The 115,343-nt window shown below is 47.7% G+C and carries 90 protein-coding genes (1 of these 90 running past the window's edge); 31 read left to right on the plus strand and 59 right to left on the minus strand.

Annotated features, from left to right (window positions below; translation table 11 throughout):
* Positions 1-22 precede the first annotated feature (22 nt).
* Positions 23-622, plus strand: a complete 600-nt coding sequence (locus QUA57_RS28620; protein WP_333059818.1) for a group II intron maturase-specific domain-containing protein — start codon at positions 23-25, stop codon at positions 620-622.
* Between the two features lie 185 nt (positions 623-807).
* On the opposite strand, the gene QUA57_RS04375 is transcribed toward QUA57_RS28620, so the two are convergent.
* Together QUA57_RS04375 and QUA57_RS04380 are read right to left on the minus strand one after the other, a co-directional pair.
* Positions 808-969 (minus strand): hypothetical protein, encoded by a 162-nt coding sequence (locus tag QUA57_RS04375; protein WP_333183910.1) that lies wholly within the window; start codon positions 967-969, stop codon positions 808-810.
* Between the two features lie 78 nt (positions 970-1,047).
* Entirely contained in the window at positions 1,048-1,176 is a 129-nt protein-coding gene (locus QUA57_RS04380; protein WP_333059815.1) for a hypothetical protein, read from the minus strand.
* 27 nt (positions 1,177-1,203) lie between these two features.
* Here QUA57_RS04380 and QUA57_RS04385 point away from each other — a divergent pair, with 27 nt between their 5' ends.
* On the plus strand, positions 1,204-1,611 hold the full coding sequence (locus tag QUA57_RS04385) for a hypothetical protein (protein ID WP_333059814.1): 408 nt from the start codon (positions 1,204-1,206) through the stop codon (positions 1,609-1,611).
* 152 nt (positions 1,612-1,763) lie between these two features.
* Here the strand turns inward: QUA57_RS04385 and prfA are convergent, their stop codons facing one another.
* From prfA to rplC, 31 genes are all read right to left on the minus strand, one after another.
* The gene (prfA, locus tag QUA57_RS04390; protein ID WP_333059813.1) at positions 1,764-2,858 is read right to left on the minus strand and encodes a peptide chain release factor 1; all 1,095 of its coding nucleotides are present in this window, start codon (positions 2,856-2,858) and stop codon (positions 1,764-1,766) included.
* Positions 2,859-3,203: 345 nt separating this feature from the next.
* Positions 3,204-3,512, minus strand: a complete 309-nt coding sequence (gene rpmE, locus QUA57_RS04395; protein ID WP_333059812.1) for a 50S ribosomal protein L31 — start codon at positions 3,510-3,512, stop codon at positions 3,204-3,206.
* A gap of 307 nt (positions 3,513-3,819) precedes the next feature.
* A complete protein-coding gene (gene rpsI / locus QUA57_RS04400; RefSeq protein ID WP_006634975.1) occupies positions 3,820-4,233 on the minus strand; it encodes a 30S ribosomal protein S9 in 414 nt (137 codons plus the stop codon).
* Complete coding sequence (gene rplM / locus QUA57_RS04405) at positions 4,233-4,688, minus strand: 50S ribosomal protein L13 (protein ID WP_015178725.1); 456 nt, start codon at positions 4,686-4,688, stop codon at positions 4,233-4,235. The genes rpsI and rplM overlap by 1 nt, the downstream gene beginning before the upstream one ends.
* 139 nt (positions 4,689-4,827) lie before the next feature.
* Positions 4,828-5,670, minus strand: a complete 843-nt coding sequence (gene truA / locus QUA57_RS04410) for a tRNA pseudouridine(38-40) synthase TruA (RefSeq protein WP_333059811.1) — start codon at positions 5,668-5,670, stop codon at positions 4,828-4,830.
* Between the two features lie 29 nt (positions 5,671-5,699).
* On the minus strand, positions 5,700-6,050 hold the full coding sequence (gene rplQ / locus QUA57_RS04415; protein WP_190657966.1) for a 50S ribosomal protein L17: 351 nt from the start codon (positions 6,048-6,050) through the stop codon (positions 5,700-5,702).
* Positions 6,051-6,175: 125 nt separating this feature from the next.
* Complete coding sequence (locus QUA57_RS04420; protein ID WP_332958426.1) at positions 6,176-7,120, minus strand: DNA-directed RNA polymerase subunit alpha; 945 nt, start codon at positions 7,118-7,120, stop codon at positions 6,176-6,178.
* A gap of 174 nt (positions 7,121-7,294) precedes the next feature.
* Positions 7,295-7,693, minus strand: a complete 399-nt coding sequence (gene rpsK, locus QUA57_RS04425) for a 30S ribosomal protein S11 (protein WP_332978136.1) — start codon at positions 7,691-7,693, stop codon at positions 7,295-7,297.
* Between the two features lie 84 nt (positions 7,694-7,777).
* A complete protein-coding gene (gene rpsM / locus QUA57_RS04430; RefSeq protein WP_006634981.1) occupies positions 7,778-8,161 on the minus strand; it encodes a 30S ribosomal protein S13 in 384 nt (127 codons plus the stop codon).
* An 83-nt stretch (positions 8,162-8,244) separates the two neighbouring features.
* The gene (rpmJ, locus tag QUA57_RS04435; protein ID WP_015178722.1) at positions 8,245-8,358 is read right to left on the minus strand and encodes a 50S ribosomal protein L36; all 114 of its coding nucleotides are present in this window, start codon (positions 8,356-8,358) and stop codon (positions 8,245-8,247) included.
* Positions 8,359-8,726: 368 nt separating this feature from the next.
* Positions 8,727-8,951 carry a translation initiation factor IF-1 gene (infA, locus tag QUA57_RS04440; RefSeq protein WP_006276978.1) on the minus strand — a complete coding sequence of 75 codons (225 nt, stop codon included), beginning with the start codon at positions 8,949-8,951 and terminating at the stop codon, positions 8,727-8,729.
* 293 nt (positions 8,952-9,244) lie between these two features.
* Positions 9,245-9,829, minus strand: coding sequence for an adenylate kinase (locus tag QUA57_RS04445; protein ID WP_333059810.1), 585 nt, complete (start codon positions 9,827-9,829; stop codon positions 9,245-9,247).
* 5 nt (positions 9,830-9,834) lie between these two features.
* Positions 9,835-11,139 carry a preprotein translocase subunit SecY gene (gene secY, locus QUA57_RS04450; RefSeq protein WP_333039629.1) on the minus strand — a complete coding sequence of 435 codons (1,305 nt, stop codon included), beginning with the start codon at positions 11,137-11,139 and terminating at the stop codon, positions 9,835-9,837.
* 102 nt (positions 11,140-11,241) lie between these two features.
* Positions 11,242-11,688, minus strand: a complete 447-nt coding sequence (gene rplO, locus QUA57_RS04455) for a 50S ribosomal protein L15 (protein WP_006634984.1) — start codon at positions 11,686-11,688, stop codon at positions 11,242-11,244.
* Between the two features lie 146 nt (positions 11,689-11,834).
* A complete protein-coding gene (rpsE, locus tag QUA57_RS04460) occupies positions 11,835-12,383 on the minus strand; it encodes a 30S ribosomal protein S5 (RefSeq protein ID WP_190745441.1) in 549 nt (182 codons plus the stop codon).
* A 162-nt stretch (positions 12,384-12,545) separates the two neighbouring features.
* Complete coding sequence (rplR, locus tag QUA57_RS04465) at positions 12,546-12,908, minus strand: 50S ribosomal protein L18 (protein WP_333039624.1); 363 nt, start codon at positions 12,906-12,908, stop codon at positions 12,546-12,548.
* A 2-nt stretch (positions 12,909-12,910) separates the two neighbouring features.
* Positions 12,911-13,459, minus strand: coding sequence for a 50S ribosomal protein L6 (gene rplF, locus QUA57_RS04470; RefSeq protein ID WP_333039622.1), 549 nt, complete (start codon positions 13,457-13,459; stop codon positions 12,911-12,913).
* Between the two features lie 122 nt (positions 13,460-13,581).
* On the minus strand, positions 13,582-13,986 hold the full coding sequence (rpsH, locus tag QUA57_RS04475) for a 30S ribosomal protein S8 (protein ID WP_190657976.1): 405 nt from the start codon (positions 13,984-13,986) through the stop codon (positions 13,582-13,584).
* Positions 13,987-14,008: 22 nt separating this feature from the next.
* A complete protein-coding gene (rplE, locus tag QUA57_RS04480; protein WP_006634989.1) occupies positions 14,009-14,554 on the minus strand; it encodes a 50S ribosomal protein L5 in 546 nt (181 codons plus the stop codon).
* Positions 14,555-14,696: 142 nt separating this feature from the next.
* Positions 14,697-15,059, minus strand: a complete 363-nt coding sequence (rplX, locus tag QUA57_RS04485; RefSeq protein WP_242719707.1) for a 50S ribosomal protein L24 — start codon at positions 15,057-15,059, stop codon at positions 14,697-14,699.
* Between the two features lies 1 nt (position 15,060).
* The gene (gene rplN, locus QUA57_RS04490; protein ID WP_006634991.1) at positions 15,061-15,429 is read right to left on the minus strand and encodes a 50S ribosomal protein L14; all 369 of its coding nucleotides are present in this window, start codon (positions 15,427-15,429) and stop codon (positions 15,061-15,063) included.
* A 116-nt stretch (positions 15,430-15,545) separates the two neighbouring features.
* On the minus strand, positions 15,546-15,794 hold the full coding sequence (gene rpsQ / locus QUA57_RS04495; protein WP_006634992.1) for a 30S ribosomal protein S17: 249 nt from the start codon (positions 15,792-15,794) through the stop codon (positions 15,546-15,548).
* Between the two features lie 68 nt (positions 15,795-15,862).
* Entirely contained in the window at positions 15,863-16,144 is a 282-nt protein-coding gene (rpmC, locus tag QUA57_RS04500) for a 50S ribosomal protein L29 (RefSeq protein ID WP_333059809.1), read from the minus strand.
* A gap of 159 nt (positions 16,145-16,303) precedes the next feature.
* Positions 16,304-16,723, minus strand: a complete 420-nt coding sequence (rplP, locus tag QUA57_RS04505; protein WP_333059807.1) for a 50S ribosomal protein L16 — start codon at positions 16,721-16,723, stop codon at positions 16,304-16,306.
* A gap of 114 nt (positions 16,724-16,837) precedes the next feature.
* Positions 16,838-17,566 (minus strand): 30S ribosomal protein S3, encoded by a 729-nt coding sequence (gene rpsC / locus QUA57_RS04510; RefSeq protein ID WP_006634995.1) that lies wholly within the window; start codon positions 17,564-17,566, stop codon positions 16,838-16,840.
* A 113-nt stretch (positions 17,567-17,679) separates the two neighbouring features.
* Positions 17,680-18,039 carry a 50S ribosomal protein L22 gene (gene rplV, locus QUA57_RS04515; protein ID WP_006634996.1) on the minus strand — a complete coding sequence of 120 codons (360 nt, stop codon included), beginning with the start codon at positions 18,037-18,039 and terminating at the stop codon, positions 17,680-17,682.
* Positions 18,040-18,136: 97 nt separating this feature from the next.
* Complete coding sequence (gene rpsS, locus QUA57_RS04520) at positions 18,137-18,418, minus strand: 30S ribosomal protein S19 (RefSeq protein WP_006634997.1); 282 nt, start codon at positions 18,416-18,418, stop codon at positions 18,137-18,139.
* Between the two features lie 113 nt (positions 18,419-18,531).
* The gene (rplB, locus tag QUA57_RS04525) at positions 18,532-19,395 is read right to left on the minus strand and encodes a 50S ribosomal protein L2 (protein WP_333039612.1); all 864 of its coding nucleotides are present in this window, start codon (positions 19,393-19,395) and stop codon (positions 18,532-18,534) included.
* Positions 19,396-19,553: 158 nt separating this feature from the next.
* Positions 19,554-19,862 (minus strand): 50S ribosomal protein L23, encoded by a 309-nt coding sequence (locus tag QUA57_RS04530; RefSeq protein WP_006634999.1) that lies wholly within the window; start codon positions 19,860-19,862, stop codon positions 19,554-19,556.
* Entirely contained in the window at positions 19,855-20,487 is a 633-nt protein-coding gene (rplD, locus tag QUA57_RS04535) for a 50S ribosomal protein L4 (protein ID WP_333059806.1), read from the minus strand. The genes QUA57_RS04530 and rplD overlap by 8 nt, the downstream gene beginning before the upstream one ends.
* Before the next feature lie 190 nt (positions 20,488-20,677).
* Positions 20,678-21,313: a 50S ribosomal protein L3 gene (rplC, locus tag QUA57_RS04540; RefSeq protein WP_333039608.1), complete on the minus strand. Its 636-nt coding sequence runs from the start codon at positions 21,311-21,313 to the stop codon at positions 20,678-20,680.
* Between the two features lie 431 nt (positions 21,314-21,744).
* On the opposite strand from rplC, the gene QUA57_RS04545 reads away from it, so the two are divergent.
* From QUA57_RS04545 to QUA57_RS04555, 3 genes are all read left to right on the plus strand, one after another.
* Positions 21,745-22,221 carry an NAD(P)H-quinone oxidoreductase subunit N gene (locus QUA57_RS04545; protein WP_333059805.1) on the plus strand — a complete coding sequence of 159 codons (477 nt, stop codon included), beginning with the start codon at positions 21,745-21,747 and terminating at the stop codon, positions 22,219-22,221.
* A 118-nt stretch (positions 22,222-22,339) separates the two neighbouring features.
* The gene (locus QUA57_RS04550; protein ID WP_333059804.1) at positions 22,340-22,945 is read left to right on the plus strand and encodes a VWA domain-containing protein; all 606 of its coding nucleotides are present in this window, start codon (positions 22,340-22,342) and stop codon (positions 22,943-22,945) included.
* 72 nt (positions 22,946-23,017) lie between these two features.
* Positions 23,018-23,524, plus strand: a complete 507-nt coding sequence (locus QUA57_RS04555) for a salt stress protein, Slr1339 family (RefSeq protein ID WP_333059803.1) — start codon at positions 23,018-23,020, stop codon at positions 23,522-23,524.
* A 239-nt stretch (positions 23,525-23,763) separates the two neighbouring features.
* On the opposite strand, the gene QUA57_RS04560 is transcribed toward QUA57_RS04555, so the two are convergent.
* The 4 genes from QUA57_RS04560 to QUA57_RS04575 all read right to left on the minus strand — a co-directional run bounded on the left by QUA57_RS04560 (position 23,764) and on the right by QUA57_RS04575 (position 30,059).
* Entirely contained in the window at positions 23,764-24,303 is a 540-nt protein-coding gene (locus tag QUA57_RS04560; RefSeq protein ID WP_333059802.1) for a dCMP deaminase family protein, read from the minus strand.
* A complete protein-coding gene (locus tag QUA57_RS04565; RefSeq protein WP_333059801.1) occupies positions 24,300-25,829 on the minus strand; it encodes a thymidylate synthase in 1,530 nt (509 codons plus the stop codon). Before QUA57_RS04565 ends, QUA57_RS04560 begins: the two co-directional genes overlap by 4 nt.
* A gap of 98 nt (positions 25,830-25,927) precedes the next feature.
* On the minus strand, positions 25,928-27,259 hold the full coding sequence (locus tag QUA57_RS04570) for a response regulator (RefSeq protein ID WP_333059800.1): 1,332 nt from the start codon (positions 27,257-27,259) through the stop codon (positions 25,928-25,930).
* A complete protein-coding gene (locus QUA57_RS04575; RefSeq protein WP_333059799.1) occupies positions 27,252-30,059 on the minus strand; it encodes an ATP-binding protein in 2,808 nt (935 codons plus the stop codon). The genes QUA57_RS04570 and QUA57_RS04575 overlap by 8 nt, the downstream gene beginning before the upstream one ends.
* Positions 30,060-30,339: 280 nt before the next feature.
* On the opposite strand from QUA57_RS04575, the gene QUA57_RS04580 reads away from it, so the two are divergent.
* The 5 genes from QUA57_RS04580 to dtd all read left to right on the plus strand — a co-directional run bounded on the left by QUA57_RS04580 (position 30,340) and on the right by dtd (position 34,438).
* Positions 30,340-30,510: a hypothetical protein gene (locus QUA57_RS04580; protein ID WP_333039595.1), complete on the plus strand. Its 171-nt coding sequence runs from the start codon at positions 30,340-30,342 to the stop codon at positions 30,508-30,510.
* A 342-nt stretch (positions 30,511-30,852) separates the two neighbouring features.
* Positions 30,853-31,032 (plus strand): transposase, encoded by a 180-nt coding sequence (locus tag QUA57_RS28625; protein ID WP_445251949.1) that lies wholly within the window; start codon positions 30,853-30,855, stop codon positions 31,030-31,032.
* Between the two features lie 346 nt (positions 31,033-31,378).
* The gene (locus tag QUA57_RS04590) at positions 31,379-31,579 is read left to right on the plus strand and encodes a hypothetical protein (RefSeq protein WP_333059796.1); all 201 of its coding nucleotides are present in this window, start codon (positions 31,379-31,381) and stop codon (positions 31,577-31,579) included.
* Positions 31,580-31,975: 396 nt separating this feature from the next.
* Positions 31,976-33,103 (plus strand): GTP-binding protein, encoded by a 1,128-nt coding sequence (locus QUA57_RS04595; protein ID WP_333059795.1) that lies wholly within the window; start codon positions 31,976-31,978, stop codon positions 33,101-33,103.
* Positions 33,104-33,982: 879 nt separating this feature from the next.
* On the plus strand, positions 33,983-34,438 hold the full coding sequence (dtd, locus tag QUA57_RS04600) for a D-aminoacyl-tRNA deacylase (RefSeq protein WP_333059794.1): 456 nt from the start codon (positions 33,983-33,985) through the stop codon (positions 34,436-34,438).
* Between the two features lie 107 nt (positions 34,439-34,545).
* Here dtd and QUA57_RS04605 read toward each other — a convergent pair whose 3' ends face one another.
* Positions 34,546-34,914 carry a hypothetical protein gene (locus tag QUA57_RS04605; RefSeq protein ID WP_333059793.1) on the minus strand — a complete coding sequence of 123 codons (369 nt, stop codon included), beginning with the start codon at positions 34,912-34,914 and terminating at the stop codon, positions 34,546-34,548.
* Positions 34,915-34,957: 43 nt separating this feature from the next.
* On the opposite strand from QUA57_RS04605, the gene QUA57_RS04610 reads away from it, so the two are divergent.
* The 3 genes from QUA57_RS04610 to QUA57_RS04620 all read left to right on the plus strand — a co-directional run bounded on the left by QUA57_RS04610 (position 34,958) and on the right by QUA57_RS04620 (position 38,338).
* The gene (locus tag QUA57_RS04610; protein ID WP_333059792.1) at positions 34,958-36,196 is read left to right on the plus strand and encodes a HetZ-related protein; all 1,239 of its coding nucleotides are present in this window, start codon (positions 34,958-34,960) and stop codon (positions 36,194-36,196) included.
* A gap of 855 nt (positions 36,197-37,051) precedes the next feature.
* A complete protein-coding gene (locus QUA57_RS04615) occupies positions 37,052-37,945 on the plus strand; it encodes a DUF2382 domain-containing protein (protein ID WP_333059790.1) in 894 nt (297 codons plus the stop codon).
* 165 nt (positions 37,946-38,110) lie between these two features.
* A complete protein-coding gene (locus QUA57_RS04620) occupies positions 38,111-38,338 on the plus strand; it encodes a hypothetical protein (protein WP_333059788.1) in 228 nt (75 codons plus the stop codon).
* Positions 38,339-38,620: 282 nt separating this feature from the next.
* Here the strand turns inward: QUA57_RS04620 and QUA57_RS04625 are convergent, their stop codons facing one another.
* Positions 38,621-39,589: a TIGR03885 family FMN-dependent LLM class oxidoreductase gene (locus tag QUA57_RS04625; RefSeq protein ID WP_333059787.1), complete on the minus strand. Its 969-nt coding sequence runs from the start codon at positions 39,587-39,589 to the stop codon at positions 38,621-38,623.
* Positions 39,590-39,783: 194 nt separating this feature from the next.
* The gene (locus QUA57_RS04630) at positions 39,784-40,635 is read right to left on the minus strand and encodes a DUF1206 domain-containing protein (protein WP_333059785.1); all 852 of its coding nucleotides are present in this window, start codon (positions 40,633-40,635) and stop codon (positions 39,784-39,786) included.
* Between the two features lie 1,073 nt (positions 40,636-41,708).
* Here QUA57_RS04630 and QUA57_RS04635 point away from each other — a divergent pair.
* The 6 genes from QUA57_RS04635 (at position 41,709) to QUA57_RS04660 (ending at position 49,562) form a co-directional block, all read left to right on the plus strand.
* On the plus strand, positions 41,709-41,837 hold the full coding sequence (locus tag QUA57_RS04635) for a hypothetical protein (RefSeq protein ID WP_333059782.1): 129 nt from the start codon (positions 41,709-41,711) through the stop codon (positions 41,835-41,837).
* A gap of 454 nt (positions 41,838-42,291) precedes the next feature.
* The gene (locus tag QUA57_RS04640; RefSeq protein WP_333059780.1) at positions 42,292-42,870 is read left to right on the plus strand and encodes a DUF3611 family protein; all 579 of its coding nucleotides are present in this window, start codon (positions 42,292-42,294) and stop codon (positions 42,868-42,870) included.
* A gap of 439 nt (positions 42,871-43,309) precedes the next feature.
* A complete protein-coding gene (locus QUA57_RS04645; RefSeq protein ID WP_333059778.1) occupies positions 43,310-44,941 on the plus strand; it encodes an alpha-amylase family protein in 1,632 nt (543 codons plus the stop codon).
* 153 nt (positions 44,942-45,094) lie between these two features.
* Positions 45,095-45,856, plus strand: coding sequence for a ZIP family zinc transporter (locus QUA57_RS04650; RefSeq protein WP_333059776.1), 762 nt, complete (start codon positions 45,095-45,097; stop codon positions 45,854-45,856).
* 169 nt (positions 45,857-46,025) lie between these two features.
* Positions 46,026-48,443: a bifunctional serine/threonine-protein kinase/ABC transporter substrate-binding protein gene (locus QUA57_RS04655; RefSeq protein ID WP_333059775.1), complete on the plus strand. Its 2,418-nt coding sequence runs from the start codon at positions 46,026-46,028 to the stop codon at positions 48,441-48,443.
* Between the two features lie 399 nt (positions 48,444-48,842).
* Complete coding sequence (locus QUA57_RS04660) at positions 48,843-49,562, plus strand: PHP domain-containing protein (protein WP_333059774.1); 720 nt, start codon at positions 48,843-48,845, stop codon at positions 49,560-49,562.
* A 483-nt stretch (positions 49,563-50,045) separates the two neighbouring features.
* On the opposite strand, the gene QUA57_RS04665 is transcribed toward QUA57_RS04660, so the two are convergent.
* On the minus strand, positions 50,046-51,212 hold the full coding sequence (locus QUA57_RS04665) for a CO2 hydration protein (protein WP_333039571.1): 1,167 nt from the start codon (positions 51,210-51,212) through the stop codon (positions 50,046-50,048).
* 174 nt (positions 51,213-51,386) lie between these two features.
* Positions 51,387-52,901, minus strand: coding sequence for an NADH-quinone oxidoreductase subunit M (locus QUA57_RS04670; RefSeq protein WP_333059772.1), 1,515 nt, complete (start codon positions 52,899-52,901; stop codon positions 51,387-51,389).
* Between the two features lie 128 nt (positions 52,902-53,029).
* Here QUA57_RS04670 and QUA57_RS04675 point away from each other — a divergent pair, with 128 nt between their 5' ends.
* Positions 53,030-53,641 (plus strand): Uma2 family endonuclease, encoded by a 612-nt coding sequence (locus tag QUA57_RS04675; RefSeq protein ID WP_333059770.1) that lies wholly within the window; start codon positions 53,030-53,032, stop codon positions 53,639-53,641.
* Between the two features lie 134 nt (positions 53,642-53,775).
* Here QUA57_RS04675 and QUA57_RS04680 read toward each other — a convergent pair whose 3' ends face one another.
* Positions 53,776-55,650 carry an NAD(P)H-quinone oxidoreductase subunit F gene (locus QUA57_RS04680; RefSeq protein ID WP_333039567.1) on the minus strand — a complete coding sequence of 625 codons (1,875 nt, stop codon included), beginning with the start codon at positions 55,648-55,650 and terminating at the stop codon, positions 53,776-53,778.
* A 623-nt stretch (positions 55,651-56,273) separates the two neighbouring features.
* On the opposite strand from QUA57_RS04680, the gene QUA57_RS04685 reads away from it, so the two are divergent.
* The 7 genes from QUA57_RS04685 (at position 56,274) to QUA57_RS04715 (ending at position 62,792) form a co-directional block, all read left to right on the plus strand.
* Positions 56,274-56,585 (plus strand): carbon dioxide-concentrating mechanism protein CcmK, encoded by a 312-nt coding sequence (locus QUA57_RS04685; RefSeq protein WP_006635059.1) that lies wholly within the window; start codon positions 56,274-56,276, stop codon positions 56,583-56,585.
* Between the two features lie 96 nt (positions 56,586-56,681).
* A complete protein-coding gene (locus QUA57_RS04690; RefSeq protein WP_006635058.1) occupies positions 56,682-57,023 on the plus strand; it encodes a carbon dioxide-concentrating mechanism protein CcmK in 342 nt (113 codons plus the stop codon).
* Between the two features lie 256 nt (positions 57,024-57,279).
* Positions 57,280-57,585 (plus strand): EutN/CcmL family microcompartment protein, encoded by a 306-nt coding sequence (locus QUA57_RS04695; protein WP_006635057.1) that lies wholly within the window; start codon positions 57,280-57,282, stop codon positions 57,583-57,585.
* A gap of 117 nt (positions 57,586-57,702) precedes the next feature.
* On the plus strand, positions 57,703-59,340 hold the full coding sequence (locus tag QUA57_RS04700) for a ribulose bisphosphate carboxylase small subunit (RefSeq protein ID WP_333059769.1): 1,638 nt from the start codon (positions 57,703-57,705) through the stop codon (positions 59,338-59,340).
* Positions 59,341-59,629: 289 nt separating this feature from the next.
* Complete coding sequence (locus QUA57_RS04705) at positions 59,630-60,319, plus strand: carbon dioxide concentrating mechanism protein (RefSeq protein WP_333059767.1); 690 nt, start codon at positions 59,630-59,632, stop codon at positions 60,317-60,319.
* 205 nt (positions 60,320-60,524) lie between these two features.
* Positions 60,525-61,298: a carbon dioxide-concentrating mechanism protein CcmK gene (locus QUA57_RS04710; protein ID WP_006635054.1), complete on the plus strand. Its 774-nt coding sequence runs from the start codon at positions 60,525-60,527 to the stop codon at positions 61,296-61,298.
* Between the two features lie 453 nt (positions 61,299-61,751).
* Positions 61,752-62,792 carry a tetratricopeptide repeat protein gene (locus QUA57_RS04715; RefSeq protein WP_333059764.1) on the plus strand — a complete coding sequence of 347 codons (1,041 nt, stop codon included), beginning with the start codon at positions 61,752-61,754 and terminating at the stop codon, positions 62,790-62,792.
* Between the two features lie 318 nt (positions 62,793-63,110).
* Here the strand turns inward: QUA57_RS04715 and QUA57_RS04720 are convergent, their stop codons facing one another.
* The 13 genes from QUA57_RS04720 to QUA57_RS04780 all read right to left on the minus strand — a co-directional run bounded on the left by QUA57_RS04720 (position 63,111) and on the right by QUA57_RS04780 (position 103,422).
* Positions 63,111-64,268: an aldo/keto reductase gene (locus QUA57_RS04720; RefSeq protein ID WP_333059762.1), complete on the minus strand. Its 1,158-nt coding sequence runs from the start codon at positions 64,266-64,268 to the stop codon at positions 63,111-63,113.
* 123 nt (positions 64,269-64,391) lie between these two features.
* On the minus strand, positions 64,392-68,732 hold the full coding sequence (locus QUA57_RS04725) for an amino acid adenylation domain-containing protein (RefSeq protein ID WP_333059760.1): 4,341 nt from the start codon (positions 68,730-68,732) through the stop codon (positions 64,392-64,394).
* Positions 68,733-69,030: 298 nt separating this feature from the next.
* Complete coding sequence (locus QUA57_RS04730) at positions 69,031-74,154, minus strand: amino acid adenylation domain-containing protein (protein WP_333059758.1); 5,124 nt, start codon at positions 74,152-74,154, stop codon at positions 69,031-69,033.
* A 44-nt stretch (positions 74,155-74,198) separates the two neighbouring features.
* Positions 74,199-75,491: a diaminobutyrate--2-oxoglutarate transaminase gene (gene ectB / locus QUA57_RS04735; RefSeq protein WP_333059757.1), complete on the minus strand. Its 1,293-nt coding sequence runs from the start codon at positions 75,489-75,491 to the stop codon at positions 74,199-74,201.
* Positions 75,492-75,522: 31 nt separating this feature from the next.
* A complete protein-coding gene (locus QUA57_RS04740) occupies positions 75,523-76,941 on the minus strand; it encodes a condensation domain-containing protein (protein WP_333059755.1) in 1,419 nt (472 codons plus the stop codon).
* A 6-nt stretch (positions 76,942-76,947) separates the two neighbouring features.
* Positions 76,948-81,555: an amino acid adenylation domain-containing protein gene (locus QUA57_RS04745; RefSeq protein ID WP_333059754.1), complete on the minus strand. Its 4,608-nt coding sequence runs from the start codon at positions 81,553-81,555 to the stop codon at positions 76,948-76,950.
* The gene (locus QUA57_RS04750) at positions 81,497-82,546 is read right to left on the minus strand and encodes a TauD/TfdA family dioxygenase (RefSeq protein WP_333059752.1); all 1,050 of its coding nucleotides are present in this window, start codon (positions 82,544-82,546) and stop codon (positions 81,497-81,499) included. The genes QUA57_RS04745 and QUA57_RS04750 overlap by 59 nt, the downstream gene beginning before the upstream one ends.
* Before the next feature lie 61 nt (positions 82,547-82,607).
* Positions 82,608-84,155, minus strand: coding sequence for a condensation domain-containing protein (locus tag QUA57_RS04755; protein WP_333059750.1), 1,548 nt, complete (start codon positions 84,153-84,155; stop codon positions 82,608-82,610).
* Positions 84,145-85,833 (minus strand): pyridoxal-dependent aspartate 1-decarboxylase PanP, encoded by a 1,689-nt coding sequence (panP, locus tag QUA57_RS04760; protein WP_333059749.1) that lies wholly within the window; start codon positions 85,831-85,833, stop codon positions 84,145-84,147. The genes QUA57_RS04755 and panP overlap by 11 nt, the downstream gene beginning before the upstream one ends.
* A gap of 97 nt (positions 85,834-85,930) precedes the next feature.
* A complete protein-coding gene (locus QUA57_RS04765) occupies positions 85,931-89,221 on the minus strand; it encodes an amino acid adenylation domain-containing protein (RefSeq protein WP_333059748.1) in 3,291 nt (1,096 codons plus the stop codon).
* Positions 89,208-93,932, minus strand: a complete 4,725-nt coding sequence (locus QUA57_RS04770; RefSeq protein WP_333059747.1) for an amino acid adenylation domain-containing protein — start codon at positions 93,930-93,932, stop codon at positions 89,208-89,210. The genes QUA57_RS04765 and QUA57_RS04770 overlap by 14 nt, the downstream gene beginning before the upstream one ends.
* 34 nt (positions 93,933-93,966) lie before the next feature.
* A complete protein-coding gene (locus QUA57_RS04775) occupies positions 93,967-102,627 on the minus strand; it encodes an amino acid adenylation domain-containing protein (protein WP_333059745.1) in 8,661 nt (2,886 codons plus the stop codon).
* A 498-nt stretch (positions 102,628-103,125) separates the two neighbouring features.
* The gene (locus tag QUA57_RS04780; protein ID WP_333059743.1) at positions 103,126-103,422 is read right to left on the minus strand and encodes a hypothetical protein; all 297 of its coding nucleotides are present in this window, start codon (positions 103,420-103,422) and stop codon (positions 103,126-103,128) included.
* 5 nt (positions 103,423-103,427) lie between these two features.
* Here QUA57_RS04780 and QUA57_RS04785 point away from each other — a divergent pair, with 5 nt between their 5' ends.
* The 3 genes from QUA57_RS04785 to QUA57_RS04795 all read left to right on the plus strand — a co-directional run bounded on the left by QUA57_RS04785 (position 103,428) and on the right by QUA57_RS04795 (position 109,004).
* Entirely contained in the window at positions 103,428-106,196 is a 2,769-nt protein-coding gene (locus QUA57_RS04785) for a TonB-dependent receptor domain-containing protein (protein ID WP_333059742.1), read from the plus strand.
* 273 nt (positions 106,197-106,469) lie between these two features.
* Positions 106,470-107,651 carry a PepSY-associated TM helix domain-containing protein gene (locus tag QUA57_RS04790; protein ID WP_333059741.1) on the plus strand — a complete coding sequence of 394 codons (1,182 nt, stop codon included), beginning with the start codon at positions 106,470-106,472 and terminating at the stop codon, positions 107,649-107,651.
* A gap of 90 nt (positions 107,652-107,741) precedes the next feature.
* Positions 107,742-109,004, plus strand: a complete 1,263-nt coding sequence (locus tag QUA57_RS04795; RefSeq protein WP_333059740.1) for an MFS transporter — start codon at positions 107,742-107,744, stop codon at positions 109,002-109,004.
* Positions 109,005-109,078: 74 nt separating this feature from the next.
* Here the strand turns inward: QUA57_RS04795 and QUA57_RS04800 are convergent, their stop codons facing one another.
* The 3 genes from QUA57_RS04800 to QUA57_RS04810 all read right to left on the minus strand — a co-directional run bounded on the left by QUA57_RS04800 (position 109,079) and on the right by QUA57_RS04810 (position 114,319).
* Positions 109,079-111,166 (minus strand): acylase, encoded by a 2,088-nt coding sequence (locus QUA57_RS04800; RefSeq protein WP_333059739.1) that lies wholly within the window; start codon positions 111,164-111,166, stop codon positions 109,079-109,081.
* Positions 111,167-111,529: 363 nt separating this feature from the next.
* On the minus strand, positions 111,530-112,603 hold the full coding sequence (locus QUA57_RS04805; protein ID WP_333059738.1) for a hypothetical protein: 1,074 nt from the start codon (positions 112,601-112,603) through the stop codon (positions 111,530-111,532).
* Positions 112,604-112,705: 102 nt separating this feature from the next.
* A complete protein-coding gene (locus QUA57_RS04810; RefSeq protein WP_333059737.1) occupies positions 112,706-114,319 on the minus strand; it encodes a TonB family protein in 1,614 nt (537 codons plus the stop codon).
* A gap of 747 nt (positions 114,320-115,066) precedes the next feature.
* On the opposite strand from QUA57_RS04810, the gene QUA57_RS04815 reads away from it, so the two are divergent.
* On the plus strand, positions 115,067-115,343 hold the start of the coding sequence (locus tag QUA57_RS04815; RefSeq protein WP_333059736.1) for a MotA/TolQ/ExbB proton channel family protein. It continues 383 nt past the right edge of the window; 277 of the gene's 660 nt are visible here — the first part of the coding sequence; its start codon is at positions 115,067-115,069; its stop codon lies beyond the right edge, outside the window.

Below are 115,343 nucleotides of genomic sequence, written 5' to 3' on the forward strand. Positions count from 1 at the left end.
GCCTATCTTTTTTTAGCACACATTGGCTCAATCCTCACCACCTCTGGGTTTCAGGCTGGTTGTCACCCCCCCAGAAGCTACAATTAGCATTAAGGCAAAAGTTAAAGAAGTGATAAAAGATAGTCGTTTCACTCTCGAACATCGCATCAACCAGTGTGGTTCGGTAGTAAGAGGGTGGAGAAATTACCATAGATTCTGCGATATGAGTCAACACAACCTGTGGTCACTGCGCTATTGGTTATGGAAATTCATTCGGAAACAAGGAAGATACAATCGTTATCAAACCAATAAGGTTATAAAAAGAGCAATTCCTGCAGTTAGTTGGTCAGCCTGCAAGTTTGTCATTGTCAAGGGAGATAAATCACCCTATGATGGCGATTTTGTTTACTGGTCAAAACGAGAGAATGCTCACTACGATGGGATAACGGCACGACTTCTCAAGAAACAGAATCACAAATGTACAGAATGTAATCTATCGTTCATTTCAGGTGATATTGCAGAATTACACCATATCGACGGCAACCATGACAATTGGAAACCTATAAATTTGGAAGTTCTACATCGTGAATGTCACCAGCATCAGACCGTTCATGGTCAGGTGAGAGTCCGAACAGCGGGTTAAACCCGACTTATTAGGTGTCAGACTAGGAGCCGGATGCAGTGAAAGCTGCACGTCCGCGTTCTGAAGGAGAGGTGTCCCGTGGTAACACAGGCATCGACTCTAATTAACTGAGAGGGGCGGGGAATAATATCCCCCCTCGACTCAACCCTTGCCCACTTATAGCAGTCTACTTGCCCACTAATACATCAACTATTATATTTCCCAGACGACTCAGCCGCCGCCGCGAGTCTATCCATCACAGCTCTACCAATCACTGCCAACTCACTAATTGGTATACATTGAATTTTTTTAAGCAGATCATTAGTATCTACGGGTTCCTGCACCGGCTTGCCTTCAAGATGAGCCATGAGCTCTTCCATCGTAAAGCCTGCTCTTATCGCAATCTGAGTCAAATTTTTCGTATCTGGAAGTACCTGCCCCTTTTCTCAATACAAGACAGAAGCAGCAGAAACTCCCAACAGCTTGCCAAAAGCAGTCAGACTCATCGAGCCGCGCGCTAATTTAACAACCTCACTCAGTTTTTTGTTAGCTTCTGCGTCAACAAAATCAGCCACGAGATAACCACAATTCCTAGTTTACTTGTGTACCAACAAATTTACCTGTCTTGCTTGACAGGAGAAGATTTAGCCGATAGTATTTTAATTTTATTGAAAATTTTAATTTTATTGAAAATTGATTTGGGAGAAATAGTAATCACCAAGAGACGCACTCAAAAAACTCACAAGCCCAGCCATACACGCCAGAGCCTTACAGCCTCCGGTTGGCTCGAACCCAAATGCTGGCAAATCTCCAAAATAGAAGCTACCGAAGCCCTGAGAATGCCCGTCAATCGCCTAGTAAAAGTCTACACCAAACAACATCAAGTAATAGTCCTTTACCTGAAAAGAAAGGAGAAAAATGCAGCTCCTTTTTCAGCTACAGACTCTTTGCCAGATAGCAACAAGAGGCGATCGCAGCAATTGCCAGTTGTCGAAACCAGCAAATCTTAGCACCCCTAGAAGTCATTGTACAATACGACCTCGAACATTTCAAATATCCAGTGGCGGCCGACGCAATTTGGGAGGCTCTACTCAACCATATCTCCCGCGTAACAAGGGGACTGAGGCTGAGCAAACAATGCGCCTAGCCCCCCATCACTCCATCAATTAGTAGAAGCAGCCAACTCAGCCAAACGTTCCTGCTGATCCTGAGAAATGCAAGTTTGAATAATCCCCTCAATATCCCCTTCCAAAACACTATTGAGCGAGAAATTCTCCCCCAAACGGTGGTCCGTAGCCCGATTGTCCTTATAGTTGTAAGTGCGAATCTTCTCCGATCGCGAACCAGTACCAACCTGAGCTAAACGCCGGGACTTCACCTCATCCTGCTGTTCCCGCAACTTCATCTCATAGAGCTTAGCCCGCAAAATCTGCATCGCCCGCTCCTTATTCTGCAACTGACTGCGCTCCTCAGTACAGAAAATCCGAATTCCCGTCGGCTTGTGAAACAAATCCGCAGCAGTTTCCACCTTGTTCACATTTTGACCGCCAGCGCCGCCCGATCGAGCCGTGCTCATCTCAATATCCTTCGGATCGATGTGAATCTCCACATCATCAACCTCCGGCATCACAGCCACCGTCGCCGTCGAAGTATGCACCCGGCCGCCAGCCTCAGTCACAGGCACCCGCTGCACCCGGTGTACTCCAGCCTCAAACTTCAGCTTGCTGTAAACGCTGTCGCCTGTAATTTCCAGAATCACCTCTTTAAAGCCGCCCATTTCCGCCAGCGACTCGCTCACCAACTTCACCTGCCAGCCTTGAGTTTGAGCGTAGCGCGAATACAGCCGCAGCAAATCTCCCGCCCAAATACTAGCCTCATCACCGCCAGTACCGGCCCGAATTTCCAGCATAATATTCTTGTCATCGTTCGGGTCGCGGGGGAGCAGCAAAACCTTCAAACGACTTTCCAAATTCTCCAGCTTCGCCTCAAGTTCCTGAACTTCCAGCGCAGCCATTTCTTGCATATCTCGATCGCCCGCAGCTTCCTTGAGAACCTGTCGCGCGCCCACCAAATCTTCCTGAGTGGTTTTCCACAGAGCAAAAGTATCGACCACTTCCTCCAAGGACGATCGAGCTTTCGCTACCCGTTGAAACTCTTGATTGTCCCTAGCCACATCCGGGTCAGCCATGCGGCGAGTCAACTCATTAAAAGTTTGCTCTACCGACTTCAATTTATCCAGCAAATAAGATTCAGCCATTGTCAGTTGTCCTTTTTCAATCGATTTTAGATTTTAGATTTTAGATTTTAGATTTTAGATTTGAAGAACAGTTGGGATAGAATCTCGATCGAACTCAACTGCCTGCATAGCAAGTCTTCAATCTAAACTCTCCAATCCGAGGGCGGATCGATTTTAGATTTTAGATTTTAGATTTTAGATTTTAGAACTCAAGAGCAGTTAGGATAGAATGTCGATCAAACTCTACGCGATCGAACTCTACTGCCTGCATAGCGAAGTCTTCAATCTAAAATCTAAAATCCGAGGGCGGTAAGTTGCCAGTAGAAAGAACTACTCTCAACAAACAGCGGACAAATGACAATCCGGCTACTTCTTCTTTTTGCCTTTACCAGCAGCCTTAGCAGCATCTGCTTTCGGATCTTCCATTTTAAGCGGTCCAGAGGAAGCATCTGCCTTCGGCATTTCTACCTCGGTCATGCCATACTTCCGCATAAAGCGCTCCACACGACCTTCAGTATCAATAATCTTCTGAGTGCCAGTATAAAAAGGATGATTTCCCGACCAGACATCAACTTGAAGCTTTGGTCTAGTTGAACCCACAGTCATTACCAGTTCCCCGTTGCAATAAACCTGAGATTCGGGATACCACTCAGGGTGAATGCCATCTTTTGCCATTGTTTTTTACTCTCTAATTTTGGAGTTTACAACCATTTTAGCTGCCGCAGGACTTCTAAACCAACAACAGCACCAATTTTGTCTTATACCTTTTGGAACCAGGAATCAGGAATCGGAAATAAACTTGAAAAAAAGGCAGATAAAATCTGAATGATTCTTGCCTTTTCTTTCTTCCTTCTTCCTTCTTCCTTTTTCCTTCTTCCCTCAATCCGTCAATCCGAACTTCCGTTACATCCGTTAAAAAATCCGTTGCCGAACTTTCATTACATCCGTTACATCCGTTACACAATCCGCTGCCGAACCTCGATTATCGCTTCGAGTATTGAGGAGCCTTGCGAGCTTTCCGCAAACCGTACTTTTTCCGTTCTTTGGCCCGCGGGTCGCGAGTCAAATAGCCCTCAGTCTTAAGAGGCTTGCGGTTGTCCGGGTCTAATTGACAAAGTGCTCTAGCGACACCCAAGCGAATCGAATCAGCCTGACCTGTCAAGCCACCGCCTTCGACTTTTACCAAAATGTCGTACTCATTTTCCAGACCCAAAGTTTCCAGAGGGGCCTTAGCAAGAGCCAAATAAGTAGGGTTGAATTGCAGGTACAAATCCCCCTCTTTACCATTGACAGTCAGTATGCCAGTGCCGGGAACCAAGCGCACCCGCGCTACGGAACGCTTGCGGCGTCCGGTACCCCAGTACACAGCGCGACCCGATGTATCTGTTGCTTGCATTACTCATTTCCTCCCGGAATCGTGTGAACAATTAATTCTTCTGGTTTTTGAGCTTGGTGCGGGTGGTTGGGGCCAGCGTACACCTTGAGTTTAGTAAACAGTTGTCTGCCGAGAGAAGTGTGAGGCAGCATTCCCCGTATAGCTTCTTCCACGATTCTTTCGGGTAAACGTGCTTGCAATTTGGCAAAAGTTTCTGTTTTCATGCCGCCCGGTCTTCCAGAATGGCGGCGGTAGATTTTCTGGGTGCGTTTTTTGCCAGTAACAGCGATTTTGTCCGCATTGATGACAATTACGAAGTCGCCGGTATCCATAGAAGGAGTGTAAGTCGGTTTGTGTTTCCCCCGGAGGTACATGGCAACTTCAGTTGCCAGACGGCCCAGCCGCTGGTCGGCGGCATCGACCACGTACCACTTGTGCTCTAGGGAGTCTTGAGTAGGGACGTAAGTTTTGTTCATTGTTTGTTGTTAGTTGTCTATTAACTGTTAACTGTTGTTAGTTGTCAGTTGTCAGTTGTCAGTTGTCAGTTTTTAATTGTTAGTTGTCCTTAGTTTTTTATTAGTAGTTACCTAATGACTAATGACTAATGACTAATGACTAATGACTAATGACTAATTTTGGCTGAGTGTCGTACCAGACATCTGGGGGAAAGGGAAATTCTGAATAGCCAACCCGCAGCAGGCACAAACCTTGAGCGGGAGCGGCATATTTTACCATTTCTCGGCGTTCGTTGACCCAGATATCTGTGAAATTGTCGATCGGCCTTTCCCCGCGACCCACCTGCACCAGCAACCCCACCAGCAGCCGCATCATCCCGTACAGAAACCCGCTCGCCTGAACCTCAATATAGATAAGAGGCCCAGAACGGTGACACTCTGCCACTTGTACGTCCACCCAGGAATGGGGGCGGGCTGAGCCCGCGCGGTGGAAAGCAGCCAGGTGATGCCGCCCGATGAGCGGTGTCAAAGCTGTCTGAATCAAAGATTCATCCACAGGGGCGTGGTAGCAGTGCCAAGCAAAAGGACGCACAAACAAATTAGGAGTCGGATCTGTATAAAGGGTGTAGCGATAGCGGCGCCAACTGGCTGAGAACCGAGCGTGCCAGGTAGGTTCCACCTTTGCCGAAGCTCGAATTAAAATATCTTTTGCCAGTCGAGAGTTGAGAACGCTTGCCCAGCGGTGAGCCGGAATTGGGCCGTGGGCATCAAAATGCGCTACTTGAGCAGCAGCGTGAACTCCCGCATCGGTTCTCCCAGCAGCGTGCAGCGTTACCGGGCGTTCCAGAACAGTCGATATTGCTGTTTCAATTTCTTCTTGTACTGTACGCTGGTTCGGCTGTCGCTGCCAACCGTGAAAGTTAGTGCCGAGGTATTGGATTACTAGAGCAACGCGCTGTATCGATTGGGGATTTTCGATTGGGGATTTTGGATTGTCAGTCATAAATCACAAATCTCCAACCCAAAATTGAATTAAACCAGTTCAACGATCGCCATTTCGGAATTGTCTCCTTGGCGGGGGACAGTTCGTACTACGCGGGTGTAGCCCCCGTTGCGCGAGCCGTACCGTTCTTGGGCTGCTTCAAACAAGGCGTGTACTAACTGTTTGTCGTAGATAAAGCCCATAGCTTGCCGGCGAGCGGCCAAGGAGCCATCTTTTGCCAGGGTAATCATTCTGTCCGCCTCTGGGCGCAGCGCTTTGGCGCGGGCGAGAGTGGTAGTAATTTTACCGTGGCGGATTAATTCGGTGGTCAGCGAGCGCAGCAGGGCGCGGCGCTGGTCAGCCGGTTTGTTGAGTTGGGGAACGCGACAGCGGTGACGCATAGCAGTTGGTAATTGGTAATTGGTAATTGGGTGCCGGGATAGTCCGCGAGTTTTGAGCGGTGATTTCTTTAACTTAAAAACTCACCTACTTAAAATTCAGAACTTTTTTACCCGTTACCCGTTGATTAACTTTTAGCTGATTTTTCCTGTGGCAAGGTAATGCCCAAGCGTTTTTGTAAAGCTTCAATCACTTCTTCGGCAGACTTCTGCCCGAAGTTCTTGATCTCGAGCAAGTCTTCTTGGGTATAATCCAATAAGTCTGCGACTGAGTTGATCTGAGCCCGCTTGAGACAGTTGTAAGCCCGGACGGACAACTGCAATTCTTCGATCGGAATTTGGCTGGTAGGATCGGCTTCACCTGGATACTCTGGTTTGAGAGAATCTTGGGTGATGTCTTTGAGAGGTGCAAATAAATCTACCAGGATGTGGGCAGATTGACTCAAAGCTTCTTGAGGCGTCACGCTGCCATCAGTCCAGATTTCCATAATCAGCCGGTCTTTCTCGACCGTGCCGCCTACCCTAGCATCTTCAACGCTGTAGTTGACTCTGCGAATCGGCATAAAGATAGCGTCAATTTGGAGAAAATCCAAAGCCGACCCATCATCGCGACTGCGGTCTACTGCTCGGTATCCGATGCCTTTTTCAATTCTGAATTCCATTTCCAGAACTGAGCCGGGCGAGAGAGTTGCAATGTACTGGGAGCGATCGATCAATTCCACCTCTGAGGGCAAATCGAATCTATCGGCCGTAACTGTGACAGGCCCCTCAATCCGCAACCTGCCGATTTGCGGCTGCTGAGAATGAGTTTTGAGGACCACCTCTTTCATGTTCAGGAGAATTTCTAGAACATCCTCACGTACCCCTTCGATCGTGGCAAACTCGTGATTGACGCCCGCGATTCGGACTGAAGTTACTGCCGTTCCTTCCAAATTTGACAGCAGAACTCGCCGAAGCGCATTCCCAACAGTTGTTCCTTGACCGCGATCGAGCGGTTCCAGGACAAATTTTCCGTACTGACTGCGGTCTTTGTCAGTGTTAGACTCTATACATTCAATTTGAAACTGCGCCACGGAGTGACCTCCCTTTTCCACTTTGGATTTTTGATTTTGGATTTTAGATTGCAGAGCATACCCCTGAACGGATTTCGGATTTTGGATGGACGGGGCAACAGTTAGAACCATTAGTTTTTGACTTTAAGCAGTTAGCCATTATCCAAAATCTAAAATCTAAAATCTCAAATCGTTTTAGACTCTACGCCGCTTGGGAGGGCGACAGCCGTTGTGAGGAATTGGGGTAACATCTCTAATCAGGGTGATTTCCAGTCCCGCCCCTTGCAGCGCCCGGATTGCAGTTTCTCTACCTGCTCCGGGCCCGCTCACCATTACTTCTATTTGGCGCATTCCTTGGTCGTTGGCTCTGCGGGCAGCACTTTCTGCTGCTGTTTGAGCGGCAAAGGGAGTTCCCTTTTTAGCTCCTTTAAAACCGCTGGAACCTGCCGATGCCCAGGATATCACTTCACCGTTGAGGTCGGTAATAGTTACAATCGTGTTGTTAAAGGTAGACTGGATGTAGCCTACCCCATTGGGTACATTCCGTTTCTGCTTTTTTGCACCAGATTTCTTGCCTGTTTGTGGTCGCGCCATATTAGTCTCTTTAACGTTTCTCTCAACTAATGTCCAGAAGCGCTAGGAGCCAGCAGCCCCCAGCGTATTTTTCCAAAAAAGATGTTACTTCTTGGAAGGTGCCTTTTTCTTGCCCGCAACTGTTCGGCGGACGCCACGACGGGTTCTGGCGTTGGTACGGGTTCGTTGTCCCCGCACCGGCAGACCCAAACGGTGACGCCGACCGCGATAAGTTCCGATGTCCATCAGGCGCTTGATGTTCATTGACTCCCAGCGCCGGAGGTCTCCTTCGATTTGGTATGTGGTTTCTACATGAGCCCGCAGAGCTGTCACGTCGGCCTCTGTTAAATCCTTGACGCGAGTGTCAGGATTGACGCCTGTTGCAGCGATAATTTTTTGGGCCCGCGACAAGCCTATTCCGTAAATGTATGTCAGACCTATTTCGACGCGCTTATCGCGTGGAAGGTCTACCCCGGCAATCCGTGCCACACTTTTTGTCTCCCTAGTTTTCCTGTTTGGCTACAATGTTCAATTAGGATGCACCTGCGTGCAGTACCCAATCTTCGTTTTTTCTAACCTTGGCGCTGTTTGTGTTTCGGGTTAGTGCATATCACCATCACTCGACCGCGACGGCGGATGACGCGACATTTCTCACAAATTTTTTTGACAGATGCTCGAACTTTCATCTTTCTTCCTGCCTGGAGAACCCCGCTCTAGCGGAGAACAGGCACGCTGGGACTGCCCGTAGAGCGGTGGGAGGAGAGGCTGGGCAAGGTGTAGACCTCTCCTCGATTAAATTGTATAAAGTGCGGGTTGTTTCATGAAGGAGCCCGCTTGCACCCACTCCCATTGCTGGGTAAAGTTCGCCGGCGCCAGAGTGTTGGCGAGCGATACTTTTACGGTGTAACAATGACTTAACCCGGTACACCGGTAGGTTGTTGACGCCCTTCTCGGCAACACTACAAACGTAGCATTATAGCATAAATTTGAAGCTTTTTACCAAATTCTCTCTAAATTAAACTTAGAATTCGTTTTTAGAAAGTTTTATCTAAGCCTATTTTTTCCGAAGGCGATAAGTAATCCTGCCTTTGGTCAAGTCATAGGGAGTCAATTCGACTTTGACGCGATCGCCAGGCAGAATTTTGATGTAGTTGCGGCGGATCTTGCCGGAAATGTGAGCCAGCACGTTAAACCCATTATCTAGGTCAACGCGAAACATCGCATTGGGCAGGGATTCCGTCACTGTCCCTTCCATTTCAATTAAATCTTGCTTAGACAATTTGGTATTTACCTCAACTCTACATTTGATTAACTAGGAGTGTCCCGGGGTTGGCCTCAAAACCTATTTACTGGTAGGAGTCAAACGGGAACGGGGGGCAATAATTAGGGCGACTCGATCGACTTGTTGACTCAACCAACCAATTGTTTTAGCTTTACTTGAGTAAAGTTGTGGCAATTAGTATCAAGTTCAATCCCGTCTCTAGCAACCCTCACAAAACCTGATAGCACAAAAAGCTCCTAGTTAACATATCTTAGCAAAAGCTTGTGAGTAACAAGCCGTATTGAGAGGGTTCAAGAGTCGATCGAGAGAGATTGTTGCAGTTCTGCGGTGACTAATTCCATTGCTCGATCGCCATCAACCGCAACTAACTGTTGACGGCCGCTGTAAAAATCAATCAAAGGCTCAGTTTGCTCGCGATAAACTTGCAACCGACGGCGGATCGTCTCCTCATTGTCATCCTGCCGGCCCCGCGACAGCAGGCGAGACACCAAAATGTCGTCAGGCACGTCGAGATTAACAGCTTTGAGACCACATTTGGGGTTCGATGTACTCCCCTCGGCACCGCTAAGCTCCTGCAGCAGTTTGTCTAAAAAAGTTGCCTGGGCAACAGTGCGGGGAAAGCCGTCGAGAATCCAGCCCGCATTCGCGTCCGGTTCATTCAAGCGTTCCTGCACGATATCCATCAGCAATTGGTCGGGAACCAACTCACCCCTGTCCATGTAAGCTTGCGCCTTTAAGCCCAAGGCAGTTTTCGCCACCACGCAGGCGCGTAGGATTTCGCCCGTAGAAATGTGGGGTATTTTCCAGAGAGCGCCTAATATCTGAGCCTGAGTTCCCTTTCCCGCCCCTGGAGGTCCCATGAAAATAAATTGCATTACGATTACTTCACCATTCCTTCATATCGCTGGGAGATGACGTAAGTTTGAATTTGCTTAGCAGTTTCGATCGCCACACCTACTAGAATCAGTAGGGAAGTTGCGCCAAAACCTCTAAAAGTTTGCACACCGATCGCGCTTTCTACAGCAGTTGGTACAATTGCCACCAGACCGAGAAAAATCGCTCCCAAGAAAGTCAAACGGTTCAAAACCTTCTCCACATAATCACTCGTTTTCTGACCCGGACGAATTCCAGGAATGCTAGCGCCCATTTTCTTCAAGTTCTGAGACATATCTACGGGGTTTACAATCAACGAAGCGTAGAAATAGCTGAAGAACAGAATCAAAGTTAGATAAAACAGCGCGTAAGCCCAAGGGGCAGGGCCGTTCGGACTCAAAACATTAGCAACTTGAACCAAAAACGGGTTATTGAGAGACTGAGCGAGGAAAGAAGGCACAATCAACACCGAAGATGCAAAAATAATCGGCATCACTCCGCCTTGATTCAAGCGCAGGGGCAGATAACTCCGGCTCTCCCGATAAACTTTGCGGCCGACTTGGCGACGGGCCGAAATAATCGGAATGCGGCGAGTACCTTCCTGAACAAAAACAATCCCGACAATAGTTACCAAAAAGACCAGCAGCAGAACGACTACGCGACCGACAACTTGCGTGTCCCCACTTTGAGCCAATTCAAAAGTTTGTCCCAAAGAGCGCGGCAATACCGACACAATATTGATAAAAATCAGCAGCGACGCTCCGTTCCCGATACCTCGTTCCGTCACCACTTCCGATATCCACATCACAAACATTGAGCCGGCTGTCAGAGCCAAAGCAGTTTGTGCTATGAATAAAGGCGATGGAGACTGAGCAAAAGGGCTGACCCAAATCGCAATGCCAATACTTTGCAGAATTGCCCAGCCCAAAGAAACGTAGCGAGTAATTTGAGAAATTTTGCGTCGCCCCGCTTCTCCTTCATTTTTCTGCAAGTCTTCTAAGCTTGGCAGAGCCGCAGTTAGAAGTTGCACAATAATTGAAGCATTAATGTAGGGCAAAATCCCCAACGCGAAAATCCCCAACGCTGACAAGCCGCCTCCTGAGAACAAGTCCAGAAAGCCAATTAAAGGGCTATTTTGGACGTTTTGGGCAAAGGCGACTCGATCAATGCCGGGGACTGGCAAGTGGACACCCAGGCGTACTAAAATCAGTAAGCCAACTGTTACGAGGATGCGGCCTCGTAAACCAGCAGCTTGAGCCATCTGCATGAACGTCTCTTGTGCAGTTGGCGCTTTCTCTCTACTAACGTCCATAGTTACGATTTTGGATTTTAGATTTGGGATTTTCGACTAAATCATTTTCTGATAGCAAGCTTGAGGATTTGAGATTTGGACAGACTCTCAAACCTCAAATCTTCACGCAACTAATTCACAACTTCCGCCTGCAGCTTCAATTTTGGTGCGAGCACCTGCGGTAAAAGCCGAGGCGCGCACTTGCAAAGGTACATTCAGTTCACCATCTCCTAAGATTTTCAGCGGCCCGTCGTCTGTGGTGACAATTTTTGCTTGGATCAAAGAGGTGAGAGTAACTTCGGTGTTTGCTGGCAGCGATGCTAATTTACTTACATTAATGGTAGTGTACTCTTTCCGGTTCACTAGAGGGAAGCTTTTCAACTTGGGGAGACGGCGGTAGAGAGGATTTTGACCTCCTTCAAAACCGGGTCTAGTGCCGCTACCGGCTCTAGATTTTTGACCGCGCATCCCTTTGCCGGAGCTCGCGCCTTGACCGGCAGAAATACCTCTGCCCAAGCGTCGGGGGCGCTTTTGGGAGCCTGCTTTGGGTCGGGCGTCTTGCAATCTCATAGTTTTAGTAATTGGTAATTGGTAATTGGTATTTAGAGAGGGGGTACGCAGTAGTTTTGAGTGCGTGAGTTTTAAGTTGCGGATTTTTTTATTTTCACCGCAAGCACTTAACACTCAAAACTTACAGTTTCCCATTCTCGCGTGCCCTAACCGTAGAGATTTTCTACTGGAATTCCGCGCTCTTGAGCAACTTCGGACAAGGTGCGGAGGGTGGAGAGGGCATTGACTGCGGCTCGGGCGTTGTTTAAGGGATTTCCAGAACCTAGCTGTTTGGCTAAGATGTTGCGGACTCCTGCTAGTTCGAGAACAGTTCGCACTGCTCCCCCTGCAATTACCCCGGTTCCCGGAGCGGCCGGCCGCATCATCACTTTAGCTCCGCCGCCGTCACCGTTGATGGGGTGAGGGATGGAGTTAGATTTGGTGAGAGGGACTTCAATTAGGTGCTTTTTGCCGTCAGCGACGCCTTTTTTAACGGCACCGATTACGTCGCTAGCTTTGCCGACTCCTACTCCAACTTGACCGCGTTCGTTGCCGATAATGACTATGGCGCGGAAGCTGAGTTTTTTACCACCTTTGACTACTTTGGTAACGCGCCGAATCTGAACAACCCGTTCTTGCCATTCGGATTCTTTTTCGCGCCCTTTGTTGTTGCTGCTGCTTTTTTTCTTGTTGCGCTGTTCTTTTTGTTCTGCCATAGTTTTGTCCTGTGGGAATTAGTAATTGGTGAAAGGCGATCGGCAAGTGGTAATTGTTTGAGTAAAAAGTAAAAATAGAAGAAATCTGGATTTTGCCTTTTAACTTTCAACTTTTGACTTTTTACTTTTTAATTACTCATTACCCGCTACCCATTACCCCCTCTAGAAGTCTAACCCCGCTTCGCGAGCTGCTTCTGCGAGGGCTTTGACACGACCGTGATAGAGGTTGCCCCCCCGATCGAATACGACTTTGACTATGCCAGCGCTGGAACAGCGTTTGGCAATCAACTGACCGACTTGCACGCTCGCGGAGCAGTTGCCGCCAGAACTGAGAGTTGACTTCAATTCGGGATCGAGGGTTGACGCGGCGGCCAAAGTGTGCTGGGCGGTGTCGTCGATTACTTGAGCGTAGATGTGCTGCTCTGAACGAAATACCGCTAGTCTGGGACGTTCGGCGGTGCCGAACACCTTGCGCCGAACACGGCGGTGTCTGCGCTGGACTGATTCTTTGCGAGTAAGCTTCATTGTTACTTCTTACCTGTTTTGCCTGTTTTACCAGCTTTGCGCCGGACGACTTCGCCGCTGTAGCGAATGCCTTTGCCTTTGTAGACTTCGGGCGGACGCACTGCGCGGATGCGGGCTGCTGTATTGCCTACGAGTTCTTTGTCAATGCCGGAGACAATGACGTTGGTGTTGCCTTCAACTGCCATTGTGATGCCTTCGGGAGGGGGCATTTCAACGGGTTTGCTGTAACCGACGTTTAAAATCAGGTTCCGTCCTTGAACCTGTGCCCGATAACCTGTGCCGATAATTTCGAGACGCCGCTGAAAACCTTGAGATACACCTTCGACCATGTTTGCGACTAGGGTGCGGCACAAGCCGTGCAGTTGTCTGGCGACGCGAGATTCGTCTCGGCGAGTAACGAGTAAAGTCTCGCCTTCAATTCCCATAAGGATTTCGGCTGGGATAACTCGGGAAAGTTCACCTTTAGGGCCTTTGACGGCTACTTTTTGACCGTCTAGGGTGACGGTGACTTTCGTGGGGATGCTAATCGGACGCTTGCCAATTCGCGACATAGTTTTTTGTCCTTTGTTTTTAGTTATTAGTCCTTGATTATTAGTGCTTAGTTATTAGTCCTTAGTGATTGATTTTTGAGTCGGTTGCCAACGACCAGTGACTAATGACTAATGACTAATGACTACCAAACATAACAAAGCACTTCACCGCCCAAACCTTGGCGTCGAGCTTCTCTATCCGTCATAATGCCGCTGGAGGTGGAAATAATGGCTATGCCAATTCCGCCTAACACTCTGGGCAATTCTTTACGGTTCGAGTAAACGCGCAGTCCTGGTTTGCTGACTCGCTTAAGTGCCGTGATAATGGGCTTGCGAGTTTTACCTTTGTACTTTAGAGAAAGCACTAAATGTCGCTTGACCCCTTCTGCTTCTGCTTCTTCAAATTCGCCGATGAAGCCTTCACTTTTGAGGACTTGGGCGATGCTGCGGGTCATTTTTGTAGCTGGAATTTGCGTTGTTTGGTGGCGCGCCATGCAAGAATTGCGAATGCGCGTCAACATATCTGCTATGGTATCGTTAGCTGCCATCTTTTGCTTCTTACTCTAGTGCTTAGTTGTCCCGGAACGGCATTCCCATTTCTTTAAGCAAGGCGCGTCCTTCTTCGTCGGTGTTTGCTGTGGTGATAATTGAAATGTCCATGCCTCGAATTTGATCGATGCGGTCATATTCTATTTCTGGAAAAATTAGCTGTTCTCTCAGACCCAAGCTGTAGTTGCCGCGCCCGTCGAAGCTTTTGGGGCTGATGCCGCGGAAGTCGCGGATTCGGGGGAGTGCGAGGTTGATCAGCCGATCGAGAAAATCGTACATCCGATCGCCGCGCAGCGTCACCATAACGCCGACGGGTACTCCTTTGCGGATTTTGAAGCCTGCAATCGCTTTTTTTGCCCGCGTCACCACTGGTTTTTGACCGGTGATGATGCCAATTTCGTTGATCGACGAATCGAGTGCCTTAGCGTTTTGAGATGCTTCTCCCAAACCGCGGTTCACTGTGACTTTGACGAGTTTGGGAACCTGATGGATATTAGTATATTTAAACTGATCCATCAGTGTGGGAACGATTTTTCCTTGATAAAGAACTTTGAGTTTGTCCGGCATAGTTTTTGTGTTTCGTTAACTGTCCCTGGGCTTGGTCAGGGAATTTGTCGATTGTCCGTCCCACCGATGTTAGCTGTTAGTTATGAGTTGAAAAGTCACTTGTCAGAAGGCGGACTAATGACCGATGACTGATAACAAATCACTATTGATCGATGATTTCTCCAGTTTTTTTGAGCTGTCGCAGTTTCCGACCGTCTTCGCTAAATGTATAGCAAACGCGGCTAGCTATTTTTTCTTTTTCGGAATAGTGCATGACATTTGAGCTGTGAATGGGAGCCTCAAATGTGAGTATTTTCCCGGACTCTCCCTCTTGCTGGGGCTTGACGTGCTTTGTTCTGATGTTTACACCTTTAACAATTACTTTGCTGACTTTAGGATATGTCTTTAAGATTTCTCCGACTTTTCCTTTCTCTTTGCCAGTAATTATTTGCACGGTGTCGCCCGCTTTGACGTGCATTCTGTAGCGCTGCGGCTCGCTAGTTGGTTTACCCTTTTTTCCGTACATTTTAAAGTACCTCCGGGGCTAAGGAAACGATTTTAGTAAAGTTTTTGTCGCGCAATTCGCGGGCAACGGGGCCGAAGACGCGAGTGCCTTTGGGGTTGCCGTCTACGTTGATAATAACGGCGGCGTTATCGTCAAAACGAATGCTCATGCCACTGTCGCGACGCAGACCTTTGCGGGTTCTGACAATGACAGCCCGAACAACATCTGATTTTTTGACGGCCATATTGGGGATGGCGTCTTTGACGACGGCAATGATGACATCGCCGACTCCGCCGTAGCGACGGTTGCCGCCTCCCAATACGCGGATGCACATCAGTTTGCGGGCTCCGCTATTGTCGGCGACATTGAGGTATGTCTGGGGTTGAATCATGGTGATTGTTGACTGTTAACTGTTGACTGTTAACTGTTGACTGTTAACTGTTGACTGTTGACGACTAATTGATTAATCAAGTACCGATCGGGCGAGCGCGAGATCGCAATTAACTGTTAGCCGTTTTTTGTCCCGAAAATCTCAGCAACCGTCCAACGTTTGGTTTTGCTCAGTGGGCGAGTTTCAGTGATGCGGACGCGATCGCCAGATTTACACTGATTTTCTTCGTCATGAGCTTTGTAGCGCTTGGTGCGGACTACGATTTTGCCGTATTTGGTGTGAGAGGAGCGGTTTTCGATTGCTACCACGACGGTTTTATCCATCTTGTCGCTGACTACTACGCCAACTCGTTCTTTAATTGCCATACCTACCTATTTTTGTTGTGCAATTGACTTGTTTTTAGCTACTGTGCGATCCGAGGCTAGGTTGCTGCTCACTCTTGGCTGACTTCTGGGCTGGGAGCCGAACCTGCGGCTTCTTGAGCTACGGCTGATTTTTCTGCCGCTTCTTTCTCAGCAACGATTTGGCGCTCGCGTTCAACTGTCATCAATTGAGCTAGCCGGTGTTTGGCGTGCTTGAACAGGTGAGGCTTTTCCATGCGGCCGGTAGCTTGCTGGAGCCGCAATTCCATTAGTTGGCGCTTGACGGCTAAAATTTGCTCTGCTACTGCAGCATCGCTTAATTCTCTAGCTTCTTTAATCTTGGTCAAAGACATAATTGTGTGCTTTCTCGTTAGCGAGCGGTATGACAGAAGACATAATTGTCTCTTAGGCTGAAGGTCGAAGGAAAGAAAAGTTATGAAAGCCAGATTTTAAAATGCTGTAGCCGTTTAAAATGCTGATTAATACAGACCTAATTCTACCTTCGCTCTTCGCTATGACTGGCCTTCTTCGCGAGTGATGAACTTGGTTTTAATTGGTAGTTTGAAAGATGCCAAACGCATTGCTTCGCGGGCAGTTTCTTCAGTTACGCCGCCAATTTCAAACATTACCCGGCCCGGTTTGACCACGGCCACCCAAAACTCTGGTGAGCCTTTACCAGAACCCATCCGGGTTTCTGCTGCGCGCTCGGTGACTGGTTTGTCGGGAAAAATGCGAATCCAAATTTTGCCACCCCGGCGGATATAGCGGGTCATGGCGCGGCGTCCGGCTTCTATTTGGCGGGAAGTAATCCAGGCGGGTTCGACGGCTTGGAGCGCGAAGTCGCCAAAGCTAACTGTATTGCCGCGGGTGGCAATACCGCTCATTCGCCCGCGCTGTTGTTTGCGGAATTTCGTTCTTTTAGGGCTTAACATGGCTTTGGGAGTTGGGTAATTGGTAATTGGTAATTGGTAATTGGTGATTGCTAATTGCTAATTGGTTTGGAACAACTCACACTTAACAAATGACAACTAACAGTTAACAATTAGCTAGCCTTCGTTCGATCGATCTTCAAAGTTCTGGCGGCGGCGCTTTTGTTTGGTGCGGGGCACTGCTGCATTTGGTGCAGCCTCTTGTTCCTGTCCGGGAATAATTTCGCCTTTGAAAACCCAAACTTTAATGCCCAGAATACCGTAGATGGTTTGAGCAGTGCAGTAGGAGTAGTCGATGTCTGCCCGCAGCGTGTGCAAGGGGACTCTTCCTTCCCGGGTCCATTCCGTACGGGCAATTTCTGCACCGTTGAGGCGTCCGCTGACTTGAATTTTGATGCCTTGGATGCCGACTTTTTGGGCGCGGGTGATCGCTTGGCGGACGACTCGGCGGAAAGATACGCGCCGTTCTAGTTGCTGAGCGATGTATTCCGCGATCAGTGTGGCATCGGCGTCTACTCGCTGGACTTCGACGACGTTAATGCGGATTTGGCGGTTGCTACCCAGTTGCTGCTGCAAACCGACGCGCAAAGTTTCGATCCCTGCTCCGCCGCGGCCTACGACAACGCCTGGTCTGGCGGTGAACACTTCTAGGTCGATTTGATCGGCTTTCCGCTCAATTTTGACCGATGAAATGCCAGCATTGCTGAGGGTTTTACGAACGTACTTGCGAATTTTATAGTCTTCTTGCAAGAGTTCTGGATAGTTTTTGGGATCGGCAAACCAGCGAGAGCGGTGCTCTTGGGTAATGCCGAGGCGAAAACCAATTGGATGTATTTTTTGGCCCATAATAGTTGATGAGTTAATTGGTAATTGGTAATTGGTAATTGGTAATTGGTAATTGGTGATTACCGATTTTTTCAACTTTAAGCTGTTTATTACCTATTACGTTTTTCCCTGGTTTAGTTTTCTACGAGCGGAGCTACTACTACGGTAATGTGACAGGTTGGCTTGCGGATTTGGTAGGCGCGACCTTGAGCGCGGGGTCTAAAGCGTTTGAGGACTGGGCCTTGGTCTGCGTAAGCTTGAGAAACTACCAGCTTGGATTTATCCAATCCTGCGTTGTGTTCGGCGTTGGCTACTGCCGATCGCAAAACTTTGACGATTGGTTCGCAGGCGCGGTAGGGCATGAATTCGAGTAAAATCAGCGCTTCTTGGTAGCTTTTGCCGCGAATTTGGTCGAGGACTCGGCGCACTTTGAAGGGGGATGTCCGGATGTAACGGGCGATCGCCTTAATTTCGGATGTGGTATCTATAACCATTTCGATTTGGGTAATTGGTAATTGGTAATTGGGAAAAAGGTAATTGGTAATTGGGAAAAAGTTTGTCCGATTACCTATTACCTGTCACCTAATTCGGCTATCTTTTTGCCTTTTTATCACCACTTTTCGCGTGACCTCTAAAGGTGCGAGTGGGGGAAAATTCTCCGAGTTTGTGACCTACCATTTGGTCGGTGAGGTAGACGGGTACGTGCTGTCTGCCGTTGTGAACGGCGATCGTGTGACCTACCATTTGAGGCAGGATTGTGGAAGATCGCGACCAAGTTTTAATTACTTGTTTTTGGCCGGCGGCGTTGAGTTTTTCGATTTTTGTCATCAGAGCATCTGCGACAAAGGGGCCTTTTTTTAGCGATCGAGACATGATTTTTTTAGTAATTCAGGAGTCATTAGGCATGATTCAGCAGTCATTGGTCATCAGTCCTCAGTCATTAGTTAGCAGTTAATAACTAAGCACTGAAGACTGCTGACTGATGACTAGCTTTGTCTACCGCCCTTACCGCGCTTGGAAGATTTGCGGCGGCGGCGGACGATTAAAGCGTCGCTGCGCTTGTTTTTGCGTCGAGTTTTTGCACCCAATGCTGGTTTACCCCAAGGAGTGACAGGCCCCGGACGTCCGATGGGAGCTCTGCCTTCGCCACCGCCGTGCGGGTGGTCTACCGGGTTCATGACACTACCGCGAACGGTGGGTCTACGACCTTTCCAGCGGGTGCGACCTGCTTTGCCGAGGCTGATGTTTCTGGCGTCTGTGTTGCCGACTTGACCGATAGTGGCATAGCAGTCGGCGCGGACTTTGCGCTGTTCGCCGGATGGCAGTTTCAGGGTAACGTAGCTACCTTCTTTTGCCATTAGCTGAGCGCTGGAGCCGGCGGAGCGAACGATTTGTCCGCCTTTTCCAGGTACTAGCTCGACGTTGTGGATGCTGGTACCGAGGGGAATGTTCTTCAGGGGGAGGGCGTTACCGATCTCGATCGGCGCGTCTGGGCCTGAGACAATTACTGTACCGACGTTTAAGTTGAGCGGGTGCAGGATGTACCGTTTTTCGCCGTCTTTGTAGAACAGGAGGGCGATGCGGGCGTTGCGATTGGGGTCATATTCGATCGCCTTGACGGTAGCTGGAATGCTGTGTTTGTCGCGGCGGAAGTCGATGTCTCTATAAAGCCGTTTGTGACCGCCTCCCCGGTGGCGACAGGTAATGACGCCTCGGTTGTTGCGGCCTTGTTTGGTGTGCTTATTACTGGTTAGAGACTTTTCTGGTTCTGATTTGGTAATTTCAGCAAAGTCCGAGACGGTTTGTTCTCGGGTGCTGGAGGTATAAGGTCGGTAAGAACGGATGCCCATAATCGATTTTAGATTTTAGATTTTAGATTTGGGATGCAAGGACTTGGCGGTTTTGGATTTTAGATTTGGGATTATCAGTTAACTTGGTAACTTTCTGGGTTTGGTATTTTCACCAGTTAACCGCAATCTAAAATCTAAAATCTAAAATCCAAAATTGGCTAAACTTCTGGGAATAGGAGTTTGCGGATCGAGTCTCCGTCGGTCAGAGTTACGGTTGCTCGCTTGTAACAAGGTTTAAATCCGACGAATTTGCCAACTCGACGCTTTTTGCGCGGCGGGTTTTGGGTGTTGACGCCGATGACTTTGACCTTAAATAGTTCTTCGATTGCAGCTTTGATTTGAGGCTTGGTCGCTTTGGGGGCTACGTCGAATGTGAATTGATTTAATTCCATCATTCGGGTAGCTTTCTCGGTGAGAATCGGACGCTGGATCAAATCTGCGTAGTCGCGGGGGTCGATTTTACTCACCGTAAATCTCCTGAATTTTAGCTATGGCTGTAGATGTGACGATAATTTTGTCAGCCGCGAGAACGTCGTAAACATTCAGGGAGGTTGCCAAGATGACGTTTACTAATTCGATGTTGCGTCCTGATAAGTAGACGTTTGGTTGCGGTTCTGGCAAGATTAACAGAACTTTTGTATCGGGTTCAATACCCCAGCGGGCGATCGCACTCAGCAATTCTTTGCTTTTCGGTTTCGGAAATTGCTCTGCAAATTCTTCAACCACAATGATGTCTTCGGTGCGACTTTGGAATGCTGTCCGCAAAGCGAGACGGCGTTCCTTTTTGTTCATTTTGACTTCAAAGTCTCTCGGTTTTGGTCCGAAGATGACACCGCCGCCCCGCCACAGCGGAGAACGGATAGAACCTGCTCTGGCTCGACCCGTGCCTTTTTGACGCCAGGGTTTGCGACCGCCGCCTCTGACTTCCGAGCGAGTTTTGGTGCAAGCATTTCCTTGACGAGCGTTATTCAGTTGTCGCGTCAATGCTCTGTGAACGATGTGAGACGCATTTTCTTCTTTGGCTACGCGCAGTTCTAAAGTTGTTTCCCCAACTTCTTCGCCTTGCCAATTTCGGACTACACAATTAACCATATCTTTTGTCCTTTGTCTGTTGTTAGTTGTCTGTTGTTAGTTGTCTGTTGTCTTTTGTCTGTCGTCTGTTGTCTGTTCTCAGGTCTTAGTTTTCAGCTCTTAGTTTTCAGCTTTTAGTTCTTAGTTATTGCTTGCTACTAACGGCCAACCACTATCTACTGACTGCTGACTACTGACTACTTACTACTGACTAACGTCCTACTTTTTTCTCAGGCACAACATTGACTAAGGCGCCAGCTTTGCCTGGAACTGCTCCCTTAATTAGCAGTAAATTCTGCTCTGTATCCACCCGGACAATTGTTAGTTTGCGGACGGTGACTTGAACGTTGCCCATACGTCCTGCCATTCTTTTCCCAGGATAAACGCGACCAGGAGTAGTTCCAGGCCCGATCGATCCAGGCTCGCGGTGGTTCTTGGAACCGTGAGACATGGGGCCTCGTTTAAAGTTGTGGCGCTTTTGAAAACCTGCAAAACCTTTACCGATGCTTGTACCGATGACATCTACTATTTGTCCCGGTGTAAAAGTATCTGCTTTTAGTTGTTGACCTAATTCAAATGAACTGGTGTCTTCCAATCGGTATTCCTGCAAGTGGCGCAGTGGATTCGCCCCCGACTTGGCAAGGTGTCCTAGTTCTGGCTTGTTGAGAGCCTTTGGTTTGACTTCGTTGTATCCAACTTGAACGGCACCGTAGCCGTCAGTTTGTTTTGTTTTGATTTGAGTTACTGTACAAGGCCCTGCTTGTATGACGGTGACGGGGATGGCTCTCCCTTCGGCGTCAAACACTTGAGTCATGCCTAGTTTAGTGCCAAGAATGCCTACAGACACGGATTTTCTTCCTTTTATTTACGCAAGAGGTTTCGGATTGCGAAATTTACGTCAATCCGCTTGCTCTTGTGCAGAAACATTTATTTCAGTGTTCCTGCAATTAACTGTTATCAACCAACAGCCTTCCTCGGTGTTTAAAATTTGAGTTTTAAATTTGGGAGCGAGCTTGTGGAAGTCTTGCAAGGGTTGAGATTCGCGGATTTTTACCTGCTATATCTCCGAGTTTTGTCTCGGTCTTGCTTGTTTGTGCCAGGACTTGAGCAGCAAACCACTCAGTATCCTTTACGGCGACAATTCACAATAGTACATGAAGTGTTTGCCGTTTGTCAAGGGCGCGATGAGAATTTTTCGCCTCAACTTTAGGATTTATAATATTTCCAGCTCGCAAGCAGCGATCGACCAAATTTTGATACAGCAGGAAACACAAATTTATGGGACTGATTACGACGGGATCTGATCTGATTCGGGATTTGGAAAAGTCGGGGTCGCTGGCCCTGTACGTTCCTTTAGAGGGAGGATTTGAGGGGCGCTACCTCCGCCGGCTGAGGGCCGCGGGCTACGGTGGGTACACGATTTCGGCGCGGGGTTTGGGCGATTTGGCGATGTATTTAACGGGGGTTCACGGGGTACGACCGCCGCATTTGGGCAAGAAAACTACTGGCAACGAAGGGGCGGTTGGTTATACATACTACGTGCCGCCGATGTTGAAAACTCAATTAGACAATTTGCCACCGAAAGCAAAAGGATTGGTGCTGTGGATTATTGAAGGGCAAATTTTGTCGAGTCAGGAGATTGAGTATTTGACTGTTTTGCCGACGTTAGAACCACGAGTTAAAATAGCAGTGGAGATGGGGGGCGATCGAGCTTTTAGCTGGAAGCCACTTAAAGATGCTTTAGTTGCAGCTTAAATTCTGCTGTTTTCGATCGCAAATCTACTAAAAAAACCAGCGAGCAACTAAAGCTCAACAGCTTCTGCTCGCTGGTTTTGATATTTTGGGGAAAAACTTAATTAACAGGAAAAATCTTATGCTTCAGAACCGCGATTATACGATCATTATTGACAAAAGCGGCAGTATGTACACAAAAGACCAGATGGGCGGTAAAAGTCGGTGGGCGCTCATGCAAGAATCGACGATCGCATTGGCGAATAAATGCGAAGAACTTGATCCTGATGGCATAACAGTTTATGTGTTTTCCGGTCGCTTCAAGCGCTACGACAACGTAACATCAGCTAAAGTAGTGCAAATTTTCCAAGAAAACGAACCTTCGGGAACTACGAATTTAGGTGCTGTTCTGCAAGACGCTCTGAACAGTTATTTTCAGCGCAAAGCATCCGGTAAGACCAAGCTAAATGGGGAAACAATATTAGTGGTGACGGACGGGGAACCGGACGATCGCAAAGAAGTGATGAAAATTATTATAGAGGCTTCCCGGAAGCTCGATCGAGATGAAGAGTTGGCGATTTCTTTCATTCAAGTAGGGAATGCGCCGGAAGCTACTAAGTTTCTCAAGATATTGGATGACGAACTGCAAAGCGCCGGGGCTAAATTCGATATCGTTGATACTGTCACGATGGATGATATTGAAGGAATGACCCTGACAGAGGTATTGCTGAATGCAATAACTGATTAAGGAGGCGGGTGAAGTTTCCGTGATTATATTGGGGCCAGTTGGCCCAGCAGCATTTTTTAGGGGGTTTAAGTTATGGAATCGATCGAGCGCCTGTTAGGTGAACTTAAGGCAGAGTATCAAGCATCTCAAAAAATTGCTGAGTTGAAAAGTCAGACATCGGTGCAAGCACAAGCGCCTATGCCACAAGCTGCAGTACCGTCAAATCAAACATTTAAAACATCCGATATAAATTTGTATGCTACTCCTTTGGAGAAGGATTTAGCTCAAATTAAGGCTGAGTACGAATCGCAAAATAAAGCTCAGGAAGTGGCTTCACAGCAACCGCTTAAGGCTGAGCACGAAGCGCAAAATCAAGCTCAGGAATTAGCTTCACAGCAACCGCAGCCAGCAGAAAAAGTCGCGGGGGCGCAGTTGGAGGTACAAACGCACAGACAGAAAGTTAGGCAAGCTCAGGTTTGGCTGAAAAAGTTGGATAAAAATTCCGATGAGGGATATTGGTTCGATCAGTTTGCTTTTAAGTATTCTTCGAGGATAGATGCGGCTATCGACTATTTGCAAGCGGTGAATGAGTTTGATTGATTGAACTACACGGTATTCACAATTGGTCAGGCCGTTTTTGGTTAATTGCCATCTCTATTTGTTGTAAGGACATGGCAGTGCTGTGTCTTTGCAAGACGTACAATAAATATCCTTTGTATCACGCGGTATTTAGGATACGGCAGTGCCGTATCCTACAAGTGGCCAGCAAATAAATATCATTTATAGCGACACAGCACAGTTATTTCCTGTGGCTGCGACAACCACGGAGAGGATTGATCCTATACTAAATTTTTGGCCACAGATGTAGGATGCAACAAAAACAAAGCTGCCTTTTTTGCTGTATCTTCAGATAGCTGAATTTGTTTTAACTCAACAATACCTTCACTGATAAAAGTATCTCTCAAAGCAGCTTTTTCTCCGCTGTTAAAAGTCGTTTCGTAAAACACTTCTCTAATTCCAGCCGCAATAACTAATTTCAAACAATAGATGCAGGGTTCTAAAGTGACGTAAATACTAGCCCCAGCAGTAGATATACCGTGTTTAGCAGCTTTGGCGATCGCATTTGCTTCCGCGTGAACCGCCCTTGAGGGCAAAGTTTTGCTGGCGTCGCAACTACTCAAACCAGGATAGCAGAAGCCTTGAGTAGTACAGTGTGCCGAACCTGACGGCGAACCGTTGTAACCCGTTGCTAAAACTTGCCTGTTTTTAGTTATCACCGCGCCTACAGGAAAAGCCAGACAAGTCGATCGAGTAGCGGCCAATTTTGCTAACATTAAGAAGTATTCGTCCCAATTCGGTCTTTCTTCTTCTAGATTCATTTTCTATCCTGAATGTATTGGTTGCTGGTTTTCAGACACTCGGCCGCCTTTTGCAATTCTATTCCCAAATAACCAATATGCTCGGGTTGGATGGCAGGGCAAGCCGCACAAATTTCTCGCACTAACTTGAGAGGGTTTTTTCCAGAATAACAGGTGACAACTTCGCCGCTGCCCGGGGTGGTTTGCGTGACAACTATTTGATTGTCGGCTACTTCAACTAAAAAATTGCCTGCTGCATCGAAAAAGTCTCGATCTTCGCAGATTTTAGCATATTGGGTTTGAATGAGTCGATCGGCATTTTCAAAGGTATCGTCATACAAGTGAGCAGATTGACTCAGCGTTACCAACGGGCCCATCGTCAAATTATAATCGGAACGCCTCGCAATTTCATCTCGAATGTGCTGCTGCAAAGCCCGCAAACCCATTGCATTTGCCGGCCAAGCCGCAAACATATCGTTACTGCGGAGAGTTGCGGTTAGCGATATTTCACCGTCCACAACTCGCACCCAAATGTGATTTAAACAAGGACTGCCACTGTGCTGGTGGTCGGATGAACCGTCAGGTCTTCTGTTAACATTTCCGCCCGCATCCCACAGACTAATTACAGCACTTGCTGCGTCAATTTCCTTAATTAGTTTGGCAATAACTTCTTCAATTTGATCTCGTCCAAACCATGACCGCATCCGCTGTGCGTAGGTATATTTAATGCCTTCGCTATATGGGGCATCTTCCAGCATTTGCGGTTTGTACTGTTCGAGGAAATCACGGTCTATTGGTAAGTAATTCGGTTCGGGAAAATAGAACTCCGCAGGTTCATCTGTAATCACTGCCATTAAGTCGATTAATTCTTGCCACTGTCCGTCGTAACCAGTCGGCCGTAAGGTGCCGGTGGTCTTAATTCGGTGGATGATTTTTACCCATGTTTCGGCGATTGTTTGGCCTTCGATTCTGTGTCCGTATTTCTGACCGGGAAGCACAGTCGGGACGATTTCAACTAATGGAAAAGTTAGGGTTTCTCCCCAAGGTTCAACCACTGCTTTTTCGGAAAAAGACTTTACAAAAGTCACTGTTTCTGCTATATTTATTGCTTCTTTCCATTCGATTGAATGACGCAATAGTTCTAAGGCTTCTGCTGATATTTCAATATCAATGTAGCCAAATATTGAAGATTTAATTAACCAGCAATCTCTACCAGTATCGCTTTTGCCGGCTTCAAAGCCGTTGCGAAAAAAGTCGATTAAGCACGCTGCGGCACCGGAGTTACGGTCTTCTTTGGTAGCGTTGAGAATTACTAAAAAGCGGACGTGGGGATTGCACAGCAAGTTTCTAATTAAGAAGTTGATGCCGCGAGTAGGAGAGTATAGTTGTCCGATGACAGCAAATTCGTTGGGTTGTAATTTTTTGCCGATCGCACTTTTTACTGTCCAGCCGCTGACAATGGCTGTTTGCCCCGTTCCGCAAATTAATTGATTTGGCTTGTATAGGGGTTTGTACTCAAATTTATTGACGAGATTTGTGGCTGTCATGGTTTACCGTTTTTTGCACCGCGTACTACTATATCAATAGTTTGGATGGTTTGAAGGGGCACTATCAATCATCTTTATGCCACCGCTGCAAGGATTTGTTATGCTGCGTCAACGCAAATCTTTGCCTGAATGTCTTTTACCGCGATCGCCTTCAGCGGAATTGAAATCACAAACTCTGTACCTTCACCTAAAGTTGAGTTGACTTCTAAAGTTCCAGAGTGTTTCTGGACTACGATTTGATGAGCGATCGCCAATCCTAGGCCTGTTCCTTGCCCCACGCCTTTAGTGGTAAACAGATGCTCAAAGATTTTTGGCTTCACCGCATCCGTCATCCCAATCCCATTATCCTGAATTCGGATCACTACCTGAGATTCCGACAATTGGGTTTTGACAGTAATCTGGTTGGGTTTGGCTTTGATCTGAGCAAAACTGCGTCCTTGATTTGATTCCTCAAGCGCATCGATCGCATTTGCCAGCACATTCATAAATACCTGATTCAACTGTCCCGCAAAGCATTCTACCTCTGGCAGATCGCCATAGTCTGTGATGACTTGAATTTCCGGGCGACATTCGTTGGCTTTGAGGCGATGCTTGAGAATCAACAGCGTGCTGTCAATGCCGTCGTGGATATTGCAAGTAATTGGGAGTTCGCAATCCGAACGCGAGAAGGTTCTTAAACTGGTGCTGATGGTGCGAATGCGATCGACTCCTTCTTGCATCGAATCGATTAATTTGGGTAGATCCTCTTGTAAGTATTCCAAGTCTATTTCCTCCACGAATGCCTGAAGCGTGGTACTTGGATAAGGGAGTTCTTTTTGGTAGAGAGCGATCAGTTTAAAGAGGTCTTTAATATAGTCCTGAGCAGGATTCAGATTGCCCGCAATAAAGCCAAGCGGGTTATTAATCTCGTGCGCGACACCCGCCACTAAATTGCCCAAAGCAGACATCTTTTCGGTGTGGACTAAGTGACACTGAGACTGTTGCAGTTGTGTGAAGGCTGCTTCTAAATCAGCCGTTTGCTCAGCTACACGCTGTTCGAGATTTTTCGTTAACTGCCGTAGCTGCAAATGAGTTTTTACCCGTGCTAGCATCTCCTTTTCTTGAAAGGGTTTGGTGATGTAGTCCACAGCACCCAAGTCAAATCCTTTCTCCTTACTATCGGCATCGGAGACAGCGGTCATAAAAATGATCGGAATGCTGGCTGTCCTGGGATCTGCCTTCAGACGTTGGCAGGTTTCAAAGCCGTCAATTCCTGGCATTTGAACATCGAGCAAGATCAGATCGGGAGGATAAACTTGGACTCGCTTAAGAGCGCGATCGCCGTTGATTGCGGTTGCTACTTCATACCCCGCATCACTTAAGGTTTCACAAACCACTTCTAAGTTTGCAGGGGTATCATCCACCACCAGAATTAATTGAGGACTAGACATCGGCTTTTTTCTCTGTGAGGTGTTGTTGTAGCAACTCTTCAATTTCTTCGTCTTTAAATTGCTTAGCAAGCCGAAGAATTTGTGATGCAAAATCAGCGTAGCGAGGGTTAGAGTGAGCAAGATGCTCTGTGTGTTCTCGTAGCCGTTTTAAGTTGCCTTGCTGTGCCAGTTGTAGTAATGCCCTTAACTCTAAAGTCGAAGGAATAATCCCTTCAGGCTTATCTAATGCAGTCGTTAGAGTGGATGGCCCAGAGTCGTTTGAGGCTGTCATTTCATATTTCCACTTTAATTCCAAATGAGTGGCTAAGAGGTTAAATAATTCACTGACTTCCACTGGCTTGGCCAGGAAATCATTTCCCCCTGCATCTAAACTCATTTGTTGATAGGCTTGTGATACTGATGCAGAAGAGACAAGGATCTTCTGGTGTTGCAACTCATTTGCACTGCGAACCTGTTTGAGCAGTTCAAAGCCATCCATGACTGGCATTGCCAAGTCTGTAATCACTAAGTCAGGTTGAGACTGTCGTATTTTTTCCAATCCTTCTTGTCCATTTTCTGCCTCAGTAAGTTGGAATCCTAGTGGATATAACAAGTTGACGAGAACGGCTCGGTTTTCCCAACGATCGTCTACAACAAGAATGCTGCGTCGTTGTCCTTCGTAACCAATAATTTGTTTTCCAGTTGTGAGGGAGTTTTGCTCGGCCCAATCGGTGGCGATCGCCATTTCCACCTCAAAAAAGAACTCACTACCGACTCCGGGTTGGCTCTTAACTTGGATTTTTCCGTTCATAAGTTGGACAATCCTTTGGCTGATCGCGAGTCCTAAACCCGTACCCTCGACTTGGCGCTGGCGATCGCCCACTTGTTCAAAAGCCTGAAAAATTTTATCCAAATGATCGGGCGCAATTCCTACGCCCGTATCCTCAACTTGAAATTTGAAAGAGTGAGTGGACGGATTGGGATGATTCTCAACTACGGCAACCTTGAGCGTGACACAACCTTTGTCGGTGAATTTAATCGCATTTCCCACCAAGTTGAGTAACACCTGACGCAGCCGTTTTTCATCGGCAAAAATCCCTTCAGGCAACTGCGGATCGGGCTGGTAAACGAAGTTAATGCCTTTTTGGTCGGCACGAATGCCGCAGATTTCAGCGACACCTTGGAGGAATGAGGGAAAGTGAATCCCTTTAGGTGTGAGTTCTAATTTGCCGGCTTCAATTTTGGACAAGTCCAACACATCGTTAATCAGGGTCAGCAAATGAGAACCACACTGGTGAATGATTTCTACCCCATGACGTTCTTTCGCTGGCAATGCGCTGCTGCGGTTGAGGATTTGAGCATAGCCCAAAATACCGTTGAGAGGAGTGCGAAGTTCGTGGCTCATGTTGGCGAGAAATTCGCTTTTTGCTTTGTTGGCATTGTCTGCAGCTTCCTTTGCATACTTGAGTTCGGCGGTGCGTTTTTCAACTCGCTGTTCAAGCTGCTGGTTAGTTTGCTCTAGGGCGGTGAAGGAATCGCGCAACTGCTGCGCCATTCGGTTAAAGGATTGAGCAAGTACACCCAGTTCTTTAACGCCAGAGGTTTCGACGTTTTGGTCGAGTTTTCCTTCGGCGATCGCTTCCGATGCGTGACTGAGCAGCAAAATGGGTCGAGCAATCCAGCGCGAGGTGTAGATACCCAAAACGGTTGCCAGTCCTAATGCGCCTAAACACAGCCAAATCGTGTTGACTGTATTGGCATTAATTCGTCCCATGAAATCTGATTCCGGCATGGCGACGACTACGAGCCAGTCCAATCCCCATTCGTCCTGCCAGGGAGTTACTTGAACAAACTCCCGCTCACCCTGGATCTCAAAGTCTAGGCGCTGGATGGTTTGAATGGTTTTCAGATCGCCGAAGCGATCGCCGAGATACTTGGACGTGGCTTGAATTAGGGCGTCCTTACTCTCAAAGCCCCGCAGTCGCTGAGGTTTGCCGTTGGTCACTGAAAACACCGGCGCATCGCTAGAGCTGGCAACGATTAATCCGTTGCGCTCCAGAATGAATACCTTGCTGGATTGACTAACCTTAATTTCACGTAAAAAGTCACTAATTTGCGAAAGGCGTTGCTCGACCCCCACGCTGCCGATCAACTGACCATTCTTGTCATAGATGGGGCGACTCGTGGCGATCGACAAGGGGTAGTTATTAGTCTCCCATTGATAGATCTCGCTCCACCCTGGCTTGCCCGTCTCGACACCTTTGGCGTACCAGCCTTCTTTCTGGAACTGATACGCTTTGGTGATTTCAAACATTTTAGTTGGCTTGCTTTGGTCATTTGTAATGTAGTTGTACAAATCTGGATTGCCGTACCGCTTCGGTAGCACCAGGCTAATGTCAGGATTGCCATGGTTCGGAATGGTTGACTCGCGGTAATATCCCGAGGCAATAAAGTCCCCCGTTTTAGACCCGTACAGGATATAGCCAACTTTGTAGGTTTTTACCTGCTTTGCAAAGAATTGAGCCAGGCGATCGGCATCCTGTAAGTTCAGCAATCCCAGGTCAATTTGCTCGCCGTTGATTTGCGTCAAATAGCGGGTTGCAGCGGCATAGCTGTCGAGGTGCTGATCCACACGGTTACTCACCTCTGTTTGTAAGTTAGTCGCTAGTTCATTCACTGCTTTTTGTCCATTTCGCAGTGACAGATACCCTGTTAATCCTACGGCAGCGAAGATTTGCAGGATGAATGGAACAACCAGACCGGTTCGCAGGGGAACCTTACTAAAGCCTTTAGCAGCACCAATTGTGGACTTCGACAGCATAGCGTTCAGAACAGTAAAGATAGGGTACAGGCCTGAGAGTTCCCAAACTTGGTTTATAGGCACCAGATTTTATCTGCAATAAACAGGAAAAATATCGGCTTCGGTTGGACTTCTAAAAAAGCATTGCGGTTCAAGTTTTATAGCGTCAAATCCCGCACCACTTGGTAGCGGAAATCGACACCAACACTAACAATTGATGTCCTACCTCCAACGACCAGTCGCATTAGCAAGTTGCGAGTCACTTTCTCTTTTTCACGGAGAGCAACAATGGCTGAGTTAGATGTGGCGTTGGTTGGTGGAGTGGCAGGGAGGCTGTTATCACCTCGGATCTGTTAGCAGACTGTTGTATTTAGTAGATCGGGCGATCGTTCTGGCTCAAATTTCAAGGCGATCGCACACACTCCACCAAAAATATCTCAACCCCATTACAATCGAAGACTACCGCTTATAGAATCAACTTGACATCTTTTGGGCGAGGGGAGCATCTCATATTTGTAAAAACACTTCTTCTGGCTCCTTCTTCCTCTTTCCTCCTGCCTCCTGCCTCCAATGGCTCCTTCTTTCTTCCTCTTTCCTCGCAGCCTCGCGCCTGACAGTCTGTGGCCTCCAAACTCCAATTTCTAGCTTGGCTGCAAAAGTGGGATGCTCCCGGGGCGATCGAGTAAAATTGACAAAAAGAGGTAAATTTAATCAGATTGGGGTTTAAAATGGGTTATTCCAGCGATGTCAGCAACAAAGAGTGGGAAATTATTGAGCCATTACTGTTCCAAAAGAAGAAAACCCAACCTCCGGTGTGGACTTGCGTGGCAAATCCTTTTCGGGGATATTTTATCAACTCAAGAACGGTTGTAATTGGTCAGACTTTCCCAGAGCTATACCACAATATTCTACTGTCTTCTGGCATTACCCAAATTGGTGTGAGGACTGTGTACTTGATCGGATTATGACCGACTTACATAGTAAGGTGCGCTAACAAGTCAAAAAAAACCGCAGTGGACAACCCTAATAATGATTGACTCACTTATGCGAGAAAAACACGCTTCTACGCTAGTGAGGAGTCTAAAGGGTTTTGTTTATACAAATGCACCGTTTAGCATCAAAAGACATATAGCTGTCGATATACTTGGCTTTCCCTTCTTTACCCACTGTACCAAAGCTAGCTTATCTGATAATCTGCAAGCTGATTGAAATTTTTTCCCAAAACATCGATTACTTCAAATCTAAACCTGCCGAACTTCCCAAAACTACCATCTTGTTAGACAACGGGTACCACCCTGAGAAACGCAACTGTTGCCTTGGAGGAGATTTATCCTCAGATTATGGCTAAGATTAAATTTGAACTCGCAGCCGCGCCATCAAAAGCCGAAAAGTACGCTAAACGGCAATCTGAATTTGTGCCCTCGGCGGCTAGATGGGGGAAGAGAACGTTCCAACGCTTGGGTGGAAAGATGCAAAAGCTGGCGTCAAAAACTTTGATCGCACACTCGCTCGTTCAAATGCCAAACTCAAGCTTTGCTTGATCAGACTGATGCTTAGAAGACTAGCCACCGCGTAAAAAGATCTCAAATGGGTTCTATAGATTAGCGGGATTTGCCGATGGCACTGAGCTTGAGTCTGTCCCAAATTTGTCGCTGCTGAGTTTACCGGGAAAACTGGTTGCAGGCAAACTGCCACAGGTACTCTAAACAAAAAAATTATCAAAAAAATAAAAAAGTGCGATCGACCGCGTTAGCAATTGCCGATAATTAGCGGCGCACTTATTTTGCACTCTCGGGCTGATTGCCGGTTGATGCGTAGATACCATGCCACCAAACCCAACATTTCTCCGAGAAACTGGGTTTACGAGGCCTTGTCCTAATTAAGATACAATAAGAACCACAAAGAAATTGCGATCGACATTATTTGACAGTCAAGCTATGCAATCTACAACTCAGTCCGAGACAGAACTGGCGATGGACGCTCCCAAACACGGATTGCCCGTTACAATCATTACAGGATTTCTCGGCAGCGGCAAAACAACCCTGCTCAACCACATCCTGACCAATCAGCAGGGTTTGAAAACAGCAGTTTTGGTAAATGAATTTGGCGAAATCGGCATCGACAACGAACTGATTGTCACCACCGACGACAACATGGTTGAGCTGAACAACGGCTGCATCTGCTGCACAATTAATGAAGATTTAGTTAATGCAGTTTACAAAGTTCTGGAACGTCAAGAAAATCTCGATTATCTGGTAGTCGAAACAACCGGACTCGCCGACCCGCTGCCAGTAGCGATGACTTTTTTAGGCACAGAACTGCGCGACCTAACTCGTCTCGATTCGATAGTGACAGTAGTAGACGCAGCTAACTACAGCTTAGATTTGTTCAACTCTCAAGCAGCTTACAGTCAAATAGCTTACGGCGATATAATTATCCTCAACAAAACAGATTTGGTTGAAGAAGCAGATTTAGATTTGTTAGAAGTTAAGATTCGCGATGTCAAAGAAGGTGCTCGAATTCTGCGAACAGTAAAATCGCAAGTTCCCCTGCCGCTAGTCCTCAGCGTCGGATTGTTTGAATCAGACAAATATTTCCAATCTGAAAAAACTGCTAGCAGTCACGACCATCACGACCATCACGACCATCACGACCACAGCCATCACGACCACAGCCATCACGACCATCACGACCATCACGACCATCACGACCACAGCCATCACGACCACTCCGACCATTTAGAAAATGACGGATTTACCTCAATTTCTTTCCAAAGCGACAAGCCGTTTTCTCTGAGAAAATTTCAATATTTCTTAGACAAACAACTGCCAACAAATGTGTTTCGCGCGAAAGGAATTATGTGGTTTGAAGAAAGTCCGAAACGGCATATTTTTCACTTGAGCGGCAAGCGATTTACGATGGACGATGATGAGTGGAAAGGTGAGCGGAAGAACCAGCTTGTTCTCATCGGTCAGGGTTTGGATACCGAGAATTTGCGCTCGCAACTCGAAAACTGTCTTTGTATGCCTTCAACCAGTCGCGGTAAAGGTTTTGGGAAGAACTAACAGTAAAATATTCTTTTCACCTAAACCAAAGAGCGTCGCGGTCTAATTGTTTTCGCGATCGCGAACTGGAGATGGATGGGGACAATGAAGGGCGATCGCCCTCTAAGAAAAAGAGTGCCCTCCAAGAAAAAGAGCGCCCTCGAATAAAAAGAGCGATCGACCTATTTTATTGTTGCTAACAAAAACAGAGCCGCACACTTATACTGTCCGCCGATCTCAAAAGCACGATCGCCAGTGCTTTCAAAGGTGCAGAGTTGCGTTGGTTTTACGTAATCTCTGCACCTTTATGCTGTTCCCACCACCTCTCACCACTCCTACTTCCCACAAGCAGCGCAATAGTTGGCAAACTCAACGAGGTCTGGGAGTTTCCCGTGATAGTCTCACGTTCCTTGTTTTCGGCTAAGCTATTACAACAAGCTTGCAAGAAGACGGGCTATGAGCAATCGGCGGCTAAAAAGAATTCGTGATTGTATTTCGCTCTTTTTATTACGACTCAAAAGGAATTTTTGGTGTTTTTGGGTAAAAATTCAAGATGACATTTTTCTTTTTTTTGCTAATTGTTTGTTAGCCCTTCTCAAATTGATTGGTTACGCTGCCTTGTTTTTGGGTTTGATTTTAATGCTGGGTCATTTCTGTCTAGTTGACATACAAATTAGCCGTGCGCGCATAACCCTCCAATCTCAGTGTCCTGAACCAGTGATCGAGCCTAAGCCTGCCGTGTCATTTAAGACTCAGGCGGGTCAACTATAAACTTGCCTTTGAAGCCCCCACGCTTAATCTAAGATTTAGTGGTGAGTGGCTGACAATTTCATTTTCATCGCGACACGGCGATGGCGCTGCTGTTCAAATAATCCTAAGACGCTACCAAAAAGCAAGTCAATGCGAGTCATCATCCAGCGAGTAAAATCATCTCAAGTCGAAATAGAAGGTCAAATTGTCGGCAAAATTGGCCGCGGGCTTAACTTGCTTGTAGGTATTGCAGACACCGACACCGAAGAAGAACTCGATTGGATGGCTCGCAAATGCCTGGAACTGCGTTTGTTTCCCGACTCTGCCGGGAATACCGGGCGCTGGGACAAGTCCGTACAAGACATCGGCGGCGAGTTGCTGGTTGTGAGTCAGTTTACGCTCTACGGGGACTGCCGCAAAGGTCGGCGGCCTTCATTTGACCGAGCCGCGGCTCCTGAACGAGCTGAAATTTTTTATGATAAATTTGTCAAAAAGTTGCGCCAAAGCGGCTTAAAAGTCGAAACAGGCTTGTTTGGAGCGATGATGCAAGTCTCGATCGAGAATGACGGGCCAGTGACTTTGGTATTAGAGAAAGAATCAGGGTGAATTGTTTGCCAACAAAGCTCTCTTTGCTTCTTTCTTATTCCTTCTTCCTTCTTGGATAAGATCAAATTTCCAGATTAACCGGGTTTCCGAATTACTGTGCCGTAGCTTCAGAATACATTGCAGTTAGCTACACTCTGCCGAGTCTCGATTCCACAATCTATAACGGCCAAAACCGCCTCAGATAGCCAGTTATTAGATTGTCCACTCAGCGGCCTGGCAGCACCCTGAATTTTCTTCGCGCTCGCCCACCCAAATAACAGCTCAGAATGCTTGTACAGTAAGGCTTTAACGGCAATAAAATCAATCTTCCACAGCCAGCGCTTAGAATCAGATTCAGCAGCCAAAAACTGTTGCATGAGAGAGTGGAACACTGGCATCACTGCGGTTATCTCTACTTCCGTAACATTCAATGTATAGAGAGTTGAATCAGCACAGCAAGCGAAACCGCCAGCAACTGCCACCTCACTCTCTGACAAATGTCCTCGCACACCCGCTGTGCCCTACCACCCGATAAACGCCATGACTCTCAAAACTGCCACCAACACCGTCAACTGCAACACCGCTTCTGACATCAACAGCATTCCGGCTGCATCCAGCGAACAAACCGCCGAAATCAATTCTCTTCCAAGCATCGATATCCTCGCTTTGGCTAACTTCGCCCTCAAAGAATTGCAAGCGGAAATGAAAACTTCCAGCCGCAGCGCTCAAGCAGTGGCGATGCGGATTGCTAAGGAAGTCGAACGGATTTGCCAAAAAAGCGATCGCATCCAAATTTCCGGCGAAGTTGAAGCTTGGCAAATCACCTTGGCCGAGCACCGGTTGCAAAAAACCCTGCAATACTACCGCCTCGGTTCCAAACAAGGCCGCGTCGAACTGCACTCTCACCTCGCGGCCATGATTTACCGCCATGTTGCTTCTTTCCGCTCGAACTTGAACTTCCAAGCTCGCTACAACATGATTGAAGACTTTTTGCAAGGCTTTTACATCGAATCTCTGCGAGCTTTCCGCCGCGAACACCAACTCGATGTCACCTACCAGCCCAGAACACAGCTAGAATTGGCTGAGTACATGGCTTTTACCGAACACTACGCGAAGCGCCAAATCGGTTTACCCGGCCGCAACCGCCAACGCCTGATCGTGTTGCGCGCTCAAGGATTTGCCAAGGGCCAGCCTCCCGAAACTGCGATCGACATTGAAATGGCTGTAGAATCCGGCAAGGGAGAAGAAGCAGAAATGTACAGCCGCTCTCCGGCGCTGCAACAAGTGCGCGAGCAAATGGTATCGGAAACTGTCGATCCGGCTGATGCTGTGCTGCGCGATCGAGTAGTCTCGGAATTGATCGCCTATCTGGAATCGCAAAATCAGCCAGAATGCGTGAATTACTTAACTTTAAAACTGCAAGACCTTTCGGCTTCGGAAATTGACCGCGCGCTCGGTTTGTCTTCCCGCCAGCGCGACTACTTGCAACAACGTTTCAAGTACCACGTCGAAAAATTTGCCCGCACTCAAAATTGGAAACTCGTCCACGAATGGCTGGGTGCTGATGTCGATCAAAAGCTGGGAATGACTTCGGACAAATGGGAAGCTTTTCGCGCTCAACTGTCGCCTGAAATGCAGCAACTGTTACAAATGAAGCGGAATCAAGAAAGCGACAAGGCGATCGCCACCGCGCTCAAATGCACTCCCAAACAAGTCCAAAAACGCTGGGCGCAACTGTTGGAGCTGGCTAGCCAGACTCGCAACAGCAGCCAAGCTTAATTGGTGCTCCAATATGAATGCAACTGTTTTCTTGAGACTGGAAAATGCGATCGGGTGCGGCACCTGCACAGGAATGCCCGCCCCGGCGTCCGCTCTCAAATCAACAAGGGCTGCTACTAACTTATCGCCGCTTTTTGGCATATTCAATTTATTAAAACAACATTACTTTTTTTAATATCTTTCGTTCCCTGGTTAGGCCGGGGAATTTGTTTTTATTAGTCATTATTACTTTTTTTAATATCTTTCGTTCCCTGGTTAGACCGGGGAATTTGTTTTTATTAGTTATTAGTCCTCAGTTATGGGAAATTGCTTGCTGAAGAGGCGGCATTGCATATATTCATAATGATATTTAGGGCTTGCGGTCGAAGGGCATAAACCGGAGTCCAGACATTATCTGGCGCGGGTTACATCGCAAGACCTTATGTTATTATTCCAAATTTAAAGAGATGTTCAACTTTCGATTCGTTTGTTGCTTTTTTAGCTCAAAAATAAAAAATCGAATTCTTTTCTTGTTTTTCCTTGAGGATTATGAATATATGCACTGCCCACACAACTCTAGTTTTAAAGTAAGAAATTCGTCTAGAAAATGTTTCATGTCGGTTAATTTAGCGTATTAAAGTATAAGTTATAAATTTATTTGTTTATAAAAAATTTAAAAACCGATTGTGAAAATTGAGTGTGCGGACGGCGATAAAAAATGACAATTCATCTATCCTAAGACAGAAAAAATTCAAAATAAATATACTTCTCGTACTATTCTGTTTCATTTAATCCTTCATAAGAAGGAAGCATCAAATTTGAGTTATATCTAAAATGGGGGCATAAGTTGATGTAGATAGAAAGGGAAGGATTCCTATGTTACTTTACAAAATTGAAGATTTTAATCCCAACTACCGCGACGCGGTTTTTAACGGCGAAGATATCAAAGGTCTGGATATCTATGCTGGAAATACAGATGAGAAGATTGGCTCCATCGATACCGCGCTAGTTGATGAGACAGGACGTTTCCGATATTTTGTTGTTGACACGGGTTTCTGGATCTTTGGCAAAAAGGTATTAGTTCCAGTTGCTCTTTGTCGAGTGGATGTTGATGCAGAACGCATCTACGCGACGGGTTTGAGGAGTAAAGACCAAGCAGAAAGACTACCCAAGTATGAGGATGAGATGGTGGTTGATTACGATTATGAAGAACAAGTGCGGGGCGTTTATCGTACTCTACCTGTAGAAGCATCTGCACCTGTAGAAGCATCATTGCCTTTAGAGACATCTGCACCACTTTCTATGCCGCGTTCTGTCTCTAACCAAGCTAGTGCTGCTGGTTATGACCGCAACACCTACACTTACGAACAAGAGCCTCATTTGTATCAGATGAACGAGCGCGAGCATCACAAATTCCGACTCTACGAAGAACGACTGGTTGCAGAGAAAAGCCGTCACAAAGCTGGCGAGGTAGCAATTAGCAAGCGAGTAGAAACCGAAACGGCTCGAGTTTCAATTCCCACAGAAAAAGAGCGAGTTGTAATTGAGAGTGTAACTCCAGGAAATGCAGGTGCGCCAGTAACTCGGGATACTCCCTTCCAGCAGGAAAAGGTGATGCGTATGGAAGTTTACGAAGAGACTGCCGATCTCAAAAAAGAAGCTTTTGTGCGCGAAGAAGTTAACATCAGGAAAGAAGTTGAAACGGAGATTGTTGAGGCAACGGAAACACTGCGTCGTGAAGAGTTGGACGTGAAGACGGAAGGGCGTTAGAGTGCGAATGAATTGAACAATGGTTTGTAGTTGCGCTGTCTTCGACCACAGATGCGTTGAAGCGCAAATACAAACCTAAGAAATTACTAATCTTACAAAAAAAGAGGAGCTTTATAATGTCTAATTGCTGGCGTTTGCCGTTAATTAAGTACAGCATTTTTAGCTTTGTCGTTTAGCATCTATGCGACCAGTTTTTTAGTAAAATCTGAGCCAGTTGCAGGTCAACAAGCTCAGCAGACATTTTATATCGTTCTTGCCTTCAAAGATGCTGGCATGGGCTTGCCCGATCGTGATGTGCGAATGCTGATGCCGCGCCATCCCGATAAGTGGCGAACCGCATTGGGTTTGGGAGAGGGCGATCGCACTCAGGATTCTGACAATCCTAGTCGGTAAGTCATATCGATTCCAGTTGCACCGTGGGTGATAGTTGACTGTTGACTATAGCCATCCTAAATCATTTGTGAATTTCTTACTCCCTCCCCTTGATAAGGGGAGGGTTGGGGTGGGGTCAAAAATTTACGACTCCTGCAAGGATTGCTATATGAGTCAAAAAACTGAAAATAGCGCGAATTATTTGTTTGCAGCTTGATTCGACTTTACGCCCGACGATGAAGCCCGAATTTGATATCATTCCGGCGGCGCCGGAATTGATATCAGTAGCATCATAATTATGAATCAACTTTTTGTCAGCCCTGGCACTACTTTTTCGCCGAACACCTCAATAAACTGCTCTTGTTCTCGGTTAACGTTGTGCAAAATTAGTTGATCGAACCCCAATTCAATATCTTTTTGCAACCACTCAATATGCTGCTCTTGGTCTGCCGAGATGCGGACGTGTTGATATAACTCCTCTGGTTGCACAAACTCCCCGGCGGCATCAAATTGATCCGGTGTTATCAGTTCTGTCAACATTTTGCTTTTGAAGATGTTACTACGCCATTGATCGTGAGCGCCTTGTAGTGCTTTCTCTGCATTACTGTCATAAGAAAGCTGCACTTTCAAAATCATTGGTTTCCCTTCTCCGCCACCGCGACGAAACGCATCAAGGACTTTTGTTAACTTTTCAGGTGGGCGAGAAGTAGTAATTAATCCATCAGCCCAACTGCCCAACCATTCTGCGGTTTCTGGGGTAACTGCCGCGCCGATAATTAATGGGAGAATTTCCGGGCGGGTATAGAGTTTTGCATCTTCTACGCACACTAAACCGCGATGGGTGACGGTTTCTCCTGCCCAAAGGGCGCGGATAATATCGACACATTCTTTGAGGCGCGCGTTGCGATCGCTCTTAGTAGGCCACTTATCCCCAGTAATATGTTCGTTCAATGCTTGACCGCTGCCAACCGTGAGCCAAAAACGATTTGGAAACATTTCTGCCAACGTTGCCGCAGCTTGGGCAATAATAGCCGGATGATACCGCTGTCCGGGAGCGCAAACAACCCGATAGGAAAGCCTCGGCGTTGCTTGCATTGCTGCACCCAACCAAGACCAAGCAAAACCGCTTTGTCCTTGCGCTTCACTCCAAGGATGAAAGTGATCGGAAGAAAGGGCATGGGTAAAGCCAGCTTGTTCTGCCATTTGGACATATTTCAGCAGTTCGCTGGGCTTAAACTGTTCGTGGGAAGCGTGATAACCAATTTGTGCCATAAGTTTTTAGGAGTTTTGAGTTTTGAGTTTTAAGTTTGGAATTTTAAGTTTTGAGTTAAAATATCCACACTTAAAAGCAGGTGATTTAATCAGGACGCCTAGTAAAAGTTTTGAGTTTTGAGTTAGATAATTTTTAAATTCACCCAAAATAATCTTGTACTCAAAATTCATAACTTTCCGTATAACGGGCAAGCTTATGAGCGGAAAATTCGCCGATAGCGAGCTTCAATTACCGAGTAGATGCCATAGGCAATTAAACCCAAAGGTACTAGAGCCAAAATCACTGGACTAAAAGGCTGTTGTGCCAAAATTTCCAACACCTCGCCCAATCCCTTGGTTTGACTAGCATCCGATAGCCTTGCTGCTTGAATTAAGAAAAAACCGATTATAACGAAAACAATTCCACGGGCAGCAATTCCACATCGACCCAACCGTGTCGCCCAAGCTTGCTCGGTTTGGCTCATTTCATCTAGCTTGAAATGGCGGCGAAATTTGGCTTTATATGCTTCGTAGAAATAAGAAAAACCTACACCAATAACAATTGATCCCGCCAATCCTACCAGCCATTGTCCAAACGGTTGCGCTAAAACTTGGGCTGTCAAATCTTCGGTTGAATCGCTCTTACTAGCGGCGGAACCCATTATCAGTTTTACAGCCGTTAAAGCCAAACCTGCGTAAGCTAAAGCACTTAAGGCGTAGCCAATGCGTTGGGCAATTCGCTTGGCATCCATTTTCTGTCCTTGGTGTTCTGGGTCTAGAATTGTCTGAACGATACGCCAAAGGGCATAACCAATAATGCCAATCGTTACAAGAAATAGCAGAATTTTACCGAACGGTTGGTTAACAATTTCTGATAATGCACCGCTAGTATTGGTTGTCCTGCCGCCCATACTAAAGGCTGCTTGTGCTGCTAGAAAACCGACAATAAAGTAAACTAAGCCTTTGGAAGCATATCCCAATCTTGCCAGTCGCTCAAACCAGGGATGAGAAGCTGCCTGTCCAATTGAGTCTTTAATGCTGTCGGTGGGTGAGTTGTCCCGTTTCATATTTTTTATACTTTAGTTGTTAACGACTACTGGCATACGCTTCTGGTGAATTCCTTTCCCGTTAACTGAGTTTTTAACCAATAATTTATGTTATTCTCTATAAATTTAATTATTACCTTGTTTAGAGATATTTTTTATCAGTCTTGAGCGGGAGTTACAGCGGTGGATTGAGTGATAAATTTCACATTTATTAGCCTTGACAAATCTAGCTTTATGGGCTATAAGATAGTTTTCAGAATGGAGCAGTAGACCAGCACTCTAGTATATCTTTGATTCAAACTCCTTTAACCAAAGTTTTAATAACAATTAGAATTGGCGACGTTAAAAATACTCCCCAAAGAACCAATAAAAATCTAAATCCTGTCTTGAGTGCTAAGGTGTAATTGAAACCAAATATACCTGCTCATTCATAAGGATACGGGTGAGAAAATAGCCTGCTCCAATTTGTGGAATTGGGAAATATAGCAACAACAGTTCGCCTGGTTTCCAAGGCGAATCTAATAAATGCAGCCGTGCTGAAATTACACTTAAAAATTTGCCGTTATAGGGAATAAGAGCGAAGATAAATGCCACAATTTCGTCAACTAAAAGCAGTGTCAATTGCAAAGTAAAGAAACCAATAAGGCTCGTAATATAGCAAGCCTAAATCCTTTGTGAATTTCTTACTCCCTCCCCTTACTAAGGGGAGGGTTGGGGTGGGGTAAAAGATTTAGGACTCCTGCAAGGATTGCTATAGCAATAAAACTTATGCTTTATGCAATGCCTGCCAACCAACCCATTAAACCCTTTTCTAATTTTGAAATAATTGCATCGGCTCGCTGACGGTAAAAAGCTGGAAAAAGGCTGATAGTTCCGTGGCGGTATGGCATCGGATTTACCAGGAGTATGGTCAAAAATATAATTAATAAACTATGGATAATCAGGCTTAGATAGTGGGAATACAACAGATAAATATGCAAATTGGTTCACATAAAAATTGTTTAAATTTGTTCGGTTAAATCGTCAATACTGGGAAGGCGATCAAAAATTTGTCCGGGTAATCTTGCTGGCAACGAATACATCCAAACTCGCATATGAATAGTTGGGAATCTGGAATAGCTGCCTTAACTAGGTTATGGACGTTGCAAGAATGGATGCGCCCAGTGCCGCAGTTGGGAATCCAGCATCTATCGCCAATAGTGCGATCGATCGCACTTAACTGAAAGCAATATCATAATTTTTTCCTCAATCATCTTCCCTCAGATGGATATTTTCTTATGGCATCAGGCAGATGGCAAGGTTGGGCTAGTTTGATTAAATGGTATATAGAAGCAAGATTTTGAAATGGTGAACAAAGACAATAGACGTTTTGCCTAAGTCGATTTTTAAGACTCTAAATTTCTATTGTCGCAAGAAGTTGATTGTTCATAACCGGGAGGATTTTAGAAAAATTAAATCAACCACAATGGCAGTGCCTTTGTTGACTTCAACCTTTTTTATCCCGGAAATTGCCGAATTCGGTTCCCAAACATTCGGCATCCTGTCCTGCCCTTAACTGACTTTTCAGGAAAACTCTAATAGCTAACCACAAGGCGATCGCTTGCGACAGGAAGACAAGCAGAACCTATTTCTTACGTCGTTTGCTTTGACGCTCAATTCAGCAATAAGGTGTATATAATGACTCAACTGAATCAACCAGAATCCCTGTCGCAACCGCTGACCCAAAGCGAATTCGTCGCAACTTTTCGCTTGTTTAGTAGATTTAGCTTCTGGATACAGTTATTCTTGGGTGCTATTTCCGGCATTGTTTTAGTATTTGCTATGTTGGGTCGCAACATGAGCGATCAAACCAATAATAATGCAGGTATTGGATTCGGCATATTTTTAGCGGTAGTTGGTCTGTTATTGCTGTGCTTTAGAATTTTTTGGGATTTTCGCTATAGGCTTTTAGGGCGACTTTTGCACGCCGAAAATTCCCAGGTATATCCCAGCAAAGAACATATTACTCACACCTTACGGATTGGATTAGTTTCTAGTTTGGTGGGGGTATTAATCGCGTTTGTTGCTTCTGAAGAAACAGTTGCTGTAGTTCTAGCAAAAACTCTTAGTCAGCCCCAAGCGATGGCAGCTTATGCGCCAGAAAATGTGATTCGTTCCCTAGATATTTTTGTGACGATGGCCAACGTCAATCTGATAGGCGCTCACTTTTTTGGAGCTGTTACTTCTCTTGGGTTACTCAATTGGGTAGAAGAGTAGTTGGCAAAATTAGCGTTCGCTAAAGGCAAACACAACTCCTAGGCCGTCAGGACATACAACCGCTGGCCTATTTAACTAAGGTTTTTGGTTTTGCACTGTCTTGGTGAAAGAGAGCGAAGGCAGTGCAGCTACAAGCTAAACAACTGGGCTATTTGGATGAACATCTAATCAGTAATTGGTAGCGATCGCTCTTGCTAATGGTAGTCAGCTTGAGCTACCGTTTTTTTATTTAAAAAACGTAATTTCTTTATTATCTTGATAGATATTTCATCTACCTTTAGATGGATAGATATATTTTTACTTGGGACAACAGGACTTAGGCTCATATTCCGAAAGATGAGCTATAACCGTGGCATTCAGCTTCCTAAATAATAACCCTGTGACCTGGTTTCGGAACAAAGCCATGTTAGACAGTTTCTCTATTAAGAAATTTACTGCAATGAAAGACCTCTGGTATAAAAACGCAATTGTCTACTCCCTCGATGTTGAAACCTTCATGGACTCGGACGGCGATGGTATTGGCGACTTTCAGGGACTTATCAACCGCCTAGACTATTTATCCGCGCTAGGAATTACTTGTTTGTGGTTGCTGCCGTTTTATCCTTCCCCTAACCGCGACAATGGTTACGACGTGATGGATTACTACAACATTGATCCGAGACTCGGAACCCTGGGAGATTTTGTCGAGTTCATGCACCAAGCAAAGGAACGAGGAATTCGGGTGCTGATCGATCTGGTAGTAAATCATACGTCCAATCAGCATCCTTGGTTTGTTGCAGGCAAAAGCGATAAAAACTCCAAGTATCGCAATTACTACGTGTGGTCAGAAAATCCACCCAAAACCGCTCCAGAATTGCTGGTGTTTCCCGATGCCGAGGACAGTATTTGGGAGTACGACGAACAAGCAAACGCTTACTATTTGCATCACTTCTATAAAGAACAGCCAGATTTGAATATTGCCAATCCGGCAGTACGAGAAGAAATCTGCAAAATTATGGGTTTCTGGCTAGAACTGGGTGTGTCTGGATTTCGCATTGATGCTGTTCCCTTTTTAATTACAGGAATTGGCATCGAAGGTGCAGACCCCGAAAAGCTGCGAGGTTTCTTGGAAGAAATGAGAGAGTTTGTGTCATCGCGTCAGAGTCATGCTGTATTGCTGGCAGAAGCAAATGTTGATCGCGAGCAAATTCCTGTCTACTTTGCTAAGGGCGACAGAATGCACATCCTGTTTAACTTTTTGCTGAACCAGCATCTGTTTTTGGCCCTGGCACGTCAAGAATCCACAGCGCTGCGCGATGGACTAAAAACCTTACCGGATATTCCTGATATTTGTCAGTGGCTTAATTTTGTGCGCCACCATGATGAACTGACGCTAGACCGCATTACTTCATCGGAACGAGAGGAAATTTTTGCAGCGTTTGCCCCTGAGAAAACTATGCAAATTTTCGGGCGTGGGATTCGTCGTCGCTTACCACCGATGATGGCAGGCGATCGCCGCCGGATTGAACTGGTCTACAGCTTGCTTTTCACTCTGCCTGGTACACCCATGCTGCGCTATGGCGAAGAAATTGGCATGGGCGACGATCTTTCGCTGGAAGGTCGAGGCAGCGTCCGCACGGTGATGCAATGGTCAGATGCACCGAATGGTGGCTTCTCGACGGCTGCAACTGATGCCCTTGCCAGACCTGCGATCGCCCACGGAGAATACGGTTACAAACAAGTCAATGTCGTCGCAGCGCAGCGCGATCCTGCCTCATTAATTAACTGGATGGAACGTGCAATCAGCATCCGCAAGCAATGTCCTGAGTGGGGTAGGGGCAAGTGGCACATTCTCGAAACCGACTCTCCCTCGGTGTTAGCCCACTGCTGCGACTGGCAAGGCAGGACGGTGATTGCTGTGCACAATTTAGCCGACAAACCTTGTACCGCTACGCTGAAATCTCACGAATACACCCCTCTGTTCGATTTATTTGGCGATCGCCTGTATGAATCTCTCGGTGCGGACTCGCCCTCTATTCCCTTAGAACCCTACGGCTATCGCTGGTTTCGAGTCAATCGAATCCTGGGGTAAAAAAGTTAATGTTGATGGGAACACTAGCGACTCTAACTATTAGGAATTTACTTCGCTGATTAGGTAAACAACGCGGTTTCTGGCCCCCATCCGTAAGTCATATATATAATTTTTAGGCGAGGATAAAAAAAATTTTCCTTTGAGGTGCGACTGATGTTTCCAGTATGGTTGCAGGCAGGATTTTGGGGTTTAGTGGGGGGGTCGGCATTGCTACTGGGAGCGGCGGTGGGTTACTTTGTCAGCATTCCCCAGCGCGCGATCGCGACAATTATGGCTTTTGGCGCCGGTGTGCTGATTTCAGCGCTATCCTTTGAACTGATGGATGAAGCTTACAAGTGCGGCGGTTTCGACTCGACGGCGATCGGCTTTTTGGGTGGCGCTGCTGTCTACACAGCCGCCAATTGGTTTTTGAGTCAACAGGGAGCAAAACACCGCAAGCGATCGGGCGCTTTGCACCCAGCTAAAACAGAGTCAGGCGATGGCGGATTAGCCATCGCCCTCGGCGCGCTGTTAGACGGGATACCGGAGTCGATCGTCGTTGGCGTCAGCATGATTTCTGGAGGCGCTGTCAGTTGGGTGACAGTAGCGGCAATTTTCCTTTCCAACATTCCCGAAGGGCTCTCCAGCGCCGCCGGTATGAAAAAAGCAGGGAGATCGATGGGTTACGTTTTTGGAGTTTGGGGCGCGATCGCAGTTATTTCCGGTATCGCATCATTGTTAGGATATACGGTTTTCAGTGGCTTTTCTGCGGAAGTAATAGCCGCTACTACCGCAGTAGCAGCCGGGGGTATTTTAGCCATGATCTCAGATACTATGATTCCCGAAGCATTCGAGGAAACTCACGATTTTGCTGGATTAATTACTGTCTGCGGTTTTTTAGCTGCTTTTGTACTCAGTAAATTAGCCGAAAGATAATTGATAATTAGCCATGGTGATCACTAAAGTAATGTAGAATTGCTGACACTTATAGTGTTTTTGATATAGACACATACGAATTTAATATGTTGCCAAGCTGTATCTGACTGGGCAAAAGCTTATAATCAACCTTAAAGACCGCAGCCACTCAAGAGGTGTTGAAAAATTTATGTGTCTCGAATCAGGGTATATCCTGCACGAAAGCTACGAAATTATCGCTTTGTTGGGACAGGGAGGGTTTGCTAGAACCTACACGGCTGCACAAATAAACCAACCTAATAATCCTCTGTGCGTCGTTAAAGAAATTCCTTTTCCCTCATCGAACGATCCGCGCGTCTTGGAGAGGGCAAGGAAGCGATTTGAAAGGGAGGCTAGCGCTTTGCGCCGTCTCGGCAACAACTCGCGCATTCCCGAATTATTCGATAGCTTTGAAAAAAAAGACCATTTTTATTTAGTGCAAGAATACGTTAAAGGACATCCGCTTAGTCAAGAACTCACTGCGGGCGATCAGTGGAATGAGCAACAAACTGTTGCTTTGTTGCGGGAAGTTCTGGAAATATTAACATCAGTCCACCAAGAAAATATTATTCACCGCGATATTACACCTTTTAACTTAATTCGGCGCAAAACTGATCAAAAAATTGTTTTAATTGATTTTGGGGCCGTCAAAGAAATCGGCACTTTTACCTCTAACTCTACTGGTGAAATATTCAGCTCGCAGGCGATCGGCACCAGGGGTTATATGCCTGCCGAACAACACGATACGCGGTCTCTCCCGCAACCCTATAATGATATTTATGCAGTAGGAATCATCGCGATTCAAGCCCTCACCGGGCGGCGTCCCACCAATCTGCCGCAAGACCCCGAAACTGGTGAAATTGTCTGGGATTATTTAACATCTGAACCGGTTAGCAACAAGCTCAAAAATATTTTAACCAAGATGGTGCGTTTCCACTTTCAAGACCGCTACCAATCTGTTGATGAAGTTTTGCAAGACTTGGATTTGTCGATCGTCCCAGGGCCCCAAGTACCCAAAACTTCGCGGAAGTTGCGATCGCGCTTTCGCTGGCTGCTGTTCGGCGTTGCGGGGATTGCAGCTTTTGGGGCGATCGTATTTTTAATCCCCAGAATTTCCCCGCTAATCTCGATAATTTCCCCGCCGGGAAAAACGCTGCCTACACCCTCCGCCGATGGTGTAAGTTCCGGCGAAAAACTCTTAGTGCAAACCTCCGCCCTGTGGTCAAAACAAAGGGGAATCAATGAGTTTGCCGACTCAAATTATCCCGAAGCTTTAAAATTGCTCAAACAGTCCTGGCGGGAAGACCGCAGAGATCCAGAAACTTTAATTTACATCAACAATGCTTTGCTGAAGGCAATAAATGCAGAATATTACACGATCGCAATTGTTGTCCCTATCCGCCGCAATCAGGACGGCAGCATCCTCAACGCAAATTTAGCCGAAGAACTGCTCCGTGGCATTGCTCAAGCTCAAACCGAAGTTAATTTAGGTCTTCTGGCTGCAAATGAGAACAATAAAGATTTTCCCGGTCAAGGCTTTCTCGAACCAAAAGCTATTAGGAAAAAAGGTCTGAAAGTCATCATTGCTGATGATGGCAATATCAAATCCTATGCCGTTCAAAGGGCTAATTATCTGGTCGCTCAGCCCGATATTCTAGCAGTCATCGGACACTACACCAGCGACATGACTGTGGAAACAGTAGATATTTACAATCAAAATCAACTAATCGCCATTTCTCCGGGAAGCACCACAGAAGAACTGACGCGAAAACCTCGAAAATTTTTCTTTCGGACGGCTCCGACAACTAGCCTAGAAGCTGAAGCTTTAGTAAATCAACTGTTATTGGTCGATGAGAAAAAAGCCGCAGTATTTTACAATCCCAACAGTCCGTTCAGCGCTTCTTTGTGGGAAGAATTCAAAAAGCAATTTGAAGCAAAAGGAGGCTCAACTTTTAGGCTAAGTAATTATTACGATTTATCTAAAAATAATTTTAACGCCGAAGCAGCCATCCAAAAAGTTGAGAAGACCGGAAGAACAGCCTTACTTGTCATTCCCGACGGTCAAGTCACTAATTCCCTGGAAAATGCGATCGAAATGATAAAAGCTAACGGCGATCGCAATTGGATTGTCGGTCCCTGGACTTTGTACGAGCCGAGAACGCTAGAAGTAGCCAAACAGTTAAAGTCTATTGAAAAACTGGGAATATCCCTGTTTTGGCATCCGCTAGCAAGCTTTGACAAAAAGTTTCCTGTCAACGCGGAAAAATTGTGGGGAGGCCCGGTAAATACTCGATCTGCCTTAACCTACGATGCCGCCCGGACGCTGATTAAAGCCCTAGAAATGCAGCCCGAACCCAGCCGCGAAGGAATGCAAAAAACCTTAGCCGATCCAAACTTTAAAGCCGAGGGAGCCACGGGTATAATTGAGTTTGACTCAAAGACGGGAAATCGGAAAAATCCTCCCAAACGAGTAGCGCATATTGTACCCTGTTCTACAGCAATATATGGCGTTACCTTTGTGCCGATCGAATTTCCCACAGCCGCAGCTGCAGGTTTAAAGTGCGATTGAATTGATATCTTGTGCCATTTTCAACCAACCTGTAGAGGGCGGACAGGATGCCCACCCCACAAGAAAATTAACTCTTGGTGGAATAGGCCGGACAGCCTGTTGTTAAGAATGATGCAATATGTGGGAGTAATTGATATCTTCCGGCCTTGTCAACAAACCGTCGGGGACGAGTTTTACCAAATATAATTGCCTAAAATCAATAATCTCATAAACTCGCCCCCACCCGACGATAAAATGCTGGATAGAGAATTGTGCAAGATGTGCGAGTGAATTGATATCTTGTGCCGAACGCAACAATCCGACAGATGTTTCAATCCTACAGCCGACTATTGCCACAGGTGCAACATATCAATTTATTAGATATATTAAACAAGGTTAGTTTTTTCTATAATAACGCTTATGGCTGTCAATCTCGCTTCCTCAACAAGTTCTAGTCTCAAACCAGAAGCCCAAAATATCTCAGCACTCAAACAAGTCTTTCAGACAATTGATGCCGAGAGCTGTCCGGGTTCCTATAATTTTCATATGCACACAGTCTACTCCGACGGGCGATTGCAGCCAGAGAAATTGATGGAACAAGCCATAGCCCGCGGCCTCAAGGGCTTAGCTATCACCGACCACCACAGTACCCAAGGCTACGTTAAAGCTCAAATTTGGCTGGACAATTGGAAATTAAACCATCCCGACAAAAATAGCGAAGCACCTAGTCTTTGGACAGGCGCTGAAATTAATGCCGAATTGCTCAACAATGAGGTACACATTCTCAGTTACGCCTTCGATCCGCAACATCCCAGTCTCAAACCATACCTACGAGGTAAAAGCACTGAAGGCACTTATTGTTATTCAGCAGCCAGGGTAATTGAAGCTATTCATGAAGCAGGAGGTTTAGCAGTTCTGGCACATCCTTGCAGGTATCGATCGACGGCAGATAAACTAATCCCAGAAGCCTCTCGTTTCGGCATTGACGGTGTAGAGATTTACTATGCTTACGGTAATCCCAATCCTTGGAAACCGAGTCCCATACAAACTGCTTTAGTCAAAGATTTAGCAGAAAGTTATGGTTTGCTGGGAACTTGTGGCACGGACTCTCACGGTCTGAGTCTTCTAGTCCGAATCTAGATACTTGGGAAATAAGAAGTGCTTTACCCTGTCCTTGCCAGTCTAAGCGTTAGCGGATATATGTCTTATGAAAGCAATCACAATGACCCAAAAACAAACAGTTTCTCAGGTCATATTATGTCCGCTAAAATGACTACCATAAAATTGTTTGATAGTGAAAACTTCAGTCCTCATAAAAGTTTGAGGACTGAAATTTTCACTACTTGGCTTAGAACGGCTATTTGACGAGACGTGATATCATATTAATTCCGGTTGCACCGGAATTATTGTTGACTGTTGACTGTTGACTGTTGACGGGCGGGTCGAAAAACTGAATGGTTGAGTGGTAAGTGTTGACTCGATTTTATTATTCCGATGCAACCGGAAACGATATCCTTTCCCTAGCCAGGATGAGCTTTCGCCCTCCACAAGAAAGAAATTGCCAAAGCCGGTAATATAGTTGCAACTCCTAGAGACCTGGCTCCCTAAAAAGTAGTCTCCCTTCTACCGTTCTGGGAACAACTGACAGGCCCTATTAGTTGGCTGATTTGCCCAATCCAAGCGAGAATTCCCAAATCGATCCATCCAACCTTCCAAATAAGCTCGATTAGCCTTTTTTTCCTCTGGGTCGGAGGTATTCATGGGATGAGGTGCTAAACCCAAAATAGTCGCCGTCGTCACGCAAAACATCGACTTCTGAAAACTCTGGCAAATTTGCACCCGCACATCGTCTTCACCCCGACAGCTAGTGCGATAAACTTCGTGCAAATAATCCGGCAGAAAATGCCGCATATCTTGCATCAATTGAGTTGGCGGAATCCCTGCACCTCCAATAGGTAAAGGGTCAGCAAACAAAGCCCCGTAGGCAAATTCTCTTTGTTCTTCCGGGATTTGATGAGCTTGAGCATTGTATGAAACTGTGCCAAAAAACGCAGTGCCCCGAAAGAAAACAGCCTCTACATAAGGCACGGCTACATCTGGTAAAAATGTCAAATTTGCCGTCGCTGGCAGTATATCGTAGACTTGAGGGCCAATCTTGACGCTGTAGGTAATCGGTAGGCTGGCCGCGGCTACTAAACCGGCTTTGACAAAATCAACTACATCAGAAATAGACTTAGTTTCTCCTCGATCGTAGGAATCAGATAAGTCTATGAACAAATCGCTCATTACTCGCCAAAACTGACCGAGACCGGTGTAGTAAGCTAGCATCCGCACTTGTTCGGGCAAAAAATCAGGAAATGCTTTGTGGAGGGCTTGCATGAAAAAATTACCTTTCAGCTTAGCCGCGATCGCTTTTTCGACCAAACTGCTAAATTCCGGGGAATCCAAATAAGTGTCCAAACCGCCGCCGCCGTGCCAAAGCATTGTTCTCATGCAATACTCAGCATACTCAAAATTAATGCGATCGTGCCATAAATAGCGCATTAATTTGGGCACGGTCACATCTCCGTTGAAATATTTAAAAAACGGGAAAAGCACTAAAAACTGTTCTTCTGCAATATAATTGAGATTGCGAGAATAGGCATCTAAAACAATACCATAACTTTTCAGCACGCCGACAACTTCAACTACATTTTCCGTAGACTCAGGCAGTAAAGCTTTGCCTGATTCTAAGAGGTCAATGTATACGGCTAGGGGATGGGAAGAGGGTTTTAATACGGTACTTTTCATTTTTATTTAACCTGAATTGAAGGAAGGCACGACACGGATTTGAACACGGATACACTGATGAAGGGAATAGGTAGGGACACGCCAGTGCCGTGTCCCTACAGCCGTCTGCTGTATTTCATGGGATTGAAAACTGCCATACGACTAAAGTCCGATGCTACGAACCTAGGTCATATTTTATTTCAAGTTTTGAGCAATCACTTTAACTTGGGGTGGCACATTAGCTACCATTCCGATCGCAGTTTTTTCGCTCAAACCAACTAAAACTCCCGGCTGCACTCCCATGATGGCGATAATTATTGCTAAAACCAGCGAAGGAATACGATCGCGCCAGCGGACTTGCGGCAAATTTACCACCACATCCGAAAGGCGGCCGAAAAAGGCGCGGTTGACCATAATTAAAAAGTAAACTGAAGTTAAACCAGTGCCGATCATGCAGAGGAAAGTTTGCACCGGAAACACTGGCAAACTGCCCCGAAATATCAAAAATTCAGCAATAAATCCAGCCAAACCCGGAATGCCGGCACTTGCCATCACACCGAGGATCATTAAACTGCCAATCATCGGCAAACCGCGATCTGGATTGAATAAACCTTTGAGCACATCGATGTTGCGGGTGCCGGATTTTTTGTAAACAACGCCGACACTCAAAAATAGCAGCCCCGAAATTAAACCGTGGCTAACCATTTGCAAAACAGTTCCCAGCATACTAATGGGAGTAGCTGCGGCGCTAGCTAACAAAATGTAGCCCATGTGAGCGATCGAACTGTAAGCTACAATTTTTTTCATATCTTTTTGGGCGATCGCGCAACTCGCTCCGTAAAGCACACTGACCACAGCCCAACTCGCCAACCAAGGTGCCGCCACCGCCCACGCATCGGGAAACAAACCTAAACCAAAGCGCAGCATCCCATAAGTTCCCAGCTTCAAAAGCACCCCCGCCAGCAGCACCGAAACCGGCGTCGAAGCTTCTACGTGAGCATCGGGCAGCCAAGTATGAAAAGGCACCAAAGGCATCTTAATACCAAAAGCCAGCAACACCCCTGCCAGCAAAACAATTTGCCTTACCAAAGGCAAGGGCAATCCTCCTTGCAAATGTGATGCGCCCGCTGCACCAACCATATCGAAACTCGAAGCACCGCTAAGCCAACCAGTGCCCAAGAAAGCAGCCAGCAGCACAATTCCCGCAAATGCAGTATAGATTAAAAACTTAGTAGCAGCGTAACCCCGGCGCTCGCCTCCCCAAATCGCAATTAACAAATAAAGCGGAATCAATTCTACCTCAAAAAACAGGAAAAATAGCAGCAAATTTTGAGATAAAAAAGCCCCTGTTACGCCGCCGGTAATTAACAAAATCAAAGAATAATAAAGTCGAGGTCTGCGGATCGACTCATCCGTAGCGTAAATAGCTATTCCTGTCAGCAGAGTATTTAAAATTACCAAAGGCAGAGCCAAACCATCAACACCGAGATTGTAATTCAATCCCAAAACATCTACCCAAGGAATAAATTCCGAAAACTGCAACTGACTGGTACTGGCATCAAACTGAACTGCCAAAATCACCGAGAGAATAAAAGTTATACCCGCAATGGCGATCGCGACATTCCGAACTATTTTAGAACTCACTGAACCGGGCCAGAGCCCAATCAGGGCAGCAGCCAACATTGGTATCCAGATTAAAGCACTGAGCATCAATTAAAACTTTCCTTTGTTACACAGTATTTAGAGCTATATTTAACATTAACGCAAAGCAACTACATATAAAAGCGATCGGCTAATTTTCTTGTTAACATAGATTCAAATGTCTCTGGAATCCTCCTATGACCTCAAGTCTTACAGATCGAGAAGATTTGCAAATTAAATCCGGTTCTCCTTCCACCCGCCTCACCGTTGCCGACTTGGAAGAACTGCAAGGTATACTCTGCGAAGCACATCTAGACTACCAACTCGAACTGGTAGACGGGAAGATTATCGTTATGGGCCCATCAGACATTGTATCGAGCGAAATTGGACTTGAGTTTGGCAGTCTTTTGCGTAACTGGGTCAAACCCCGCAAACTCGGACGAGTGTTTGAGTCCAGCGGCGGGTTTATTCTCCCCAATTCAAATCTTACAGCACCGGACGTTTCGTTTGTGGTAGCCGATCGCCTCAAACAAAGTAAAAGGTATTTTGCCGAACTTGTTCCCGACGTAGTGGTAGAAATCAAATCTCAGTCTGATCGCCTCAAACCCCTCCGAGAAAAAATTTTATCATTCATCGAACTCGGAGCCAAAGTAGGAATATTAATCGACCCAGACAAGCATACAGTAACAATTTACACTCCGATAGCCGAGCCAGTGGTATTGAGAGACGGCGACATGATTTCAATTCCCGAACTTTTGCCCGGTTGGGAAGTTCCAGTGACCGAATTATGGCCGATCGATTTTGAATAAAACTAGATAAAAAAGCAGACAAACCCAGACTAAAATCATCTGCGTTCATCCGCCCTCATCTGCGGTTAAAAATTAAATAACATCAGACCAAAAGCAGACAAACCCCGAAAAATTCATCTGCAAACCTCTACAGTTTAAAACTGCCAAATAATCAACGCCAGCAACACAGCAACCCCCCCCGCAATAGTCAACACATAAAACTGCGACTGACCAGTGCCGGTGTACTTCAACCCTTCACCGCTGAAAATTGTGGCAAAACCGAACAAATTCACCGCCCCATCCACCACATACTTATCAGTCCAAGCGCTGATTTTAGAAATAAAAGCCACAGCCCAAACGACAGTCAAGCGGTAAACTCGATCGATATAAAAATCGTAAGCAAACAAATCCTGCAACGCCGGCACCGGCAGCCGTACCGGTCGAGGTAATACCCCGTACCAATAAATCGCCACCCCAACCGCAACGCCAATCAACCCAGATAACAACAACAGCGGCGTATCCAGCGTCTTCAAAAGCAAATTTAAAGCATCAAAATCTCCCGTTTCCGCCCAAGGCCCAGTCCAACTAATTAATAGTTGCCACTCCTGCAACATCCAAGGAACTAATAGCCCCATTACCGTCAAAATTACCATCGGCAAAGCCATCGGCCAACCAACTTCTGGAGCTCTGCGAGTTTTCGGCTGCGGTTTTCCCACAAACACTAAACCGAATATGCGAGTTAAATTTAGCGCTGTCAAACCGTTAACTAAAAGCAGCACAATTACCAGCCACAAAGGCACAGTCCAAAAACCGTTGAGCCAGCGTCGCATCGCCCAAAAGTTCCCCAAAGGCAACAGCGCTACCATCCCCGCAGCGCCTACTAAATAAGCCGTAGTCGTGGCAGGCATCTTCGACCACAACCCACCCATTTCTGTTAAATCTTGAGTGTTAGTTGTAGTAATAATTGACCCTACGCTCATGAATAATAGGCCTTTGGCGATCGAGTGCGCGAACAGCAACAGCAAAGCAATGTCAACTTGATTTAGCCCCACGGCGATAAACACCAAACCCAAAGAAGCGCTGGTAGAATGCGATAGTGCTCTTTTGATGTCGATTTGGGCGATCGCTACCAAGGAAGCGCCAACCGCCGTCACCGCACCCAAAACCACCAGCACCGCATCTGCGATCGGCGAAAGCGCTAAAACAGGCTGAAGTTTAATCAAAACATAAGCCCCAGCGCCTACAACTACCGTATTCCGCATAATCGAAGCCGGGTTGGGTCCTTCCATCGCCTCGTCGAGCCATAGATGGAAGGGAAATTGAGCACACTTGGCCGTAGGTGCGGAGATTAAAGCCAAACCTAAAAGAGTCGCGACTACAGGAGACAAAGTTGCAGTTTCAGCCCATGTTTCCAAATCGGAAAAATTCAAACTTCCTGCTAAAGTTGAAAGCGTCACTACTCCCATCAGCAGTGGCACGTCTCCTACACGCTTGGTTAAAAACGCATCTCTAGCGGCGGTTACTACCAGCGGTTGAGCGTACCAAAACCCGACTAGCAAGTAAGTTGAAAGCGTCAGCACTTCCAACAAAGCGTAAGTTAGAAGCAGCGAGTCGCTAATGGCAATGCCGCTAATTGCCGCTTCAAAAAAACCCATCAGCCCAAAAAATCGAGCTAGCGCCCAGTCTTTTTCCATGTAGCCTAGAGCGTAAATTTGTGCTAGCAAACTCAGAACACTAACTAACTCCATTGCTCCCACGCTGACGGTGGAGATTTCTATTGCAAAAGACAAATCTAAATCTGCTGCTTGCACCCAGTGCACTAGCAACTGTTGGGGTGGTTGATCCCAAGTCGCTGTAAAAATAACTGACCCGTGCAGGAAAGCCAACACAGTCATCAGCAAATTGAAGTAAGCCGCAGGCCTCGGGCCTGTTCTCCGAACGGTTCCCGTAGACCACGGCAAAGTTAAAATTGCGCCTATTAAGCCATATAAAGGTACCCACCAACAGGCTTGGAGGAGAAATTGAGTCATTTAATTTATCCCTTAAACTTGAAATTACGGGCTGCCTTTATACAAAAACAGTTGCGGGCGATCGCGTGATACCCTAAAACTTTGACTAAACCCGATCGTATAGTTCTGGCAAAATAATTTGCACCCAAGATTCACTATACATTAAAGCATCTAAACTGAGAATTCTCTCAACACAAAATTAGTGGCTTAGTAGAAGAGGCACTCAAAGAAAAAAATGCCTGCCGATGGGCCAAGACTGCCTTTTTTGCCGATTTCCCTGCGATCCCCCTTTTGAAATCCCCAATTTTCCCGGCAGTGATTAGCTCCGACTTCACATACCGAACTCTACTTTATGAGTATTATTACTTACTTTAATCCCCCCTCGCTCTCGGTATCTACCCCTCTAAATATTAAGATTATTAAATAAATATTAAATTATTTTAAGTAACATAAAAAATTTTAATTTTTGTTATTAAACATTATGATGTTAGTTTATATTGTCAAGGTGGACAGATTCCCCTATTCTTATAGGATAGGAAGCTTTACACTGCATTACTAAAAAATGTGGGCCTCCCCGTCCAAATTTTTAGATTTCTCAAAGATTTGTAACGGTAATTTCGCTCATCCTCAAAGGAGATTCAAAAATGTCAATTGCCGTGGGAATGATTGAGACAAAAGGTTTTCCCGCTGTGGTGGAAGCTGCCGATGCTATGGTCAAAGCTGCCCGCGTTACCCTCGTGGGCTATGAAAAAATCGGCAGCGCCCGCGTCACCGTAATTGTGCGCGGCAACGTGTCGGAAGTCCAAGCCTCAGTCGCAGCAGGAGTGGAATCCGTCAAGCGTGTGAACGGCGGAGAAGTCGTCTCTACCCACATCATCGCTCGCCCCCACGAAAACCTAGAATACGTTCTGCCGATTCGATATACAGAAGCAGTAGAACAGTTCCGAGGCTACTAAGTTCTTAGCGCACAAAAATTTCGTTAAAGGAAAATTTGTGCGATCGTCAAAAATTAACTGTTTAGTTCCCCAAATATTCAATCAGGAGTAAAACCAATGGCAATTGCAGTTGGCATGATCGAAACCCTAGGCTTCCCCGCAGTGGTAGAAGCCGCTGACGCGATGGTCAAAGCAGCCCGCGTCACCTTGGTAGGCTACGAAAAAATCGGTAGCGCTCGGGTTACGGTCATTGTAAGAGGAGATGTCTCGGAAGTGCAAGCTTCTGTCGCAGCCGGAGTAGAGTCAGTGAAGCGCGTTAACGGCGGACAAGTGATGTCCACCCACATTATCGCCCGCCCTCACGAAAACTTAGAGTACGTGCTGCCGATTCGCTACACGGAAGCTGTAGAACAGTTCCGTGAAGGCGTTAGCGGCATTCGCCCCCTCAACAGATCATAAGATAGGCGATCGGCTGTTAGGGGCGTTTGGTAATTAAAAATTAAAAATCGCGCTGTTTTTGATTTAGCATTTTTAATTTTTAATTGAGGTGGGTATGGGATATTGGTTATTAGTCATGAGTCATGAGTCATAAGTCATTAGTTACTAGACGAAGCTCTAAAAAGCGGACAGCGGACTGAGGACAGAGCTAATTAAAAAAAGACAAGTGACAGTGTAAAAATGACAGTTACCAATTACCTATTACCTATTACCTAAAATGCAAATGGCCAAAGTTCTCGGCACAGTTGTCAGTACCCAAAAAGAGCCGACACTGAGAGGATCGAAATTTCTACTGCTGCAATTCATCGATGAGGAAGGTTCGCCAGTTCCCGGCTATGAGGTAGCCGCTGACTGTGTGGGCGCTGGTATAGATGAATGGGTTTTAGTAACCCGAGGCAGCGCAGCCCGGATCGCGCCCGGAAGCGAAAACCGTCCGATCGATGCTCTAGTAGTAGGCATTATAGATACTGTCAATGTAGAAAACCGCCTCATTTACAGTAAAAAAGACGACCCGTACGGCTAGTTGCAACCGTTAGCAGTTAACAGTTAGTGGAAAAATAACTAACAACTAACAACTAACAACTAACAACTAACAACTAACAACTAACAAAAAATTTTTCAGCTTAGGAGAACTTAATTTATGGCAGTCCGCAACGTTGCGGCTCCCCCGACGCCTTGGTCGAAAAACTTGGCTGAGCCCCAAATTCACGACACCGCCTTCGTACATTCCTTTTCTAATATTATTGGGGATGTGCATATCGGTTCTAATGTGATGATTGCCCCCGGGACATCTATCCGCGCCGATGAAGGCACTCCTTTTTATATCGGACAAGGAAGCAACATTCAAGACGGAGTAGTGATTCACGGCCTAGAACAAGGCCGAGTCACAGGAGACGACGACAAATCCTATTCTGTGTGGGTGGGGAAAAATACTTCCCTCACCCACATGAGTTTAATTCACGGCCCGGCATACGTGGGCGACAACTGCTTTATCGGCTTTCGCTCTACGGTGTTCAATGCCAGAGTGGGGAACGGCTGCATTGTCATGATGCACGTACTAATTAAAGATGTGGAGATTCCCCCCGGTAAGTACGTACCTTCGGGAGCCATCATCACTAATCAGAAGCAAGCCGATCGCTTGCCTGACGTTCAAGATTCTGACATTCAATTTGCGACCCATGTCATCGGCATCAATGACGCTCTGAGAACGGGTTATCGCTGCGCTGAGAACATCGCCTGTCTAGCACCAATTCGCAACGAGCAAACTAAAAACCCAAATATGACTCAAACCAAATATTCTACCCATGCCGGCACCCAATTGAGTTCAACTCTTGCCGATAGCATCCGCAATTTACTAGCTCAAGGATACAGCGTGGGAGCCGAACACGCCGACGCACGCCGCTTCCGGACCGGTTCTTGGCGCACTTGCGGCCCGATTGCCTCAAAGCGCGACTCTGAAGTAATCGCGGCTTTGTCAGCTTGCATGGCCGAGCACCAAGGAGAATACGTCCGCTTGATCGGGATTGACACCAAAGCCAAGCGCCGCGTACTAGAAGAAATCGTCCAAAGACCGGGAGACAACGGCTCTAACGGTTCAAACGGTGCGAAAACTCACCAATCTAACGGTAAAGTTGCACAACAAGGTTCACACCACAATAGCAGTTCCGTGTCAAGTGGAAAATTGAGTGCCGAAACAGTGGCTCAGGTTCGCGGCTTGCTAGCTCAAGGCTACAAGGTGGGGACGGAACACGCCGACGCCCGCCGCTTCCGCACCAGTTCTTGGCAAAGCGGGGCTTCGCTGCAAGTCAGAAACGAATCTGAGGCGATCGCCGCTTTGGAAGCTGTGATGAATCAGTACCCAGGCGAATACGTGCGCTTGATCGGGATTGACCCGAAAGCTAAGCGACGCATAGTTGAAGAAATTATTCAGCGTCCCGACGGCCCAGTTGCTCAATCGGCTAAGCCTGCAGCAACCTCGGGATACAAAGCAGCTTCGACTGGTTCCGCCAGCAGCGGAAGTTTGACCGGCAAGACGATCGACCAAATCCGCAACCTGCTTTCCCAAGGCTACAAAATTGGCACGGAACACGCCGACGCGCGCCGTTTCCGCACCGGTTCTTGGAGCAGTTGCGCCCCGATCTCATCCAACCGCGAATCCGAAGTGATTTCTGCCCTCGAAAGCTGTCTCAAAGAACACAGCGGCGAGTACGTCCGCTTGCTCGGCATCGACTCCAAGGCGAAGCGCCGGGTACTCGAAGAAATTATCCAACGACCTTAATTTGCCTGGTAATTAGCCTGTTTCTTCCGTTAAGCCCTCGCACTGGGGCAAACGGGAGAAACCCAAGCGGATTGAAGTAGGATTTGAGATAGTTAAAAAGCTCGAATGAGAAATGTTGGTCAAAATCTAGAATCTTCGGAAAGTTTCTATAAAACGTTAAAGCATCAAGATTCTCAGTATTAGTAAATTATCGTTTCTTAGATTGACATGGTTAAATTTATCAGTCGAGAAAATCCATAATTTAAAGTCGTTTTATCGAAAAAAATAGCTCCTTTCATGGTGAAGTCGAATGTATTTATCGCCACTGCAATTAAGTAGCAACTCTCAGATTTTGATGAGTGGCGATGTAGTTGTGAATGAGGGTGCGGCGATCGCCCCTGGAGCAATCCTGCAAGCAGAGCCGGGCAGCCGGATCTCGATCGCCGCCGGTGCCTGTATCGGTATGGGAGTTATCCTTCACGCCCGTGAAGGTACTCTGGAAATCGCGGCGGGCGTTATTCTGGGTGCAGGCGTGCTGGTGGTAGGTGCCGGAAAGATCGGGGAAAATGCCTGTATTGGCGCCGGGACGACCCTAATCAATCCTTGTATCGAGAAAATGCAAATTATGGCAGCAGGTTCTCTAATGGGAGATAACAGCCGCCAAGCCGCCGCAGAAGAAGCAACCGCAACAGCGCCAACAGCAGCGCCAACATCACCAGAAACCCCCGAAGCCACTACGCCACCAGTGGATCGACCGATCGAGCCGATCGAGCCGATCGAGCCGCCACAACCCGCCCAAACACCGCCTAAAACTGCGCCGGAGACTGCCCCAGAGCCGCCGGAATCCACTGCCGCAGAGCCGCCCCAGCCAGGGGAAATCCCAACTATTCTGTACGGTCAAGCTCACATCAATCGGCTGTTGGGGACGCTGTTTCCGCACCGGCAAGCTTTTAATCGACCGGAGGAAAACGGCCAAACTCTATCGGGCGGTTCCGGGTAGCCGTCATTTCCGCAAAAGGCAGCTATGCTGAAGGCAGAAAGATCAAATATAAATAGGTAATCTCATATTATTGGTAGCTCAGCAATTGGTAAGGCCTTGCCGCAGCAATCTGTGTCTTGTAGCTCGTGCAGTCTGTCTTCTCATCTGAGAAACTATAAACTATCAACAAATTTTTATTTTGGGAAGTTTCTAAGGGTAATAGAAGATGGACGGACAAACAGATCGTAACAGTCACGAAGAGCGATCGCAGCGCCAGGAATACTTCAAAGACACTGCTTTGGGTTTGGTATCCACCAAGAGTTTTCCGGCAATTGTGGGGACTGCTGACATGATGCTGAAGTCGGCAGGAGTGATTTTAGTAGGATACGAAAAAATTGGTTCCGGCCACTGTACCGCGATCGTCCGGGGCAGAATTTCGGATGTGCGTTTGGCTGTGGAAGCTGGAGCTCAAACTGCCGAACAGTTCGGGCAGTTTGTTTCTAAGTTGGTAATTCCTAGACCTTTGGCTAATTTGGAAGTGGTTTTGCCGATCGGCTTTCGGCTGACTGAACTTTCGGAAAAAGGCAGTTATTCTCGGCTTAGCAATCAGGCGATCGGTTTGCTCGAAACCCGGGGATTTCCGGCAATGGTCGGTGCTTGCGATGCTATGCTCAAATCCGCAGACGTACACTTGGCAGCTTACGAGAAAATTGGCGCCGGCTTGTGCACGGCAATTATTCGCGGTGCAGTTGCAGATGTAGCAGTAGCCGTAGAAGCGGGGATGTACGAGGCTGAGAGAATTGGCGAGTTGAACGCGGTGATGGTAATTCCCAGGCCTTTGGAAGATTTGGAACAAACTTTACCGCTGGCGAGTTGCTGGATCGAGCAGCGTAAACCTGTGATGATGCCCGTGTCGGTTAAGGAAAAGGAACAAGAATTGATCGAACTTCCAGATTTGGAGAAATTGACTGTTTATGTGGAAGAGGAAATCAATCGGTAATTGGTAATTAGGCAACAAAAGTTTGTAGAGACGTACTACCGCAAATACTGAGACGAAGTTTGTCAAAAAAATATAGAGTTTACTCGGTAGGACTGCTGGCAACAATTTATACAGAGTAGCGGTCTCAAACTTAATTTGCCGATCGAGCCGCTCGCCGCCGCATCAAGAGACACAGAGCACCAAGTAAAACTAGACTTTTGAGAGCAAGTCGATCGTCGGGTAAACTATCGAACTGACTAATAAGTAAATCCAGCGGACGTGCAGAGCCTTTCAACAGGATTTAACTACTGTTAAAATAAACCACAAATTCTGTTTAGGGTAGATTTCCGGGAATCATTTAAGAGTTACTTTGACCGCAGGTGGATGCTCTTTCAACAGATTAACGGCTGTCGAACTCCAGACTGACTGCACAGGAATCAACCCCCAGAATCAAGCAATCCTGAAAGTGGACCTATGAACCTCAAACAATTTTACAAGCGCGGTTTGCACCGCGCCAAGAAAGGAAACTATGAAGCGGCACTTGAGGACTTCGATCAGATACTGCAACTCAATCCCGCCGATGCCAAAGCCTATAACAATCGCGGTTTGGTTTACTATTACATGAAAGACTACCAAAAAGCGATCGCAGACCTCAGCCAAGCCCTAGATATCAACCCTCATTTGTTCGAGGCTTACTTGAATCGAGGCAATGCTTGGCGTCATCTCGGAGAACACGAAAAAGCCATTGAGGATCTAAACTGTGCTTTAGCAAATAAGCCTAACAGCCACGCTATCTACAACAACCGGGGCCTTGTACTTGCTAATTTAGGAAATTACGAAGAAGCAATAGAAGACTACAATCGAGCTCTATCTATCAATTCCAACAATTATAAAACCTATTACAACCGGGGGCGCGCTTACTACCTTTTGGGAGAAAAAGAGGCAGCAACAGAAAACTTTAACGAAACGCTGCGGTTGAATCCAAAATATATCAAAGCTTACATAAATCGCGGTCTCTGTTATCACCAATTAGGAGACAATACGCAGGCGCTGGCAGATTACAACACAGCACTCGCGATCGATCCACAAAATGTTTATGCGTATTATAACAGAGGTTGCGTTCGCTATAAATTAAAACAAATGCAGCTTGCAATAGAAGACTTTGACAAAGCCGTAGAACTCGATCCGAACTATGTTAAAGCTTATCTCAACCGGGGTTTAGCGCTGTATAAACTTGGAGATATTACGGCAGCAAATAAGGATTTCTACCATGTAATGTGCATTAATGCTGAAGCTTATTTATACTACCAAGCACAGAGGTGTACGCCTGATATTAATTCGTACTTCAAGGAAGCGCCACAGGTCGAACTTAATAATGCTGCAGAATACTACAACACAACATTAAATACGATGTCAACTTCCTTAAGTTCAGCAGCATTAAACGCGGTCTGGAATCAAGAAGATTTGGAGAACAGAGACTCGATTATCTGTGAAGGTGAATTTATTAATGATTGATTTAGTCAGTAATCAAGGCTCTTCGGTACTTAGTCGGCTAAAATGTTACAAGAATATCCAATTGTAGCACACTAAGTACGGAAGCTGCATAAACATTAACTGAAACTAAAGGATTGCTATATCATTCTGATTGTTGATTATCCGTCTCTCGCCAACTGTTGGAGAACTTGTAACTCTACATCCATTGCTATGCCTCACTTATAGCGTTTTTATCTTTTCACGCTTTTATTTTAATACTCCGAGAGTGACAGAAAAGAGGTAAGGTTCGGTAACGCCATTCAAGATTTTAAGCTCAGCCGTTCTCCGGCAAGGGGAACTTCAATTTCCGTTTAACACTTGAACAATGGAATCAGTAAGTTCCTGAAAGCTTGCTCTCTCAAGCCGCGGGACAGCAGCGAGGGCTAGGTTCTCTTCTATATGTTTTGGCGCTTTCATCCCTACAAGGGCACTCAGGAGGCCAGGGGCGCTGCGGGTATATTGGAGCGCCCGCTGGCAGTCTGTCCGCAAGCTTTCGCCAAAGGCAGAAGCAATCTTTTCTGGGATCTGACCGATAACCTGCGCTTCACAGATCGACCTACTGGCGATCGCCCAAATGCCTAAGCGATCAGCAGCTTCCAATACTGAAACTTGTTCTCCTTCGATTGTTTGAGTTGGAGTTAGCACCGCTTCCGGCATCCCCATATTCAAAGGAAGCTGGATAAACCGAAACCCATCCTCTTTGTTCCCAGCTACTTCCCGAGCAATGGACTTCGCACGCGCCAGATCGATATGGTACTTTTCAGTTGGAGGTACGCGAAAAGCATTCCAAGTTGCCACACCGTAATTAGCAATTTTTCCAGCTAAAACCGCACCTTCAAGTACCTCAAAAACCTCTCGCAACCGATTGTAAAAAGTATCGGGTTCAACTTTAGAAAGTAGCTTTTCTGGATTGTGAAGATAGTAGACATCGATTGTCTCAATGCCGAGGTTGGCGAGGCTCCAATTAAGCTGATCTTGAATGTATTCTGGGTGGATGCAGTAACGCTCCTCAGCCAAATCTGCCATGCTGACAGTAGAGTTGTTTGGCTCGACGTACTGCTGATAAAACCACTCTACATGGTTGGGAGTTGGATGGGGAACAACGCCGCCTTTCGTACAGATAATTAGTTCATCTCTTGAGGCTTCTCCCGATTCCAGGAGACGCCGGATAGCCTTTCCGACACTCCGCTCTCCGTACTGGAAGCGGTAGTTGATTGCTGAGTCAATTACGTTGGTACCTCGCCGAACCGATTCAACTACAGCTTCCGCCACCAGAGTGTCAGTATACTCATCTGGTTCCCCAAGGTAGGTGCCAATTCCAATCGAGCTGGCAACGAGCGAACCAGTTTCTCGGAAGTGATCGGCTGCACAGTTTTTTTTGTGCCGTTCCCTGTAACGCCCCGTTCCTTCTGCGGTAGCTCTGCCTGCGATCGCGATCGCATTACTACTTCCTAACATAAAAATCTTTTGCCTTCTGTTAAATAAACTAATCAGGATTTCCGCAAGTCTAAGTGATGCTTGATTTAAAATTCTCCTCAAAGTGAGCCAGGTAGAAACGCGATCGCTCGCGCCTCTACATTTTTAGACCAGATGTTTGGGAGCCTCTATTAACTGGCGATCGACGAGATAGGAAAAATAAGTCCGAAACAAACTCGCATCCGCTTGCGGGCAGATAATGTCCGTTCCAGAAAGTCCCTTCAACGCCTTCTGGCAATCGAATTGCAGCGTGGCAGATTTAGCCATTTCTGCTTCCGAAACTTTTTCCGAGAAAAGACCGACAAGCGGATACAACGCATTTTCTGGAGAATATCCAGCACGATTGATTATTTCTGCTTGCCAAGTCTCAGAAGAAACTCGTTTGATATGATAACCCATTGAGCAAATCCAGCCAAGCAATTCACTCATTTGAAAGGACTGAGGGTTGACTAAATGAAAAGTCTTTCCGAGCAATTCTTTTTGCCTCGAAAGATGAACGATCGCTCGGCTCACATAGTCAACAGGCGCTACATTCATCAGCTTATCGTCATCGGGCGCACATCCAAGTTGCACGCAACCAGCCATTAACCTGTACAGTAAGTCACTGGGATTGCAGGCCCCTGTTTTGCTGTCCCCAGAAATGCGGCCTGGCCTGTAAATGGTAACAGGAATCCCGCGAGCGCGCGCCACCTCTACTAACTTTTCTGCCACCCATTTAGTCTGAGTGTAAGCGCCTTTGAGACTCTCTCCCGGAGTGAGTTCATCCTCCTCTCGCACCACCTTAATTCCAGATTCTCCCATTGCCGAGAAAACGGAAATCGTAGAAATTAAATGGACTGGTTTTAGCTTACTTTGACTCGCCAATCTCAGAACTTCCTGCGTCCCCAAAACGTTAGCGGGTTTGAGAACCGAGTAGGGATAAGTAAACTTGACAAACGCGCCATTGTGGTAAATGACATCAATTTTACTGGCTAAAACTTGGAACAGCTCCTCGGAAAGCCCAAAAAGTGGTTGAGACAAATCTCCAGCAATTGGGATAATGCGATCGCTGCTGCTTTCATCCCAAATTAAATAGGACTCGAGGCTGCTTTGAATCCGCTTTTTAGCTGATTCTGAATCCGCAGAACGGACTAGGCAATAAATTTCTGCTTGAGTTTGTTGCAAGAGATCGCGGAGTAAAAAGGCTCCCAAAAAGCCCGTCGCCCCTGTTAAGAAAATGCAAGCTGGTTCAGTTTTTGGCTCGCTCAATGGAGTTACAGGGCGAATTGCCGGATCTAAAACAACTTCAGCGTTAATATCGAAACTTGCAGTGCGATCGCCCGCAGAATCCGCCCCATGCTTCACCTCAATATTCTTTGCTAAAGCAGCAATGGTAGGCGCTTCAAAGAAACGGCGCAAGGGCAATTCCTTTTGGAAAGCATCTCTTACCTTTGCTAGCAACTGAGTAATCAGTAATGAATGTCCCCCCAAATCAAAGAAATTGTCATAAATCCCCACTTTTTCCAGCCCTAGCAGCTCCGCCCAAATCTCAGCAAGCATTTTCTCAATGGGAGTGCTAGGAGCGACAAAAGTATCTGCTAAATCGGCTCTCGCCACCTCCGGCGCTGGCAGCGCCCGCCGGTCTATTTTTCCATTAGCAGTGAGGGGCAATGCTTTCATTACGACAAAAGCAGAAGGAACCATGTAGTCGGGCAGTTTTTCTTTTACAAATGACCGCAGATCGTTAATAGCGATCGCTGATTCCCTCGCGGGTACAACATAGGCCACTAAGCGCTGGTTCCCCGGTTCATTTTCCAGTAGCAAAACTACTGCTTCGCGCACAGCGGAATGTTGAGATAGCGCTGCTTCTATTTCCCCCAATTCAATGCGGAACCCTCGCAGTTTAACTTGGCTGTCGATCCGTCCTAAAAACTCAATATTTCCGTCCGGCAAATACCGAGCCAAATCTCCTGTTTTATACAGACGCGCTCCTGGTTCGGCGTCGAAGGGGTTGAGGATAAATTTTTCTGCGGTTAATTGGGCTTTGTTTAGATAGCCGCGAGCTAAAGAAGCACCGCCGATGTATAACTCGCCGGACACGCCAATGGCAACTGGCTGCAAGTGCGAATCAAGTAAATAAATCTGCGCGTTATTGATAGGGCGACCGAGAGGAACTGTCTCAGAAATGCAATTTTCTCGGTCTTTGATGGGATAAGCCAGCACGCCTACGGTGGCTTCTGTTGGCCCGTAATGGTTGAAAACTAAACAGTCTGGGGCGTATTTCTCAATAGTTTCGAGCAAATTCCAACTTAAGGCTTCGCCCCCAAGGATTAATCGCTTTTTCGGCAAAACCTGCGCCGGATTAGAAGCGGTTAATAAAGCTTTTAGATGCGAGGGAACGATTTTGAGACAGTCAATGGAATGCTGCTGAAAGTAAGCAGCGATCGCCTCTGGATCGGTGGCTCGTTCCTGGGAAATTATGTGAAGGCTTCCTCCCGTACATAAAGCTGGAAAAATTACTGTATTTCCTAAGTCTGCTGCTAAGGTAGAAACGGTGGCGAAACTGCCACCTGATGGCAGGTTTAGCTGTTCCTGAATGCTGTAAAGGTAATTGACGAGCGATCGGTGTTCAATTGCCACTCCCTTTGGCGTGCCAGTGGAACCGGAAGTATAAATGACATAAGCTAAATTTTCAGGAGAGAGAGGAGGAGAGGGAGAGGGGGAAACAGAGGGAATTTCTGCGTCTAAGCAAAGGATTTTTGCCTGAGTTTTTGGCAGGTTTTCGATTAGCTGTTGTTGCGTTAATAGCACTGCCACTCCGGCATCCTGCAACATCAAGGCGAGGCGCTCTTTTGGCATGGCCGGATCGAGTGGCAAGTACGCGCCGCCTGCTTTGAGAATGCCGAGCATTCCGGCGATCGCCTCCACAGATCGCTCAGTACAAATTCCCACTAATTCTTCGGATTTTACTCCTAAGTGTTGTAGGTAATCAGCGATTTGGTTGGCGCGGGCGTTGAGTTCCCGGTAAGTGAGCTGCTGATTTTCACAGATAACCGCAAGGCGCTCTGGTACGCGCTCCACTTGTTGCTCAAATAGCTGGTGAATGCACTTGTCTTTTGGGTAATCTTTCTGTGTTTGGTTGAACTCAACTAAGACTTGGTGGCGGGCGATATCGCTCAGAATTTCCAAGTCGCCGAGAGCGGTTTCTGGGTGATTAGCTGCACTTTTTATTAAGGTGTAGAATTGATCTGCCAAACATTGGATCGCTGGTTCCCCTATCAAGGCCGGATCGTAGTGAAACTCAGCGATGAGAGCATCCTCTCGGCGCACGCAGGAGAGTTTAACTTTGAAGCGATCGCTGCAGACATATTGCTGGTAAATTGAAAAATCTACGCCAGCCGCCGCATACTTTTCTAGTTGTTCCTCAAACTCAAAACAAAATGGAAATCCAGCCGAGCCGTTTATATCTTCCCGGTTGAAATATTCCTGCCATTTATAAGCATCGCTTTGGGATTGCTGAATTTCCTGCCAGAATTCCTGAAAGGTAAAATTTTCTTGCAGTTGGCTGCGAAGCGGTAAAAACTTGGCAAATAGACCGAGTGCTGGCTCTAATTCTTCATATTTGCGATTGTCGAAAGCGGTGCCCATAATGATTTCGGCCTTTCCCAACCCCCGCCAGAGCAACGTTTTCCAGCAAGCTAGAAAGAAAGCAGATATTGAGGTATCATAGCGACGGGCGATCGCTTCTATTTCTTCTAGTAAACTCAGTTCTATTTTAACCTCAAAAAAATTCGGTTCAAATGGATCGGACGCGCTGCTATTTTTATTTTCAAAAGGCAATTTTAAACTCGCTAGCGCCGAGTAATCCCGATCGGTCCAATATTGTTTGCCCTCTGCCGCCTCTTCATCCTCAATCAATTCATTCTGCCATTCCGAATATTGGACATATTGCACCACTTCGTCGGTCAGTTCCTCACCTTGCAAGCAAGCTGCATAACACTGGCTAATTTCTCGAATTAGATTTTTGAGGGTGCGCGAATCGGCGCACAGGGAAGGAAGGCTGATAAGCAAAATGTGCCTGTTTGCTGATAGAGAAATTAAGGATAAGCGCCAAATTGGATTTTGTTCAAAGTTGAAAGCTGAGCGCTTTTCGCTTTGAAAAATTTCAGGGAGTTTAGCCGCTTGTTCTGGCGGGGTCAAGCATTCGAGATTAACGCTCTGCCAGGAAATTAAGCTGCGATCGCCGATGACTTGAATCGGAAATTTAATCCCAGAACGTCGCTGAAAGCTCGTCCGCAGAATTTCGTGGCTATCGCTGACTTTTTGCAGCGCTGCTTTTAAGGCATTTGCTTGGAGATTGCCCTCGATCGAAATCGCACATTGCGCGCGATAAGCGGGACTATCTTGTTGCAACAGCCACAGATATTTTTGTTGAGGAGAAAGCCGAAATCCATTAATTGTTTGCATTGGTTATATTGCTTTATGTTTTAGGATCGCCAGGGACTTAAGTCCAAAGCTTATAGCTCAAGTCCGTTAAAACTCACATCTTGTACCATTGTCAAGAACAGGCAAGATGCCTGTTCCACAATAAATTTTATGTCTTGTGGAACAGGCATCTTGCCTGTTCCTAAACAAGTAATTGAGAATGGTGCAACATCTCAGTTAAAACAGACTAGGGGAAAGGCGTTGAAGTGGCGACTACTGGCAGTTATAAATTCATACCAGAGTCGGATAAAGCCGAATTTGGCGGGATAGAAGTCAGCTTTTAAATCTCTGCTTCCCCGATCATTTCGCCCATCGCTACCACAATTTTGCGCGACCCGACAAATGGGTTCCGGCTGTGAGCAGCCAACATATTATCTAACATTAATATGTCGCCAGCTTCCCAAGGAAAACTAACTGTTGCCTGCTGATAGACTGCCTGAATTTCTGCCATTACCGAGTCTTCAATGGGAGTGCCGTCGCCGTAATAAACATTGCGGGGGAGGTTCTCTTCTCCAAAGACAGATAATAAAGAGTTGCGGACGGCCGGATCTAAGCAGGAAATGTGGTGCAAGAGCAGTTGGTTAAAAAATACCATCTCTCCAGTTTTGGGGTGCTTGGCGATCGCCGGCCTCCGCTTGCTAGTTCTGAGCTTATTTCCGTCTTTCCACTCAAATTCTATGCCCGCTTGACGGCAATATTGTTCCACCTCTGTTTTCTGCGCCGTTTTGAAAAATTCTTGCCAGCTTACATCGAGTCCATCGGTGTAGTTGCGGACGTACATCAGTTGCTTTTGGGCGAATTTTTCTCGGAGTTTGGGGTCGAGCAACTGGTAAACTTTCCGACAATCAACGATCGGGGTTTCGCCGCCTGACTGCGCGGGTTGAACGCAGAAAAACCAGATTTTCATTGGCCAGCGGTGCAGGTGCGAACTTTCGCTGTGAAAGAAGATAGTTTGCTCGGCGGGATAAGGGGTCGAACCGTAAACTTTGCCGCCGATTCCTTCGCGCGGCAAATCTCCGTACTCGCCGAACAGTTCCGGACAAATCCCCAAGGCGAACTGCTCGAAAGTAGAAACTAAAGGCTCGGTGAAGCCTCGAAACAAAATTGCACCGTGTTGCTGCAATTTTGTCTCGATCAAAGTTCGGTTGTTTTTCGCCCAATCAATGAGATCGACATCGCTGGCAGCGGGTTTAACGACTAGCGGCAATAGTTCCCCAGGCTGGAGAAATTCGGTTTTTATCAACTCGCCGTCTGGCAGAGTGACTACTTTCGGTTTAACACTCTTAAACTTGCTAAAATTCAGCTTTTCGCGCTTGACTTCTTGCATGACTTGTTGTTGTTTTTCCGCTTCTGTGATAATTTCTAAGTTATTTAACCGAGTCTCAGGCTCCGCCACAATGCTGTTGAGTAAGGTTTCAAAACGGCTGGACATTTGCTCGATGGCGGCGGCATCGAAAAGGTCAGTATTGTACTTCCAAGTGCCTGCAATTCCTTGCTCGGTTTCTCCGACGAAGAGAACTAAATCAAATTTCGCAATTCCGCTGTCAAGTTCTAAGGGAGTCAAAGTTAACCCGCCTAGCTCTAAAGCAGGCATGGGCATATTTTGCATGACGAATAAGACTTGAAAGAGCGGTGTTTGATTCAGGCTGCGATCGGGCCGCAATTCCTCCACCAATTTGTCGAATGGTAAATCCTGGTGAGCGTAGGCTTTTAAGGTGACTTCGCGCACGCGATCGAGCAATTCTATGAAAGTAGGATTGCCGCTGAGATCGCCGCGCAAAAGCAAGATATTGACAAAGAAACCAATCAGAGCCTCTGTTTCCAATTGGGTGCGGTTGGCGAGGTCGGTGCCGACCACCATGTCATCCTGATTTGTCGATCGATATAGCAGCGTTTCAAGAGCAGCTAGCAACGTCATAAATAGGGTGACATTTTGTTGGCGGCTCAGCTTGTTGAGCCCTGCAGAAAGGTTTGGGGAAAGCTGGAAAGGTTGAAGGGCAGCGCGATAGGTAGAAACAGCGGCGCGCGGTTGTTTGGCAGGCAGTTGCAGCACTGGTAAGGGATTGCCTAAGTGTTGCTTCCAATAGGCAAGTTTTTCTTCTAAAACTTCCCCAGAGAGGCAGTTTCGCTGCCACACGGCATAATCGGCGTATTGGATTGCAAGTTCGGGAAGTGGGGAGGGTTTGCCAGTGCAAAAAGCTTCGTAGAGGGTTGCCATTTCCCGCACGAGTACCCCGAGGGACCAGCCATCTGCCACGATGTGATGGATGGTTAGCAATAAGATAAATTCTGTGTCGCCTAACTGTAGCAAAGTGACTCGCATTAATGGCCAGTTTGCTAAGTCAAAAGGTTGTTGCGCTTCCTCGGCGGCGAGCCGCATGGCTTCTGCTTCTCGCTGAGATTGAGGAAAGTGCTGCAAATCTATAACTGAGAGGGCGAAAGTAGGTTCGGGAATTATCAACTGAATCGGCCACCCTTCCACCGCGCCAAATGTTGTCCGCAAGGCTTCGTGGCGATTGATAACTGCTTGGAAACTGCGCTCTAATGCTGTCACGTCGATCGCACCTTTCAAGCGCACGGCTGCGGGGATATTGTAAGCCGGATCGCCCGGTTGCAACCGATCGAGAAACCACAGCCGCTGTTGTGCGAAAGAAAGGGGCAATTCTGGGCCTCGCGGTGCGCGATCGATGGGGGGTGCTTCGAGTTTTTGCTCGCTGCTGCTGATTTGGGAAATGCGCGAGCTCAAACTTGCCACTGTTGGCGATTCAAATAAGACGCGCAGGGGCAATTCAATTTTAAACGCTTCTCGCAGGCGCGCGATCGCCTGAGTGGCTAATAGGGAATGCCCTCCCAATTCAAAGAAGTTATCCTCGCTGCTAATTCCCTCGATGCCTAACACTTCGGTCCAGATGCCAGCAACCATTTCCTCCACAGGCGATCGCACCGCAGAGATCGCGCTTTTTTCCGGTGCAGGCAGCGATCGGCGATCGACCTTGCCATTCGGCAAAAGCGGCAGCGCCTCCAGCAGCACGAAGGCTGAAGGCACCATATACTCGGGCAATTTTTGTTTTAAATCGCCGCATAACTCATCTGCAAGGTTCGACGATTGAAATTCTGAAACACTGTTTTCTGCCTTGTGCTCAGCGATATAGGCGACTAGGCGCTTGTTGCCGGGGTTATCTTCCCTGACGATAACTGCCACCTCCCGCACGGCTGGATGTCGCTCCAATACAGCCTCTATTTCTCCTAGTTCGATGCGGAAACCGCGAATTTTTACCTGGCGATCGATGCGCCCTAGAAATTCGATCGTTCCATCGGGAAGCCACCGCCCTAAATCTCCGGTTTTGTACATTAAATCTTTGTCAATTCCTGGCAGCGGTTTTGCCGTATTTGGAAAGGGATTTTCAACAAAGCTTAATTGAGTATTCTTTTCATCTTTCCAATAGCCCTCGCCGACGCCAAATCCCGACACGCAAATCTCTCCCGGCACTCCGACGGGCACTAACTTCATCTGAGAGTCGAGGATGTAAAGATTTAAATTGGCGAGGGGTTGGCCAATGGATAGCGATCGCTGATTTTCCGGCAAAGGTTTTTCAATAATTGCCTGCGTAATATCGTCAGCCGCTTCTGTAGGGCCATAAGCATTGACAACGCCGATAGAGGGATACAAACGCAACCACTGATTCGCCAACTCTACCGAGACGGATTCTCCCGTTACCATCATCCATTTTAAATTGGGGAACGCTCGTTGCTGCGGCGATAATTTTGAAAGATAGTCTGTCAATCCTCGGACAACGGTGGGAACGAGTTCGACGAGGGTTAATTTGTGTTTTTTAATGACCTCACACAATTTTTCTGGATTGTAAATTGTTTCCGCGTCGGCAATTACGGTTTTTCCGCCAATTAAAATAGGCGCTAAAAATTGCCAAACCGAAATATCCGATGAAGCGGGAGCGCTTTGCAAAAAGGTAAATTCTTCAGTCAATCCGAGCGCCTCAAATTGGGCGTAAATGTGATTGATCGCGCCGCCGTGTCGGATAATAGCTGCCTTGGGCAATCCGGTGGAACCCGAGGTATAAATTGCGTAAGCTGGATCGGTGCCGCGATTGCTAGTTTCTAGATTGGCGGCAGGCAGTTTATCGAAATCGCGGCGATCGCATATCTGAACCTCGGCGGCGGATCTCGCCGCGCCCTCCGGTTTGACATCTAAACAAGCCAAATATTTTAACTGAGGGCAATACTCGATTTGGCTTGCCAAAATCTCTAAAAATGAAGCGTCTGTTAAGAGAATTCCCACTTCGCTGTGAGAAAGCATATAGCGAATTCTCTCCGGAGGATAAGTGCTCTCAATGGGAACGTAGACTCCCCCCGCCTTTAAAATAGCGAGAATAGCGATGAGAAAATTCGGACTCCGTTTTTGCAGAATTCCCACCAGTTGTCGATTTTTGACTTTTAAACTCTGCAAAAATCTGGCTAGTTGATTCGCTTTTGCGTTCAGTTCGCGATAAGTTAACTGAGTTTCTTCAAAAACAACAGCTATGCGATCGGGCGTTTTTTCGACCTGGCTTTCAAATAAATCGTGAATCGTTCGCTCGACAGGATACTCTCTAGCATTGTCGTTAAAACTTTCTAATATTTGGCGGACTTCAGATTGACTTAAAAAACTAAGATCCGCAATTTTCAGGTGAATGTTGTTGGTAACGCTTTCCAAAAGATTGATATAATGTGATGTCAGTCGTCTGATGGTTTCATCTTTGAAAAGCAAGCCGCTGTACTCAATTTTGCCGACAATCCGATTGCCATCGACTTTCAAAGCAATTGTTAAATCATTGCCGAGTTCCGCGACATCGCTTGCAGAGTGAATGTTTTCCCATAAGACGGCTACGTCAAAAATTGGACAGCGGCTCTGAGTTTCGGAAATTTTTAACAACCGCACTAATTCAGCAAACGGATAATTTTGGTGGCTGTAGGCCGCGATCGCAGTATCTTTGACTTGCAGCAGAAACTCTTTGAAAGTCAATTGAGGAGTTACAGTGGAGCGCAGCGGAACCACTCGATTAATTAAGCGAGCGCTTTTTTCTGGGTTATAAATCGGCGAGCCGACAATAACATCGCTATTGCTAGTATATTTGTGGAGCAGTATTTTAGCGGTAGCGAGGAGAATTAGATAAATTGACAAATCGGATTTTGTCGCCAACTTAAAAATCGCTTCAGACAGTTGGCTCGACAGTTCAAATGCGACCTCTCGCTCTTTGCCGCTATCTAGCACAGGTCTTACATAATCGGCTATCAAAGTTGTCTCCGGCAGTTCCCCGGAAAGCTTGTTTAACCAATAAATTTTTTGAGACAACAAGTTATCTGAAATGGGGGTAATTGGTCTGATTTGATTCGCTACGGCTATCATCGATCGTCTCCTCACATTTTAAAAATTGGAAAAAATTAGAGTAATTAGGAATTCAAGCAATCGGACAAGGCTTGTTGCAAAATCGCACAGCCTTTTTGCAGAATTGACCATTCGATAGTCAGGGGAGGCAATATTTTTATAGCCGTATCATTTCTCCCAACTCTTTCCACAATTAATCCCAACTCGAAACACCGCGAAGTGACTTTTTTAGCAAAACTAGCAGCGCCAAATTTTTCAAAATCGATGCCCCAAATTAAACCAATTCCTCGGATATCTATTTTTTCGTCGATCGTGGCAATTTCCTCCACCAGGAATTTTTGTAAAAAGAACTCTTTCAATTGGACTTCGCGTTCGAGATGGATATTTTCTCGATACTCTAGAGCAGCGGTAGCTCCTACGAAAGCGAGTTGATTTCCCCGAAATGTACCCGTATGTTCGCCCGGTTCCCAAATATCCAACTCAGGTTTAATCAACAAAAGCGACATCGGAAATCCGTAACCGCTGATCGATTTGGAAAGGATTACCATATCGGGAACGATATTAGCTCTTTCAAATGAGAAGAATGGCCCTGTCCGCCCGCAACCCACTTGAATGTCGTCGCAAATTAATAAAATGTCGTGGCGTGAGCACAAGTCTCTGAGTTGTTGCATCCACTCGACGGGCGCGACAATTACTCCCCCTTCAGCTTGCACCGTTTCAAAAATAATTGCCGCTGGTTTTTCGATTCCAGAATTGACATCATTTAGGACGGCTTCGATATACCCTATGGTATTAAAACTTTCCATGAACCCATAGGGATAGGGCATAAAAGTTACATTATTTGATGTTACGCCTGCCCCCGCTCTCGCTGCGATATTGCCAGTCGCAGCTAAACTGCCTAACGTCATGCCGTGATAGGCTCCCATAAATGAGAAAATTCCCGGTCTTTTCTTGATTTTTCTGGCTAATTTCAAAGCCGCTTCAACGGCATTCGTTCCCGTTGGGCCGCAAAACTGAACTTTATAATCCAGCTTTTTCGGTTCTAAGACAGACGAAAAGAATTTTTCTAAAAATTCTTTTTTGGCTGAGGTGTGCAGATCTAATCCGTGCGCGATCGCGTCCGATGCCAGATACGCTATTACCTTCTGCTTGATATAGTCATTGTTGTGCCCGTAATTCAGCGCCCCTGCCCCTGCTAAAAAATCGATATATTCCGCTCCTGTTTCGGAATATATGATAGAATCTTTTGCCCGATGGAATATATCAGGAAAATTTCTGCAATAGCTTCTGACATTAGACTCGCGACTTTCAAAAATATTTGCTGGTTGACTTGGCTTTTGTAGGGCGATGCGATGCATGGCAACTTTCTCACTCTAGTTAATTTGTTAGTTACGCGGCGGACAATTCAAAATTAAACGTTACTTCTCTTTCCAGACTTAACGTTATGGGATACTCGCGATCGATCGGCAAGAGCAAGTCCTTCAGGAGCGCATTTGGTTGCGCTAAGATGCCCTGAATCAATCTCTCAAAATCCTCCAGAATCTGAGTAATTGTGGCTAGCTCGAAGCGGCGGAAATCGTAATTGATGCCGATGCAGAACTTTAGATCCGGATACACGGCAACAGTCAGGGGATAGTTAGTCTTGTAAAAATTCGGCGCATTGGAGAAAATCGTCGAGTTCGAGACTTCTAGATCGCCTTCCCATTTTTCCAAGAGTGAATCCACTGGCGCGTTTTCATACACCAAGATACTCTCGAACAAAGGACTGCTTCGCGGCACTTGGCTCCACCCTTGAATATCAACTAGCGGACTCCACTCGTACTGGCGCATTTCCAGTAATTGTTCTTGAAGCTGCCTCAGCCAAACTAGCAGAGATTTTTCAGAAGCTACCTCGATCCATACGGGCAAGCTGTTAACAAATAGCCCAATTAGCGGCTCGTCTTGTAGTAATTCTAGTGGGCGTCCCGCCACTGTACATCCGTAGACTACTTTGCGATCGCCACTGTAGTAACTGAGCAGCATCGCCCACGCTCCCTGAAAGATCGTACTCAATGTAAGCTGGTGCTGCCGCGAAAAAGATTGCAGCGCTGCTGTAGTTTCTGGCGATAAATAGATTCTCTGTTCGTCGTATTTTTCCTCGGAATTGAAGGCGCTGCTAGCATCTAGATTGGTGAGGGAAGTAGGCGATCGCAATTCTCCGAGCGCTTGCCTCCAGTACGTCTGAGCTTTTGCTACGTCTTGTTTTTGCAACCATTCGATGTAGTCTCGGTAGGGAATGCTGGGCCCTAAATCTACCTTTTTCCCATCACAAATTGCCTCGTAAATTTGAAGCACTTCCGCGAGGATCGTGGGGATTGACCAGCCATCCATCACAATAAAATGTCTGCTCCAAATAAATTGGTAACAGTTGTCAGCGAGGTGAAACAAAGTCAGGCGCATCAAACACTCTTGGGAAAGGTCGAACCCTAAGGCGCGATCGTTCTCCAGAAAAGTATTTAATTGCTCCTCCTGTTCCCCAGGATTTAGCCCCCGCCAGTCGCGTTGCTCTAAGGGAACTGTTACTTGCTGATATACAACTTGTAATGGTTTGTTGATATCTTCCCAGAAAAAGCCAGTCCGCAAACTCGCGTGTCGGTTCGCTACTTGCTGCCAAGCGCTAGAGAAAGCATCAACGTTGAGATTGCCCCGCAACAAAAAGGGCATTTGGAAAAAATACAGTCCCAATTCCGGAGCGAATAAGCTATGAAAGAGAATGCCTTTTTGAATCGGTGAAAGTTCGTAAATATCCTCAATGTTTTCTAGTTTCATGAATTTTTACCTGCGTTGGTTGATTTTCGTTAAGAAGCGATCGAGGTCTTTTTGACTCAAATTTGCTTTTGGGAAGTCAGAAGGGGTGTAGGTTCCTGCTTCCGCAGCCTGACAGTGGGCAGCAAGCGATCGCAAATTATCCACAAAATCTTTAGCTAGTTTTTCGATGGTGGTTCGTCGGTAGGCTGCTTCGCTATACCTCCACTCTAGTTGCAGCCTATTTTCTCGCACGCCGGAGTCAATTGCGATCGGATAGCGCCGATTTCCTAGCAGGCTGCTGCGAGCACTTTCTACTAGCTCAAACGCAAAAGATTCAGGCAAAATCGGATCGAATTGCTCGCGGTAGTTAAATCTAACCTGCGATCGCTCCAAAGCTTGCAGGTGCGCCGCTACTTCTGCGTCATCGCCTAAATAGCTCAGTACCCCGTAGCCAGCGCCTCGATTGGGTACGCCCCGCACCTGCTCTTTAATCGCCTTCAAAGCTTCCCCGGGCCCAGAAATTCCCTTCAAAATAAGCTGCACCGGGAAAATCGCCGCAAAGCAGCCAATAGTGCGCGACAAATCGATATCTTTGGCAAAAATTTCTCGCCCCGAAGCCTCCAAATCCACCAGCAAGGAATCCGCTTTCGTCCATTGATTAAAAGTTTGCACCAATGCAGTCAGCAATACTTCGCTCGTTTGGGTTCCATAAGCTGCGGGAACTTTTTGCAGTAAAGTGCGAGTTTCTTCAACATCGAGCGAAACTAATAGAGCGTTTTCCAGATCGTTGCTTGGAGAATCAACGGGCACTTTCGAGACTTCTTGACGCGCAGCGAGCCAGTAATCTCGCTCTTGCTGAATTTGTGGCGATTTGGCGTACTCTTGCAGAAATTCTGACCACCGTTTAAAAGTTGCTGTTGTGGGCGGTAATTCTACGGATTGACCCTGACTGATCTGCGCGATCGCCGCTGAAAGTTCCTCTAGCAAAATTTTCCAGGAAACGCTATCTGCCGCCAGTTCGTGAATCGTTAATAGCAGGCTAGTGGGCCGATCGTTTCCCTGGTTAAACAAAGCCACTCGCCAGAGAATTCCCTCGGCTGGATTCAAACTTTCTTTCAGCTCGGCCGCAGCGGTTTCTAAAGCCGTTTCTCGTTCGCTAACTGGCAACGCCGATAAATCGATGTATGAGAAAGGTTCGGTTTTAATTTCATCTAAACTACCATACATTTGCTGCCAGCCCGATTCTGTATGGAGAAATCGCAGGCGAAGAATGTCGTGGCGATCGAGCAATTTTTGCACCGCTTGCTGCCATAGTTCAGGAGCGATTGCCGAGTCGGTTTTAAATAAAAAGCTCTGGCATTTGCCGGAATTTTTTTCTTCTAAAAATTCCTGCTGTATGGGGAGAATACGCAGCAGTTTTTCCGCCGTCTCAATTGTGCCTGCAACGGCTGCAAGCTCCGCCACAGTGGGACACTCAAACAGTTGTTTGGGCGTTACGCGCAAGCCGGATTGATTGATTTTGGCGACGATGCGAATGCTTGATATCGAATCTCCGCCTAACTCGAAAAAGTTATCATAAATTCCTACTTTTTCGACCTCTAGCATTTGCCCCCAAATCTGGGCGATAGTTTCCTCGGCAGGCGTGCGAGGTTCTGCGAAAGTTCCTTCTAATTTCGCTCTGGCACTGTCGGGTTCTGGGAGCGATCGCCTGTCTACCTTTCCGTTAGGAGTTAAAGGCAAACTTTTGAGCGTTACAAAAGCCCAAGGCACCATGTACTCAGGCAATTTTGCCGCTAAAAAACGGCGAAGTTCGCTGCTGCTTGGTGCTTGTTTCTGATTAGAAACAAAATAAGCCACGAGGCGCTTTTCACCAGGCGCATCTTCCCGCGCCACCGCTACAGCCTGCGCGATATCTGGATGCTGCCCTAACGCTGCTTCAATTTCTCCCAATTCTATGCGGAAGCCCCGGATTTTTACTTGACTGTCAATTCGCCCGATGAATTCGATGTTTCCGTCTGGCAAATAACGAGCCAAATCCCCAGTTTTGTACAGCCGCGCTTCCGGCGCACCGAATGGGTTCGGAATAAATTTTTCTGCTGTCAATTCGGGGCGGTTGAGATAGCTCCGCGCCAGACTGCTGCCGCCGATGTGCAGTTCCCCAGGCACGCCTACTGGCACTGGCTGCAAATGGGAATCCAGTAGATAAATCTGGGTATTTGCTATAGGTTGGCCGAGTGGAACTGTCTCGGAAATTCCTTTCAATTCCTCGCCATACACTTGATAGGTGAGTACGCCCACCGTCGCTTCTGTTGGCCCGTAGTGATTGAAAATCAGGCAATCTGGATTGATTTTACGAACCTTTTCAATTAGCTCCCAGCTTGCAGCTTCACCGCCTAAAATTAGCCGTCTTCGTGGCAAAATAGAGTCGGCGACAGAAGAAGTTAAAAGAGCAGCAAGGTGCGAGGGAACAATCTTGAGGCAATCGATAGAATGGCGGCGGAAATATTCACCCAGCGCTTCTGGATCGGTTGCGCGCTCCTGGGATACTATATGCAGGCATCCACCGGAACAAAGTGCCGGGAAAATCGCTGTATTGCCCAAGTCTGCCGCGAAGGTAGAAACGGTAGCAAAACTGGCACCTGATGGCAAGTTTAATCTTTCCTCAATACTGTGTAGGTAATTGAGGAGTTGCCGGTGTTCGATCGCTACTCCCTTGGGCGTGCCAGTGGAACCGGAAGTATAGATGACGTAAGCTAAATTGTCAGAAGAGGCGCGAGGCGTGTAAGAGGCAGAATTAGTGGGAATGTCTGTATCGATGCAAACAATATTTACCTGAGTTTTCGGCAAGCTTTCAGCCAGTCGCTGTTGCGTTAGCAGCACCTGCACTCGGGCATCTTCTAGCATGAGTGCCTTGCGATCTGCTGGGGTTGCCGGATCTATGGGTAAATACGCGGCTCCTGCTTTGAGAATGCCTAGCATTCCTACAATTATTTCTAAGGAGCGATCGGCGCAAATTCCGACAATTGACTCTGATTCAACTCCCAAGTTTTGCAGGTGATGGGCGAGTTGATTGGCGCGATGGTTGAGTTCTCGATAGTTAATTTGTTGAGTTTCAAAAACTACAGCAATATTATCAGGAGTGCGCTGGGCTTGTTCTTCAAAAAGCTGGTGAACGCATTTGTCTGTCGGGTAATCTTTCTGGGTTTGGTTGAACTCGACGAGAAGCTGGTGACGATCGCGATCGCTGAGTATATTTAATTGACTGATGGGTATTTGTGGATTTTTTAAGGCACTTTCTAACACAGCCTGGAAGTGTTGTGACAAGCGCTTGACATCTTCAGCTTCAAATAAAGCCGAATCGTAGCGAAACTCGGCGATTAAGCAATTGCCTCGTGAAAGGCCCGAAAGTTTAAGTTTGAAGGGCTCTACGCAGGCATCTTGCCGATCGAGGAAAAATGAAACGCCAGACTCGCCATATTTCTCTGGCTTTGTTTCATACTCAAAGCAGATGGGCAAAAAAGCGTTACTTTTATCGGATTCTAGAGTTTCTTCCCAGGTGAAATATTCTTGCCAAGTGTGAATATCTTTGAGATTTAGCTCAACTTGCTGCCAAATTTTTGCAAAACTGAATTCGTCTTGCAAGTCGCATTGTAGTGGTAAATAGGTACTCAACAGCCCCAGCGATCGCTCTAATTCTTCATATTTCCTGGCGTTTCCAGTTACGCCGACGATCGGGTTTGGCTGTCTGGTAAGCCGCGCAATCAGAATCTGCCAGCAAGTCAGCAGAAATGTAGAAATATCGCTTTGGTATTTTTGGGCGATCGCTTCCAGGCTGTTCAACAAATCACCCCGAATTTCCACCCTTTCTACTTGTGGCTGAAATTCCGCTTCTGCATTCTTCTTTTCCCAAGGAAGCGTTAATAAATCCAAAGCTTCAATGTTCAGCTTTCGCCAGTATTCTTGGCCGCTTGCCGTTTCTTCTGATTCGAGTAACTCATTTTGCCACTCAGCAATATCGGCATATTGCATTGACTCATCAGAGAACTCTTCCCTGCACGCGCAGGCTGAGTAGGAAAGACTGAGTTCGTGGGTGAAATTTTTCAGGGTGGCACTATCTGCAATTAAGGCAGAGAAGTTCGCCAGCAATAGGTGCTTGTCTTGGGCGAGAGTGACTAGAGAGATGTGCCAAAGTGGGCCGCGCTCAAAATCAAAAGCAAGCAGACTTAGTTGCTGAAAAAGCGCTTCAATTTTAGATTCTTGTTCTTCGGGAGACAAACCGCTGAGATTGTGTTCCGAGATAGGAACTTCACCAGTGCTGGCGATCGCTTGCAGGGGTAGTGTCATCCCAGGCAAGCAGTGAAAGCTAGTCCGCAGGATTTCGTGCCGATTCATGACATTTTGCAGCGCACTTTTAAGAATCTCTCGATCGAGGTTTCCTGTAATTAAAATTGCACCTCGAACGCGATATATCTGTTTAGGATTATTTTGCTGTAACTCCCACAGGTGCCGTTGCTGTGGAGAAAGTCTAAACCCTTCAATTGTTTCCTTTTGCATATCTACTGTTCCTTTCATGGGTCTAAATGTCTTGACAGCTAAACGGTTCTGCCATCCCGACAACAACTCGACGCGAACCATAGAATGGGGTACGTCCGTGCGCGGCTAGCATATTATCTAGCAGCAAGACATCTCCTTCTTCCCAAAGGAAAACAGTTGTTTCTTGCTGATAGCAGCGACGAATTTCGTCTAATATAAAATCTTCAATGGGCGAGCCATCGCCGTAATAAGCATTGCGGGGTAAATCTTCCTGTTTAAAAGAAGTTAAAAGCTCTTTGCGAACGACGGGTTCGAGATTGGAAATGTGGAAGAGGTGAGCTTGATTAAACCACACCATTTCCTGCGTTTTTGGGTGCTGGGCGATAGCTTGACATATTTGCCGAGTTCTCAAGCGATCGCCACTTTTCCATTCTAACTCAATTCCCGCTTTTTTGCAATACTCTTCTACCTCAATTTTGCTATCAGTATTGAAGACATTTTGCCAGGGTAAATCTACGCCGCCACCGTAATTTCGCACATACATAACCTTTTTTTGGGCAAACTTTTCTCTAATCTTTAAATCCAGGCTTTCAAACACTTTGCGGCTGTTAGCAATCGGGGTTTCTCCTCCCTGTTCAGCTTTCTTGACGCATAAAAAAGCGATTTTTAGTGGCCAATTTAGAGAATAAGCCATTTCATTGTGCAGTGGGATGAATTGCTCGGCAGGATACTCGGTGGAAGTGTAGATATTTCCACTCACCTGACTGCGCGGAGTCGAGCGAAAAGAATATTCCAACAAGTCGCCAGCAATAGTTTGAATAAACTGCTCGAAGCCATTCACCCCACCGACTTCAAAGCCTCTAAAAAGTATTCCTCCGTGCTTCCATAACTGCGTTTCAATTGATGAGCGATTGTTCTGTGCCCAACCCGCAAGATTTAATTTTTCTACTGTTGGCTGAACAACTAGAGGTAGAAGGTTTTCGGGCTGGAGGTAGGCGGTTTTGACTAATTCCTCTGAGGACAGGCTGACGGCTTTGCGCCTAACTGCTCCTAACTTTTGGGAATTGAGATTCTTTGTTTCTGTATTTGTCATAGTTTGTGGTTTTGTGAAAATTTTATGTCTTTTTTCCGAAAAAACCTGAGAGATTGAGCCATCATTTTAAACTTTTCATAGCTTGGCGTTTAGCCATTCTTAATTTTTGAATTCCCGAAATCTGAATTTGTTTTTGCTGCTCGATTTGGTGCTGCCTTTCTGCTTCAGCAAGAATTTCTGCCAAGTCGTCGAGCCTGATATCTGGCTGGGCAACAACTTGGTTGAGAACAGTTTGCCAACCTCTCACAATTCGGGCAACAGTCGTAGCCTCAAATAAGTCTATTTTGTACTCAAATAAGCCTTGGATTCCTTCTGAAATCTCCCAGAGAGTGAGGCTTAAGTCGTGTCTCGACATACCGACATCGAATTCTAGAACGCTCAACGTCAAATCGCCTAATTTCAGGGGTGGCATGGGCGCATTTTGGAGAACAAACCAGACTTGAAAAAGCGGGTTATAGCTGAGATTTCGCTCTGGCTGCAATTCCACAACGAGCTTTTCAAAAGGAACATCGGGGTGAGCGTAAGCTGCTAACGCTACCTCGCGTGTTCGACCGAGTAGTTCGCGGAACGTTGGATTACCAGCAGTATCAATTCGTAGCACTAAAGTATTGACAAAAAATCCAATTAATTCCTCTAATTCAAGGACATTGCGGTTGGCAATAGGAGAACCAATAGCGAGGTTTTCCTGTTTTATTTGGCAGTATAGCAAGGATTGAAATGCTGCCAACAACGTCATAAATAGGGTGACATCTTGTTGCTGGGCGAGCGTTTTCAGCCTTTCAGTTAAAGAAGCAGAAATAACAAAAGATTGCTGCGACCCTCGAAAAGTTTGCACCGGAGAGCGCTGCTTATCTGTTGACAGCACAGCTAAACCGCCTCCCAATTGCTGTTTCCAATAAGCGAGCTGTTTGTCTAATTTCTCTCCCTGGAAATGCTGCCGCTGCCAACTGGCGAAGTCGGCATACTGCACGGAAAGTTCAGGCAGCCCAGAGGGTTTGTCAGTGGAAAAATCTTCATAAAGTGCGGCTACTTCTCGCACCAATACCCCCATAGACCAACCGTCAGAAATAATGTGGTGTATCGTCAGCAGCAACACATATTCTGCCGAACCCAGTTGCAGCAGAGTGGCCCGCAGTAAGGGATCTCGCGTTAAGTTAAAGGGGCGTTGGGCTTCTTCCAGAGTACGCTGCTCAATTTCAGCTTGCTGCTCAGTTTCTGGTAAATGTTGCAAGTTTACCACCGACAAAGCGAAATCCAAGGAAGGAGAAATCAGTTGAACAGGTTCCCCGTCCACTTCTGCAAAAGCAGTGCGTAAAACTTCGTGACGCCTGACAATTTCATTGAGTGTTTGTTGCAGTGCTGACAAATTCAATTGCCCTTGCAAACGCACAGCAGCAGGAAGGTTGTAGGCAGGGTTTTGGGGAGACAATCGATCGAGAAACCACAGCCGTTGCTGGGCAAAAGAAAGGGGAGCAGAATTTTGCTGCGATCGCCTGGGAATGCGCTTAGATTGCTCAGCCTGTACTGCCTCTTTGCCCAATGCTTTGAGGAGGAGCGCTCGCTTCTGGGGCGAGAGGTTTTTTAGTCGTTCTGAACGATTAGTAGACATGATGATTCACCTCCTCGCAGTGGTCGCTGTTTGTGATAGTTAAGGAAAGCTTTGCGGCTATTTTTAGCTGGTCGTTTAAAACAATGTTGATATCTGCTTCAGTGGTAAGGGGGTTGGCAAGGACGACTCGAAAAGCAACAATGGGAATGGTTTTGCCATAACAGGTGTTTTGCAGGGTTGTTCGCGATACGAAGGTGTAACCGGCTCGCCGCTGGGCCTCCTGAAGGCGCTCGTTAAATTGATTAATGAAGTGGTTGTCTGCTTCGGTTAGTTGTTTTTTGGCTGCTTTTTCCCTGAATGTTTCTGGAATATAGCGGTATAAAAGAATATTAATTTCTGGTTCTAGCAGCAATTCAAAGGCTGGATTTTCCCGAATTAAATTGGCTAAGTGCTGCGTTTTATGGATGCCTCCATCTATCAAAAACTCATAGCCTTGATGGCCGATGATATTCAAGGCGGCTTGCAAGTACAAACTCGCACCTGGTCGAGAGCCTTCGAGAGAGCGCTTGCCTAAATCGATGGAGTCTTTTCGCACCGTGTAGGGCGCGTGTTTTTCAATAACTTTGGCGGTTTGGGGATTGCGGAATAAAACCAGACCGATTCCCATTGGCAAATACATTTGTTTGTGTCCATCTATGGTGACGGAATCTGCTAGTTCAATGCCTGCGAATTTGTGCCGGTGACGTTCGGAAAAAAGCACGGGGCCGCCCCAAGCGGCATCGACGTGAAAGTGAGCGTTTGCTTCTTGGGCGATCGCGGCTATTTCTGGAAGCGGATCGATACTTCCCGAATCGGTGCTGCCTCCAATACCGATAATTGCCAGAATGTGCAGATTGCGATCGCGACATTCGGCCACAGTTTGGCGCAGCGCTGCCAAATCCATGCGGTGATTGGAATCGGTGGGGATTTTTAGGAGATTGCGATCGCCAATGCCTAATAAACCGGCAGCCTTTTCAAAAGAATAGTGCATCAAATTGGAGCCGATTATCACCATTCCCTTGTAGCCGTAAAACTCTAAAGCTGCGTACAAGCCTTCTTTTTCAATGCCACTAAAGTTATTTTTTGGCCCTAAAGAAGCGTTGCGAGCGCACCACAAAGCTGTGATATTAGCTAGGGTGCCGCCCGTTGTCATGATACCGAGCGTGCTGTCACTTTTTTGAATGTGCTGGTTATAAAAATCCTCAGAAAAATCGTAAATTAATCGGTGGATCATTGCCAAAGTCTGGCGCTCGCAGGGGCTTAAAACTTTGGCAGTTTCCATCTTGACTAAATTTTGATTCATCGCGGTTAAAAGCTTCGCGATCGGGCGCACAAAATAGGGAAGTGCGCTCGTCATGTGACCGATATATCGGGGAGAAGATGTGTGAATGGAATGGGCAACGAGGGTTTTGGTCAAATCATCGATATAATTGCCAACATCTGTAGGAAGGGCGGGAATTTTGTTTTCCCTAAACTCCTGAATAATTAACTCTAAGTCAATATCTGTACTAGCACTTTTTGCGTACAAAAAGTCTTGAACTAGGGCAGAAATTCGCTCCTCCATTGCTTCTTCTGCCAAAAAGGACTTTTCTGAAGCACTGAATAGCTCCATTAACTTTTCTTCAAGTGGGGTAACAGAAGCTTTTAAGGGCTGCATTACATCTTGAGAATCTTTGGCTTTTACTGTTAGTTTATTCATCCCGCATCAATCCTGTTAAATGGGCTTTTTTCTCTCCTATTCCCACCGAAGCCTTAAGGAGAAAAGGGCTGTTTGTGCTTTTTTTCCAACCCGATGTTTACTCAGTCAGCATCACAGTTAGTGCTGAGTCTCCCTCACTTTTTTCTAAGAGATCGAGCAATTCATCTATCTGGTTAGAATCGGCGTTTGCCAGAATTTCTTCCTCGATTAGTTCAGCTAAATTCTCAATAGTGGGAGCGGCAAAAAAATCGCACATCGCTAACTCTACCCCAAAGCACGATCGCACTCGCGATATTAACTGTGTTGCCATCAGAGAGTGACCGCCGAGGTCAAAAAAGTTTTGGTTAGTTCCTACTTTTTCTAGCCCTAAAAGAGCAGTCCAAATCTCAGCAATTTTTTCCTCTGTGGGCGTTTGTGGATCAGTGAAGGCTGTTTCATCAGAAACGTAATCGCACCTTTGAGATAAGGCGAGGCGGTCAATTTTTCCGTTGGGCGTTAGTGGCAACGCATCTAATAGCACAAAAGCTGAAGGCACCATGTAATCTGGCAGTTTGTGCTTCAAGAATGAACGCAGTTCGGAAATAAGTTCTGGGTGCTGATTTCTGAACCCTGAGTTAGGAACTAGGTAAGCGACTAGGCGTTGACTGCCCGGTTCATTTTCTTGAAGCAAAACAGCAGCGGTGGAGACAGAAGAATGTTGAGAAAGTGCTGCCTCTATTTCTCCGAGTTCGATGCGGAAACCGCGAATTTTTACTTGGCAATCGCCACGACCCAGAAATTCTATATTACCATCCGGCAGGTAACAACCGATATCGCCTGTTTTGAACAAAACTTTTTGATGAGAATTACCGAGAAAATCTAATTTTTCTTGCCCAAACGGGTTAGAAATGAATTTTTCCGAGGTTAAGTCGGGGCGGTTTAAGTAGCCCTGTGCCAATCCATCGCCGCCGACGTAAATCTCGCCGGGAATTCCTATGGGAACGGGTTGCAAATTGCGATCGAGCAGATAAATTTGCGTGTTGGCCATCGGGCGACCGATAGGAACTTTCTCGACACAGTGAGTTGCATCGTACCACGTCACGTCCGCAGCTACTTCAGAAGAGCCATAAAGATTGATTAATACCCGCTGGGGCATCTGCTCTCGAAATTGCTGGCAAAGTTCCATCGGCAGAGTTTCTCCGCTGCAAATCCAATATTTTAATTGAGGCAAACGCCTGTCTAAATCAGGGAAGGAATCTAAGATAGCGCGCAACAAAGAAGGAACCAGCACCAGTCGCGTTACATTTTGCTTTGATAAGGTTTGAAGGAATTGGTTAATATCTTTGACGGCTCGATCGGGAATTATCACAGTTGGCAACCCATGCAGCAAAGGAGCAAAGATTTCCCAAACCGAATCGACAAAATTTAAGGAGGTTTTTTGACAGCAAATATCTTGTTCGATAAAAGGGTAGGGGTTCCAAAAACAGCGATTGACTGTGCCTCGGTGGGTGCCGAGTACGCCTTTGGGAGTGCCAGTCGAGCCGGAAGTGTAGAGGACGTAAGCGAGGTTTTCAGCTTCCACTTTAACAGCGGGGTTGCGATCGCTCTGGCGGGAAATTTCCTGCCATTCGGCGTCGATACAGACGACTTTAGCGCTGTGTTCGGGGAGGGTTTCTAGGAGGTTTTTTTGAGTCAAAAGCACCGGAACTTTTGCATCGGCCAGCATGAAGGAGCGGCGTTCTTGGGGATAAGCAGGATCGAGAGGAACGTAAGCGGCACCGACTTTTAAAATGCCCAAAATGGCCACCAGCATTTCCAGCGATCGCTCTAAGCAAATTCCCACCAAAACTTCGGGTTTTACACCTATAGATTGCAGGTAATGCGCGATTTGGTTGGCTTTGGCATTCAATTCGCGGTAAGTCAATTGTTCATTTTCGCAAATTGCAGCCACTGCATCTGGGGTTCGCTCTGTTTGTGCTGCAAATAATTCGTGAATTGAGGCATTTTTGGGGTAATCCGCTTGGGTGTCGTTCCACTGGACAAGTAATTGCTGGCGTTCGGCGGCGCTCAATAGCGGCAATTCTGACAGTTGCCGCTCAGGATTTGCACTCATTCCCTCCAATAAAGTTTGCAGGTGTCCGAGCATCCGCGCGATCGCAGCATCTTCAAAGCGGTTGCTACTGTAACCAATTTTGAGCGCCAACTCCTCACCCGGCACCACCATCAGCGTTAGAGCATAGTTCGTCTTTTCAAAAGAAAGAACACTTTCTATTTCCAGGTTTTGAACCCGCTTCTGCAAAGAAGACTCTAAGGGATAGTTCTCAAAAACTACCAGCGTGTCAAACAAAGGCAGCCTGCGCGGCACTTCGCTCCACCGCTGCACCTCTACCAAGGGGCTGTATTCGTACTGCCGCGCCTCTATTTGTCGGTCCTGCAACTGCTTGAGCCAAGACAGCAGCGAGTCTTTTGGGCGAATCTTGACGCGCGCGGGCTGGGTGTTGACGAACAGCCCCACCATCGATTCTACTCCCGCCAAGTCTGGTGGACGACCGGAGACAACCGTTCCAAAAATAACGTCTTCCTCGCCGCTGTAGCGGCTCAGAAGCAGCCCCCAGGCTCCTTGTACTAGAGTGTTGAGCGTCAATTGCTGCAGCCGAGCTAACGATCGCAGCGCTGCTGTTGTCGCTACAGACAGCAGGATTTGCTGTTCCCGATCGCTTTCTTCTCCCGCAGCGGACCCAAAATCCCGCTCAATTGGCAGCGGCGTGGGTGCGGTAAAGCCTTGGAGGCGCTGCCGCCAAAACGACTCAGCCTCAGACAAATTCTGCTGCTGTATCCAAACAATGTAGTCGCGATAGGGGCGCGGGCGCGGCAAGGATAATTGCTCGCCGTTGAGTTCGGCTTGGTAAAAATCAAAGACTTCTGTGAGGATGGTGGGGTTAGACCAGCCATCTAGCAGCAGGTGGTGGTGGCTCCAGATGAAATAATAAGTATCTTTTGCCAGTTTGATGAGAGTCATCCGCATCAACGGCGGTTGCCGCATATCGAAACCCCGATCGCGATCGCTTTTGAGAAAGGTTTCTAGGTGCTGTTGCTGTGCTGCGGGCGCGATCTCTTGCCAGTCGCACTCCTCCCAAGGCAGTTGGACTTGCCGGGACACGACTTGAACGGGTTCTTTGAGGCCTTCCCACACGAAGGAAGTACGCAAGATGGGATGTCGATCGGTCACCTGCTGCCACGCCTGCTTGAATGCCTGCGCGTTCGCCAGTTTGCGAAGCGTGCAAGTTAATTGCTCGAAATAAACTCCGGAGTTGGGAGAGTAGATGGTGTGAAAGAGCATCCCCTGCTGCATGGGCGAGAGGGGGTAAAAATCTTCAACGTTGCCTTTGCCCATTTCAAACTTTTCCAATTGCTGAAAGAATGTTTTCTAGGTCGTTTTCCGTCCACTGGCTCCACTTAAATTCTGCAAAGTCAGAGGGAGTGCAGCCGACTGCTTCGGGTTCCTGGGAAGCTCGGGCGATCGCTCGCAGGGCTTCGGCAAACCTTTGCGCTAAATTCTCCACCGTAGAACGTTGGTGGATTTCCTCGCTATAAGTCCAATCCATTCGCAACTGCCCGCCCGCAACAAATCCGTTAATTTCTATCAAATAGCTGCGGTTTCCTTCGGGGCTAAAAGGCTGCCCGACGGATTCCCCAGACAGGGCAAATAAAGATGATTCAGGGAGAACTTGGTCGAACTGTCCGAGGTAATTGAAACTCACCTCTGCTGCAGGGAGCGATTGCAGTTTCTGGGAAATTTCGCCGCCAGCGAGATATCGCAGCAACCCGTAACCCATACCGCGATTCGGGATGGCGCGCAACTGTTCTTTGACAGCCTTTAAGCCATCTGCGGGAGTGGAAGCCTCGCCGATCGACAGCAGTACCGGAAACACGGAAGTAAACCAACCCACAGTCCGCGAAACGTCTGCATCTGGGAAGATATCTTCCCGCCCGTGCCCCTCTAAATCAACCAGCAGCCAGCGTTCTCCGGTCCCCTGGGCAAACGCCCACGCCAGTGCTGCCAGCAGTACGTCGTTAATTTGGGTTCGGTAGACTTTGGGAACTTCGTGCAGCAAGACGTTAGTGTCTTCAGCAGTGATCGCCACCGACACGATGCGCGACTGCGCTACCGCATTGCTTCCCCCAGCGAAATCTACTGGCAGGGGAGAAACCGGCTTTTGTAGGTGTGCCAGCCAGTAATCGAATTCTTGGTGCAACCCTTCTGACTGAGCGTATTCAACCAGTCGCTGTGTCCACTGTTTGAAAGATGTCGTCTTCAGCGGCAGCGAGATTGCAAGACCCCTGCTCAACTGCTCGCAGGCATTCTGCAAGTCTTCGAGCAAAATTCGCCACGATACGCCATCGACAGCTAAGTGGTGGATAACTATTAGCAGGCGCGAAGGTTGCTGCGCCCCCAGATCGAACAGAACAGCGCGCGCGATCGGCCCTTCTGACAGGTTTAAGCTTGCCTGTACTTCATTGGCCTTAGACTCTATAGCACACGTTTGCTCATTTGTCAATAAATTAGATAAATCTAATTTTTCAAACGGCACGGCTCCCCCGGGTTCGGCATTGAACTGCTGCCAGCCTGATTTGCCGGGCGCAAAGCGCAGGCGCAGGGCGTCGTGGTGCGTCAGAAGTTGCGCGAACGCTCGCTCCAGCAGCGCTGCTTCGAGGGGTTGCCGCACTTCTAACATCACGGCTTGATTCCAGTGGTGCCCAAAGGCAAAATTTTCTTCAAAGAACCACTGCTGCACGGGAGTCAGCGGCACCGCGCCCGTCACCAATTTTTGCTCGGCTCGCACAGCCTCGACAGTGCCAGCAGCGGCTGCCAGAAACGCGATCGTCTGGTGCTGGAATAGCAGTTTGGGAGTCAGTTGAATCCCGGCTCGATTGGCTTGGGCGACAATCTGAATGCTGAGAATCGAATCTCCGCCCAACTCGAAAAAGTTGTCGTGTATGCCCACTCGCTCGATTCCGAGTACCTGCGCCCAAATACTCGCGAGTTGCTCCTCGACGCTGCTGGAAGGAGCCGCGAAAGTCTCTTCCAATTCCGATCGCGTCAAGTCGGGCGCTGGCAGCGCAGCCCGATCGAGCTTGCCGTTGGGCGTTAGAGGCAGTTTCGACTGCAGGACGAAGGCAGACGGCACCATATAATCTGGCAAGCGTTCTTGCAGGAACTGGCGCAGCTCGCTAGAAGAGAGTGAGGAATTTTGCTCTCGGGCCTCGGGGACGACGTAAGCGACGAGACGCTTGCGAGCGTTCGCCTCGGACCACACCAAAACCGCACTTTCCCGCACGGCCGGATGCTGGGAGAGTGCCGCCTCAATCTCTGCCAGCTCGATGCGAAACCCGCGGATTTTTACCTGATTGTCAATGCGACCGACATATTCGATGTTGCCATCTGGTCGATAACGAGTTAAGTCTCCAGTTTTGTAGAGGCGCGAACCAGGTTCATTGCTAAAGGGGCTGGGGATAAATTTTTCTGCCGTCAGCTCGGGACGGTTGAGGTATCCCCGTGCCAAACCAGCGCCGCCGATATGCAACTCGCCCGGAATGCCAGTGGGTACAGGCTGCCCGTGACAATCTAGGATGTAGGTTTGGACATTGCCAATAGGACGCCCGATCGGCAACTCCCTCAATGCGGCGTCGGCTGCCGATAATTCGCATATCGTTGCCACCACAGTGGCTTCTGTAGGGCCGTAAGTATTCACCAGACGTACTTGTTGCCCTACACGCTCAATCCAAGTTTTCAATCGTTCGGGAAGCGCTTTTTCTCCGCCAATGATTGTCAAGCGTAATGACGGGGCAAGTACCAAGGTTTCTTGGCTCAATAAGGCTGTCAGTTCGTGCCAGTAGGCTGTCGGCAAACTCAGAACAGTTAAGTTCCAAGCCCTGCACTTTTCCCAAAATACAGCCGCTGAATCCAGCATGGAATCAGTACGCAATACGAGTGTTGCGCCCGAAGTCAGGCAGGGGTAGATTTCTTCGGCACTGGCATCGAAACTAATAGAGGCAAACTGCAAAACGCGATCGCGCTTTTCTATTCCATATTCAGCGATCGCAGCCGCCGTGTAATTGACTAGCGATCGGTGTTCGATTAAAACGCCTTTGGGTTTTCCTGTAGACCCTGATGTGTAGATAACGTAGGCCAGGTTTTCTGGCTTTACGCCGCTGCGAGGGTTTTCTGAGCTGTAAAAAGCAATTTCTTCCCAGCCCGAGTCCAAGCAGACAACACGGGCCGAGTGTGGGGGAAGTTTTTCGAGCAGCTTTTCTTGCGCCAGCAGCACCTGCACTGAAGAGTCTTCTAGCATGAAAGCCAAGCGCTCTTTAGGATAGTTTGGATCGAGCGGGACGTAAGCAGCGCCCGCTTTGAGGACGCCCAACAAGCCGATTACCATCAAGGGCGATCGCTCGACGCAAATCCCCACCAGCGCTTCTGGCTTTACTCCTAGCGAGCGCAGGTGGTGCGCCAACTGGTTTGCTCTCGCGTTCAGTTCCCTATAGCTGAGTTCTTCTCCTTCAAACACTACTGCCACAGCGTCGGGCGATCGCGAGACAGCCTCCTCAAATAACTGATGGATGCACTTATCCGGGGGATACTGGGCAAAAGTGTTATTCCACTCGAGCAATTGCTGCTTTTCGGCTGCTGTCAGCAGGGGCAAGCTGGAGAGGCGCTGCTCTGGATGAGCTGCGATACCTTCCAACAAGGTTTGCAGGTGTCCGAGCATCCGGGTAATGGTGGCGCGATCGAACAAATCCGTGCTGTATTGCACTGAGGCTTGCAGCCTTTCCCCCACTTCTTCTAAATCCAAGCTCAAATCAAACTGCGTCGTATTCGTTTCGAGTTCGAGCAGATTTAAAGTCAATCCGGGCAGCTCCAAGGGCGGCATGGGGTTATTCCGCAACTGGAACATAACCTGAAATACCGGGTTATAACTCAGACTGCGCTCGGGTTGCAGTTCCTCAACCAGTTTCTCAAATGGCAAGTCTTGGTGCGCGTAGGCTCCCAAAGTCACCTCGCGCAAGCGTTGAAGCAATTCTCGAAAAGTAGGATCGCCGGAAACGTCAGTCCGCAACACCAGGGTATTGACGAATACGCCAATGAGTCCTTCAATTTCAGCGCGGTTGCGGTTGGCGATCGGGGAGCCGACTAGCAAGTCTGTCCGCCCTGTATAGCGGTAAAGCAGCGCTTTAAAGGCCGCCAGGAGCGTCATAAACAGGGTAACGTCCTCCCGCTGGCTGAGGTTTTTGAGGGCGGCTGTCAGCTCGAAAGACAGCAATAGCGACTGGGTTGCGCCTTCGGAGGTCTGAATTGGAGGTCGGGGTCGATCGGCTGGCAGTTCCAGCAAGGGAGGCGCTCCCTCCAACTGTTGCTTCCAGTACGCAAGCTGAGTTTGCAGCACTTCGCCGCAGAGCCAGTTGCGCTGCCAGATCGCAAAGTCGGCATACTGCACGGGAAGCTCTGGAAGCTGCGGTTGGTTTCCGGCCCATAAGGCTTCGTAAATTGCCGCCAGTTCCCGCGCCAGCACTCCTATGGACCAGCCATCTGAAACGATGTGGTGCATCGTCAGTAGCAGGACGTATTCTTCTTCGCTAAGCTGTAGCAAAGATGTCCGCAGCAAGGGGCCTCGTTGTAAGTCAAAGGGCTGTTGCGCTTCCTTTGCAGATAGCTGGTTTACGGCTGCCTCTCGATCGCTCTGGGGCAGTTCTCGCAGGTCTATTACTGGCAGCCACAGGCGAGAAACAGGGGGAGCAATGACTTGAACGGGCTGTCCCTGAACCTCTGTAAAAGTCGATCGCAAAGCTTCATGCCGGTTGAGGATTTCGTTGAAAGTTTGCTCCAACACGGCGACATTTAATTTGCCTTTGAGCCGGATAGCGCCTGGGAGATTGTAGAAAGATTTTCCAGCCTCGAACTGGTCGAAAAACCACAGCCGTTGCTGGGCGAAAGACAAGGGAATCGAGTCGCCTTCTTTCCTTCTAGGGATTCTGCGATCGCTTGAGGATTCTACCCCCTTTTCTCGCAGCATCACTTCCAGCAATGCGCGTTTTTTTGCAGATAGTTTCAAATAGCTCATTGGGCTTTTGTTTGGTTTGACTCAATTGCTGGGATTAATAACTAGAAAAAGCTGCGATCGTCAATTCTCGATCGGGGAGAGAAGTTTTCTCGGCGAGCATTCGCTCTACTTCTTCATCGGAAAGTTCCGCAAGACTCAGCAGCAATTGAGCGGTATTTTCAACTTTCTCTCGCTGCGCGGGATTTTCCACCAGGGCCGCGGCTTGCTCGGATGCGGTAGGCGACTCGAAGAAAGAGCGCAGGGGGACATCTACCCCGAAGGTGTCGCGCACGGCTGAGATGATTTGCGTTGCTAGTAGGGAGTGCCCTCCTAAATCAATGAAAAAGTTGTCGTGAATGCCGATTTTTTCCACTCCAAGTATTTCAGCCCAGATGCCTGCGAGAACTTTTTCAACCGGGGTATTAGGCGCGACAAAGGTTTTTGGAAGGAAGGCGGCATCCGGTGCGGGCAGAGCTTTGCGGTCTACTTTTCCATTGGCAGATAGCGGCAGCGCCTCCAGCATGACAAATGCAGAGGGCAGCATATATTCGGGCAGCTTTTGGCTCAGAAATTGCCGCAATTCGCAAGTTTCTGGCGCTGCATTTTGTTGGGGAACTACATAGGCTACTAACCGTTTCTGACTGCGTTCTTCCCCGAATGCGGTTACTACACACGATCGCACTGCCGGGTGCTGGTTCAAAGCGGCTTCAATTTCTCCGGCCTCAATGCGGTATCCCCGAATTTTGATGCGGAAGTCTTCTCGCCCTAAAAATTCGATGTTGCCGTCAGGGAGGAAGCGGCCTAAATCTCCGGTTCGGTACAAGCGTTCGCCCGTAACGGGGTGCGTGAGGAAGCTGGCACGAGTTTTTTCTTCATTCCGCCAGTATCCTTTTGTCAGTCCAACTCCGGCACAACACATCTCGCCGGCAACCCAGACTGGACAGTCTTCTAGCCTTTGATTCAAAATGTAATAGCGTGTATTGGCGATCGGCGATCCGTAGGGAATGCTGTTCCAAGAAGAATCAACAGTTTCTACCGGATACCAAATATTCCAAAGGGTAGTTTCCGTTGGCCCGCCGACACTGACAACGCGACATTCTTTGACGATCGCCCTTAACCTCTGGGGCAGCGTTATCGGTATCCAATCTCCGCCGAGAAAGGCCCAGCGCAAGCAATCGGGCAACACTTCAGAACGTCCGCCAGCGTAATCGAGCAGCATTTCCATCATCGGCGGCACCGAGTTCCAAATGGTGACGCGCTCTTTTACCATCAATTGCGCCCAGTGAGCAGGGTCTAGCCGTTGTGCGGCATGGGGAATGACGATCGCTCCCCCGGCTGCTAGGATGCCGAAAATATCGTAAACCGACATATCGTGGTGCAGTGCGGTGAGTGCGATCGCGCGATCGCACTCGGTCACATTAAACACTTGATTGGTCTGAGCGATCGCATTGACTGCACCTCGGTGCGCGATCGCCACGCCTTTCGGCAAGCCAGTTGAGCCGGAAGTATAAATCACATAGGCTAAATCTTCCGGTTGCTGCACCGACTCTAAAGCTTCTGGGCTTTCTGCAGCCAATTCGTCGGTATCGAGACAAATGCGCCACACATTTTCCGGCCATTCCAATCGCTGATTTAACTGAGATTGCGTCAAAACAATCTCAACTTCGCCATTTTCCAGCAAATACCACAGCCGCTCTTTTGGTAGCGCCGCATCTACGGGCAAATAAGCTGCCCCGGATGCGAGAATGCCCAGCACAGCAACGATTTGCTCCCATCCTTTTTCCATGACAACGGCAACCAACTGGTTAGGGCGAGCTCCCAGCTTCCGCAATCGGTGAGCGACTTGATTCGATCGCAGATATAGTTCCTCATAAGTGAGGGTGCGATCGCGTGTAATAATGGCGGGTTCGTGCGATCGCGACGCGATTTTCTCAGCAAACAACTCATGCAGCAATACATCGGGAATCGGTGCTTCGAGGCCGTTAGCGACGGCTTGCGGCTGCAACTGCGCCGTCCCCTGCCAAGCTTCCTCCGAGCTGGCGAGGCGCTGCAACAGGCGGCAGTAGGCATCAAACATATCGTCGATTAGCCCTTGGGGGAAGAGTTCTTCCACCACATCCCAGTTCAAGAATAGAGTGCCGCCAGCTTCGCTGTACTGATTGTCTATCCAAACTTGGGGAGTTTGACCGACGACGTAAACAACCTCTCCGATTTCTGCGATCGCGCCCAGTATGGAAGAATCGCTTTGTCCGGGGTTATTCTGCGGATTAGTCGTGAATACCACTGGCATCGGTGCCGCCGATGTCATCCGGTGCAGTTGCGCCAGTTCTCGCATAACGCGCACGCCGCTGACGTGCTGGTGCTCTAAATCCTGCCAAAGCTGCTGAGTCAGGCGTTTCGCCCGAACTTCAAAACTTTCTCGGCGTGAGTTGTCTACCTCCAGCAAAGTAAACGAGGCAAACTCGCCGATAATGTCGTTGACTTGCGGGTGCAGCGAAAGGCGGTTGAAGCGCGGCACGTTGAGGGTAAACCGAGGGCTTTTGCTCCACAGGCCCAGAACCTCGGCATAAGCAGCCAGCAAAACGCCTGTGGGAGAAAGCGCCGATCGCGCGGCTCTGGCTTTAAGTTTTTTCCACATTTCCGGCTCTAGCTGAGCGCTCCAGCGCTTGAAGCGAGGCTGTGTCAGGGAACTCGGATGCTTGGCTAAGGGAAGTTCGGGCGCTGGCGGCAGAGTGGCGAGGCGATTTTTCCAATACTCTAAAGATTGCTGGAAAAATGGGGAATCTTGGAGCGCGATCGCAGCTAAAACGTAGTCGCGGAATGACAGTTGCAAAGGGGCGAGGGCTGCGTTGGGATTGCGGTAAAACGTCACCAAATCTCGGAAGAGAATTTGATAGCTCCAACCGTCAATGCACAAGGCGTCAATGCTGACGTGCAAGCGGAGGCGACGATCGCCCAGAAGCGAGGCACGAATCTCGAAAAGTGGCCAGCGATCAAGGGGCAACACTTGGTGAGACAGGGATTCGCGAATTGCTTCGAGTTGGGAATTCACTGCCTCTGGGCTTTGTCCCCGCAAATCTAATACAGGAATTGCATAAGCTGGCACTGTTTCTAAAATTTGCTGTTGCCCGTCTGGATGGACGATCGCCCGCAGCATATCGTGGCGTTCCACCAATCGCTGCCACGCGAGGCTAAACCGCTCTAAATCTATATCGTCGCCTTCAATTTCTACATAGCCGTGAATGGCGACATTCCCCATCTCAAAAAAGCTATTTCTCCCGATCCAGTAAGCCTGCTGCATTTCATTTAGCGGAAAGGGTTCCCAGCGATTTTGAGGATCGGGGACGATTTCCGGCAGTTGCACAAGGGCGCGGGGTTCGATCGCCTGCTGCGCTTTAACGATGGCGATGGCTTCTGCCAAACTTTCCACCGTCGGGGATTGAAACAAACTGCGTAGTGGCAAGTCTACCTGGAACGCTTCTCGAACTTTAGCAATCAGTTGCGTTGCTAGCAGGGAATGTCCTCCCAACTCGAAGAAATTGTCGCGAATTCCTATTTGTTTGAGGCCGAGTACATTACTCCAAATTTCAGCGAGTAACTGCTCTTCCCGAGTGCGAGGTGCAGAAGCGGCGTTTAATTCCGATCTTTCTACATCGAGCCCTCTGAGCGATCGGCGATCAATTTTTCCATTAGATGTTAAAGGCAGAGCCTCTAGCAGCACGAAGGCTGAAGGGATCATGTATTGTGGCAGCTTTTCTTTGAGAAAGTCACGCAGTTTGCTAATTAAAGATGGCTGCCCAGTGCTCAATTCAGAGCTAGAAACGATATAAGCCACCAAGCGGTTTTCGCCTGAATTATCCTCCCCAAGCAGCACTACACTTTCCCGCACTGCTGGATGCTGGCTCAGTACCGCTTCAATCTCGCCCAGTTCAATTCGGAAACCGCGAATTTTGACTTGATTGTCGCTGCGGCCTAAAAATTCAATCGTTCCATCTGGCAGGTAGCGGGCAACATCTCCTGTGTTGTACAACCGCGCCTCGATTTCCTGACTGAAGGGATTGGGAATAAACTTTTGGGCAGTTAGTTCGGGTAGGTTCAAATAGCCTCTGGATAAGCCAGCGCCGCCGATATAAAGTTGGCCCAAAACGCCTACAGGAACCGGCTGCAAATTTGCGTCCAGAATGTAGAGCTGGGTGTTTGGAAGAGGGCGACCAATCGGGATCGAACCGCGCTTTGATGCAACGGATTTTATCGGATGGATGGCTGTCCAGACAGTGGCTTCTGTGGGGCCGTAAAAGTTCCAAAGGGGGACGTTCCATTCAAGCAACTCAGAAGCGAGTTCTGCAGGCAAAGCTTCTCCGCCACACATAATTAGGCGCAGGCTGCATTTTGGCTCGCTATCTGCTGTTTTTTGAGCGTCAATCAGTTGGCGAATTGCTGAAGGAGTTTGATTGAGAATGGTAACTCGCTCAGAGCACAGCAATTGGTAAAAAGCGGAGGGCGATTGAGTCACTTCTAGAGGGACGATAACCAGCTTTCCGCCGTGAACAAGCGCTCCCCAAATTTCCCATACGGAGAAGTCGAAAGCGTAAGAATGAAAAACAGTCCAAGCGTCGCGCTGGCTAAAATTAAATACGGGGTAAGTGGCTGCAAAAAGATGAACGGCGCTGCGATGGTTGACTTGAACGCCCTTGGGTTTCCCCGTCGAACCTGACGTATAGATTACATAAGCGAGACAATCGGGTGTTACATCGCTCAAACAATTTTCTTTGCTTTCTCGCGCGATGTTTTCCCAGTCTGAATCAAGGAAAACTGCACTCTGCGCCCGATCGCGAATCTTCTCCTCTAAATGCGACTGCGCCAGCAGCACTTGAACCTTGGCATCCTGCAGCATGAAGCTCAAGCGTTCACTTGAATACGCCGGATCGAGCGGAACATAAGCGCCGCCAGCCTTAATAATTCCCAGCAATCCCACCACCATTTCTAGGGAGCGCTCGACATAAATTCCGACGCGGACTTCAGGTTTTACACCGAGTTTTTGCAGGTAGTGTGCGACTTGATTTGCTCGTTCATTCAGTTCGCGGTAGGTGAGTTTTTGGTCTTCAAATACGACTGCAATGGCATGGGGAGTTCGAGCGACCTGCACTTCAAATAATTGGTGAATGGTGGTATTTTTTGGATAATCGACTTGCGTATTATTCCACTCGATTAGGAGTTGATGCCGTTCGCGATCGCTCAACAATGGCAACTCTGAAATACGCGTGTCGGCATTGGCGATAATTCCTTCGAGCAAAATCTGAAAATGCCCGTGCATCCGCGCGATTGTGCTGGGTTGGAACAGGTTCGTGCTGTACTCCCACGTCGCCGTCAACCCCCGCTCGGTTTCTTCCAAAAATAGCATCAAGTCGAAATTAGCCGTGCCGGTATCAATTTCATGGGAATTTAAGGTCAGCCCCGGCAATTCTATAGTCTGCGTCAAGCCGTTTTGCAAGGCAAACCCCACTTGAAACAGCGGCGAGTAGCTCAAATCTCGCTCTGGCTGCAACTCCTCTACCAGCTTCTCAATCGGTACATCTTGATGCGCGTAAGCGCCTAATGCCACTTCTCGCACGCTCCTTAGCAACTCTCGAAAAGTCTGATTTCCATTTAAGTCAGACCGCAGCACTAAAGTATTGACAAAAAATCCAATTAATGATTCTATCTCGCGGAGATTGCGGCTGGCGATCGGAGAGCCAACTAAAATATCTGTCTGCCCCGTGTAGCGGTAAAGCAGCGTCTTGAAGGCTGCCAGCAACGTCATAAATAGGGTGGCTTTTTCTTGCTGGCCCAATCCGGCCAGGGCCAAGCTCAAATCTTTGGGCAACTCCCAAGTTTGTCTCGCACCCTGGAACGTTTGAACGGCGGGGCGAGGAAAGTCTGTTGGTAAATTTAGAACCGGCAAGCTGCCGCTTAACTGCTGCTTCCAGTAAGCCAGTCGCGTCTCTAATATTTCTCCTTGCAACTGCTGGCGCTGCCATGCGGCAAAGTCGGCGTATTGAATTGGCAGCGGGGAAAGCAAGGGTAAACGATCGCTAGCAAAAGCTTGATAAAATTCTGCCAACTCTTGGAGAAATACGCCCAGGGACCAACCATCAAAAACGATATGATGCACGGTTAGAAGTAAGACGTGCTCTGTTTCGTCGAGGCGCAGCAGTTTGGCGCGCAGCAGAGAGCTTTGCCCCAAGTCAAAGGGATCTCGCGCTTCTGGGGCCGACAGCCTTTGCACCTGGATCTGGCGATCGTCTGGGGAGCGAGCGCTCAAATCTATCAGCGGCAGCGTCCAATCGCCCGCAGCAGCGACAACCTGTATCGGTTGCCCTTCCACAGCGGCAAACGCAGTTCTCAAAACCTCGTGCCGCTCGATAATTTTTTCAATACTTTGCCTGAGTGCTTCTGCATTAAGTTGCCCCGTCACCCGAACCGCACCGCAGAGGTTGTAGAAGGGGTTTCCCGGTTCCAATTGGTCGAAGAACCACAAGCGCTCTTGGGCAAAAGACAGGGGAAGATGGCGCGAGCGAGAAACTGGCTCAATGACGGCTGCTTTGGTATTTCCTGTTAGTTGCTCTAAAATTTGCACTGCCAGTTGAGCAATGCTCCTATCCTCAAACAAATCGGCAACCGATACAGTAACGCCCAAGTCACTCTCTATTTGATTTTTTAACTCAAAAATTCTTAAAGAATCTAGTCCAAAACTACTGAGCGGTCGATCGATAATATTTTGTGTTTTTCCGCTGGCAGTGAAGCGGATTGAAGATTCCTCTTCCATCGCTAATAGCCGACTTTGGCTATTAGCCTGGGAATTCATTGTCCGGCGATTTACCTGCTGCCAAAGGTAAGCCTCAAGCAGCGGCTGCCGTTCTTCTAACTCTGCTTCCAGCAGAATTTCTCGGGTGAGTTGATTGTCGATTTCCACCGAATCAGCTAACTCTAAAACGCTACTCGCGGCCACTTCCAAATTGTCAGCTAGAAAGTCAGTATAGGCGGCGCGACGTTGAATTTTACCGCTGGTCGTTTTGGGAATGCTTCCCGGCTTAATCAGCACTACTCCATAAACTTGCACTTCATATTCTTGAGCAATGCGGGATCGGATGGCGCTGATAATTTCCTCGGCATTATCCGGCGCTTTGCGAGATTGTAATTCTTGTACGATAACGAGCTGTTCTTCGCCTGCGACTTCCACCGAGAATGCCGCGATCGCCCCTTGCCGCAAACTGGGATGGCTGCGCTCTGCTGTTTTTTCTATATCTTGGGGGTAAAGATTGCGACCTCGGATGATAATCAAATCTTTGAGTCGGCCTGTAATAAACAGTTCTCCGTCGCGTAAAAAGCCTAAATCTCCTGTTCGTAAAAAGGGCCCTTCGCTGGTATCTGAAAGATATGCTTGAAAAGTTTTTTCTGTCTCTTCTGGGCGATTCCAATAGCCTCGCGCAACTGTTTCGCCAGTTACCCAAATTTCTCCGACTTCCTGCGGCTGGCATTGCGTCAGAGATTCGGGATTGACGATCGCAACTAGAGTGCCAAATTCAGGGAAACCGCAGCCGACTAAAGTTCTCGCGCCCGCTTCGCCTTCGACAACTTCTACAATGTGATTGTTTTCCAGCGCCCCAGCGTCAACAGGTAAGAAAGTCGGTGTTGTCCCGCTGCGAACCGTGGCAATTTTTAGCGTGGTTTCTGCCATTCCGTAAGCAGGACAAAAGGCATCCGCCTGAAAACCGCAGGGTTCAAAAGCTTTGGTAAATCGCTCTAGGGTTTCTTTGTGGATGGGTTCTGCGCCGTTATAGGCCACGCGCCAACTACTCAAGTCCAGCATTTGTTGGCCATCGCCCAACATTTTGCTTATTTTGCTCGCACACAAGTCGTAAGCAAAATTTGGCCCGCCGCTGTGGGTAGCTTTGTAGCGCGAAATCGCTTCCAACCAGCACATCGGGTTCTGAATAAACGCCGCTGGCGGCATGAAGTAAGAGGGAATTCCCAGATACAAAGGTTTGAGCAATCCGTCAATTAACCCCATGTCGTGAAAGGGGGGAAGCCACGTTACGGCAACGCTTTCGGAATCGTGGTCAAAGCCTCGGTGAATGTATTCGATGTTGTATAAAACGTTGGCGTGGCTCACCATTACGCCTTTGGGGGTGGAGGTTGAGCCGGAAGTGTACTGAAGATAAGCCACTTCGTCGGGATGGATGGGTAGCTGCTGCCACTTTTCGCCGTCATCGGCAAGCGCCTCTGCACTCAGCCAGTGCAGCCCTTTGAGTTCCGGCGCTTGCTCGCATAGCTGCTCTAAATTTTCCAAGTGTCGCGCGGGAGCGATCGCAACTGTTGCTCCTGCGTCTTTGGCGATCACACTAATTTTCGCTAAATTCCGTTTCAGCTTCGGCGGATAGAGGGGAACTGCGATCACTTTGGCGTACAAGCATCCAAAAAAGGCGGCGAGATAGTCCAATCCTGGCGGGAAAAGCAGTAAGGCTCGTTCGCCAGTGACTCCCAATGTCTGAAGTCGCACGGCGTGCGATCGGGCGATCGCGTCTAACTCTCGATAAGTCAAACTGGCGGTTTCAGTTTTTCCGTCTAACAGAAATGTATATTTCTGCTCTGGTTGGTGTAATGCTCTGTTTTGCAGGAGTTCTACTAAAGTACAACTTTCGGTGAGTTGGTTTCCCTTAATGCTTGCGTCACTCATCGATTCTTTTTACCTATAAATCTTGTTTGCAGTACGCCAACCAGTTCCGCCAAATTCTTTCCACATAGACTTTCTGTGGACAGTTGTCGGGCGTTACGAGTCTCCCATCAGCGTGTTTGAGTCTTCAATCCGGGTATTAGCGCTTGTTTTGAGTTTTTTTTGTCGATCGCGCTGTTCGGCAATGGCTCCGGGGCGATTTCAGTCCGAGCCAGCTTTGATATCCGCTTCAGGGGCTTTACGGCTATCGACTTTAAGCATCCTATGCTAGATGATATTTATTGTCAAGAGTCTGGCAGCAAATTTGTTGACTGCTCTGGTTTCCTATATGACAATCTTTTCTAACTCTTGCCATAGCATTTTAGGCGCTCGTTTGTCTAGCCCTTACCGCAACCATAATAGGCAAGTGGTGCACAACTAGCTAGAGGGGTCTAACCCCCTATATTAAAATGCAATTAGTTTTCATTAGTTAACTCTTGACAGATGTAACTGCTGTGTTATCTAATTAAGGCACTTTCTCATTAAGCGTCCAGCAACTACTTCCTTTAACCGAGGAAGGTGCCAACCGTGGGCGATCGTCCAGAGCGCCACCGGACTGAGGCGTTCGCCCTCACGCGCTTCCTGCCAGACAAAGGCGGATAGCGACGGGAGAATCGGATCGAACTGCGCCCGACAACTGGGCCGGATCTTCCGCAGGTCAGTTTCACTCCTGCCCACAAGAGCAGCAACGCTGCCACAAATCATGTTGTGCAAACAACGCAAACCACATATCCGAAGTTCTATCAATTGTTGATTCAAGACTAATGAACATATCGCAGAAATTACTAAGTAGCCTTGGGCTGGCAGGAGTCGTGTCGGCGGTAGTCGCTCAGTCGGCGTGCGCTTCCAACATCGCGCAGGTGACGGGCATTCGCCTCAACCCCACGTCAGAAGGCATTGAAATCATCCTAGACACTGAAGATGGAAGACCCCTGCAAGTGTTCACCACCACCTTTGGCGAAACTTTACAAATTGATGCCATCACCGCTCAACTGCGACTACCGGGGGGAAATGAGTTTCGTCAAGACAAACCGGCTGCCGGAATTGCTTCTGTCACCGTTACTCCTTTAGATAACAACAGCATCCGAATCAAAGTGATTGGTGAGAGAGGCCAACCAGTGGCACGGGTGATTCCTAACGCTGCGGGTCTGATTCTCACCTTACAACCCACCTCGCAGATGACTGCTCGCCCGCCTGCACCGGCTCCTACAACACAGCAGCCGGGGACACCCGCAGCACCCGTGCCACCGACAGGGCAGCAGGTAGAGATACCCGCAGAACCTTTGCCACCTACAGCGCAGCCACCAGGGACGCCTGGAGAACCCTTACCGCCTACAGCGCAGCCGCCAGGAACGCCTGGAGAACCCTTACCGCCTACAGCACAGCCACCAGGAACGCCAGGAGAACCCTTACCGCCGACCGCGCAGCCACCAGGGACACCACAGGCGGGGAGAGACCCGATTGAAATCGTTGTCACTGCAACGCGAACCGCAGAAAGAGTGACGAACGTGCCGCGCTCTATAACGGTGGTAGACTCACAAGAAATTCAGGAGCAGGCAGGGCCATCGAGAAATATCGGGGAAGCTCTGGCAAATGAGGTTCCCGGTTTCGCGGCACCGACTCAAAGTACGGCAACTTATGGACAAACTTTGCGGGGTCGCGATGTTTCCGTTCTGATTGACGGCGTGCCACAAGGTACCAATCTTCAATCTTTTGGCAGAGATTATAGAAACATCGATCCCAGCGCGATCCAACGCATTGAAGTAGTGCGGGGGTCTACAGCAATCTACGGCGCTCAGGCTACAGGTGGCGTGGTTAATATTATTACTCGCCGGCCAACTGAGGAAAGGCTAACTGCTGTTACTGAAGTAGGCGTCAGTAGCGCTTTAACAAACACAGAAGATGCTCTAGGCTTTAACGCTCAGCAGACGATTTCTGGCCGAAGTGGCAATTTCGATATGACGGGCACTGTCTCGCTCTCTAGAAGTGGATCTTTTTACGATGCCAAAGGCGATCGCATTCCCTTTTTTGAACTCGGCGGAGATAGCAGCACCCTCTTCAACGTGATGGGCAAAGTCGGGGTAGATTTGACCAGCGAACAGCGGCTGCAACTAACTGTCAATCACTATCGGGAAACCCAAGATCCCAATGTGATCGGAGACTCTAGCGTTGACGACCAGGAAGGACGGCAAAAAGCCCGCGCCATCCGAACCGGAGATTTTGATATCGACGGGGAAGAACCGGGAAATAAAAGTACACAGCTCAACCTAAGTTACACCAACCAAAACCTTTTTGGCAGCAGCCTTCAAAGTCAAATCTACTATCGAACGAATTCCAATTCAGGCGTTCCTTTAGATTACCGCCCGTTCGAGTTCTATGGTCCGTTTGTCGGCGTTACTCGTTCGCGAGCCGAGAGCGAACAAATAGGAGGTAGACTGGCGATTACCACTCCTTTGTCCCGTGCCGAAAATCTTCGATTAACTTGGGGTTCTGACTATGTTACTGAAGATAGCAAACAGCGTTTCGACTTGTACGACCCGGAGATATTTGACACAAGTGGTCGTCGGGTTTACCGGAAAATTTCCGAGCGTCCTTTCGTCCCTCCTTACACTTACAACAGCCTTGGCCTTTTCGGTCAATTGGAATGGAATATTGACGATATAGTCATTCTAAGTGGCGGGATACGTCACGAACGCATCGGGTTAGAAGTCAATGATTACACCACTTTTAACGATCGCCAGATCCAAGGAGGCGATCGCAAATTTAACGCCACCCTATTTAATACAGGGGCTGTCTATAAAATTAATGACAACTTCAACGTATTTGGCAACTTTGCTCAAGGTTTCTCAGTTCCCGATTTCGGCCGCATCCTCCGCGAACCCCCAGACAATTTTGTCGGAATTGAATCTTCGTTAGAAGTAACTCAACCGCAAAAAGTCAACAGCTACGAAATTGGCATTCGAGGAGCGTGGGAATCCGTGCAAATGTCGCTTGCCGCTTTTTATAATACCTCTGATCTAGGAGTGAATTTTCAACCAGTTGGCAACACCGGTCGACTGGAACTAAAGCGCGCCCCAGAACGCATTTACGGCTTAGAAGGGACTGTGGATTGGCAACCTGCACGAGCATGGTCGCTCGGCGGGACTGCTACTTATATTCAAGGCGAATATGAGGAAAATGGCAGTTCCATCGCCCTCGATAGCGTCCGAATTCCACCGCTCAAGCTAACAGCTTATCTCGAAAACGAAACTTTGCAGGGATGGAACAATCGGTTACAGTTATTGTATTCTGGAAATCGCGATCAAGCCTTCAAAGATGGCTCGGATGGTGGTCCAATTAGCAGCTATCTCACAGTGGATTACGTCAGCACAATTCAACTGGGAAAAGGTCTGCTACAAGTCAAAGTTGAGAATTTATTGAATAATCAATATTTTCCCGTGGTTTCTCAATACTTAGCTGGATTTGGCTCGGACAGCTCTAATTATCCAGGCAGAGGTTTGACTCTCAGTGTTAATTACCGCCTTAACTGGTAATTATTTATCGGCTGGGGATTTCATGCTGATGAGAAAGTTGGGGCTTGCGAGGAAAGCGCTGGCCGCCTAACTGTCGCTATCAGGTGTTGTTCTGGTAATGATAATAAGGGTAACTCTCCCTCTGAGAGACCCAAGTTGCTAGTTACAAATCTACCCCCAAGCTTCGGGGGGCACTCTAAAAGCCCTCCGCAAATTTGGAAAGAATACTCTAAAATTCCCGGAAATTTGGGGGGTTGGGGGCGTCTAATTATAACTAGCAACTTGGGTTAGATAATGAGAACAGTTAACGGCTTTGAGAAAAATTTAGAGATGAAGTTCCGCAAACTCGCATTCAAACTGCACTTGTATTTGGGGTTGGTGGTAGGAATATTTCTAGCAGTAATTGCTTTAACGGGTAGCTTGCTGGTTTTTAGTCCCGAAATCGAGCGGTTCTTCAATCCCCAACTCCTGCAAGTCATTCCTCAAGCCGAACAGATACCGCTGGAAAATGTCCTGCAAATTGTCGAAAAAGCTTATCCGCAAAATCAAGCTCTTAGTATCTTGCTGCCGCGGTCAGCGAAGGAAGTTTGCCAAGTTTGGATGCAGTCAAAAAATGAGGAAATAGTTAGCGTTTATGTCAATCCTTACAGCGGAGAAATTACGGGTACGCGCCTTGGAAAACAAACTTTTACAGGTTTTATTTTGACGTTACACGCCGAATTAGCGGGAGGAGAATTCGGTCATCTTGTTGTCGGTATTTGCGGTCTAGTAATGCTAGGACTAACTTTTACTGGTTTGGTATTGTGGACGGGTTGGCGCAATTTTGGTCGCGGATTTTCTATTAATTGGAAAGCTCAGTGGCAGCGGACTGTATTTGATTTACATAACGTTTCTGGCATTGTATCGGTCGCTTTTCTCATACTCATCTCTGCGACAGGGACAGCGATAATTTTTTACACGCCGGTTGAATCGACTTTGTATTGGCTAACCAATGAAAAGCCACAGCCAGCATTGACTTCTCATCCCCAATCTAGCAGATCGAGGCAAAAGATTGACGAAATATTACAGCAAGTTAATACCGTTTGGACGGAAGCTAAAACCACTTTTATTTCTCTGCCTTTGACACCTGAAGAAACTTTTAAGGTACGGAAAAAATTTCCCAATGAGCCTCACCCAAACGGTATTAGCACCATTTATCTCGACCAATATAGTGGCAAAATATTGCAGGCTGACAGTGTAAATTCAGCTTCTGTAGCCAATCGAATTCTCAACTCGCTTTATCCGTTACATATTGGCAGCTATGGCGGAATTTACTTGCGACTTGTACACGCGATCGCAGGATTAGCAGCGATTGTACTGTTTGTTACGGGCGTACTAATGTGGCGACAGCGGCATTTGGCGAAATTTTACCGCAAGGAGGCGAGACAGCAATATGAAGAATTATCTCCACTGAGCCAGCAATGGCCTTGGTTTTAAGGATAGCGGCGTGCGGTTTGATGCGGGTGTCATTCTCCTGCCTAAAAACCCCGATTCTCTGAATTTGAAATCCTATCAATCGCTTATTTAATGCAAAAATTTATTCAACTCTGGCTCGGACAAACTGCTTCGATGATTGGCAGCGGTATGTCCGCGTTTGCGCTGACTATTTGGATTTGGGAGTCCACCAGTCAAGTGACGGCTTTGGCTTTGTTGATTTTTTTTATTCAATTGCCGCGCATCTTGCTCGCTCCGGTTGCTGGCATTCTCGTCGATCGCTGTAATCGAAAATTTTTGATGGCGAGCGGTGATGCGGTTTCAGCTTTGTTAACGCTCGCTATCCTATTACTTTATATCAGCCAAAACCTGCAACTATGGCATTTATATGTAGCGGGTGCAGTTAACGGAATTTTTGACCAAATTCAGCAGTTAGCTTACTCAGCAGCCATCGCCACAATGATGCCAGAAAAGCATTACAGCCGTGCTAGCAGTTTAAGTTTTCTGGCAAGTTACGGCGCGAGTATTATTGCTCCTACGCTGGCGGGGATTCTCTATTCTGTGATTGGGTTGAGCGGGATTTTTACGATCGACCTGGCAACTTTTACAATAGCGATCGCCACCCTAGTATCTGTCAAAATACCCCAGCCCGCGATCGCCTCCAATCCCCAGCCGACTCGCTTTCACCTATTGCAAGAACTCAGCTTCGGATTCCGCTACATCGTCGAGCGTCCCAGCCTGCTGGCCTTGCTGGTGTCCGTTTCGCTATTCTGGTTTGCTCACGACATCGGCGCGGCCCTCTACTCGCCGATGATTCTGGCACGCACCGGCAACAATGCCAGAACCCTAGGTACTATCCTTTCAGCCGCCGGCGCCGGCGGCGTTCTAGGAGCATCGATCGTCAGTATTTGGGGCGGCCCCAAACGCCGAATCCGGGGCTTTCTGCTCGGCATGGCAGGCGCGGGCTTGAGTAAAATAGTCTTTGCTTTCGGTCAGGCACTTTCCATCTGGATTCCCGCTCAATTTTGTTCGTCTTTCAATTTCCCCATCCTCGGCAGTTCCAACGAAGCAATCTGGCTGGCGAAAGTCGCACCAGAAGTACAGGGGCGTGTTTTTGCTACCAGAGCAGTTATCGTGCAATTGGCGTCAGCGATCGGTTTATTGATCGCAGGGCCACTTGCCGATCGCGTCTTTGAACCCGCCATGCAACCGGGAGGTTTTTTAGCAGCTATTTTTGGCGGAATTATGGGGACAGGTGCCGGTGCTGGCATGGCTTTGTTATACGCTATCTCCGCGCTGGGCTTATTGCTCGTAGCAGTCGGTGGGTATGCTTGCCGACTGCTGCGGGATGCCTAAAGGGGAAATGGATAAAGGTCTTTTAACTTCTTCCTTCTTCCTTCTTCCTTCTTTCTCCTTCCTTCTTCCTTCTGCTATAGTTTCTGGCGCGAACTCAGGTGAGCTTCAATTTCCGATCGCGATCGCCATACAGGCCGCAATTCCTTGCGAGCAAAGAGCTGCAACTGATCGCCTGCGTGGGGCGAACCAGGTTGAGTGGCATTGCCGTAACTGTTTAGCACCATAGCTTTCACCGGATTCGAGAACTCAATGGCGGCCACAAAAGAATCTCCTGCAACCGCTTGAAAGCGATCGTCTTTCCCAGGAGCGAACCATACTGAGCGAAATACACCCAAAGCACCGTCAGCTCCATTTGCAGGCAGATTCCCCACCCCAGGCAATCGGAAGACTTCCCCCCATGCCACATCTAACGCGCCATAAGTTACCTCAACTTTGGTTGCTGTCGCTTCCAGCACCCTCACCGCCTCTGCAGGATTTGCCAACCCGTCTGGCGTTGTTAGCGGCGCATCTTCGCTCCAAGGTTTGGCGAATAACTTATCGTCATCCATCGCTTGTTTCCAAAAGGCAAACAGCACCGCACCGCGACTGTCAGCATCGACTTTGCGATTCCAAGTGGCGAGAACTTCCGCAGCGCGGCGCGCTTGAGCACTGCCTTGCCGTGCGACGGGAATTAAATCATCGAGGAGGCGATCGGCGAGTTCTACCTGAGTGGAATGTTTGTATCGCATCAATTCAGCGAAAGAGATTTTTTCATCTTCTAAGAGCATTTTTGCCGATCGCTGCGATCGCAAGTCCATCGGGCCGCGCGGTGCCATGTAGGCGGGATAATTATCCCGTGCGATCGGGCTGGGAAACGTCGTCGTCCAGGGGGGATCGTTGGTATTTTGCAGCCAACCGCTGGGCGGATCGACAACGCGCGGCAAATCCGCATAGCGATGATTTGTGGTCCACAAAGTCTCTGACGTATTGCCTGGGATCGTGCCTGACCAGTATTTAAAATCTCCATTTTTGCGTATGGGGACTTGACCGTTAAACAAGTGCATGATATGCCCCTGACGATCGGCATACATGACGGTAAACATGGGAATTTCCAAGCGTTTTAAAGCAGCTTCAAATTCAGAAAAATTCTTCGAGCGTGCCATATCCCACCACTGCTGAAGGGCTGCTGGTTTATCGAGTCCGACAACGCGCAGGGCGATCGCTTTGCCCTGTTTTTCTGTGACAATCGGCCCGTGAACAGAACGCCGCACTACTAGAGATTCCGAGCGCAAATTCCCATTCTTTTCTTTGACTTTTAAAACCTTCTCTTCTGTGTCAAATTTTCGGACTTCGCCATCGAAGCGATAGCCATCGTTAGCGAGAGGCAATTCATAGGCATCCCAGCCATCGTGAGTGTTGACAGTATGAGTCCATCCCAAATTGTCATTAAAGGCGATCGTTAATACAGGAAATCCGACGAGAGTCGCTCCGTAAGCGTTAATTTCTGGGGCAATCAGTTGTACTTCGTACCATAAATATAAATCCGACCAAGGAAGGTGAGGATTTGCCAATAGCATGGCATTGCCACTTTGAGAACGGGAAGGAGCGATCGCCCAACCATTAGAGCCTTTGGGGGTATCATTTTCAGCGATATCTTCAAGGTCCTCTGGATCGACTACAAAAGTAAAATTGATGACGCGTTGCGCGTGTGCCAATACATCTGCAGGTTTGAGGGGCAATGCTACCTTTAATTCTTGGGTGAGCGCCTCTGGGTATTCTTTTGCATAGGCATTCATTCCGCCAACAAAAGCATCGAGATAGTTGCGAAAAATGGGTGTTTGTGATTCATACCACGCCTTGGCGCGATTAGGAATTCCCATAGTTTGCACCCAGCGATCGGAGTCCAGATAATCTTCGCCCCAAAATTCCGCAGCTTGCCCGCGAGCTTGCCCGTAAAGACGCAAAATCAGATTACCGTGACTTTGCATCTGCGCCCAACCGAAAGCGTAGAAAAGGCTTTTACTATTCTCTCCGTAAATGTGAGGAATTCCATAGGTATCCCAAAGAATTTGAGTGCCGGTTTGAGGCGCGGCTTGAATCCAATTATTGAGGAGCAAAACTAAAATAAAACTCATCAATAACGAGACAATCTGTCGCCATTGTTTTTTTAGTTGTAGAAACACGGTAAATTAATTTGCTAGGGTTAAACTGATACGCAGCCTTTTCCACAAGCTGCACGAACAAAACGCCGAGGATTTAAAGCTTTTTTCTATAGAACAAGAGAGAAAATTATACCAAATCCTCTGCCCAAAAAGCTAACCTATCTACGTCTATCTGCGTCCATCTGCGGTTAAAAAATAATACCTCTTCGAGAACTCCAGAAAATCCGAAAAAACACTTTATTAAAATCAAATGTGAAAATAAAAGCCCTCCCCTACTGTCACCCAATTGAAAAGCGCTATAAAACGCCGGTGTGCCGGCCCTAAAGCACATTAAGTCATTGGTGAGGAGGGGAGGAAACAAGTAGGGGGAGATAGGTTATAAGCTTATTTTTGAAGCTGCCCTTGTTGCCAATTTCCTTCTACCTTCGTTCCGTCTGCATAGATGTACGAACCTTGACCGTGTTTTTGTCCCTTGAGGAATTCACCTTGATAGCGATCGCCATTGGCGTAAATGCAGGTACCTTTGCCGTTGAACTGACCATCGCTAAATTCGCCTTCGCAGCGATCGCCATTCTTAAAAATGTAAACTCCTTTCCCGCTCATCTTACCCTTGACAAAAGTGCCTTTATAGCTATCTCCATTGGCGAACTCACGGACACCTTCACCACTAAATTCTCCATTGTCAAACGGCCCTTGATAACGTCCCCCTTCTTTAAAAGTAAACAACCCCTGACCTTGAGTGTTGCCCTTGACAAACTCTCCTTCATAGCGGTTGCCGTTCGGATATTCGCGAACCCCTTTACCGTGAAACTGCCCTTCACTAAATTGCCCCTCATAACGGCCTCCTTCCGCAAAGGTATAAATTCCCTGCCCGTGAGGCACATTATTCAGCAACTCTCCTTCGTAGCGGTTCTTATTAGCATATTGACAGACGCCTTTGCCGTTAATTTTTCCTTCTTTAATATCTCCTTCGCATCGAGTGCCGTTACTGAACGTAAAAGCCCCGCGACCGCTGGGAGAACCATTAGTAAAAGAGCCTTCGTAACGAATGCCGTTAGTTGAGGTAAAAGTTCCTGTACCGTCGAACTCACCCTTTTTAAAAGTGCCTTCGTAGCGGTTGCCGTTAGCAAATTCGCGGACACCTTGACCGTTGAATTCACCATCGGCAAATTCTCCTTGGTATCGACCTTCTTCTTTAAAAGTATAGATGCCTTTACCGTGAGGTTTGCCGTTGAGAAATTGGCCTTCGTAGCGATCGCCGTTGGCATATTGACAATTGCCCGGGCCGCTGAGTTTTCCCTCACTCAATTCTCCCTCGCAACGTCCGCCATCGGGTAAAGTAATTACTCCTGCCATTGCGCTGTGAGGGTTGGCAAACAACAAAGCCATTCCCAAGTTGGAACCAAGTAATAGAACGAGTCCAACTCGCTGAAGTTTACTTAATATTGGTGACGACATTCCCAAATTCATAATTCACAAAAAATTCAACTTTTAACTTTGCTATTCCTTGGACATTGCTATAGAATTTCCAGCCAAATTGCTAGAGTCTCAAAAAAATCCCTAGTCAGTGAGCAGGAAGGTAATGGTTATTCTTTCTCCTTGAATGCCACTCTCTGATGGGGCATATTTCCTTTCTTCTACTGTTTTCATCGCTGCGCGATTCAAGTCGTTGTATTTGCTAGGAGTCAAGATCTTGATGTTGACTGTCTTACCGTTGGGGTCAATGTCACAAATGAGTTCCACTTGGCCTTGGCGCCCTTCTTCTCTGGCTGCGCTCGGATAGTTAGGTTTACCGCAGCCACTAATGCAAGTGCCTCCAGGCGTGCCGGGAGCGCGCGAGGGACTCCCCCCTCTTCCTGGATTTGTCGGTTTTTGCCCTGACCCCGAACCGCTTCCAGAGCCTCCGCCTCCACGACCTCCGCCTCCAGAACCTCCGCCTCCAGGGCCTCCGCCTCCAGGGCCTCCGCTTCCAGAGCCTCCGCTTCCAGAGCCTCCGCTTCCAGAGCCTCCGCCTCCAGGGCCTCCGCCTCCAGAGCCTGGTAAGCCAGCCGTCGTCGATCTTCCCAATCGCCCCGAACCATCCCCAAATGGCTCTGAGGAAGGTAGGTCGCCATTTTCGCTGGCGCCAGATGGTGAGTTCGACCCACTTCCTCCAGGGCTTCCACCTCCAGGGCTTCCGCCTCCGGGGCCACCAGAGGCAAGGTTTCCTAAACCTCCGATCGCATTTCCAGAATTGCCACCGCCTCCTGGCCTAGCAGGTGTGACAGGCGACCCGGCCCCGGGCGATCGCTGTATGGGCCCGGAAGAAGGATTTAATGGCTCTGAGGAAGGCTCCCCGCTACCCGCCGAAGCAGATGACGAGAGTGGGTTATTTTTTTCAGGGCTGTCGGAGGAGTTGGGATTTCCAGCATCTTTTGTAAAGTCTGGGAGTCTCCCAGCACTCTTGAGGGGGGAGGCGGTAACGGGTGGTTCGCTTTTTGGAGGATCGGGCGAAGGGGTTTCGGGTTCCTTGGCGATCGGGGTTTTAGGAGTTTCTGGGGAATTAAAATCTTGTTGAGGTGGGGGGGAAGGCTCCAGAGGAGTTGGTGGTGGCGTTACCGCTACGGGTGGCTTCTCTGGAATTGGTGGTGGCGTTACCGCTACGGGTGGCTTCTCTGGAATCGGCGGTGGCGTTACCGCTACGGGTGGCTCCTCTGGAATTGGCGGTGGCGTTACCGCTACGGGTGGCTCTTCTGGAATTGGCGGTGGCGTTACCGCTACGGGTGGCTCCTCTGGAATCGGCGGTGGCGTTACCGCTACGGGTGACTCCTCTGGAATCGGCGGTGGCGTTGCGGCTACGGGTGACTCCTCTGGAATCGGCGGTGGCGTGGCGGCTACGGGTGACTCCTCTGGGGGAGTTGGCTCTGCTGGCGGTTCTGGTTTTAACGTCTCAGGTGGGGGAGATACCTTTTCTGGAATAGTCGGCTCTGGCTGGGTTTCCTCTACTTTGGGCTCATCAAGCACAACAACTTCAATGGGTTCCTCTGCAAATTCAGCAGGTTTGACCAAGTTGAGGCTCAACGGCAGCGCGACACCGTGCAGGAAGGTTGAGGCTAACATACTGATCGCCAGAACTTTTTTGAGAGCTTCTTCTTGTTGTTCTCTTTGCGTCGCCGAAATATTTGAAAAACTCATGCCTTATGAATCTCCTTGATGGATGGGTTGGCAACGTCCTCGCTGGCTCCCCCACATAACCCGAAACAAGCTACCAACTGCGGGTTGAGCTTGCTATCACTTATGAACCTACCCATCCTATAAGAAGACTGTCACCCTGTTCAAGACTCTTGCAATTAATTTTCATTATTTTATTTTGATATAGCGAGTAGACACTACCAATCAGCATTTCCTTTGGGTGCGCCTACGTCGCTCTCGTGGGTGCTGTCAATGTTCTGATTCTGGCAGGGCAAGGTTCCACAATGCCTTAAATACAATACTTTAGCCCGTAATCTACCAATAAATTTCAATACTCTCAAGCTTTTCAGAGAATATTTTATATAACGAAATTAAATTTATAAAATAAATTAAATAAGCAAATGTTATTTTAAATTTTGGATGATGGCTTGACAAACACTGAATTTTGTGGAAACCTAGTTGAGAATCTTTTAAATTATTGAAGATTATTGTCAAGTCCTAACGGAAATCTTTAGCAAGCACTGGTAGAAAAATCGGTCGAGATCGCAGTAGAAGCATTTTGGGTAAAGACGAAGATAGTCACATACAGGTAATGCGTTTGTGCGATCGCGATCGCCCTTGAGTGCAACAATTCGCAGTCTGAATCACTTGTGCCGACTTGACGCAGAAACTCTACCAGCCTTCGATCGGGCTAATTGCAACATTAGGCAGCTTGCGATCACTCAACACAGCTAACGAGAATACAAACTAATGGATAATTTCATTTACATTTTTCGCGCTGGGGGCATTGTTTCTTGGCCGCTGCTTGCCTCGTCAATCGCAGCAGTCGCACTGATTTTAGAGCGTCTTGTCTTTTGGTTTAAAGTGAATCGGCGACAGCGGCGGGTCGTCCGGGAAGTGCTAAGACTTTACAGTCAAAACCCGGATTCCGCCATCAAAAAGTTACAAGTAAACGCTGATTTGCCGTTAGCCAGAATTTTTTTGGAAGCATTAGAATTAGACTCGCCCAACATCGAAGAATTTCGTT

Origin of the sequence: Microcoleus sp. Pol7_B2 (assembly GCF_036701035.1) — a bacterium.
Classification (GTDB): Bacteria; Cyanobacteriota; Cyanobacteriia; order Cyanobacteriales; family Microcoleaceae; genus Microcoleus.

Coding starts and splice junctions, on each gene's coding strand:
- QUA57_RS04375 (WP_333183910.1), bottom strand. CDS start 969: ATGGCTCATCTTGAAGGCAAGCCGGTGCAGGAACCCGTAGATACTAAT.
- prfA (WP_333059813.1), bottom strand. CDS start 2,858: ATGGCTGAATCTTATTTGCTGGATAAATTGAAGTCGGTAGAGCAAACT.
- rpmE (WP_333059812.1), bottom strand. CDS start 3,512: ATGGCAAAAGATGGCATTCACCCTGAGTGGTATCCCGAATCTCAGGTT.
- rpsI (WP_006634975.1), bottom strand. CDS start 4,233: ATGCAAGCAACAGATACATCGGGTCGCGCTGTGTACTGGGGTACCGGA.
- rplM (WP_015178725.1), bottom strand. CDS start 4,688: ATGAACAAAACTTACGTCCCTACTCAAGACTCCCTAGAGCACAAGTGG.
- truA (WP_333059811.1), bottom strand. CDS start 5,670: ATGACTGACAATCCAAAATCCCCAATCGAAAATCCCCAATCGATACAG.
- rplQ (WP_190657966.1), bottom strand. CDS start 6,050: ATGCGTCACCGCTGTCGCGTTCCCCAACTCAACAAACCGGCTGACCAG.
- rpsK (WP_332978136.1), bottom strand. CDS start 7,693: ATGGCGCGACCACAAACAGGCAAGAAATCTGGTGCAAAAAAGCAGAAA.
- rpmJ (WP_015178722.1), bottom strand. CDS start 8,358: ATGAAAGTTCGAGCATCTGTCAAAAAAATTTGTGAGAAATGTCGCGTC.
- QUA57_RS04445 (WP_333059810.1), bottom strand. CDS start 9,829: ATGCAATTTATTTTCATGGGACCTCCAGGGGCGGGAAAGGGAACTCAG.
- secY (WP_333039629.1), bottom strand. CDS start 11,139: ATGGACGTTAGTAGAGAGAAAGCGCCAACTGCACAAGAGACGTTCATG.
- rplO (WP_006634984.1), bottom strand. CDS start 11,688: ATGAGATTGCAAGACGCCCGACCCAAAGCAGGCTCCCAAAAGCGCCCC.
- rpsE (WP_190745441.1), bottom strand. CDS start 12,383: ATGGCAGAACAAAAAGAACAGCGCAACAAGAAAAAAAGCAGCAGCAAC.
- rplR (WP_333039624.1), bottom strand. CDS start 12,908: ATGAAGCTTACTCGCAAAGAATCAGTCCAGCGCAGACACCGCCGTGTT.
- rplF (WP_333039622.1), bottom strand. CDS start 13,459: ATGTCGCGAATTGGCAAGCGTCCGATTAGCATCCCCACGAAAGTCACC.
- rpsH (WP_190657976.1), bottom strand. CDS start 13,986: ATGGCAGCTAACGATACCATAGCAGATATGTTGACGCGCATTCGCAAT.
- rplE (WP_006634989.1), bottom strand. CDS start 14,554: ATGCCGGACAAACTCAAAGTTCTTTATCAAGGAAAAATCGTTCCCACA.
- rplX (WP_242719707.1), bottom strand. CDS start 15,059: ATGTACGGAAAAAAGGGTAAACCAACTAGCGAGCCGCAGCGCTACAGA.
- rplN (WP_006634991.1), bottom strand. CDS start 15,429: ATGATTCAACCCCAGACATACCTCAATGTCGCCGACAATAGCGGAGCC.
- rpsQ (WP_006634992.1), bottom strand. CDS start 15,794: ATGGCAATTAAAGAACGAGTTGGCGTAGTAGTCAGCGACAAGATGGAT.
- rpmC (WP_333059809.1), bottom strand. CDS start 16,144: ATGTCTTTGACCAAGATTAAAGAAGCTAGAGAATTAAGCGATGCTGCA.
- rplP (WP_333059807.1), bottom strand. CDS start 16,723: ATGTTAAGCCCTAAAAGAACGAAATTCCGCAAACAACAGCGCGGGCGA.
- rpsC (WP_006634995.1), bottom strand. CDS start 17,566: ATGGGCCAAAAAATACATCCAATTGGTTTTCGCCTCGGCATTACCCAA.
- rplV (WP_006634996.1), bottom strand. CDS start 18,039: ATGGTTATAGATACCACATCCGAAATTAAGGCGATCGCCCGTTACATC.
- rpsS (WP_006634997.1), bottom strand. CDS start 18,418: ATGTCTCGATCGCTAAAAAAAGGCCCCTTTGTCGCAGATGCTCTGATG.
- rplB (WP_333039612.1), bottom strand. CDS start 19,395: ATGGGCATCCGTTCTTACCGACCTTATACCTCCAGCACCCGAGAACAA.
- rplD (WP_333059806.1), bottom strand. CDS start 20,487: ATGGTTAATTGTGTAGTCCGAAATTGGCAAGGCGAAGAAGTTGGGGAA.
- QUA57_RS04545 (WP_333059805.1), top strand. CDS start 21,745: ATGGGACTGATTACGACGGGATCTGATCTGATTCGGGATTTGGAAAAG.
- QUA57_RS04550 (WP_333059804.1), top strand. CDS start 22,340: ATGCTTCAGAACCGCGATTATACGATCATTATTGACAAAAGCGGCAGT.
- QUA57_RS04555 (WP_333059803.1), top strand. CDS start 23,018: ATGGAATCGATCGAGCGCCTGTTAGGTGAACTTAAGGCAGAGTATCAA.
- QUA57_RS04560 (WP_333059802.1), bottom strand. CDS start 24,303: ATGAATCTAGAAGAAGAAAGACCGAATTGGGACGAATACTTCTTAATG.
- QUA57_RS04565 (WP_333059801.1), bottom strand. CDS start 25,829: ATGACAGCCACAAATCTCGTCAATAAATTTGAGTACAAACCCCTATAC.
- QUA57_RS04570 (WP_333059800.1), bottom strand. CDS start 27,259: ATGTCTAGTCCTCAATTAATTCTGGTGGTGGATGATACCCCTGCAAAC.
- QUA57_RS04575 (WP_333059799.1), bottom strand. CDS start 30,059: ATGCTGTCGAAGTCCACAATTGGTGCTGCTAAAGGCTTTAGTAAGGTT.
- QUA57_RS04580 (WP_333039595.1), top strand. CDS start 30,340: ATGTGGCGTTGGTTGGTGGAGTGGCAGGGAGGCTGTTATCACCTCGGA.
- QUA57_RS04590 (WP_333059796.1), top strand. CDS start 31,379: ATGGCTAAGATTAAATTTGAACTCGCAGCCGCGCCATCAAAAGCCGAA.
- QUA57_RS04595 (WP_333059795.1), top strand. CDS start 31,976: ATGCAATCTACAACTCAGTCCGAGACAGAACTGGCGATGGACGCTCCC.
- dtd (WP_333059794.1), top strand. CDS start 33,983: ATGCGAGTCATCATCCAGCGAGTAAAATCATCTCAAGTCGAAATAGAA.
- QUA57_RS04610 (WP_333059792.1), top strand. CDS start 34,958: ATGACTCTCAAAACTGCCACCAACACCGTCAACTGCAACACCGCTTCT.
- QUA57_RS04615 (WP_333059790.1), top strand. CDS start 37,052: ATGTTACTTTACAAAATTGAAGATTTTAATCCCAACTACCGCGACGCG.
- QUA57_RS04625 (WP_333059787.1), bottom strand. CDS start 39,589: ATGGCACAAATTGGTTATCACGCTTCCCACGAACAGTTTAAGCCCAGC.
- QUA57_RS04630 (WP_333059785.1), bottom strand. CDS start 40,635: ATGAAACGGGACAACTCACCCACCGACAGCATTAAAGACTCAATTGGA.
- QUA57_RS04635 (WP_333059782.1), top strand. CDS start 41,709: ATGAATAGTTGGGAATCTGGAATAGCTGCCTTAACTAGGTTATGGACG.
- QUA57_RS04640 (WP_333059780.1), top strand. CDS start 42,292: ATGACTCAACTGAATCAACCAGAATCCCTGTCGCAACCGCTGACCCAA.
- QUA57_RS04645 (WP_333059778.1), top strand. CDS start 43,310: ATGAAAGACCTCTGGTATAAAAACGCAATTGTCTACTCCCTCGATGTT.
- QUA57_RS04650 (WP_333059776.1), top strand. CDS start 45,095: ATGTTTCCAGTATGGTTGCAGGCAGGATTTTGGGGTTTAGTGGGGGGG.
- QUA57_RS04655 (WP_333059775.1), top strand. CDS start 46,026: ATGTGTCTCGAATCAGGGTATATCCTGCACGAAAGCTACGAAATTATC.
- QUA57_RS04660 (WP_333059774.1), top strand. CDS start 48,843: ATGGCTGTCAATCTCGCTTCCTCAACAAGTTCTAGTCTCAAACCAGAA.
- QUA57_RS04665 (WP_333039571.1), bottom strand. CDS start 51,212: ATGAAAAGTACCGTATTAAAACCCTCTTCCCATCCCCTAGCCGTATAC.
- QUA57_RS04670 (WP_333059772.1), bottom strand. CDS start 52,901: ATGCTCAGTGCTTTAATCTGGATACCAATGTTGGCTGCTGCCCTGATT.
- QUA57_RS04675 (WP_333059770.1), top strand. CDS start 53,030: ATGACCTCAAGTCTTACAGATCGAGAAGATTTGCAAATTAAATCCGGT.
- QUA57_RS04680 (WP_333039567.1), bottom strand. CDS start 55,650: ATGACTCAATTTCTCCTCCAAGCCTGTTGGTGGGTACCTTTATATGGC.
- QUA57_RS04685 (WP_006635059.1), top strand. CDS start 56,274: ATGTCAATTGCCGTGGGAATGATTGAGACAAAAGGTTTTCCCGCTGTG.
- QUA57_RS04690 (WP_006635058.1), top strand. CDS start 56,682: ATGGCAATTGCAGTTGGCATGATCGAAACCCTAGGCTTCCCCGCAGTG.
- QUA57_RS04695 (WP_006635057.1), top strand. CDS start 57,280: ATGCAAATGGCCAAAGTTCTCGGCACAGTTGTCAGTACCCAAAAAGAG.
- QUA57_RS04700 (WP_333059769.1), top strand. CDS start 57,703: ATGGCAGTCCGCAACGTTGCGGCTCCCCCGACGCCTTGGTCGAAAAAC.
- QUA57_RS04705 (WP_333059767.1), top strand. CDS start 59,630: ATGTATTTATCGCCACTGCAATTAAGTAGCAACTCTCAGATTTTGATG.
- QUA57_RS04710 (WP_006635054.1), top strand. CDS start 60,525: ATGGACGGACAAACAGATCGTAACAGTCACGAAGAGCGATCGCAGCGC.
- QUA57_RS04715 (WP_333059764.1), top strand. CDS start 61,752: ATGAACCTCAAACAATTTTACAAGCGCGGTTTGCACCGCGCCAAGAAA.
- QUA57_RS04720 (WP_333059762.1), bottom strand. CDS start 64,268: ATGTTAGGAAGTAGTAATGCGATCGCGATCGCAGGCAGAGCTACCGCA.
- QUA57_RS04725 (WP_333059760.1), bottom strand. CDS start 68,732: ATGCAAACAATTAATGGATTTCGGCTTTCTCCTCAACAAAAATATCTG.
- QUA57_RS04730 (WP_333059758.1), bottom strand. CDS start 74,154: ATGATAGCCGTAGCGAATCAAATCAGACCAATTACCCCCATTTCAGAT.
- ectB (WP_333059757.1), bottom strand. CDS start 75,491: ATGCATCGCATCGCCCTACAAAAGCCAAGTCAACCAGCAAATATTTTT.
- QUA57_RS04740 (WP_333059755.1), bottom strand. CDS start 76,941: ATGAAACTAGAAAACATTGAGGATATTTACGAACTTTCACCGATTCAA.
- QUA57_RS04745 (WP_333059754.1), bottom strand. CDS start 81,555: ATGGTTCGCGTCGAGTTGTTGTCGGGATGGCAGAACCGTTTAGCTGTC.
- QUA57_RS04750 (WP_333059752.1), bottom strand. CDS start 82,546: ATGACAAATACAGAAACAAAGAATCTCAATTCCCAAAAGTTAGGAGCA.
- QUA57_RS04755 (WP_333059750.1), bottom strand. CDS start 84,155: ATGTCTACTAATCGTTCAGAACGACTAAAAAACCTCTCGCCCCAGAAG.
- panP (WP_333059749.1), bottom strand. CDS start 85,833: ATGAATAAACTAACAGTAAAAGCCAAAGATTCTCAAGATGTAATGCAG.
- QUA57_RS04770 (WP_333059747.1), bottom strand. CDS start 93,932: ATGAGCTATTTGAAACTATCTGCAAAAAAACGCGCATTGCTGGAAGTG.
- QUA57_RS04775 (WP_333059745.1), bottom strand. CDS start 102,627: ATGAGTGACGCAAGCATTAAGGGAAACCAACTCACCGAAAGTTGTACT.
- QUA57_RS04785 (WP_333059742.1), top strand. CDS start 103,428: ATGAACATATCGCAGAAATTACTAAGTAGCCTTGGGCTGGCAGGAGTC.
- QUA57_RS04790 (WP_333059741.1), top strand. CDS start 106,470: ATGAGAACAGTTAACGGCTTTGAGAAAAATTTAGAGATGAAGTTCCGC.
- QUA57_RS04795 (WP_333059740.1), top strand. CDS start 107,742: ATGCAAAAATTTATTCAACTCTGGCTCGGACAAACTGCTTCGATGATT.
- QUA57_RS04805 (WP_333059738.1), bottom strand. CDS start 112,603: ATGTCGTCACCAATATTAAGTAAACTTCAGCGAGTTGGACTCGTTCTA.
- QUA57_RS04810 (WP_333059737.1), bottom strand. CDS start 114,319: ATGAGTTTTTCAAATATTTCGGCGACGCAAAGAGAACAACAAGAAGAA.